Source organism: Micromonospora globosa (assembly GCF_000717585.1).
Classification (GTDB): domain Bacteria; phylum Actinomycetota; class Actinomycetes; order Mycobacteriales; family Micromonosporaceae; genus Micromonospora; species Micromonospora aurantiaca.
This window is the reverse complement of sequence record NZ_JNZR01000016.1, coordinates 1-115343: the sequence shown is the minus strand read 5'-3', so window position 1 is coordinate 115343 and position 115343 is coordinate 1. Positions and strand designations below refer to the sequence as shown.

General features: G+C 74.6%; 101 protein-coding genes and 1 pseudogene (1 of these 102 running past the window's edge). 30 read left to right on the top strand and 72 right to left on the bottom strand.

The genetic code is table 11. The features are described 5' to 3' along the window. The 3 genes from IF06_RS0116350 to IF06_RS0116340 all read right to left on the bottom strand — a co-directional run. Positions 1 to 70 carry the 5' end (the start) of a DUF6244 family protein gene (locus IF06_RS0116350; protein ID WP_013287536.1) on the bottom strand. 194 nt of this gene lie to the left of the window's left edge, so the window shows 70 of its 264 coding nt (coding positions 1–70); its start codon is at positions 68 to 70; its stop codon lies beyond the left edge, outside the window. A gap of 158 nt (positions 71 to 228) precedes the next feature. Then, positions 229 to 1008 (bottom strand): hypothetical protein, encoded by a 780-nt coding sequence (locus IF06_RS0116345; RefSeq protein ID WP_030271993.1) that lies wholly within the window; start codon positions 1006 to 1008, stop codon positions 229 to 231. Between the two features lie 115 nt (positions 1009 to 1123). Then, positions 1124 to 3643: an FtsK/SpoIIIE domain-containing protein gene (locus tag IF06_RS0116340; protein ID WP_030271991.1), complete on the bottom strand. Its 2520-nt coding sequence runs from the start codon at positions 3641 to 3643 to the stop codon at positions 1124 to 1126. Between the two features lie 183 nt (positions 3644 to 3826). On the opposite strand from IF06_RS0116340, the gene IF06_RS0116335 reads away from it, so the two are divergent. Continuing rightward, positions 3827 to 5239, top strand: a complete 1413-nt coding sequence (locus IF06_RS0116335; protein ID WP_030271989.1) for an alkaline phosphatase PhoX — start codon at positions 3827 to 3829, stop codon at positions 5237 to 5239. A gap of 271 nt (positions 5240 to 5510) precedes the next feature. Here the strand turns inward: IF06_RS0116335 and IF06_RS0116330 are convergent, their stop codons facing one another. Beyond that, positions 5511 to 6092 (bottom strand): TetR/AcrR family transcriptional regulator, encoded by a 582-nt coding sequence (locus IF06_RS0116330; protein ID WP_030271987.1) that lies wholly within the window; start codon positions 6090 to 6092, stop codon positions 5511 to 5513. A 274-nt stretch (positions 6093 to 6366) separates the two neighbouring features. Between IF06_RS0116330 and IF06_RS0116325 the strand changes: the two genes are divergently transcribed. Further along, on the top strand, positions 6367 to 7827 hold the full coding sequence (locus tag IF06_RS0116325) for an MFS transporter (RefSeq protein ID WP_013475828.1): 1461 nt from the start codon (positions 6367 to 6369) through the stop codon (positions 7825 to 7827). 175 nt (positions 7828 to 8002) lie between these two features. Here the strand turns inward: IF06_RS0116325 and IF06_RS0116320 are convergent, their stop codons facing one another. Then, complete coding sequence (locus IF06_RS0116320; protein WP_030271985.1) at positions 8003 to 10681, bottom strand: hypothetical protein; 2679 nt, start codon at positions 10679 to 10681, stop codon at positions 8003 to 8005. Between the two features lie 114 nt (positions 10682 to 10795). Continuing rightward, a complete protein-coding gene (locus IF06_RS0116315) occupies positions 10796 to 11581 on the bottom strand; it encodes an SGNH/GDSL hydrolase family protein (protein WP_030271983.1) in 786 nt (261 codons plus the stop codon). A gap of 197 nt (positions 11582 to 11778) precedes the next feature. Between IF06_RS0116315 and IF06_RS0116310 the strand changes: the two genes are divergently transcribed. After that, positions 11779 to 13314: a M1 family metallopeptidase gene (locus IF06_RS0116310; RefSeq protein ID WP_030271981.1), complete on the top strand. Its 1536-nt coding sequence runs from the start codon at positions 11779 to 11781 to the stop codon at positions 13312 to 13314. Positions 13315 to 13421: 107 nt separating this feature from the next. On the opposite strand, the gene IF06_RS0116305 is transcribed toward IF06_RS0116310, so the two are convergent. Both IF06_RS0116305 and gltB read right to left on the bottom strand, forming a co-directional pair. Beyond that, a complete protein-coding gene (locus IF06_RS0116305) occupies positions 13422 to 14927 on the bottom strand; it encodes a glutamate synthase subunit beta (RefSeq protein WP_030271979.1) in 1506 nt (501 codons plus the stop codon). Then, positions 14920 to 19587, bottom strand: coding sequence for a glutamate synthase large subunit (gltB, locus tag IF06_RS0116300; protein ID WP_030271977.1), 4668 nt, complete (start codon positions 19585 to 19587; stop codon positions 14920 to 14922). The genes IF06_RS0116305 and gltB overlap by 8 nt, the downstream gene beginning before the upstream one ends. 145 nt (positions 19588 to 19732) lie before the next feature. Between gltB and IF06_RS0116295 the strand changes: the two genes are divergently transcribed. Then, a complete protein-coding gene (locus IF06_RS0116295; RefSeq protein WP_013287547.1) occupies positions 19733 to 20575 on the top strand; it encodes a GNAT family N-acetyltransferase in 843 nt (280 codons plus the stop codon). 121 nt (positions 20576 to 20696) lie between these two features. Here the strand turns inward: IF06_RS0116295 and IF06_RS0116290 are convergent, their stop codons facing one another. Both IF06_RS0116290 and lgt read right to left on the bottom strand, forming a co-directional pair. Further along, complete coding sequence (locus IF06_RS0116290) at positions 20697 to 21884, bottom strand: FAD-dependent oxidoreductase (protein WP_013287548.1); 1188 nt, start codon at positions 21882 to 21884, stop codon at positions 20697 to 20699. An 11-nt stretch (positions 21885 to 21895) separates the two neighbouring features. Then, positions 21896 to 23137 (bottom strand): prolipoprotein diacylglyceryl transferase, encoded by a 1242-nt coding sequence (gene lgt / locus IF06_RS0116285; RefSeq protein WP_036310935.1) that lies wholly within the window; start codon positions 23135 to 23137, stop codon positions 21896 to 21898. A gap of 102 nt (positions 23138 to 23239) precedes the next feature. Between lgt and IF06_RS0116280 the strand changes: the two genes are divergently transcribed. Next, on the top strand, positions 23240 to 23776 hold the full coding sequence (locus IF06_RS0116280) for an NUDIX hydrolase (RefSeq protein ID WP_030271972.1): 537 nt from the start codon (positions 23240 to 23242) through the stop codon (positions 23774 to 23776). Between the two features lie 202 nt (positions 23777 to 23978). On the opposite strand, the gene trpA is transcribed toward IF06_RS0116280, so the two are convergent. Genes trpA through trpC form a run of 3 tightly spaced genes read right to left on the bottom strand, consistent with a single transcriptional unit; the run spans position 23979 to position 26851 of the window. Next, the gene (gene trpA / locus IF06_RS0116275; protein WP_013287551.1) at positions 23979 to 24782 is read right to left on the bottom strand and encodes a tryptophan synthase subunit alpha; all 804 of its coding nucleotides are present in this window, start codon (positions 24780 to 24782) and stop codon (positions 23979 to 23981) included. 4 nt (positions 24783 to 24786) lie between these two features. Continuing rightward, positions 24787 to 26013: a tryptophan synthase subunit beta gene (trpB, locus tag IF06_RS0116270; RefSeq protein WP_030271970.1), complete on the bottom strand. Its 1227-nt coding sequence runs from the start codon at positions 26011 to 26013 to the stop codon at positions 24787 to 24789. 34 nt (positions 26014 to 26047) lie between these two features. After that, complete coding sequence (gene trpC, locus IF06_RS0116265; protein WP_030271968.1) at positions 26048 to 26851, bottom strand: indole-3-glycerol phosphate synthase TrpC; 804 nt, start codon at positions 26849 to 26851, stop codon at positions 26048 to 26050. Between the two features lie 445 nt (positions 26852 to 27296). Between trpC and IF06_RS0116260 the strand changes: the two genes are divergently transcribed. Then, complete coding sequence (locus IF06_RS0116260; protein WP_013287554.1) at positions 27297 to 27572, top strand: hypothetical protein; 276 nt, start codon at positions 27297 to 27299, stop codon at positions 27570 to 27572. Here the strand turns inward: IF06_RS0116260 and IF06_RS0116255 are convergent. The 5 genes and pseudogenes from IF06_RS0116255 to IF06_RS0116240 all read right to left on the bottom strand — a co-directional run bounded on the left by IF06_RS0116255 (position 27565) and on the right by IF06_RS0116240 (position 31465). Continuing rightward, positions 27565 to 28122, bottom strand: coding sequence for a Trp biosynthesis-associated membrane protein (locus tag IF06_RS0116255; protein WP_013287555.1), 558 nt, complete (start codon positions 28120 to 28122; stop codon positions 27565 to 27567). The two genes, IF06_RS0116260 and IF06_RS0116255, sit on opposite strands and share 8 nt — an antisense overlap. Next, complete coding sequence (locus IF06_RS0116250; RefSeq protein ID WP_030271965.1) at positions 28119 to 29672, bottom strand: anthranilate synthase component I; 1554 nt, start codon at positions 29670 to 29672, stop codon at positions 28119 to 28121. Before IF06_RS0116250 ends, IF06_RS0116255 begins: the two co-directional genes overlap by 4 nt. After that, on the bottom strand, positions 29669 to 30082 hold the full coding sequence (hisI, locus tag IF06_RS34385) for a phosphoribosyl-AMP cyclohydrolase (RefSeq protein ID WP_030271963.1): 414 nt from the start codon (positions 30080 to 30082) through the stop codon (positions 29669 to 29671). The genes IF06_RS0116250 and hisI overlap by 4 nt, the downstream gene beginning before the upstream one ends. A 180-nt stretch (positions 30083 to 30262) precedes the next feature. After that, positions 30263 to 30913, bottom strand: a pseudogene (locus IF06_RS34380) (phosphoribosyl-AMP cyclohydrolase); the annotation flags it as partial. Between the two features lie 162 nt (positions 30914 to 31075). Beyond that, on the bottom strand, positions 31076 to 31465 hold the full coding sequence (locus tag IF06_RS0116240) for a MerR family transcriptional regulator (protein ID WP_013287558.1): 390 nt from the start codon (positions 31463 to 31465) through the stop codon (positions 31076 to 31078). 110 nt (positions 31466 to 31575) lie between these two features. Between IF06_RS0116240 and IF06_RS0116235 the strand changes: the two genes are divergently transcribed. Genes IF06_RS0116235 through IF06_RS0116225 form a run of 3 tightly spaced genes read left to right on the top strand, consistent with a single transcriptional unit; the run spans position 31576 to position 33643 of the window. Further along, the gene (locus tag IF06_RS0116235) at positions 31576 to 32298 is read left to right on the top strand and encodes an ABC transporter ATP-binding protein (protein ID WP_013287559.1); all 723 of its coding nucleotides are present in this window, start codon (positions 31576 to 31578) and stop codon (positions 32296 to 32298) included. Then, positions 32295 to 33050: an ABC transporter permease gene (locus IF06_RS0116230; protein ID WP_013287560.1), complete on the top strand. Its 756-nt coding sequence runs from the start codon at positions 32295 to 32297 to the stop codon at positions 33048 to 33050. Before IF06_RS0116235 ends, IF06_RS0116230 begins: the two co-directional genes overlap by 4 nt. Continuing rightward, complete coding sequence (locus IF06_RS0116225; protein WP_013475814.1) at positions 33047 to 33643, top strand: TetR family transcriptional regulator; 597 nt, start codon at positions 33047 to 33049, stop codon at positions 33641 to 33643. Before IF06_RS0116230 ends, IF06_RS0116225 begins: the two co-directional genes overlap by 4 nt. Before the next feature lie 64 nt (positions 33644 to 33707). Here IF06_RS0116225 and IF06_RS0116220 read toward each other — a convergent pair whose 3' ends face one another. Beyond that, on the bottom strand, positions 33708 to 34439 hold the full coding sequence (locus IF06_RS0116220) for a DUF2470 domain-containing protein (RefSeq protein ID WP_030271961.1): 732 nt from the start codon (positions 34437 to 34439) through the stop codon (positions 33708 to 33710). A 67-nt stretch (positions 34440 to 34506) separates the two neighbouring features. Here IF06_RS0116220 and rpsD point away from each other — a divergent pair, with 67 nt between their 5' ends. Beyond that, positions 34507 to 35115, top strand: a complete 609-nt coding sequence (gene rpsD / locus IF06_RS0116215; protein ID WP_030271960.1) for a 30S ribosomal protein S4 — start codon at positions 34507 to 34509, stop codon at positions 35113 to 35115. Positions 35116 to 35143: 28 nt separating this feature from the next. Here rpsD and IF06_RS0116210 read toward each other — a convergent pair whose 3' ends face one another. Next, positions 35144 to 36925, bottom strand: coding sequence for an ABC transporter ATP-binding protein (locus IF06_RS0116210; RefSeq protein WP_030271958.1), 1782 nt, complete (start codon positions 36923 to 36925; stop codon positions 35144 to 35146). A gap of 55 nt (positions 36926 to 36980) precedes the next feature. After that, positions 36981 to 38849 carry an ABC transporter ATP-binding protein gene (locus tag IF06_RS0116205; protein ID WP_225319626.1) on the bottom strand — a complete coding sequence of 623 codons (1869 nt, stop codon included), beginning with the start codon at positions 38847 to 38849 and terminating at the stop codon, positions 36981 to 36983. 193 nt (positions 38850 to 39042) lie between these two features. Between IF06_RS0116205 and IF06_RS0116200 the strand changes: the two genes are divergently transcribed. The 3 genes from IF06_RS0116200 to IF06_RS0116190 all read left to right on the top strand — a co-directional run bounded on the left by IF06_RS0116200 (position 39043) and on the right by IF06_RS0116190 (position 42719). Continuing rightward, positions 39043 to 39672 carry a TIGR03085 family metal-binding protein gene (locus IF06_RS0116200; RefSeq protein ID WP_030271954.1) on the top strand — a complete coding sequence of 210 codons (630 nt, stop codon included), beginning with the start codon at positions 39043 to 39045 and terminating at the stop codon, positions 39670 to 39672. A gap of 131 nt (positions 39673 to 39803) precedes the next feature. Continuing rightward, positions 39804 to 40754, top strand: a complete 951-nt coding sequence (locus IF06_RS0116195) for a terpene synthase family protein (protein WP_030271952.1) — start codon at positions 39804 to 39806, stop codon at positions 40752 to 40754. Positions 40755 to 40892: 138 nt separating this feature from the next. After that, positions 40893 to 42719 (top strand): AMP-dependent synthetase/ligase, encoded by a 1827-nt coding sequence (locus tag IF06_RS0116190; RefSeq protein WP_013475807.1) that lies wholly within the window; start codon positions 40893 to 40895, stop codon positions 42717 to 42719. Between the two features lie 63 nt (positions 42720 to 42782). On the opposite strand, the gene IF06_RS0116185 is transcribed toward IF06_RS0116190, so the two are convergent. Both IF06_RS0116185 and IF06_RS0116180 read right to left on the bottom strand, forming a co-directional pair. Continuing rightward, positions 42783 to 44054: a low temperature requirement protein A gene (locus IF06_RS0116185; RefSeq protein WP_036310942.1), complete on the bottom strand. Its 1272-nt coding sequence runs from the start codon at positions 44052 to 44054 to the stop codon at positions 42783 to 42785. A gap of 111 nt (positions 44055 to 44165) precedes the next feature. After that, positions 44166 to 45617, bottom strand: coding sequence for a PLP-dependent aminotransferase family protein (locus tag IF06_RS0116180; protein WP_030271948.1), 1452 nt, complete (start codon positions 45615 to 45617; stop codon positions 44166 to 44168). A gap of 59 nt (positions 45618 to 45676) precedes the next feature. Between IF06_RS0116180 and IF06_RS0116175 the strand changes: the two genes are divergently transcribed. Together IF06_RS0116175 and IF06_RS0116170 are read left to right on the top strand one after the other, a co-directional pair. Continuing rightward, positions 45677 to 46312, top strand: coding sequence for a YczE/YyaS/YitT family protein (locus IF06_RS0116175; RefSeq protein ID WP_013287571.1), 636 nt, complete (start codon positions 45677 to 45679; stop codon positions 46310 to 46312). A 116-nt stretch (positions 46313 to 46428) separates the two neighbouring features. Continuing rightward, positions 46429 to 46890, top strand: coding sequence for a hypothetical protein (locus IF06_RS0116170; RefSeq protein ID WP_013287572.1), 462 nt, complete (start codon positions 46429 to 46431; stop codon positions 46888 to 46890). A gap of 8 nt (positions 46891 to 46898) precedes the next feature. On the opposite strand, the gene hisF is transcribed toward IF06_RS0116170, so the two are convergent. The 12 genes from hisF to hisD all read right to left on the bottom strand — a co-directional run bounded on the left by hisF (position 46899) and on the right by hisD (position 55142). After that, positions 46899 to 47666 carry an imidazole glycerol phosphate synthase subunit HisF gene (gene hisF / locus IF06_RS0116165; RefSeq protein ID WP_013287573.1) on the bottom strand — a complete coding sequence of 256 codons (768 nt, stop codon included), beginning with the start codon at positions 47664 to 47666 and terminating at the stop codon, positions 46899 to 46901. 86 nt (positions 47667 to 47752) lie between these two features. Continuing rightward, positions 47753 to 48760, bottom strand: a complete 1008-nt coding sequence (locus IF06_RS0116160; protein WP_013475802.1) for an NADP-dependent oxidoreductase — start codon at positions 48758 to 48760, stop codon at positions 47753 to 47755. 52 nt (positions 48761 to 48812) lie between these two features. Then, positions 48813 to 49238 (bottom strand): organic hydroperoxide resistance protein, encoded by a 426-nt coding sequence (locus IF06_RS0116155; protein ID WP_013287575.1) that lies wholly within the window; start codon positions 49236 to 49238, stop codon positions 48813 to 48815. A gap of 1 nt (position 49239) precedes the next feature. Further along, positions 49240 to 49686 (bottom strand): MarR family winged helix-turn-helix transcriptional regulator, encoded by a 447-nt coding sequence (locus IF06_RS0116150; protein WP_013287576.1) that lies wholly within the window; start codon positions 49684 to 49686, stop codon positions 49240 to 49242. An 81-nt stretch (positions 49687 to 49767) separates the two neighbouring features. Then, positions 49768 to 50193: a Rid family hydrolase gene (locus tag IF06_RS0116145; protein ID WP_030271943.1), complete on the bottom strand. Its 426-nt coding sequence runs from the start codon at positions 50191 to 50193 to the stop codon at positions 49768 to 49770. Continuing rightward, positions 50190 to 50918: a bifunctional 1-(5-phosphoribosyl)-5-((5-phosphoribosylamino)methylideneamino)imidazole-4-carboxamide isomerase/phosphoribosylanthranilate isomerase PriA gene (gene priA, locus IF06_RS0116140; RefSeq protein ID WP_018785235.1), complete on the bottom strand. Its 729-nt coding sequence runs from the start codon at positions 50916 to 50918 to the stop codon at positions 50190 to 50192. Before priA ends, IF06_RS0116145 begins: the two co-directional genes overlap by 4 nt. 19 nt (positions 50919 to 50937) lie before the next feature. After that, positions 50938 to 51258, bottom strand: a complete 321-nt coding sequence (locus IF06_RS0116135; protein WP_030271939.1) for a hypothetical protein — start codon at positions 51256 to 51258, stop codon at positions 50938 to 50940. A gap of 31 nt (positions 51259 to 51289) precedes the next feature. Beyond that, positions 51290 to 51913: an imidazole glycerol phosphate synthase subunit HisH gene (hisH, locus tag IF06_RS0116130; protein ID WP_030271938.1), complete on the bottom strand. Its 624-nt coding sequence runs from the start codon at positions 51911 to 51913 to the stop codon at positions 51290 to 51292. After that, positions 51913 to 52080 carry a hypothetical protein gene (locus tag IF06_RS33950; protein ID WP_013475798.1) on the bottom strand — a complete coding sequence of 56 codons (168 nt, stop codon included), beginning with the start codon at positions 52078 to 52080 and terminating at the stop codon, positions 51913 to 51915. The genes hisH and IF06_RS33950 overlap by 1 nt, the downstream gene beginning before the upstream one ends. Positions 52081 to 52138: 58 nt before the next feature. Continuing rightward, the gene (gene hisB, locus IF06_RS0116120; RefSeq protein WP_013287582.1) at positions 52139 to 52750 is read right to left on the bottom strand and encodes an imidazoleglycerol-phosphate dehydratase HisB; all 612 of its coding nucleotides are present in this window, start codon (positions 52748 to 52750) and stop codon (positions 52139 to 52141) included. Further along, a complete protein-coding gene (locus IF06_RS0116115; protein ID WP_030271936.1) occupies positions 52747 to 53820 on the bottom strand; it encodes a histidinol-phosphate transaminase in 1074 nt (357 codons plus the stop codon). Before IF06_RS0116115 ends, hisB begins: the two co-directional genes overlap by 4 nt. Then, positions 53817 to 55142: a histidinol dehydrogenase gene (gene hisD / locus IF06_RS0116110; protein WP_030271934.1), complete on the bottom strand. Its 1326-nt coding sequence runs from the start codon at positions 55140 to 55142 to the stop codon at positions 53817 to 53819. The genes IF06_RS0116115 and hisD overlap by 4 nt, the downstream gene beginning before the upstream one ends. 108 nt (positions 55143 to 55250) lie before the next feature. Here hisD and IF06_RS0116105 point away from each other — a divergent pair, with 108 nt between their 5' ends. Then, entirely contained in the window at positions 55251 to 55946 is a 696-nt protein-coding gene (locus IF06_RS0116105) for an LON peptidase substrate-binding domain-containing protein (protein ID WP_030271932.1), read from the top strand. On the opposite strand, the gene IF06_RS0116100 is transcribed toward IF06_RS0116105, so the two are convergent. From IF06_RS0116100 to mraZ, 25 genes are all read right to left on the bottom strand, one after another. After that, positions 55912 to 56772, bottom strand: coding sequence for a DUF2567 domain-containing protein (locus tag IF06_RS0116100; RefSeq protein ID WP_013287586.1), 861 nt, complete (start codon positions 56770 to 56772; stop codon positions 55912 to 55914). The genes IF06_RS0116105 and IF06_RS0116100 overlap by 35 nt on opposite strands. A gap of 48 nt (positions 56773 to 56820) precedes the next feature. After that, the gene (locus IF06_RS0116095) at positions 56821 to 58362 is read right to left on the bottom strand and encodes an ATPase (RefSeq protein ID WP_013287587.1); all 1542 of its coding nucleotides are present in this window, start codon (positions 58360 to 58362) and stop codon (positions 56821 to 56823) included. A gap of 140 nt (positions 58363 to 58502) precedes the next feature. Beyond that, positions 58503 to 59348 (bottom strand): hypothetical protein, encoded by an 846-nt coding sequence (locus IF06_RS0116090; protein WP_030271931.1) that lies wholly within the window; start codon positions 59346 to 59348, stop codon positions 58503 to 58505. Position 59349: 1 nt separating this feature from the next. After that, a complete protein-coding gene (locus IF06_RS0116085) occupies positions 59350 to 60294 on the bottom strand; it encodes an RluA family pseudouridine synthase (protein ID WP_013287589.1) in 945 nt (314 codons plus the stop codon). Then, the gene (gene lspA / locus IF06_RS0116080; protein ID WP_030271929.1) at positions 60291 to 60893 is read right to left on the bottom strand and encodes a signal peptidase II; all 603 of its coding nucleotides are present in this window, start codon (positions 60891 to 60893) and stop codon (positions 60291 to 60293) included. Before lspA ends, IF06_RS0116085 begins: the two co-directional genes overlap by 4 nt. 66 nt (positions 60894 to 60959) lie before the next feature. Further along, positions 60960 to 61379 (bottom strand): TraR/DksA family transcriptional regulator, encoded by a 420-nt coding sequence (locus tag IF06_RS0116075; protein WP_013287591.1) that lies wholly within the window; start codon positions 61377 to 61379, stop codon positions 60960 to 60962. A 224-nt stretch (positions 61380 to 61603) separates the two neighbouring features. After that, complete coding sequence (locus IF06_RS0116070; RefSeq protein WP_030271927.1) at positions 61604 to 63109, bottom strand: potassium/proton antiporter; 1506 nt, start codon at positions 63107 to 63109, stop codon at positions 61604 to 61606. 22 nt (positions 63110 to 63131) lie between these two features. Next, positions 63132 to 63437 (bottom strand): DUF167 domain-containing protein, encoded by a 306-nt coding sequence (locus tag IF06_RS0116065; protein WP_013287593.1) that lies wholly within the window; start codon positions 63435 to 63437, stop codon positions 63132 to 63134. Between the two features lie 2 nt (positions 63438 to 63439). After that, positions 63440 to 64048 (bottom strand): hypothetical protein, encoded by a 609-nt coding sequence (locus IF06_RS34965; protein WP_420063440.1) that lies wholly within the window; start codon positions 64046 to 64048, stop codon positions 63440 to 63442. A 300-nt stretch (positions 64049 to 64348) separates the two neighbouring features. Next, entirely contained in the window at positions 64349 to 65152 is an 804-nt protein-coding gene (locus tag IF06_RS0116055; RefSeq protein ID WP_013287595.1) for a DivIVA domain-containing protein, read from the bottom strand. Between the two features lie 41 nt (positions 65153 to 65193). Next, complete coding sequence (locus IF06_RS0116050; RefSeq protein ID WP_013287596.1) at positions 65194 to 65499, bottom strand: YggT family protein; 306 nt, start codon at positions 65497 to 65499, stop codon at positions 65194 to 65196. 28 nt (positions 65500 to 65527) lie between these two features. Beyond that, positions 65528 to 66229 (bottom strand): cell division protein SepF, encoded by a 702-nt coding sequence (locus tag IF06_RS0116045; RefSeq protein ID WP_013287597.1) that lies wholly within the window; start codon positions 66227 to 66229, stop codon positions 65528 to 65530. A gap of 193 nt (positions 66230 to 66422) precedes the next feature. After that, positions 66423 to 67169, bottom strand: a complete 747-nt coding sequence (locus IF06_RS0116040) for a YggS family pyridoxal phosphate-dependent enzyme (protein ID WP_013287598.1) — start codon at positions 67167 to 67169, stop codon at positions 66423 to 66425. Between the two features lie 9 nt (positions 67170 to 67178). Then, positions 67179 to 68294 (bottom strand): cell division protein FtsZ, encoded by a 1116-nt coding sequence (gene ftsZ, locus IF06_RS0116035; protein ID WP_013287599.1) that lies wholly within the window; start codon positions 68292 to 68294, stop codon positions 67179 to 67181. 246 nt (positions 68295 to 68540) lie between these two features. Further along, entirely contained in the window at positions 68541 to 69359 is an 819-nt protein-coding gene (locus tag IF06_RS0116030; protein ID WP_013287600.1) for a cell division protein FtsQ/DivIB, read from the bottom strand. After that, a complete protein-coding gene (gene murC / locus IF06_RS0116025) occupies positions 69356 to 70837 on the bottom strand; it encodes a UDP-N-acetylmuramate--L-alanine ligase (protein WP_030271922.1) in 1482 nt (493 codons plus the stop codon). The genes IF06_RS0116030 and murC overlap by 4 nt, the downstream gene beginning before the upstream one ends. Positions 70838 to 70868: 31 nt before the next feature. Continuing rightward, entirely contained in the window at positions 70869 to 71975 is a 1107-nt protein-coding gene (murG, locus tag IF06_RS0116020) for an undecaprenyldiphospho-muramoylpentapeptide beta-N-acetylglucosaminyltransferase (protein ID WP_030271920.1), read from the bottom strand. Continuing rightward, complete coding sequence (locus IF06_RS0116015; RefSeq protein WP_036310930.1) at positions 71975 to 73477, bottom strand: FtsW/RodA/SpoVE family cell cycle protein; 1503 nt, start codon at positions 73475 to 73477, stop codon at positions 71975 to 71977. The genes murG and IF06_RS0116015 overlap by 1 nt, the downstream gene beginning before the upstream one ends. Positions 73478 to 73629: 152 nt before the next feature. After that, the gene (mraY, locus tag IF06_RS0116010) at positions 73630 to 74757 is read right to left on the bottom strand and encodes a phospho-N-acetylmuramoyl-pentapeptide-transferase (RefSeq protein WP_013287604.1); all 1128 of its coding nucleotides are present in this window, start codon (positions 74755 to 74757) and stop codon (positions 73630 to 73632) included. Then, positions 74754 to 76163: a UDP-N-acetylmuramoyl-tripeptide--D-alanyl-D-alanine ligase gene (locus IF06_RS0116005; protein ID WP_030271916.1), complete on the bottom strand. Its 1410-nt coding sequence runs from the start codon at positions 76161 to 76163 to the stop codon at positions 74754 to 74756. Before IF06_RS0116005 ends, mraY begins: the two co-directional genes overlap by 4 nt. After that, entirely contained in the window at positions 76160 to 77722 is a 1563-nt protein-coding gene (locus IF06_RS0116000) for a UDP-N-acetylmuramoyl-L-alanyl-D-glutamate--2,6-diaminopimelate ligase (RefSeq protein WP_030271913.1), read from the bottom strand. Before IF06_RS0116000 ends, IF06_RS0116005 begins: the two co-directional genes overlap by 4 nt. A 52-nt stretch (positions 77723 to 77774) precedes the next feature. Further along, a complete protein-coding gene (locus tag IF06_RS0115995; protein ID WP_030271911.1) occupies positions 77775 to 79988 on the bottom strand; it encodes a peptidoglycan D,D-transpeptidase FtsI family protein in 2214 nt (737 codons plus the stop codon). 3 nt (positions 79989 to 79991) lie between these two features. Further along, entirely contained in the window at positions 79992 to 80573 is a 582-nt protein-coding gene (locus tag IF06_RS0115990; RefSeq protein ID WP_030271910.1) for a hypothetical protein, read from the bottom strand. Further along, positions 80570 to 81679: a 16S rRNA (cytosine(1402)-N(4))-methyltransferase RsmH gene (gene rsmH, locus IF06_RS0115985; protein ID WP_030271908.1), complete on the bottom strand. Its 1110-nt coding sequence runs from the start codon at positions 81677 to 81679 to the stop codon at positions 80570 to 80572. The genes IF06_RS0115990 and rsmH overlap by 4 nt, the downstream gene beginning before the upstream one ends. Positions 81680 to 81883: 204 nt before the next feature. Next, positions 81884 to 82315 carry a division/cell wall cluster transcriptional repressor MraZ gene (gene mraZ, locus IF06_RS0115980; RefSeq protein WP_013287610.1) on the bottom strand — a complete coding sequence of 144 codons (432 nt, stop codon included), beginning with the start codon at positions 82313 to 82315 and terminating at the stop codon, positions 81884 to 81886. Between the two features lie 355 nt (positions 82316 to 82670). Between mraZ and IF06_RS0115975 the strand changes: the two genes are divergently transcribed. The 3 genes from IF06_RS0115975 to IF06_RS0115965 are packed head-to-tail and all read left to right on the top strand — an operon-like array spanning position 82671 to position 85337. Further along, positions 82671 to 83918 (top strand): MurT ligase domain-containing protein, encoded by a 1248-nt coding sequence (locus IF06_RS0115975; RefSeq protein WP_013287611.1) that lies wholly within the window; start codon positions 82671 to 82673, stop codon positions 83916 to 83918. Then, positions 83908 to 84630: a type 1 glutamine amidotransferase gene (locus tag IF06_RS0115970; RefSeq protein WP_013287612.1), complete on the top strand. Its 723-nt coding sequence runs from the start codon at positions 83908 to 83910 to the stop codon at positions 84628 to 84630. Before IF06_RS0115975 ends, IF06_RS0115970 begins: the two co-directional genes overlap by 11 nt. Beyond that, positions 84627 to 85337 (top strand): TVP38/TMEM64 family protein, encoded by a 711-nt coding sequence (locus tag IF06_RS0115965; protein ID WP_030271906.1) that lies wholly within the window; start codon positions 84627 to 84629, stop codon positions 85335 to 85337. Before IF06_RS0115970 ends, IF06_RS0115965 begins: the two co-directional genes overlap by 4 nt. Positions 85338 to 85383: 46 nt before the next feature. Here IF06_RS0115965 and leuS read toward each other — a convergent pair whose 3' ends face one another. Next, positions 85384 to 88224 carry a leucine--tRNA ligase gene (gene leuS / locus IF06_RS0115960; RefSeq protein ID WP_030271904.1) on the bottom strand — a complete coding sequence of 947 codons (2841 nt, stop codon included), beginning with the start codon at positions 88222 to 88224 and terminating at the stop codon, positions 85384 to 85386. Positions 88225 to 88621: 397 nt separating this feature from the next. On the opposite strand from leuS, the gene IF06_RS0115955 reads away from it, so the two are divergent. Genes IF06_RS0115955 through IF06_RS0115945 form a run of 3 tightly spaced genes read left to right on the top strand, consistent with a single transcriptional unit; the run spans position 88622 to position 93459 of the window. Continuing rightward, a complete protein-coding gene (locus IF06_RS0115955; RefSeq protein ID WP_030271902.1) occupies positions 88622 to 89677 on the top strand; it encodes an AAA family ATPase in 1056 nt (351 codons plus the stop codon). Position 89678: 1 nt separating this feature from the next. Continuing rightward, positions 89679 to 90977 carry a DUF58 domain-containing protein gene (locus tag IF06_RS0115950; RefSeq protein ID WP_030271900.1) on the top strand — a complete coding sequence of 433 codons (1299 nt, stop codon included), beginning with the start codon at positions 89679 to 89681 and terminating at the stop codon, positions 90975 to 90977. A 16-nt stretch (positions 90978 to 90993) separates the two neighbouring features. Beyond that, on the top strand, positions 90994 to 93459 hold the full coding sequence (locus IF06_RS0115945; protein WP_030271898.1) for a transglutaminase TgpA family protein: 2466 nt from the start codon (positions 90994 to 90996) through the stop codon (positions 93457 to 93459). A gap of 801 nt (positions 93460 to 94260) precedes the next feature. On the opposite strand, the gene IF06_RS0115940 is transcribed toward IF06_RS0115945, so the two are convergent. The 9 genes from IF06_RS0115940 to IF06_RS0115900 all read right to left on the bottom strand — a co-directional run bounded on the left by IF06_RS0115940 (position 94261) and on the right by IF06_RS0115900 (position 104831). After that, positions 94261 to 94662, bottom strand: a complete 402-nt coding sequence (locus IF06_RS0115940) for a DUF3040 domain-containing protein (RefSeq protein ID WP_013287618.1) — start codon at positions 94660 to 94662, stop codon at positions 94261 to 94263. A 115-nt stretch (positions 94663 to 94777) separates the two neighbouring features. Then, positions 94778 to 96037 (bottom strand): DNA polymerase IV, encoded by a 1260-nt coding sequence (locus IF06_RS0115935; RefSeq protein ID WP_013287619.1) that lies wholly within the window; start codon positions 96035 to 96037, stop codon positions 94778 to 94780. 102 nt (positions 96038 to 96139) lie between these two features. After that, the gene (locus IF06_RS0115930; protein ID WP_013287620.1) at positions 96140 to 97351 is read right to left on the bottom strand and encodes an alkaline phosphatase family protein; all 1212 of its coding nucleotides are present in this window, start codon (positions 97349 to 97351) and stop codon (positions 96140 to 96142) included. After that, positions 97348 to 98079 carry a methyltransferase domain-containing protein gene (locus IF06_RS0115925; protein ID WP_013287621.1) on the bottom strand — a complete coding sequence of 244 codons (732 nt, stop codon included), beginning with the start codon at positions 98077 to 98079 and terminating at the stop codon, positions 97348 to 97350. Before IF06_RS0115925 ends, IF06_RS0115930 begins: the two co-directional genes overlap by 4 nt. A gap of 31 nt (positions 98080 to 98110) precedes the next feature. Further along, positions 98111 to 98290 carry a hypothetical protein gene (locus tag IF06_RS0115920; protein WP_013287622.1) on the bottom strand — a complete coding sequence of 60 codons (180 nt, stop codon included), beginning with the start codon at positions 98288 to 98290 and terminating at the stop codon, positions 98111 to 98113. A gap of 96 nt (positions 98291 to 98386) precedes the next feature. Continuing rightward, positions 98387 to 101737 (bottom strand): error-prone DNA polymerase, encoded by a 3351-nt coding sequence (locus IF06_RS0115915; RefSeq protein WP_013287623.1) that lies wholly within the window; start codon positions 101735 to 101737, stop codon positions 98387 to 98389. An 18-nt stretch (positions 101738 to 101755) separates the two neighbouring features. Next, positions 101756 to 103429 carry a DNA polymerase Y family protein gene (locus tag IF06_RS0115910; protein ID WP_030271896.1) on the bottom strand — a complete coding sequence of 558 codons (1674 nt, stop codon included), beginning with the start codon at positions 103427 to 103429 and terminating at the stop codon, positions 101756 to 101758. Beyond that, a complete protein-coding gene (locus IF06_RS0115905) occupies positions 103426 to 104187 on the bottom strand; it encodes a hypothetical protein (RefSeq protein WP_013287625.1) in 762 nt (253 codons plus the stop codon). Before IF06_RS0115905 ends, IF06_RS0115910 begins: the two co-directional genes overlap by 4 nt. Before the next feature lie 140 nt (positions 104188 to 104327). Next, entirely contained in the window at positions 104328 to 104831 is a 504-nt protein-coding gene (locus tag IF06_RS0115900) for an SAV_6107 family HEPN domain-containing protein (protein ID WP_013287626.1), read from the bottom strand. Between the two features lie 551 nt (positions 104832 to 105382). Here IF06_RS0115900 and IF06_RS0115895 point away from each other — a divergent pair. The 6 genes from IF06_RS0115895 (at position 105383) to IF06_RS0115870 (ending at position 110756) form a co-directional block, all read left to right on the top strand. Continuing rightward, positions 105383 to 105871 carry a YbaK/EbsC family protein gene (locus IF06_RS0115895; RefSeq protein WP_013287627.1) on the top strand — a complete coding sequence of 163 codons (489 nt, stop codon included), beginning with the start codon at positions 105383 to 105385 and terminating at the stop codon, positions 105869 to 105871. Next, positions 105868 to 106596: a monooxygenase gene (locus tag IF06_RS0115890; RefSeq protein ID WP_013287628.1), complete on the top strand. Its 729-nt coding sequence runs from the start codon at positions 105868 to 105870 to the stop codon at positions 106594 to 106596. Before IF06_RS0115895 ends, IF06_RS0115890 begins: the two co-directional genes overlap by 4 nt. After that, positions 106593 to 107147 (top strand): GNAT family N-acetyltransferase, encoded by a 555-nt coding sequence (locus IF06_RS0115885; RefSeq protein ID WP_013287629.1) that lies wholly within the window; start codon positions 106593 to 106595, stop codon positions 107145 to 107147. The genes IF06_RS0115890 and IF06_RS0115885 overlap by 4 nt, the downstream gene beginning before the upstream one ends. Positions 107148 to 107325: 178 nt before the next feature. Next, positions 107326 to 108132: a carotenoid biosynthesis protein gene (locus tag IF06_RS0115880; protein ID WP_030271894.1), complete on the top strand. Its 807-nt coding sequence runs from the start codon at positions 107326 to 107328 to the stop codon at positions 108130 to 108132. Continuing rightward, complete coding sequence (locus tag IF06_RS0115875; protein ID WP_030271892.1) at positions 108129 to 109256, top strand: glycosyltransferase; 1128 nt, start codon at positions 108129 to 108131, stop codon at positions 109254 to 109256. The genes IF06_RS0115880 and IF06_RS0115875 overlap by 4 nt, the downstream gene beginning before the upstream one ends. A 12-nt stretch (positions 109257 to 109268) precedes the next feature. Further along, positions 109269 to 110756, top strand: a complete 1488-nt coding sequence (locus IF06_RS0115870) for a phytoene desaturase family protein (RefSeq protein ID WP_030271890.1) — start codon at positions 109269 to 109271, stop codon at positions 110754 to 110756. A gap of 102 nt (positions 110757 to 110858) precedes the next feature. Here the strand turns inward: IF06_RS0115870 and IF06_RS0115865 are convergent, their stop codons facing one another. Together IF06_RS0115865 and metF are read right to left on the bottom strand one after the other, a co-directional pair. Further along, complete coding sequence (locus tag IF06_RS0115865; protein WP_013287633.1) at positions 110859 to 111548, bottom strand: CDP-alcohol phosphatidyltransferase family protein; 690 nt, start codon at positions 111546 to 111548, stop codon at positions 110859 to 110861. 44 nt (positions 111549 to 111592) lie between these two features. Beyond that, positions 111593 to 112510: a methylenetetrahydrofolate reductase [NAD(P)H] gene (gene metF, locus IF06_RS0115860; protein WP_013287634.1), complete on the bottom strand. Its 918-nt coding sequence runs from the start codon at positions 112508 to 112510 to the stop codon at positions 111593 to 111595. A 226-nt stretch (positions 112511 to 112736) separates the two neighbouring features. On the opposite strand from metF, the gene IF06_RS0115855 reads away from it, so the two are divergent. Together IF06_RS0115855 and IF06_RS0115850 are read left to right on the top strand one after the other, a co-directional pair. Next, complete coding sequence (locus tag IF06_RS0115855; protein WP_030271888.1) at positions 112737 to 114185, top strand: helix-turn-helix domain-containing protein; 1449 nt, start codon at positions 112737 to 112739, stop codon at positions 114183 to 114185. Between the two features lie 62 nt (positions 114186 to 114247). Continuing rightward, positions 114248 to 115330, top strand: coding sequence for a polyprenyl synthetase family protein (locus IF06_RS0115850; RefSeq protein WP_013287636.1), 1083 nt, complete (start codon positions 114248 to 114250; stop codon positions 115328 to 115330). Positions 115331 to 115343: the final 13 nt, after the last annotated feature.

Below are 115343 nucleotides of genomic sequence, written 5' to 3'. Positions count from 1 at the left end.
TGCGCGCCTTGGCCTCGTCCAGCTTCTGTGCCGCCGCCGCCAGCCTGGCGATGATCTCCGCCGCGCTCACACGCCCTCCCCCAGCTCACCGACCCCGCGAGCCTACCGCCCCGCCCCACCGCCTTCGCGATCTTGCACTTTCCGCCCGCCCGAAAGCCACAATTAGCGCGCCCTTGGGTCCAAAACTCCATGATCGACGGAGCGGTGGAGCGGTGGGGCAGGGCCGGGTCAGCGGAGGAGGCGGAACAGGAGGAGGTAGAGGCAGAAGAAGGACGGGGAGACCAGCGCGCAGATCACGAAACCCAGCGGCACGTACCGTCCGGCCGGGGGCGCGTCGCCCTCCACCGCCGGGCGGCCCCAGCGGGCGAGCACCACCTGACCGGCCACGAAGGACATCAACGGCACGCCCGCACAGCTCAGCGCCGCCACCAGGTCCAGCCCGCTCACCGGCAGCGACGAACCCACTATCGCGATCAGCATCAGCAGCGAACCGGCGAGCGCGCAGCCCGCGTACACCACCACCGCCCGCGCCGGCGCGGACCAGGTGGGCAGCAGCACCGGCGTGCGGGCCAGCGCGTCGGCCTGCTGCCCGAACACGTCGGCCTCCTCGGCGAGCCGCCCCGCCGCCGCCAACTCCCCCGCCGGGTCGCCGGCCCGCGGCGCCGGAACACCACCCGAGGGGTAGGCCCCGACCTCCGGCCGCCCCGGCACGTCGGCTACGCCGCCGGTCACCCCGTCCCCCGGTCCGGGCACGGGACCTGGTGCTCCCCCACCGGCCACCATCGCCGGTGCCGGCTCCTCCGCCGGGACCGAGGTCATCGGCACACCGATCGCCTGCCCGAGCCGGTCGAGGTGCTGCCCCTGGGCGGCGAGCCGCTGCCCGACCGAGTCGACGGCGGCCTGGAGGCCGCGGCGGCGCTCCGCCTCGGCGGCGATCTCCCGCTCCCCGCCCCGCTGCCGGGTGGACAACTCCCGCAGCAGCGCCGCGTACTCGTCGAATCCACTCATGTGATGTCTTTCGTTCGCGACTGCGGGGCTCGCAAACCCGGCTCACTCCTCGCGCTCACAAGGCCGTCTTTCGTTCGCGACTGCGGGGCTCGCAAACCCGGCTCACTCCTCGCGCTCACGGGGTGACCTCACTTCCGGCGGCGAACGGCACGATCAGCGCGGTGCGGTGCTCGTGCCGGTCGACGAGCAGGGCGCGTCCCTCGCGCGGGACGTACGCGAGGTCGTGCACGCCGAGGTGCAGGCCCAGGTCGGCGGCGGGGACGTTCAGCGCGACCAGGCCGGTCACGTCGTCGCGGTGCCCACTGCCGCCCAGGTCGTCGGCGAGGCGGCGCAGCCCGCGCCACCAGCCGAGCACGTGCACCCCGCGCGACGGGCCCTGGCGCAGCACGGCGCGCAGGTCGTCGTACCCGGATCGGAACGTCGCCGGGTCGGAGGCGGCGAGCGTCGTGGCGGCGGCGTCCATCCCGAACACCACCAGGTAGGTGCGCCCGGCGGCCGGGGCGTCCCCGGCTGCGGCCTCGGCGAGCTGGGCGCGCAGCGCGCCGGCGTCGAGGCGCCGGACCGGATGCCCGGCGGCGGCCAGCGTCATGGCCAGGTCGTCGGCGGCGTCGGTGGTGCCCGGTGCCAGCGGCGCGAACAGGAACCGGGCGGTGCCGGGGGCGTGCTGGCGGGCCAGGGACAGGGTCGCCGACCGGAGCACGTCCGCGCCGGCCGCGGCGGTGCCGACCACCGCCAGGTGCCGGCCCGGGCTGGCGTCGAGCGCGAACCCGGCCGGGCTGCCGGGGACGTCGACCACGCGGCCGACGAGCGCGTACGGCGGGTCGGCGCCGGGCGTCAGCGCCGCCCAGGCAGGGTCGTCGGTGAGCCGGGGCGTCTCGTGTCCCCGGAAGACGGCAGGCGGGCGTGACCCGGCCGGGCGGGCCGCGTGCAGTTCGTGGCGCAGCGCGGCGAGGTCGGCCGAGGCGGCGTGCGCGTCCGGGAACCGCACCTCGGCGTCCGAGCCGGGCGCGCCCGCGCCGGTGTTCACCACTGCGGTGCCGACGGTGAGCCCGCGTGCGGCGTCGTTGCGCGGGTCCAGCACGGCGTCGCCGCCGGGCAGCGCGATCCGCAGCGGGAACTGCCCGAAGATCGCCTCGGCCCGGCCGTAGAGCGCCTCGATGCCGGTGGTGCTCTGGCTCGCCAGCACCAGGTGCAGGCCGTACGAGCGGCCCTTGCGGGCCAGTTCCTCGATCAGGTCGACGGCCTGCCGGGCCAGCGCGTCGTTGCCGGCGAACAGCACGTGGAACTCGTCGACGACTGTGACGATCCGGGGCGGCCGGGCGTTCGGCGGCAGGTCGGCCAGGCGGCTGACGCCGTGCCGCTTCAGCAGGTCGGCGCGGCGGCCCAGTTCGGCGCGCAGCTCGCGCAGCACCGCCACGCCGTACTCGCGGTCGGACTCGATGCCGACCGCGTCGGCGTGCGGCAGCCAGGTGGGGTCACTGTCGGTGGGCACGAACTCGGTGAAGCTGACGCCCTCCTTGAAGTCGAGCAGCATCAGCCGCAGCTCGGCCGGCGAGTAGCGGGCGGCCAGCCCGTAGAGCACGTCGAGCAGCAGGACCGTCTTGCCGGCGCCGGTCCGCCCGCCGATCAGCCAGTGCGGGGTGGCGTCGTCGAACGCCACGCTCAGCGGACGGCGGCCGGCCCGGCCGAGCACGGTACGCAGCCCGGACGCGGCGGACCCGGCCCAGCGCTGCGCGGGCAGCAGGTCGGTGAACGTGACGCCGTCCTGATCGGCGGCCTCGGCGTACCGGCGGGCCAGCGCGGTGACAGTGGCGTGCGACGGGTCGCCGTCGAGCACCACCGGAGCGGCCAGCCCGCTGCCGTCGGTGCTGAACGGACGCCCCGGCGGATCACCGACGAGCGTGTACCGCTCGGTGACGCGCAGCTGGGTGGTGGCGCCCAGCGGCGGAGCCGCGCTCGGCCCGGCCGGTGGGTGGCCGGCCAGCAGCACGCAGACGGCCGCGGCCGGGCCGGCGTGGGTGAGCGCGGCCAGCCGGGCCAGTTCCCGGGGCGGTGGCGCGGACGCGGCGACCACCACCAGCAGCTCGCGGTCCTCCGGCGCGGACCGCTGGGCGGTACGGGCGTGCCGCTCGGCCAGGTCGAGCAGGGCCGTCGTCTCCGCCTCGGTGGTCGCCGCCGCGGCGAGCACCCCGGCGTCCTGGAGCGGGCGCAACGGCAGGAACGCCGCGCCGAAGGCGGCCTGGTCGACGCCGGCCACCCGGATCGCGCCGGCCGGAGCGGCGGTCAGCAGCCGCACCACCACCGCCCGCAGCAGCTCGCCGACGCGCGGGTCACGGGCGTCCGCGTCGACGGCCAGGTGCGCGCCCGCGCCCACCGGCACGAGCACCGGGAACGCGCCGTCGACAGTGGTCGCGGCGCCGAGGCGTACCGGAACGGGGTGGGTCGCGACGCGGGCGGTGCCGGGCACCGCGGCGGCCAGCTCACCGCCGAGGCGGGCCAGCCGCGCCACCAGCTCGGGACTGCCCACCGGCGCCGGGCCCGCGGCGCCCAGCAGCCGCCGGGCCGTCTCCCAGTGCCGCACCGCCCGCCGATGCCGATCGACCGCCTGCCGGTACGCCGCCGCGAGTCTGCCCACCGTCCGCCCTCCGACGTTTGCGATCGAAGGGAACCCTAACGGACGCGCGCCGCACCGGCACGGGGCGCTCCGCACCGGGGATTCGTCCACTGTTCACCCGGCTACGGACGGGCGCGCCGCACGCCGTTCCCCCGGCCCGGTTTGCCTTCCCCCAGGCAATCGTGCGCACAGGAAGGCGACGACGTGACCACCTCACCTCTTCCCCGGCGGTCCCTGCTGCGCGGCGGCGTGGCCGGCGGACTCGGCATCATGGTGGCCGGCAGCCTGGAGGCGATCGCCGGACCGGCGGCGGCCCGGCCCGCCTGCCGCCCCGCCGTCGGCTACGGCGACCTGGTGCCGGACCCGGCCGGCCTGCTGGCGCTGCCGCCGGGCTTCTCGTACACGGTCGTCGCGCAGGCGGGCGCGACGCTGCTGGAGTCCGGGCAGCCCACCCCGAGCGACGCGGACGGCACCGGCTGCTTCCGCGGCCCGCACGGCTCGGTGCTGGTGAACAACCACGAGATCGGCGGCGACGAGCCGTATCCGGTGCCGGCGCTGCCCGGCCTCACCTACGACCCGGGCGCCCGCGGCGGCACCACCACCATCGAGGTGGACCGGCACGGGCGGCGGCTGCGCGAGTACGTGAGCGTGGCCGGCACGCACAACAACTGCGCCGGTGGCATCACCCCGTGGGGCACGTGGCTGACCTGCGAGGAGACCGAGCAGCGGGCCGGTGGGCGGTATCTGAAGGACCACGGGTACGTCTTCGAGGTCGACCCGCACGACCGGTCCGCCAACACCGACCCGGTGCCGCTGACGTTCCTCGGGCGGTACTCCCACGAGGCGGTGGCCGTCGACCCGTACACCCATTCGATCTACCTGACCGAGGACGCGAGCGGGCCCAACGGCCTGTACTTCCGGTGGACGCCGCCGCCCGGCTTCCGGGCCGGCAAGGGCGCGCTGCGGGCGCTCGCCCAGCGGCCCGACGGCGGCACCGCCGGCAGCCTCGCGGCGATGCGCTGCCTGCGCGGCGACGACCACGTGGCCGACCTGTCCGAGGCCACCACGCCCGGCACCCGCTACCGGGTGGAGTGGGTCGAGGTGCCCGACCGCGACGCCCGGACCGTGTCGGTACGCAAGCAGTTCACCGACGCCGAGGTGACCCGCAGCCGCAAGCTGGAGGGCGCCTGGTGGGGCGACGGCGGCGCGTACTTCGTGGCCAGCTACGCCCGCCACGACGACGGCAGCGCCAACGAGCACGACGGGCAGGTGTGGTTCTACGACCCGCGCCGGCAGACCGTGACGCTGAAAACCATCTTCGGGGTGAACACCGACCCGGAGGCCGACGCCGGCAACTACGACGGGCCGGACAACATCACCGTGTCGCCGTACGGCGGGGTGATCCTGGCCGAGGACGGCGAGGGCGTGTCGCACCTGGTCGGCGTCACCGAGCAGGGCAAGGCGTATCCGCTGGCGCGCAACGAACTGAACGACAGCGAGTTCACCGGGCCGACGTTCAGCGCGGACGGGAAGACGCTGTTCGCCAACATCCAGTCGCCGGGGTACGTGTTCGCGATCACCGGTCCGTGGGGGCGGCCTGGTAACGGGCACCGCTGAGCGGGTGGCCGGCGGTTCCCGGGCGGGAGCCGCCGGCCGATCCGCCTCTCCTCGGCGATCTTGCACCTGCGGCCCCGAAGAATGGGTGCATGAGCCGCATTTCGCCGCCCGAAAGTGCAAGATCGGCGCACTGGACCGCGCCGACGGTTGTCCGCGCGACGCTCTCGGCGATCGCGGAGTACGGCGGGGTCGGCTGAACCCGGCCGCACCCGCCACTTCCTCCCGCACAGAGCAGCCCTTGATGCGTCACGTCAACAAACGGCCGGACGAATCAATTCATGCCCGCCGGCGGGCGCAGGCCGTCCAGCGCGATGGCCAGGACGCGGTCCCGCTGGGCCGGGTCCGGGAACTGGTACGCGGCGAGGCCGCTGATCAGCCGGATCACGTCGTCGAAGCCGGCGTCCGGCCGAGCTTCCCCGGCGGCCTGGGCACGGCGCAGCAGCGGCTCGCCGGTCGCGTAGATCTCGGTGCGGCAGCTGCGGAACACCTCGGAGTCGTGCACCAGCTCCTCGGCCAGCGCCCGCTTGGTGGCCACGTAGGCGACGAACCGGTGCAGCCAGCCGACCAGGGCGTCCCACGGGGGCTCGTCGGCCAGGTCGGCGGCGGAGGCGCTGAGCGCGCGCACCTCCTCGACGTAGACCGCCTCGAAGAGGTCCCGCCGCTGCGGGAAGTTGCGGTAGAGCGTGCCGATGCCCACGCCCGCCCGGCGGGCGATCTCCTCCAGCGACGCGCCCGCGCCGTGCTCGCCGAAGACCTCGCGGGCGGCGGCGATCAGCGCGTCGTAGTTGCGGCGGGCGTCGGCCCGCTTGGGGCGGCGCGCGAAGACCTCGCCGGACACGTCGGCGTCAGCCATGAGGCGCGTCACCCCTTCCGCCTTGCAACCGGAGGCACCCCTCCGCTAGGTTAATGGAGGCGAGCCTCCGGTTACTGACCGGAGCCACCCCTCCGGATAGCTTACTCCGGACTTCCGGCCGCCCTCCGGCCACGCGATCCTCGCGCCACGACACGGACCCGGGAGGTCCCACCATGCCCGCCGACCGCTGAGCGCCCGCACGACCCGGCCGCCACCGCCGCACGACTGCGCGAGCGGCCACCAGTCTCGTACCGACAACGGGGAGTTCTCCCACATGATCCACTCATCAGGGCGCGGCTCGCGCCGACTCACCTTCCTCGTGCTGGCCGCCGGCACCGGATTCTTCGCGATGCTCCAGTCGCTGATCACGCCGGTGCTGCCCACCATCCAGCACGACCTGCACACCTCGCCCAACACGGTGACCTGGGTGCTCACCGCGTACCTGCTCTCCGCGTCCGTCTTCACGCCGATCGTCGGCCGCATCGGCGACATGGTCGGCAAGGAGAAGACGCTCGTTTTCTCGCTCGCCGCGCTCGCGCTGGGCTGCCTGCTGGCAGCCGTCGCCCCCAGCATCGGCGTGCTGATCGCCGCCCGCGTGGTGCAGGGCATCGGCGGCGCCGTCTTCCCGCTCTCGTTCGGCATCATCCGCGACGAGTTCCCGGCCGCCCGGGTCAGCTCGGCGGTGGCCTCGATCTCCGCGGTCGTGGCAGTCGGCGGCGGGCTGGGCGTGGTGCTGGCCGGGCCGATCGTGGCCACCCTGGGCTACCGGTGGCTGTTCTGGATCCCGCTGGTGGTGGTCGGGCTGACCGCGCTCGCCGCGCACCGGTTCGTGCCGCGCTCGCCGGTACGCACCCCGGGCCGGATCAACTGGCTCAGCGCCGTACTCCTGTCCGGCTGGCTGGTGGCGCTGCTGCTGCCGGTCAGCAAGGGCGCCGCGTGGGGTTGGGGCTCCGGCCGGGTGGTCGGGCTGCTGGCGCTGGCCGCGGCGCTCGCGGCCGCCTGGCTGGCGACCGAGGCCCGGGCCGCGAACCCGCTGATCGACCTGCGGATGATGCGCCTGCCCGCGGTCTGGACCACGAACCTCGTCGGGCTGCTCTACGGCGCCTCGATGTTCGCCGTCTACGCGTTCCTGCCGCAGTTCGCGCAGATCCCGACCAGCGCCGGCTACGGCTTCGGCGCCAGCGTCACCCAGGCCGGGCTGCTGATGCTGCCGATGCTCGTCGGCATGTTCGTGGCCGGCCTGCTGGCCGGACGGCTGCAGTCCCGGTTCAGCGCCAAGGCGCAGCTGAGCACCGGCGCGGTGTTCAACGTGGCGGCCGCCGCCATGCTGACCGTCGCGCACGACACCCGCTGGCAGGTCGGGATCGCCGGCGGTCTGGTGGGCGTCGGCATCGGGCTGGCGTTCGCCTCGATGGCCAACCTGATCGTGGCGAACGTGCCGGCCGGGCAGACCGGCGCGGCGACCGGCATGAACGCCAACATCCGTACCATCGGCGGCGCGATCGGCGCGGCGCTCGCCAGTGCCGTGATCACCGCGAATCCGCAGCCGAGCGGGCTGCCCCGGGAGGCCGGTTTCACGGCGGGCTTCCTGCTGCTCACCGGCATCTCGGTGGCCGCGGCGCTGGCCGCGCTCGCCGTACCCTCCGGTCGCCGCCGGTGGCCCCGGCGGCGGATCGGGCCGGCGGTGCCGGACCTGGCGCCGGTGCCGGCCGCGGAGCTGGTCCCGGCCCGCTGACCTCAAGGGGTACGAGCAGACGAGAGCCCCGCCCGGCGCGTGCCGGGCGGGGCTCCGCGGTGCCGGCTGCCTTCGCGGCTACGGTCCGAGCGGCGCGAGAAATGATCCTTGCCTGCCTGGCTGCCCAGCACGGCGACCTCGAACCCCAACCATGATCACGAATGGCGGCTGCGCACTAGCGTGGTGCGACGCGGCAGCCGGGGTCGGGGCCGGTGTCGGCCACGCCGCAGTGGAACACCTCGACCGGGGCGGCGTCCACGTCGGGCACCTTCGCCACGGTGAGCAGCGCCAGCCGCTTCGCCACCGGTTCGCCTGAGTCCGGGGCGTACCGGATGAGGCCGCTGACCCCCGGGTAGCCGCCGGCGGCGTTCTGCCGCAGCACCTCGGCGTGCACCCCGACCGGGTTGACCGAGCGGGGCTCCCAGCGGCGGCCGGTGTCGGCGTGGCGCAGGCGGGCGGCGAGGCTCTCCAGCGCGCGTACCGTCATCATGGTGGCGTCGTAGGCCAGGCTGACCCGCTCGCCGACCGGCGGGCCGGTACCGGCGCGGCATCGGGGCGGGTCGAGCAGGCCGTCCGCGCCGATCCAGGTGAGGAAACTGCCCCGGGCGTCGTCGCGCCCGGCCTGCGCGGCCCGCAGCGACGCGCAGGTGGCCAGCGCGGCCTTCGACACGTACGTGACCGGCAGGTTGCCCGGCGCGCTGGCGCGCAGCCCCGGGTTGGCCATGTAGCGGTTCACCGAGTCGTCGGCGACCAGGTGCCGGGGCGGATTCGCGCCGCACTCCTTGAGCGCGCGCATGAACCCGTCGAACTCCGACCAGCGGCCGGCGAAGAAGAGCATCCCCGGGTAGCCGCACTCCTGGGTGAGCCGCCGCCCGCTGCGCCACTCGTCGAGCCGGGTGATCCGGTCGCCGAAGCGTTCCCGCAGGCCGTCGACGAGGGTGGCGACGTACAGGTCGTCGGTGAGCGAGCTGCCCTCGCCGGTGGTCCAGTAGACGTGCGCCTCCCCCGCCCGCAGCACCTGCCGGGCGTACGCCTCGACCATCCGGGCCTGGTCCCGGTTCGGCGCCGACATGGCCAGGTAGAGGCTGGAGTTGGCGTCCATCCGGTCGGCCGACAGCGTGGGGGCGAGCACCGGCAGGCCGACCCGGTTGAGTTCGCGCAGCGCCGCCGCCGTGCTGGTGCGGCTGTCCACCAGCCCGACCACGCCGAGCACTGTGGGGTCGTCGCGGGCCAGCCCCTCCAGCATCCGCACCGCGTCGTCGGCGTGCCGCATCTGCCGCCCGGCGTTCGCCACCACGATGTGCAGCAGCGCCGCGTCGTCCGCCGCCGCCGACTCCTGGAGCAGGGCGTACTGGGCGGTGGCCATGCCCTCCAGTTCCTCCCGCTCGGAGACGTAGGACTCCTCGTCCGCGCGGGTCCGGTTGCCGGTGAGGCTGCCCAGGTAGACAAGCGTCAGGTAGGGGCGGCGGTGCTCGCTGCGCCGCCACACCTCCTCGGCGGCCCGGTTCTGGGCGAAGATGCGCCGCTGCACGGCGCGCAGCCGGTCCTGCCCGGGTTCGCTGTTGAAGACCTGCCCGGCGGTGTCGCTGTAGCCGACGCACTCGCCGCCGACGAGCCGGACGGTGACCCGGTCGGTGGGCCAGGGGCGGCAGTCAGGCGCCCACCGCCCGTGCGCCCACACGCCCAGCCCGGCGACGAGCGCCAGGGCCACCGCGGCGGGCAGGAACCGCCGCGCCCACCAGGGCGGGTCGGGTGCGACAAGGGCCGGCGGGACGCCTCCCACCGGGGCGTCGACGTCCCGGTCGTCCGCCTCCAGCAGCATCAGCCAGGCGCCGGAGCGACGCAGCCGGCGGTTCTCCGGCAGCGCCTCGGCCCACTCCTCGTACGCCTCCTCGGCCTCGGTCAGCGGCCGCGAAGCGGCCGGTTCCGGCGGCGGGTCGGCGGCGACCGCGACGACGAGCAGCGGGTCGTTGCGGCCGGTCTCGTTGCGCACCTCGTCGACGAGCCGGACCAGCGTGTGCCCGACGTTGTCCGGCCGCGCGCCGTCGAGCACCAGCACCGGATAGGCGGTGCGGCGCCAGTCCCCGGGCCGCCAGAACCGCCGCCGGTACGCCAGGCGCAGGTCCTCCAGGAACGCGTGCAGCAGCAGCTTCTCCACCTGGGCCGGGTGTTCGCCGTCGCGCCAGCCGGCGGTGAGCCGCTCGGCGAAGCCGAGGAACGTCACCGACTGGCGGGGCGCCAGGTACTGCTGGCGCATGAACCAGCGGTACTGCCGTCCGACGAGCGGCACCCGGCCGGAGACGGCGATCCGGAACACGACGCCGGGCACGGCCCGCCACAGCAGCCAGAGCAGCAGGTGCAGCGCGGCGCCGAGGCCGGAGTCGCCGCCGACCTGGGGGTCGTCACCGGTCCGCCGTCCCCGCCAGTCCCGCAGCCGGCGGACCAGCGCGGCCCGGCCGCTGTCGGCGGCGTCCAGGTCCACGGCGAGCGTCTGGTGCATCAGCCAGTCGGCCAGCGGGTAGTGCCGGAACCGCAGCCGGGGCGCGCCGAACGCCTCCACTGAGAGTTGCCGGTGCAGTTCGCGCAGCACGGCTGCGACGTCGTCGCCGGCCGGGCGGCCGGTCAGGTCCAGCACTACGTGCGGCACCCGGCGCCCGGCCCGGCGCGCCGCGAAACGCCGTAGCAGGGCCGCGACCGCGCCGTCCCCGGTGGGCCGGACCAGCCAGAGCAGCGGGAGCCGGCGGTCGCCGCGGCGTGGACGCCGCAGCAGCCGGGCCAGCAGGGTGAGCAGTTCCGGGCCACCGGCCGGGAGTTGCTCGCGGACCGGCCGCGGCCGGGTCGCCGGTTCACGCATGGTCACCTCCGGGTCGCATGCGGTGTCGCACCATTGTCGACGTTCGATGCAACCCGGCACGGCGGGGCCCCGCTCGACGGACGGGTGTCGAGCGGGGCCCTCCTCGCGTGCGGATCAGCCGATGGCGGCGGTCAGCGCGGCCAGGTAGCCGTAGCGGTAGCCGTTCGCGTTCGGGTGGTACGCCTCGATGACGCCGCTGACGTCGCGGATCCACGGCTCGGCGGCGCACACGCCGTGCCCGGCGAAGAACGGCCGCGCGTCGACGAAGGTGCCCCCGGCGGCGGTGACCCGGCCGGAGATGACGCCGTTGAGCGTGTCGGCGGCCTGGTTGAGGATGGTGCGCTTGTAGCTGCTCATGGCGAGCAGTCCACAGGAGCCGGTCTCGAACAGCCGCGGGTAGCCGAGCACCACCAGCCGGGCGTTCGGGGCCCGGTTGCGGATCGCGGTGTACGTGGCGTCGAGCCGGGCGGGCAGCGTGGCGGTGGCGAACGCCGTCGACTCGTTCACCGCGCTCTCGCAGCTGGACGTGCTGCCGAAGCGGCAACTGGTCATCACGTCGGCGAAGCCGGCGTCGTTGCCGCCGATGGTGATGGTGACCAGCGTGGTGCTGCTGCTGAGCTGGCCGACCTGGTTGGCCAGCACGTCGGCGGTGACCGCGCCGCCGCAGGCCGGGAACTTGAAGCTGGTGACCGAATGGGCGGCCGCCCAGAGCGGGGCGTACGACTTCTGGCTGCGCAGGCAGGTGGACAGGTCGTACGGGCCGGCGCCGACCCCGGAGGAGTAGGAGTCGCCGAGGGCGACGTAGTTGACGGTGGCCGCCCGGGCGGCGCCGGGCAGGAGCACGGCGCCGAGTACGGCCGCCAGGAGGGCGGCGAACACGGTACGGACGCGACGGGGCATGGCAGAGCCTCCACGGGGCAGGGGTGGTGGAGCCCGTTGACCGCGCGCGTGGCCGAGGGATCGGTGCTGTTACTGGTCGGTAATGCTATCGAAACATTCGTCGAAATTGAATAGCCCCGATCGGCCGGACAGGACAGATACGTTCACATGTGTCGATTAGTTTGACGGTGACGACACCCGACGGAGGGAGTCCCACCGTGCGACGCGCACTCACGGCGGCCATCGCCGCCCTGACCCTCACCGCAGCCGGCACCACAGTGACCGGTGCCCCCGGCCAGGCTGCCCCCACCGGCTGGGGCCGGCCGCAACCCGCGGCGGCCACCCCGACGCCGGGCAGTCCCGGGCTGGGCGACAGCTACTTCCCCGACTACGGCAACGGCGGCTACGACGTCGGCCACTACGACATACGGCTGCGCTACGAGCCGGCCACCGACCGGCTCAGCGGCACCACCACGATCCTCGCCACCGCCACGAAGGACCTGTCCCGGTTCAACCTGGACTTCGCCCTCGACGTCGAGTCGGTGCGGGTGAACGGGTGGGTCGCCGGGTTCGCCCGGGCCGGCGACCACGAGCTGGTGATCGCCCCGGCCCGGCCGCTGGCGAAGGGCCAGCAGCTCACCGTCGTGGTGAAGTACGCCGGCGTGCCGTCGCAGACCACCGTCTACGGTTACACCGCGTGGACCCGTACCGCCGACGGGGCGCTCGCCGTCAACGAGCCCGAGTCGGCCTGGTGGTGGTACCCGAGCAACGACCACCCGAAGGACAAGGCCACCTGGGACGTCTCGGTGTCGGTGCCGACCGGCGTCGAGGTGATCAGCAACGGCGTGCAGCCGCGCGACCCGCTGCCCGAGGCCGGCAACCGCACCCGGTGGAGCTGGCGCAGCGTCAAGCCCGGCGCCACGTACCAGGCGTTCCTGGCCATCGGGCAGTACGACATCGTCACCGACACCGCGCCGAACGGGCAGCCGGTGGTCAACGCGTACAGCACCACGCTGGGCGAGCGCCTGCCCGCCGCCCGGGCCAGCATCGAACGCACCGCCGAGATCGTCGACTGGGAGAGCGGGCTGTTCGGCCCGTACCCGTTCGAGGCGCAGGGCGGCGTGGCCGGGCCGGTCGACGGCATCGGGTTCGCGCTGGAGACGCAGACCCGCCCGGTCTACGGCCCCGGCTTCTGGCGGCGCGGCGCCAACACGTACGTGGTGGTGCACGAGAACGCCCACCAGTGGTTCGGCGACTCGGTGTCGGTGGCCGACTGGCGGCACATCTGGCTCAACGAGGGCTTCGCCTCGTACGCCGAGTGGCTCTGGTCGGAGGAGCAGGGCGAGGGCACCGCGCAGGAGCTGTTCGACTTCACCTACGACAGCTACCCGGCCGACTCCGAGTTCTGGCAGGTGCGACCCGGCGACCCGGGGCCGAGCGGGATCTTCGACGCCGCCGTCTACGACCGCGGCGCGATGGCGCTGCACCAGATCCGGCTCGCCGTGGGCGACGCCGCGTTCTTCCGCATCCTGCGCACCTGGACCGCCAAGCGGCAGTACGGCAACGGCACCGTCGCGCAGTTCCAGGCGCTCGCCGAGCGGATCTCCGGACGGGATCTCGACGCGGTGTTCACCACCTGGCTGTTCACGCCCGGCCGGCCCGACGTGGCGACCGCCGCGCGGACGACAGCCGCACCGGCGCAGCCGGCCTCGTGGGCGAAGATCCGGGCCGCGCACGACCTGCTCGGCCGCTGACATCCGCCGCCGCGCGGCGCGTCGTCCACGGACAGCGCGCCGCGCGGCGGGGGATGTTAAGAAGGGCCCCCTCCTCTACCTGAGGCGTTAAGAGGGGGCCCTTCCTTTCACCTGGCGGCGAGCGGCTGGCGGGCCGGGTCGACAGGGGCGGGCAGCTCGCCCACCCCACCCAGGTACGCGTGGATCGCCGCCGCCGCGGCGCGTCCCTCGGCGATCGCCCAGACGATCAGCGAGGCGCCCCGGTGCATGTCACCGGCGACGAAGACACCGTCGGCGGCCTGCCAGTCGGGGCCGGAGTCGATCGCGCCCCGGCGGTTGCGGGTCACCCCGAACTGGGCCAGCAGCGGCTGCTGCTCGGTGCCCTCGAAGCCGATGGCGAGCAGCACCAGGTCGGCCGGGATCTCCCGCTCGGAGCCGGGCTGCGGGGTGACGATGCGGCGACCGTCCACCTTCTCCACGGTCACCTCGGCGATCCGGACCGCGCGGACCCGGCCGGTGCCGTCGTCCACGAACTCCTGCACCGCGACGGCGAAGACCCGCTCGCCGCCCTCCTCGTGCGCCGGGTAGTTGCGCAGCACCCACGGCCAGGTCGGCCACGGGTCGCGCTCCGCGTCCCGCTCCGACGGCGGCTCCGGGTAGAGGTCGAGCTGGTGGACGCCGGCCGCGCCCTGCCGGTGCGCCACACCGAGGCAGTCGGCGGCGGTGTCGCCACCACCGATGATCACCACGTGCTTGCCGGCGGCGTCGATCGGCGTACCGTCGGGCAACGTGGCGAGGGCGGGCCGCCCGTCCCCGGCGGCGGCCACCACCCGGTTCGCGGCGACCAGGTGCGCCATCGCCTGGTGCACGCCGCGCAGCTCCCGGCCGGGCGTCTCCGGGGTGTCCCGGCCCTGCAACGCGCCGCAGGCCAGCAGCACCGCGTCGTGCTCGGCGCGCAACTGCTCGGCGGTCACGTCGACGCCGACGTCGACGCCGGTCCGGAAGCGCACACCCTCGGCGGTGAGCTGGGCCAGCCGCTTGTCGATGTGCTGCTTCTCCAGCTTGAAGTCGGGGATGCCGTAGCGGAGCAGGCCGCCGATCGCGTCGTCGCGCTCGTACACGGTGACCGTGTGACCGGCGCGGGCGAGCTGCTGGGCGGCGGCCAGCCCGGCCGGGCCGGAGCCGACCACCGCCACCGACCGGCCGGTCGGGGTGGAGGCGGGCCGGGGCCGCAGGCCGTCGCGGGCCACTGCCGCGTCGGCGATCTCCACCTCGACCTGCTTGATGGTGACCGGCTGCTGGCCGCCGAGGCCGAGCACGCAGGCCGCCTCGCACGGCGCCGGGCAGAGCCGGCCGGTGAACTCGGGGAAGTTGTTCGTGGCGTGCAGCGAGTCCACCGCGGCGTCCCAGTTGCCGGTGCGGACCAGGTCGTTCCAGTCCGGGATGCGGTTGCCCAACGGGCAGCCGTCGTGGCAGAACGGGATGCCGCAGTCCATGCACCGGGTGGCCTGCTCGCGGATCAGCTCCTCACCGGCCGGCGGGTAGACCTCGCGCCAGTCGGAGATGCGCACCGGCACCGGACGGCGGGCCGGCAGCCGCCGGTCGTAGCGCAGGAAACCGTTCGGGTCAGGCACGAGCCACCTCCTGGGCGACCGCCCGGGGCGCGGGCGGTACCGGCGCGGCCGACGGCACGCTGAGCGCACTCATCACCGCGTCGTCGACGTCTCGGCCGGCGGCTTCGGCGGCCCGCATGATCTCCATGACCCGGCGGTAGTCCCGGGGCACCACTGCGGTGAACTCCTCCACCGCCTGCGGCCAGCGCTTGAGCAGGTCCTCGGCGACGGCCGAGTCGGTCTCGGCGAAGTGCCGCTGGACCAGCTCGTGCAGCCGGTCGCGTTCCTCGTCGCGCAGCGGCGACAGGTCGACCAGCTCGGCGTTCACCAGCCGCTGGTCGAGCCGGTGCACGAACGCGGTGCCACCGGACATGCCGGCGGCGAAGTTGCGCCCGGTCGGCCCGAGCACCACGACCGTGCCGCCGGTCATGTACTCGCAGCCGTGGTCGCCGAGGCCCTCGACCACCGCGACCGCGCCGGAGTTGCGCACCGCGAACCGCTCCCCCACCCGGCCGCGCAGGAACACCTCGCCGCCGGTGGCGCCGTACAGGATGGTGTTGCCGGCGATGATCTGGTCCTCGGCGCGGCGGCCCGGCGTGGCGTCCACGCCGACGAACGGCGCGTCGGCGTCCGGCCGGACCACGATCCGGCCGCCGGACAGTCCCTTGCCGACGTAGTCGTTGGCGTCGCCGTACAGGCGCAGCGTGACCCCGCGCGGCAGGAACGCGCCGAACGACTGGCCGGCGGTGCCGCGCAGCCGGAACTCGATCGTGTCGTCGGGCAGCCCGTCGCCGCCGAAGCGGCGGGTCACCTCGCCGCCGAGCATGGCGCCGACGCTGCGGTGCTCGTTGCGGACCTCGACCTCGACCCGGACCGGGATACTGTCGCGCAGCGCCGGCCCGGCCAGCTCGATGAGCCGGTTGTCCAGCGCCGCGTCGAGGCCGTGGTCCTGGGCGCGTACGCCCCGGCGGGCCGCGCCCTCGGGCAGTTCCGGCAGGTGCAGCACGCGGCTCAGGTCGAGCCCGTGGCCCTTCCAGTGGTCGATCGCGCCGGCCACGTCGAGCAGCTCGGTGTGGCCGATCGCCTCGTCGATGCTGCGGAAGCCCAGCTCGGCCAGGTAGCCGCGGACCTCCTCGGCGAGGAACAGGAAGAAGTTCTCCACGAACTCCGGCTTGCCGGTGAAGCGCTCACGCAGCACCGGGTTCTGGGTGGCGATGCCGACCGGACAGGTGTCCAGGTGGCACACCCGCATCATCACGCAGCCCTCGACGATCAGCGGCGCGGTGGCGAAGCCGAACTCCTCGGCGCCGAGCAGCGCCGCGATGAGCACGTCCCGGCCGGTCTTGAGCTGGCCGTCGACCTGCACCGTCACCCGGTCGCGCAGCTTGTTGAGCAGCAGCGTCTGCTGCGCCTCGGCCAGGCCCAGCTCCCACGGGGTGCCGGCGTGCTTGAGCGAGTTGAGCGGGGACGCGCCGGTGCCGCCGTCGTGCCCGGAGATCAGGATGACGTCGGCCTTGAGCTTGGCCACGCCCGCCGCGACGGTGCCCACGCCCACCTCGCTGACCAGCTTGACGTGCACCCGGGCGGCCGGGTTGACGCACTTCAGGTCGTGGACGAGCTGGGCCAGGTCCTCGATGGAGTAGATGTCGTGGTGCGGCGGCGGGGAGATCAGGCCGACGCCGGGGGTGGCGTGCCGGGTGCGGGCGATCCACGGCCAGACCTTGTTGCCTGGTAGCTGCCCGCCCTCGCCGGGCTTCGCGCCCTGCGCCATCTTGATCTGGAGGTCGTCGGCGTTGACGAGGTATTCGCTTGTCACGCCGAACCGGCCGCTGGCGATCTGCTTGACCGCGGAGCGCCGCGCCGGGTCGTGCAGCCGCTCGACGTCCTCGCCGCCCTCGCCGGTGTTGGACTTGCCGCCGAGCCGGTTCATCGCGATGGCGAGCGTCTCGTGCGCCTCCGCCGAGATCGACCCGTACGACATGGCGCCGGTGGCGAAGCGCTTGACGATCTCGGAGGCCGGCTCGACCTCGTCCAGCGGCACCGCCGGGCGTACGCCGGTGCGCAGCGTGAACAGCCCGCGCAGCGAGCCCGCCTGCGCGGCCAGCTCGTCCACCTTGGCGGTGTACTGCCGGAACACGTCGTACTGGCGGCTGCGGGTGGCGTGCTGGAGCAGGAAGACCGTCTCCGGGTTGAACAGGTGCAGTTCGCCCTCGCGGCGCCACTGGTACTCGCCGCCGACCTCCAGCCGGTCGGTGGCCTGCGCGCCCGGTGCCGGCCAGGCCCGCGCGTGCCGGGCCGCCACCTCGGCGTGGATCTCGTTCAGGCCGATGCCGCCGATGGTGCTCGGGGTGCCCCGGAAGTACCTGTGGACCAGGCGGGTGTCCAGGCCGACCGCCTCGAAGACCTGCGCGCCGCAGTACGACGACACGGTCGAGATGCCCATCTTGGACATGATCTTCAGGACGCCCTTGCCGAGCGCCTTGACGTAGTTGCGGACGGCCTTGACCCGGTCCACGCCGGCCAGCACGCCGGTGGAGATCATGTCCTCCACCGACTCGAAGGCCAGGTACGGGTTGACCGCCGCCGCGCCGTACCCGATCAGCACCGCCGCGTGGTGCACCTCGCGGCAGTCGCCGGACTCGACGATCAGCGCCACCTGGGTACGGGTCTGCTCGCGGACCAGGTGCTGGTGCACCGCGGCGGTGAGCAGCAGCGACGGGATCGGCGCCAGGTCGGCGTTGGAGTCCCGGTCGGAGAGCACCAGGATGCGGACGCCGTCCTCGATCGCCTCGGACACGTGCCGGCAGATCTCGGTCAGCCGCGCCTTGATGCCGGCGCCGCCGTCGCGCAGGCGGTAGAGCCCGGAGACCCGGACCGCCTTGAAGCCGGGCAGGTCGCCGTCCTCGTCGATGGACAGGATCTTGGCCAGCTCGTCGTTGTCGATCACCGGGTACGGCAGCACGATCTGCCGGCAGCTCGCCGGGCCCGGGTCGAGCAGGTTGCCCTCCGGCCCGATGGTGGACGCCAGGCTGGTCACCAGCTCCTCCCGGATGGCGTCCAGCGGCGGGTTGGTGACCTGCGCGAAGAGCTGATGGAAGTAGTCGTAGAGCAGACGCGGCCGGGTGGACAGCGGGGCGATCGGCGTGTCCGTGCCCATCGAGCCGATCGGCTCGGCGCCGCTGCGGGCCATCGGGCCGAGCAGGATCTTCAGCTCCTCCTCGGTGTAGCCGAACGTCTGCTGGCGGCGGCGTACCGAGTCGTGGGTGTAGACGGTGTGCTCGCGCGGCGGCAGGTCGTCCAGCTCGATCAGGCCGGCGTGCAGCCACTCCTGGTACGGCTGCTCGGCGGCCAGCTCGGTCTTGATCTCGTCGTCGGAGACGATCCGGCCGTTGACGGTGTCGACAAGGAACATCTTGCCCGGCTGGAGGCGGCCCTTGGCGACCACGGTGGCCGGGTCGAGGTCGAGCACGCCCGCCTCGCTACCGAGCACCACCAGGCCGTCGGCGGTGTGCCACCAGCGGCCCGGGCGCAGGCCGTTGCGGTCCAGCACCGCGCCGACGATCTCGCCGTCGGTGAACGCGACGGACGCCGGGCCGTCCCACGGCTCCATCAGGCTGGCGTGGAAGCGGTAGAACGCGCGCTTGTCGGCGCGCATGTCCGGGTCGTTCTCCCACGCCTCGGGGATCATCATGAGCACCGCGTGCGGGAGGCTCCGCCCGGCCAGGTGCAGCAGTTCGAGCACCTCGTCGAAGTTGGCCGAGTCGGACGCCGCGGGTGTGCACACCGGGAAGACCCGGCGGATGTTGCCCGGAATGCTCGGGCTGCGCAGCAGCGCCTCGCGGGCCTGCATCCAGTTCCGGTTGCCGCGGATCGTGTTGATCTCGCCGTTGTGCGCGATGAAGCGGTACGGGTGCGCCAGCGGCCAGGACGGGAACGTGTTCGTGGAGAAGCGCGAGTGCACCAGCGCGATGGCGCTGACCACCCGCTCGTCGGTCAGCTCCGGGTAGAAGGCCGGGAGCTGGTCCGGGGTGAGCATGCCCTTCCACACCATGGTGCGGCCGGACAGCGACGGGAAGTACGCCGGCACGCCCCGCTCGGCGGTCTCCCGCTCGACCTGCTTGCGCAGGCAGAACGCCACCCGGTCCAGGTCGAGCCCGGTCAGCGGGGAGCCGGCCGGGCCGTCCGGCGAGCCGGTCAGCCGGTGCGCGGCCACGAACAGCTGCCGGACCCGGGGCATCGCCGCGAGCGCGGTCTCGCCCAGGCCGGACGGGTCGGTCGGCACCTCGCGCCAGCCGAGCACGTCGGCGCCCTCGACCAGCGCGTACTTGTCGACCACCTGGCGGGCGCGGGCCTCGGCCGCGTCGTCGTCGGGCAGGAACACCAGGCCGGTGGCGTACTGGCCGGCCGGGGGCAGCGGGAAGTCGACGATGCCGCGCAGGAACGCGTCCGGCACCTGGATCATGATGCCGGCGCCGTCCCCGGTGTTGTGCTCCGCGCCCCGGGCGCCCCGGTGGTCCAGCCGGCACAGCGCCCCGAGGCCGTTCGCGACGACCTGGTGCGAGCGCCGCCCGTGCAGGTCGGCCACGAAGGCCACACCGCAGGCGTCGTGCTCGTACGCGGGGTCGTAGAGCCCGGTCGCCTGTGGGGCCGACTGCGGGCTGTGAGGGTACGGAAAGGCCACCGGGCCTCCTGTCGTCACTCAGGATGGATCATGATGGGGACGACGTCGGCCCTCTGCGGTTTATTGAGTCTACGTTAGGGCTTCCGGCGCAAGGCCAGTTCAGATTGATCACACTTCCAGATGCTGGGACGTGTAGTCTCGCGCGGTGGATCTCGCACGCGCTGACGTACTCGACCGGTTGGAGCGGTTCTACGACGCGGTGCCCCGCGACGGGGCCCGGACCGAGGATTACGGCGCCCTGGTGCTGTTCGTCCGCGACGGGGACGGCTGGCCGTTCTACGCCCGGCCCCGGATCGACGCCACCGAGCGTCCCACGCTCGCCGACGTGACAGCGGTCCGCGCCCGGCAGCGGGAGCTGGGCCTGCCGGAGGCGTTCGAGTGGGTGCACGAGCACCAGCCCGACCTGCTGGCGGTGGCCCGCTCGGCCGGGCTCAGCGTGCTGGAGGCGCCGCTGATGCTGCTGGAGCCGGAGCGGCTGCCCGATCCGGGGACGTTCAGCGACGTACCGGTGCGGGTGCTGGACCCCGGCGACCCCGGCTTCGCGGCGGACATCGCGCTGCGACGGGCCGTCGCGGCGGTCGGCTTCGCCAACGGCGGCACCGCGCGCGGCGACGCCGGACCGGCCGAGCGGGACGCCGCCCTCGCCCAGCTGGACGTGGCGGCGCTGGAGGAGGAGGCGACCCGGGTCGCCGACGGGCGGCGTATCTCGGTGCTCGCCGAGACGCTCGACGAGGGCGCGCTCGCCAGCGGGATGGCGATGCGGGTCGACGACGTGGCGGAGATCGCCGGGGTGGCCACGCTGCCGTCCGCCCGGCAGCGCGGACTGGGCGCGGCGGTGACCGCCACGCTCGCGCGGGAGCTGCGCGCCGCCGGCACCGACCTGATCTTCCTGAGCGCCGGCAGCGAGGACATCGCCCGCGTCTACCTGCGGGTCGGATTCCGCCGGATCGGCACCGCCTGCATCGCCGAGCCCGCCGCCGTCATCTGACTACTTACCCGGCTGTCGGGTCGGGCCGGTCGCCCGGGGACCGCGCCGACTGAGGGCCGGGCCGCCGGGGAGCCGGGCCGCCCGAGGGACGTCCGCACGCGGACAGGCCGCGCGCGGACGGTCAGGACGGCGGCTGCCAGGCGGCGGCCGCCGCGGCGGCGGTGTTGCGCAGGCGCGGGCTGATCGTGCCCAGAGCCGCGTCCCGCGCGCGCAGCGCCAGCCGGCCCCGGGCCTGCAGGACCGCCGACATCCGCCGGGTCTGCCGGACCATCGTGGCCGCGCGGGGGCGGCGCAACCTGTCGTACGCGGTCACCGCGTCAGGCAGCCGCGACTCCCGTAGCAGCCCGGCCAGCGTCGCGGCGTCCTCGAACGCCAGGCAGGCGCCCTGGCCGAGGTGCGGCGGCATGGCGTGCGCGGCGTCGCCGAGCAGCACCACGCCGCCCGGACCGGCCGGGAAGCCGTACGCCTTCGGTAGCGGGCGCAGCTCGCGGATCTCCTGCTGGACGACGTCCTCCGGGTCGGTCGCCTCCAGCAGCGTGCCGATCGGGGCGGGCCAGCCCGCGAACCAGCGCTTCAGCAGCGCGAGCTGGATCTCCGGCGGCTCGGGGCGGGGCGCGCCCGCGGCGGTGGCGACCCAGTAGACGCCGCCCCGGCGGGACGCGCCCGCGGTGCCCCGCTCGCCGAGCGAGGCGGCCAGGAAGCGGTATCCGGCACCGAGCGTCTCGCCGTGCACCGGCTGGTCGTCGGGCAGCTGCGGGGCCCGGTACCAGGGGATGACCGCCCGCCAGGCCGCGCACCCGGAGCTGACCACGGCGGTCTCCGGGGCGAGGTGCCGCCGGATCTCGCTGTCGGTGCCGTCGGCGGCCACCACCAGGTCCGCCTCGTAGGTGTGCCGGCCGTCGCCCACCGCCGGGCGCTCGCCCGACGCCGCGCGTACGGTCCGCACTGTCACCCCGGTACGCAGCTCGACCCGGTCACCCAGGCCGGCGATCAGCGCGTCGTGCAGGTCCTCCCGGTGCACCACCACCGGCATCCGCTCGGCCGGCGTGGACCGGGCCTGCACCAGCCAGTGCCCGTCCGGGCGGCGCACGCCACCGTCGGGCAGCGGGGTGGCGATCGCGTCGAGCCCGTCGCCCAGACCGAGGGCGCGCAGCGCGCGTACCCCGTTGGGCCAGAGCACCACGGCGGTCGCCTCCGGGCGGACCCGGTCGGCGCGTTCCAGCAGCGTGACCTGCCAGCCCGACCGGGCCAGCACACCGGCCGCCGCCATTCCGCCGAGGCCGGCGCCGACCACCACCGCGCTGCGCATGACTCCCCCGCTCAGCTGTCCCGGTCCGCCGGGCGCCCGCCGCTGTCGGCCCGGCCGGCGTTCGTGCGCTCCGCGTCGGCCCGCTCCGGGTCCGTGTCGTCGCCGTCCGCGTCCGCGCGGCCGGTGGCGTCCGCACCCTCGGTGGCGGCGGAGCCGGTGCTCGCGCGTCCGGCCTCGTCCGCGTCGTCCGTGGCGGCGTCGGCCCCGGTGGTGACCTCCGGCCGTTCGTCGTCGACCGGGGGCAGCACACCGGTCTGCCGGTACGCGTCGAACTGTTCCTCGGTCACCACCCGGTAGCCCTCGGGCGCGGCCGGCCGTTCGGCGGCCTCCCGGGCGGAGAGGTCCACCTGGGACACGTCCCCGGCCGGGCCGGTCGCAATGGCCGGCTCGCCCACCGGCACCAGGTATTCGCGGGGACCGCGGACCCGGATGAAGTAGGCGAGCGCGCCGAGGAAGACCAGCGCGGCGGTCCAGACGTTGAGGCGTACGCCGAGGATCAGGTTCGCCTCGTCGGTGCGCATCAGCTCGATCCAGAACCGGCCCGCCGTGTAGCCCATCACGTAGAGCGCGAACGCCCGGCCGCGGCCGAGCCGCAGACGACGGTCGAGGAACAGCACCAGCGCGGCGACGCCGACGTTCCAGAGCGCCTCGTAGAGGAACGTCGGGTGGTAGAGCCCGGGCTGGAGCACCGGGTTGCCGGCGTCGTCGCGCAGCGCGTGACCCGGGTTGTCCGGGTCCATCACGTGCACTTCCAGGCCCCACGGCAGCGTGGTCCGCCCGCCGTACAGCTCGTTGTTGAACCAGTTGCCCAGGCGGCCGACAGCCTGCGCCAAAGGCAGACCCGGCGCCAGCGCGTCGGCGATCACGGTGAACGGGATGCCGAGCTGCCGCGCGGCGAGCCACGCGCCGACCGCGCCACCGGCCACCGCGCCCCAGATGCCGAGGCCGCCCTCCCAGATGTAGAGCGCCTTGATCGGCTCACCGCCGGCGCCGAAGTATTTCTCCGGCGAGGTGATCACGTGGTAGATCCGCGCGCCGATGATGCCCGCGGGCACGGCCCAGACGGCGATGTCGAGCACCGCGCCCGGCGCCACACCGCGGCGGCGCAGCCGGTACTCGGTGACCACGCAGGCCACCACGATGCCGAGGATGATGCAGAGCGCGTACGCCCGGATCGGAACCGGACCGAGCTGCCAGACGGCGGTGCTGGGGCTGGGCATGGCCGCCAGTGGGGTCATCGGGGCGAGGGTCACGGGTGCACACGGTACCGGTGCGGACTGTGTGTGCGGCACCCCGGGCCGCCTGCCGCGCGGGTCGGATGACTTCTGTTTTGCACGGTCGTAGGCTGTTTGTCCATGAGCCCGCTCACCTGGGCGGTCGCCGCTGTCGTCACCGACGGGTCCGGCCGGCTGCTGCTCTGCCGCCGGTCCGAGGGGGCCCGGCGCTGGGGCCTGCCGGGCGGGCGGCTGCGTCACGACGAGAGCCCGGCGGACGCCGTCGTCCGGGCGGTCCGTGCGGAGACCGGCTGGGCGGTGACGCCGGTCGACCTGGTCGGCCTCTACCGGGTCACCGACCCGCAGGCGCCTTCGCCGTCGGCCGGGCGCTGCGGCGGGCGGCCGGACGTGCTGGTGCACGTGTTCCGCGCCGCGCCGGCCGGCGCCGAGCCCGCGGGCGATCCGGTGGCCGGGTGCCTGCCGCGGTGGTGGCCGCCGCAGGAACTGCCCGACGTGCTGACCCCCGCCACGCGCGCGGCGGTCGCGGACGCGCTCGCCGGTCGCGCCGGCGTGCTGCGGCACACGACCGCCGCCGACGCGCTCACGCCACCCGGCGACGGGCCGCCCGCCCCGCCCGGCCAGCGCGCGTCCGAGCAGGCCGACAGCAGTAGCCGCTGACCACCCTCCCGCTCACGCGGAACGCCTTCAAGATCTTGGTAGGTTTCGGCCCCTGTGAGGGCCGTTTCGTACCAGGATCTCGGGCGGCCGGGTCGCGCTCGCGCATGATCGATACCAGTTCGGCGCAGTGGCGAGGTCCTGGCGTCTATGACCACGCCAGCTCGGCGTAACGGAGTCGATCAAGGGCATGGCGAGCCGGCGGTCAGCGGGCCGGGTTGCGGACGCCCTCGGCGAGTTCGGCGCTGAGCTTGCGCAGCGCGGTCAGGCCGGCAGCCTGGTCCGGAGCGTCCAGCACGCAGCGGACCAGCGCGCTGCCCACGATCACCGCGTCGGCGTACCCGGCGACTGTGGCGGCCTGCGCGCCGGTGCCGACGCCCAGCCCGACGCCGACCGGGATGTCGGTGACCTCGCGCAGCCGGGAGACCAGGATCGGTGCCGCCTCGGAGGTCTGCGCGCGGGCGCCGGTGACGCCCATGATCGCGGTGGCGTAGACGAAGCCGCGGCAGTGCTCGACTGTCATCCGCAGCCGCGCGTCGGTCGAGGACGGCGAGACCAGGAACGTGCGGTCCAGGCCGTGCGCGTCGGAGGCGGCCAGCCACTCGGCGGCCTCGTCCGGGATCAGGTCCGGCGTGATCAGGCCGGTGCCACCGGCGGCGGCCATGTCGCGGGCGAACGCGTCCACGCCGTACTGCTCGATCGGGTTCCAGTAGGTCATGGTGACCACGCTCGCCCCGGTCGCCGCGACCGCCTCGACGACGCGCAGCGCGTCGGCGACGCGGACACCGCCGGCGAGCGCGATGTCGCTCGCCTTCTGGATGACCGGGCCGTCCATCACCGGGTCGGAGTACGGGATCTCCACCTCGATGACGTCCACGCCCGCCTCGACCATGGCCTTCATGGCGGCGATGCTGCCCTCGACGGTCGGGAAGCCCGCCGGCATGCAGCCGACCAGCACCGCCCGCCCGTCCGCCCGCGCCTTGTCGAAGGCGACCCCGATGCGGCTCACGCTGTCACTCCTTGTCGAGGATGCCGAAGTACGCGCCGGCGGTGTGCACGTCCTTGTCGCCCCGCCCGGACAGGTTGACCACGATCACCGGCTCCCGGCCCAGCTCCTCGGCGAGCCGGGGGGCGATCGCGCGGGCGCCGGCGAGCGCGTGCGCGCTCTCGATCGCCGGGATCACGCCCTCGGTGCGGCAGAGCAGCTCGAACGCGGCCATCGCGTCGGCGTCGTCGACCGGCAGGTAGGTGGCCCGGCCGGTGTCGTGCAGCCAGGCGTGCTCCGGCCCGACGCCCGGGTAGTCCAGGCCGGCCGAGATCGAGTGCGACTCGACGGTCTGGCCGTCGGCGTCCTGGAGGACGTACGTGCGGGTGCCGTGCAGCACGCCGGACGAGCCGCCGGTGATGCTGGCGGCGTGCCGGCCGGTGTCGACGCCCTCGCCGCCGGCCTCGAAGCCGTAGAGCCGGACCCCGGCGTCCGGCACGAACGCGTGGAAGATGCCCAGCGCGTTGGAGCCGCCGCCGACGCAGGCCGCCACCGCGTCCGGCAGCGCGCCGGTCAGGTCCAGGCACTGCCGGCGCGCCTCCTCGCCGATGCCGCGCACGAAGTCGCGGACCATCTCCGGGAACGGGTGCGGCCCGGCGGCGGTGCCGATCAGGTAGTGGGTGCTGTCGACGTTGGCGACCCAGTCCCGCATCGCCTCGTTCATCGCGTCCTTGAGCGTGCGCGAGCCGGTGGTCACCGGGACGACGGTGGCGCCGAGCATCCGCATCCGCGCCACGTTCAGCGCCTGCCGCTCGGTGTCCACCTGGCCCATGTAGACGACGCATTCCAGGTCGAACAGCGCGGCGGCGGTGGCGGTGGCGACGCCGTGCTGGCCGGCGCCGGTCTCCGCGATGACCCGCCGCTTGCCCATCCGCCTGGTGAGCAGCGCCTGGCCCAGCACGTTGCGGACCTTGTGCGCGCCGGTGTGGTTGAGGTCCTCCCGCTTGAGCAGGACCCGCGCGCCGATCTGCGCGGAGAACCGCCGGGCCTCGTAGAGCATCGAGGGCGTGCCGGCGTAGTCGCGCAGCAGCGCGTCGAACTCGGCGAGGAAGTCCTCGTCGCCCATCGCCTTCCGGTACGCCGCGTCCAGCTCGTCGAGCGCGGCGACGAGCGCCTCGGGGACGAACCGGCCGCCGAACCGGCCGAAGTGACCGGCGGCGTCGGGGACCTGGCCGGTTGCGGGTGCGGCGCTCATCGCGGGCGTCCTCTCGGATCGGGTGCCCGGCGGCTCAGCGCACCGGGCGGGGCGTGGCCGGGTGGTTACCGGCGTTGACCAGCTCGGCGACGGCTTCGCGCGGGCTCTTCTGGGTGACCAGGCCCTCGCCCACCAGCACGGCGTCGGCGCCGGCGGAGGCGTACCGGATCAGGTCGTGCGGACCGCGCACCCCGGACTCGGCGATCTTGACGACGCTGCTGGGCAGGCCGGGCGCGATCCGCTCGAACACGGAGCGGTCGACCTCCAGGGTACGCAGGTCGCGGGCGTTCACGCCGATGACCTGCGCGCCGGCCTCCAGGGCGCGGTCCGCCTCCTCCTCGGTGTGCACCTCGACCAGCGCGGTCATGCCGAGCGACTCGATCCGCTCCAGCAGCCCGACCAGCACGTTCTGCTCCAGCGCGGCCACGATCAGCAGCACCAGGTCGGCGCCGTGCGCGCGGGCCTCGTGCACCTGGTAGCTGGAGACCACGAAGTCCTTGCGCAGCACCGGCACGTTCACCGCGGCCCGCACCGCGGCGAGGTCGTCGAGCGACCCGCCGAACCAGCGGCCCTCGGTCAGCACGCTGATCGCCCGCGCGCCACCGGCCGCGTAGTCACCGGCCAGGTCGGCCGGGTCGGCGATCTCGGCCAGCCGCCCCTTGGACGGCGACGAGCGCTTCACCTCGGCGATCACGGCCACGCCGGGGCGGCGCAGGGCCGCGTACGCGTCGAGCGGTGGCGGCGCGGCGGCGGCCAGTTCACGGATCCGCTCCAGCGGAACCTGCTCCTGGCGCCGGGCCACGTCCTCGCGCACGCCGGCCAGGATCTCGTCGAGCACCCCTGCGGACGGCGCCGCTCCGGCGTCGTCCCCCTCCGCGTGCGCATGCTCAGCAGTCACCAACGGACTCCCCTCTCCGGGCGTCATGGGCCGATGCTAGGGGGCGCCACCTGGCGACGAGTGCCGGGGGGTATGGCGCACCTCACGACATGGGCTGTGGCATGATGGCCGACTTCTGGTGAACGCCATGTCACGCAGCGCCACCGCTGGCATCGACCGTCACCCATCCCCTATCTCACCACGATCGTTCCGGCCCCGCAGGACGGGTTCCGGCCGTGGGCTGTGACCAAGCTCAAGGACCTCCGGCCCTGCCCAGGTCGTCCCCGGTGCGACAGCGTTGACCTGTGCTTCACGGCGGCGAAACGTCCGCCCGGAAGCATCGTCGTCGGGCACACTCGACGGCGGCGGCTGCCGACCGTCGCCAACGATCTCGTATGGGGTGACCATGAGCGCCAACGGGCCGACCCAGACCATCGGCTTGACCACCATCTCCCGTACCGTCGCCTCCCTCGCCGTCGGCGTGGTGGACACGCTCGAACGCGCGGTCGCCGGCGACGGCCGGACGCGTACCGCCCGCGGCAACGCCTGGGAGGCGGTCTGCGCCGACCGGGCCCGCGCCGCCCAGCGCCGCGAGCTGGAGCGGCTGGTGGCCGAGCTGGCCGCCGCGCGGGCCGCGGCCCGGCAGCGGCGCGACGCCCGCGAGGCGCAGCCGGTCAGCTGACCGTCGGGTCCTCGCCCCGGTCCAGCGCGTCCCACGCGTCCCGGGTGCCACGCTCGACGGCCGGCCGGCCGGGCTCGTCCGCCGGGGCGGACCGCCGCTCGTACCGGGCGCCCATCGCCGGCCAGCCGTCGCCGCGCAGCGCGGTGAACGCGCCGCCGGCCGCCAGCGCCAGGCCGCCGGCCAGCACCAGCGCAGGCCACTGCCGGCTCACCCCGGCCTCGGTCAGGCCGATCCCGCCGCCGACCGTCACGGCCACGCCGACACCGGCCAGCAGCACGCCCAGCAGCCGGCGCAGCCGGCCCCGGGTGGCGAGCACCGCGCCACCGCCGGCGAGTCCCACGTAGGTCAGCGCCAGCACCCAGGGCAGCAGGTCCGTGCCGGTGCGCTCGGCCCGCCCGGACGGCAGCGACCCCCGGGCGGTCACCTCCACCGCCCAGGTCCGGGTCACCGCCCAGCAGGCCAGGCCCGCGCCGGCCAGGCAGAGCAGCACCGCGTACGCGAGTTCGCGCCGGCCGCGGGCCGCCGGCGCGGTGGTGCCGGGCGCGCTCACCGGGCCGCCCGCAGCGTCTCGGCGGCCGCGATGGCGGCGAGGACGGCGGCGGCCTTGCTCCGCGTCTCCTGGTCCTCGGCGGCGGGGTCGGAATCGGCCACGATCCCGGCGCCGGCCTGCACGTACGCGCGGCCGTCGCGAATCAGCGCGGTCCGGATCGCGATGGCCATGTCCAGGTCGCCGCCGAAGGCGAAGTAGCCGACGGTGCCGCCGTAGACGCCGCGCCGCACCGGCTCCAGCTCCTCGATGATCTCCATGGCGCGCACCTTGGGCGCGCCGCTGAGCGTCCCGGCCGGGAACGTCGCGGCCAGCGCGTCGAACGCGGTGCGGTCGTCGCGCAGCTCGCCGACGACAGTGGAGACGATGTGCATGACGTGGCTGTACCGCTCGATGGTGGCGAACTCGGGCACCTCGACGGTGCCCGGCCGGCACACCCGGCCCAGGTCGTTGCGGCCCAGGTCGACGAGCATCACGTGCTCGGCGCGTTCCTTGGGGTCGGCGAGCAGCTCGGCGGCGAGCTTCGCGTCGCCGTCCGGGGAGCCGCCGCGCGGCCGGGTGCCGGCGATGGGGTGCAGCAGCGCCCGCCGCCGCCCGTCCGGCCCGGCGCTGACCTTGAGGTGCGCCTCGGGGGACGACCCGACGATGTCGAAGCCGTCGAAGCGCAGCAGGTACATGTACGGGCTGGGGTTCGTGGTGCGCAGCACCCGGTAGACGTCGAGCGGGTCGGCGTCGGTGGGGCGCTCGAAGCGCTGGCTGAGCACGATCTGGAAGCACTCGCCGGCCCGGATCGCCTCCTTGGCCGCCTCCACCGCCTCCGGGTAGCCGCCCTCCGGGGTGCGGCTGACCACCTCGCCGACGCCGGGCCGGCCGACTGTCGAGACCATGGGCGGAATCGGTCGGGACAACGCTGTGGTCATCGCGTCGAGGCGGCCGACGGCGTGGTGGTACGCGGCCTCGACCCGCTCCGCCCGGCCGGGGTCGTCCAGCGGCGGCAGCACCGCGTTGGCGACCAGGATCGCGGACCCCTCGTAGTGGTCAAGGACCACCAGGTCGGTCGCGAGCATCATGCCCAGCTCGGGCACGTCCAGTTCGTCCTCGGTCAGCTCGGGCAGGCGCTCGAAGCGGCGGACCAGGTCGTACCCGAGGTAGCCGACCAGGCCGCCGGTCAGCGGCGGCATGTCACCGGCCGGATCCCAGCCCGGCCCGGCGAGCGCGGCGACTGTCTCGCGCAGCACGGTGACCGGGTCGCCGCCGGTGGGCACGCCCGCCGGTGGCGTGCCGGTCCAGCTCGCCGCGCCGTCGCGCTCGGTGAGCGTGGCGCTGCTGCGGACGCCGATGAAGGAGTAGCGCGACCAGGCCGTGCCGGCCGAGCCGACGCCCTGCTCGGCGGACTCCAGCAGGAACGTGCCGGGGCCGCCGGCCAGCTTGCGGTAGACCCCGACCGGCGTCTCCGCGTCGGCGAGCAGCCGCCGGGTCACCGGCACGACCCGCCAGCGGGCGGCCAGGTCGGCGAAGGTGGTCCGGTCCGGGCTGACCGTGCCGTCGGTCACGGGGTCGCCTCCGGGGAGCTGACCGGCAGTTCGGTGAAGAAGCAGGTGCGCTGCCCGGTGTGGCAGGCCGCCCCGACCTGCTCCACGCTGACCAGCAGCGCGTCGCCGTCGCAGTCGAGCGCCACCGAGCGGACGTACTGGTGGTTGCCCGAGGTGGCGCCCTTGACCCAGTACTCGCCGCGGCTGCGCGACCAGTAGGTGGCCCGGCCGGTGGTGAGCGTGCGGTGCAGCGCCTCGTCGTCCATCCAGGCGACCATCAGCACCTCGCCCGAGTCGTGGGCGCGGACCACGGCGGCGACCAGGCCGTCCGGGGTGCGGCGGAGCTTGGCCGCGACGGCCGGGTCGAGCCGGGAGGGACGGGCCGGTCCGGGAGCGGGGGCGCCGGTCAGCGGCGCGTCAGGGGCGGGCACGGTTGACCATTCTCCCGCACGCGGCCCGGGCACCGCCGACGTGTCCCGGGAGGCGGGCGTCACCGTCCCCAGCGCCCGGCCCAACCGGCCGAGGTAGCGGTCCACCCGGCCGTCGACCAGCGCCTCGGCCAGGTCCGCCCCGTGGGTGGCGGCGATCTCGTCGGCGTACGGGCGGATCAGCGGCAGGATGCCGGTGACCAGCCGTCCGGCGGCGGCGCCGACCTCGGCCGGGTCGCCGGCGCGCAGCCCGAGGCAGAGCAGCATGTCGTGGCGGTAGCCGGACGGGGCGACCGGCAGGTCCAGCGCGGCGGTCAGGGCGGCCCGGCGGGACACCACGCGCACGCTCGGGTTGGCCGGCCGCAGCACCGAGGGGCAGAGCCGGGCCAGGTCGGCCGCGGCGAGCCGGACCCCGACCGGGTCGTCGGCCACACGGGCCGCGGCGACCTTGCCCAGCGTCGCGATCAGCTCCTCCAGGCGCGGCTCGTCGGCGGGCTGGCAGAGCACCGGCAGGTCGATCCGGCGGCGCCATTCCGGTACGGCCCACAGCAGCCGGGCGGGCGCGGTGACCGGGAGGCCGAACGCCCAGTCGGCGGGCTGGCCCAGCCGGCGCACCCACGAGCGGACGTCACGGGCGGCCACCGACACGTGCACGAGGCGGCCGGCGAACTCGGTCAGGTACGCCCGCCGGGCCGCGTACGGCGTGCCGCGGCGGGACGCTGCCTGCCGGGTGCCCGTGCCGGCGGTCCGTCCGTCGTCGGCGACCACGAGCACGTCCACGTCCACGTCGCTGTGCTCGGTGGCGGCCCGCCGGGCATGGCTGCCGCGCAGCATGATCCCGACGACCGGCCGGTCGGCGGCCTGCCGCAGGCGGGCGGCCCAGTCGTCGAGGAACGCGGTGTCGGGCAACTGCGCTGGACCCACGGCGCCATGGTGCCGAAATCCGATCTTCACCGCAATGACCGTTGCCGGACCCACTGTCCGCCACTGGGGCGTTCAGCCTGATTCCTCCTCGGCCCGGCGGTACGCGTCGATCTTGTGTTCGAGGACCTTCAGGTCCTCCTCCAGCTCGGCCATCCGGGCCAGCACGCGGGCCCGGTGCGCCTCGAACAGCGCCCGCCGCGCGCCGAGCGTGCTGTCCCCGTGCCGGGCCAGTTCGGCGTAGCGGCGCATGTCGCGAACCGGCATCCCGGTGCGCCGCAGCCGGGTGAGCAGGAACAGCCAGTTGACGTCGGACTCGGTGTAGCGCCGGCGGCCCGACGAGTCCCGCCCGACGCGGCCCACCAGGCCCTCCTGCTCGTACCAGCGCAGCGTGTAGGTGGTCAGGCCGACCCGTTCCGCCGCCTCACCCACGGTGAGGCTCATCTCCCGCGTGCTGATGTCCACGCCCTCCAGGCTTCCAGTTCGAGCGCACTCGAAGTCAAGTCCCTCATTGCCAGGCGCACGCAATTCACCTACCGTTGAGTTCAACGGGTGATGAATTGATGGAGGCGAGCATGGACGACGCGGTGTCGGTCCGCGAGCTGGTGGTCGACCGGGGCGGGCGGCGGGTGCTGCACGGCATCAGCTGCGAGGTGCCCCGGGGCACGGTGACCGGGCTGCTCGGGCCCAGCGGCAGCGGCAAGACCACGCTGATGCGCGCGGTGGTCGGCGTGCAGACGGTCGGCTCCGGCACCGTCGACGTGCTCGGCCGCCCGGCCGGCTCGGCCGACCTGCGCCGCCGGGTGGGCTACCTGACCCAGGCCCCGAGCGTCTACGCCGACCTGACGGTGCGGGAGAACGCCCGCTACTTCGCGGTGCTCCAGGGCCGGGGCCGCGCCGAGGCCGACCGCGCGGTGGCCGACGTAGGCCTCGCCGAGGCGGCCGACCAGCTCGTCGGCACGCTCTCCGGCGGCCAGCGCAGCCGCGCCTCGCTCGCCTGCGCGCTCGTCGGCGAACCCGAGCTGGTGATCCTCGACGAACCGACAGTCGGCCAGGACCCGGTGCTGCGGGCCGACCTGTGGGCCCGGTTCCACGCCATGGCCGCGAACGGCACCACGCTGCTGGTCTCCAGCCACGTGATGGACGAGGCCGCCCGCTGCGACCGGCTGTTGCTGATCCGCGAGGGACGGCTGGTCGCCGACGACACCCCGGCCGCGGTCCGCGCCGCCACCGGGACCGACGACCTGGAGGAGGCGTTCCTGCGCCTGATCCGCGACGCCGAGGGAGAGGCGCGATGAACGGACGGATCCTGGCCGCCACCACCGGGCGCATCCTGCGCCAGCTCCGGCACGACCGGCGGACCGTGGCGCTGCTCGTGGTGGTGCCGTCGGTGCTGCTCACGCTCGTCTACTTCATGTACGTCGACCAGCCCGCCCCGCCCGGCGGGCCCAGTACGTTCGACCGGGTGGCCCTGATCATGCTGGGCTTCTTCCCGTTCATCATCATGTTCCTGGTGACCAGCATCGCCATGCTCCGCGAGCGCACCACGGGCACGCTGGAGCGTCTGCTCACCACGCCGCTGGGCAAGCTCGACCTGCTGTTCGGCTACGGCATCGCGTTCGGCCTGGCCGGGGTGCTCCAGTCCACAGTCGCCTCGGTCGTCGCGTACCGGGTGTTCGGGCTGGAGACCGCGGGCAGCGCATGGCTGGTCGTGCTGATCGCCGGGGTGAACGCGGTGCTCGCGGTGGCGCTCGGGCTGTTCTGCTCGGCGTTCGCCCGCACCGAGTTCCAGGCGGTCCAGTTCATGCCGGTGGTGGTGGCGCCGCAACTGCTGCTGTGCGGCCTGTTCGTGCCGCGCGGCGAGATGGCCGGCTGGCTCCAGGCGGTCAGCGACGTGCTGCCGCTGTCGTACGCGGTCGAGGCGTTGCAGGAGGTCGGCGCGCACGCCGAACCGACCGGGACGATGTGGCGGGACCTGGCGATCGTGGCCGGGGCGGCGGTGGCGGCGCTGGTGCTGGCCGCCGCGACGCTGCGCCGGCGCAGCGGGTGAACGCGCGGCGCACCGGGCGGCGGCCCGGCACTCCGGACACCCGCGAGGCCATCCTCGCCGCGGCGCGGGAGGCGTTCGCCGAACGCGGCTTCGACGCCGCGTCGATCCGGGCCATCGCCGCCGCGGCCGGCGTGGACCCGGCGCTCGTGCACCACTACTTCGGCGGCAAGGAGGAGCTGTTCCGGGCCGCGACGGCGTTCCCGGCCGACCCGGGACGGCTGCTGCCGGCGGTGCTCGCCGGCGGCCCGGACGCGCTCGGCGAGCGGATGGTCCGGGTGTTCCTGGAGGTCTGGGACTCCCCCACCGGCACGGCGGCGGTGGCGCTGCTGCGGTCGGCGGTGAGCAACGACTGGACCGCGCGCCTGCTGCGCGAGTTCCTGGTCACGCAGGTGCTGCGCCGGGTGCTCGACCAGCTCGACGTCGACCCGGCGCAGCGCGCGCTGCGCGGCGGGCTGGTCGCCACGCAGCTCGCCGGGCTGGCCATGATGCGGTACGTGCTCCGCCTCGACGCGGTCGCCACGGCCGAGCCGGCGACGCTGGTGGCAGCCATCGGCCCGACGGTCCAGCGGTACCTCACCGGCGACATCACCTGAGCCGGCCCGGCCGACGGCTCCGACGGCCGGGACCGCGCTGCTCGGGCAGCCGGGCCGGCGCTGCTCAGGCGGCGGCCCGGGGGCAGAGCATCGGGTGCAGCAGACGGGACAGCTCCGCCACGTCGGCGACGGGCCGGGGGAAGGCCAGCCGGGCCCGCCGGGTCGCGCCGGGCCGCCCGTGCGCGACCAGCAGCCCGTACCTGTCGATCCGGACCACCTGCGGCGTCTGGTCGCCGGGCAGGTCCAGCCGCCGCCGCAGGTAGTCGCCGACCTGCTCGGCGTGGTGGTCGGCCAGGTCGGCGAGGAGGTCGGCCTCGACCGGGTGCAGCGGGTCCGGCTCGGCCTCCGCGTACGCCTCCGGGTCGACCCGGCGCACGCGCCCGGCGCGTTCCCAGCGGGCCTCGGCCACCTCGAAGCGGTGCAGGTGGAAGCGGCTGCCCACGTCGAGCAGGTCGCCGACAGGGTCGGTGGCGGCGAAGTCGACTGCCGCGTCGCGCGCCTCGTCCCCGTCCAGCCGCTCGGCCCAGCCGGACACCCAGGCCCGGCCGAGCGAGGGCGCCCCGGCCGCCGGCGGCAGGTCGAGCACGTCGAGCACGGTGGCCACGTCGGTGTCGCCCGCCGGCGGCACGAGCGCCGCGGCGAGGTCACTGACCACGGGTACGAGCAGCAGCACCCGCCCGTCGGGGTCGACGGCGTGCCGGACCTGGTGCGGGCCGGGGTGCCGGGCCAGGTGGACGAGGGCGGGCAACCGGCCCGCGACAAGGGTTCGCACGATCTCCGCCGGGCTGGGCCGCATGATCCCGACCTCCTCAACATAGGTTAGGCTTACCTAAGAAGCAGGCTAGACGATCGGAGACGTCGACGTGAACCACCCCCGGCCCAAGGCCCGGCTCTCCCGCGCCCTCGGTATCCCGCTGACCCGCAAGTGCGTGCGGTACTTCGAGCGGCGCCCCTATCCCCCGGGTGTGCACGGCCGGTCCCGCCGCACCACCTCCGACTACCAGGTGCGGCTGCTGGAGAAGCAGCGGCTGCGCCACCAGTACAACGTCAGCGAGGCCCAGCTCCGCCGCCTGTTCGACGAGGCCGCCCGGGGCGCCGGCAAGACCGGCGAGACGCTCGTCGCGCTGCTGGAGCGACGCCTCGACGCGGTGGTGCTGCGGGCCGGGCTGGCGCGCAGCATCTACCAGGCCCGCCAGCTCGTCGCGCACGGCCACATCACCGTCGACGGGCGCAAGGTCGACCGGCCGTCGTACCGGCTGCGGCCCGGCCAGGTGGTCGGCGTACGCGAGCGCAGCCGCGCGCTGCCGCCGTTCCAGCTCGCCGCCACCGGCGCGCACGCCGACGCGCAGCCCCGGCCGTACCTGTCGGCGCAGCCGGCCGAACTGCGCGCCACGCTGGTGCGCGAACCCGCCCGGCACGAGGTGCCGGTGGTGTGCGACGAGCAGCTGGTGGTGGAGTTCTACTCCCGCTGACCGCCGCTCCCGAGCAGACCCGCCAAGGTCAGCGGGTCTGCTCCAGCCAGGACGCGTACAGCAGGGCGTACACCGAGTCGGCGTCGCGGACCAGTTCCTCGTGCGGGCCACGCTGCACGATCCGGCCCCGGTCCACCACGATCACCTCGTCCGCCGCCTGCGCGGTGGACAGCCGGTGCGCGATGGCGAGCGTGGTCCGGCCCCGGGTCACCGCGTCGAGCGTCCGTTGCAGGCGGACCTCGGTGGCCGGGTCGACAGCGCTCGTCGCCTCGTCCAGCACCAGCAGGTCCGGGTCCGCGACGTACGCCCGGGCCAGCGCCACGAGCTGCCGCTCGCCGACGCTCAGCGCCTCCCCGCGCTCACCGACCGGTGTGTCCAGCCCGGACGGCAGGCCGTCCAGCCAGTCCGAGAGGCCCAGCTCGGCGAAGGCGGCGGTGAGTCGCTCGTCGGTCAGGTCGGGGCGGGCGAAGCGGACGTTCTCCCCGACCGTGGCGTCGAACAGGAAGCCGTCCTGCGGCACCATCACCACCCGGGAGCGCAGCGAGTCGAAGCGCACCTGCCGCAGGTCGACCCCGGAGAGCAGGACCTGCCCCTCGGTGGGGTCCATCAGCCGGGTGAGCAGCTTGGCGAAGGTGGTCTTGCCGCTTCCGGTCTCGCCCACCACCGCCACCCGGCTCTTGGCCGGGATGTCCAGCGTCACGTCGTGCAGCACCGGGGGCCCGCCCGGATAGGCGAACGTGACACCGGCGAAGCGGGCGTCCAGCGGCCCGGGTGGCAGCTCCCGCCCCTGCTCGCCCGGGTCGGCGACGTCCGGGGAGACGTCCAGCACGTCCAGCACCCGGCGCCAGCCGGCGATCGCGTTCTGCGCCTCGTTGAGCACCTCGGTGGCGATCTGCACCGGCTGGATGAACAGCGTGACCAGGAACAGGAACGCGGTGAGCTGGCCGACCGTCAGCGTGCCGTCGACGCCCAGGCTGACCCCGACCACCACCACGCCCGCCAGCGCCAGGCCGGCGGCCAGCTCCCCCACCGAGCTGCCCATGATGCTGATCCGGATCGCCCGCTGCTGGGCCACCCGCTGCCCGTCGATGGCCGTGTCCAGCCGCCGCGCGGTGCGCCCGGCGATGCCGTACGCCCGGATCACCGGCGCGCCCACCACGCTCTCGCCGATCGCGCCGAGCAGCGTGCCGGTGCGCTGCCGCACCAGCCCGTACGCACCGGCGAGGCGGCGCTGCAACTGCCGGATCACCAGCACCGCGGGCGCGAACGCGACGAGCACCACGAGCGTCAGCTGCCAGGAGTACGCGAGCATCACGGCGGTGGTCACCAGCAACTGGCCCAGGTTGACGATGAGGATCACGCCGCCCCACTGGAGGAACTGGGTGATCTGGTCGACGTCGCTGGTGACCCGGGAGACGAGCGACCCGCGCCGCTCGGACTGCTGGTGCAGCATGGACAGGTCGTGCACGTGCCGGAACGCCCGGGTGCGCACACCGGCCAGCGCGGTCTCGCTCACCGTGAACAACCGGCGCATCATCAGGTACCCGCAGGCGGTGGTGACCACCAGCACGCCGGCGGTGATCGCCACGGTCAGCGAGATGACGTTCAGGTCGAGGCCGCCGACGATGCCGTGGTCGATGCCCCGCTGCACCGCCACCGGCACGGCCACCCGGCCGACCATGTAGACCAGCGCCAGCGCCAGCGTGCCGGCGAGGCCGGTGCGCAGCTCCGGGGAGAGCGCCAGCCCGCGCCGCAGCGTCCGCCAGGTCGACTCGGTGGCCTCGGTGGTCTCGGCCGTGGTCGTACTCACCGGGCCCGCCGTTCGTTCGCGACTGCGGGGCTCCGCTCCGCTGCACTCCTCGCGCTCACCGGTCCACCTCCAGGCCCGAGGTCAACGGCGTGACCTCGTCGTACGTCCGATTCTGCTCGCGTTCCTGCTCGGCCTGCTCGTACGCGGTGACCAGGTCGGCGTAGCCGGGCACGGTGGACAGCAGCTCGGTGTGGGTGCCGCGGGCGACCACCCGGCCCTGCTCCACGTAGATCACCTCGTCGGCGAGCGCGATGGTGGCCCGGCGGTACGCCACCACCAGGATCGACGCCGGGGCGCCGCCGTCCGCGGGCGCGCGCAGCCCGGCCAGGATGGCCGCCTCGACCCGCGGGTCGACAGCGCTCGTGGCGTCGTCGAGCACCAGCAGCCGGGGTCGCCCGGCGAGCGCCCGGGCCAGCGTCAGCCGCTGGCGCTGACCGCCGGACAGCGACGTGCCCCGCTCGCCGACCATGGTGTCCAGCCCGTCCGGCAGCGCGGCCACGAAGCCGTCCGCCTCGGCCAGCCGCAGCGCCGCCCAGACCTCGTCGTCGCCGATGCCGGCCCGGTCGAGAGCGATGTTGGCCCGGACCGTGTCGTCGAAGACGAACGGCACCTGCGCCACGAGCGCCGCCGTGGCCGCCAGCGAGGCGGCGGTCAGCTCCCGCACGTCCACGCCGTCCAGCGTGATCCGGCCGGCGCCCGGGTCCACCAGGCGCACGGCGAGCGACGCGATCGTCGACTTGCCCGCGCCGGTGGGGCCGACCAGGGCGACCGTCTTCCCGGCCGGGACTGTGAACGTCACCTCGCCGAGCACCTGCGCGCCGGGCAGGTGCGCCTCGGCCGGCTCGTACGCGAAGTGCACGTCGTCGAAGGCGAGCGTGGCCGGCTCGCGGGTGGCCGGGTCGAGCGTCGTCGTGCCGTACGGCATCTCGCCGGTCGCGTCGAGCACCCGGCGGACCCGGTCCCACCCGGCGACGCTGCGCGGCAGCTCGGCCAGCACCCAGCCGATGGCGCGTACCGGGAAGGCCAGCACGGTGAACAGGAACGCGACGCTGACCAGCTCGGTCACGGTGATCGCGCCCTCCCGCAGCCGCAGCGCGCCGACCACCAGCACGGCGAGCGTGCCGAGGCTGGGCAGCGTCTCCAGCATCGGGTCGAACACGCCACGCAGCCGGCCGACCGAGATCAGCGCGTCGCGCAGCTCACCGGCGCGGGAGGCGAAGCGGGCCGTCTCCTGGGCCTCGCGGCCCATCGTCTTGACCACGAGCGCACCGTCGAAGCTCTCGTGCGCGATGCCGCTGACCTCGGCCCGCAGCCGCTGCGCCCGGGCCTGCCGGGGCGCCATCCGGCGGGAGTAGACCACGTTGAGCGCGAACAGCGCCGGGAACACGGCGAGGCCGACCAGGGCCAGCGCCCAGTCGGTGAAGAACAGTGAGGCCACCGCGCCGACGAGCATCACCAGCGTGCCGACCGCGAACGGCAGCGGCGCGATCGGGTACCAGGCCGCCTCCACGTCGGAGTTGGCGTTCGACAGCAGCGTGCCGGTGGAGTTGCGGTGGTGCCAGGCCAGCGGCAGTTCCAGGTAGCGGCGGGTGACCCGGCGGCGGTAGGCGGCCTGGAGCCGGTACTGCATGTAACCGGCGCCGAGCCGGCGGCCGAAGATGCCGACGACACGCAGCACGCTGATGCCGAACAGCGCCGTCGCGGCGAGCGCCAGCGCCCCGCGGGCCACCTCGCCGCGCTCCACGGCCGGCACGACGACGTCGCCGACCACCCCGCCGACCACGTACGCGCTGGCGATCACCAGGAGGCCGAACAGCACGCTGCCGCTGACCGCGACCGCGAAGATCCGTGGCTGTTCCCGGATGGCCCGGCCAAGCACCCGTAGCCCTCTGCCGAGCACGTCCCGACTTGTCCCGCTCGCCACGCTCTCCCCCGCCGTAAGCCGCAGTTTTCTCCCCCATCCTTACCGCTCGCCGCCCGTCCCGCCGACCCGGCCGGGATATGTCCGCCGTCACGTTCCCGCCGGAGCTGGGCCGACGGCGACCGGAGGCGGTCCGGCGGCGTGGTCGCGCCGGGCGTGGCGCGCCGATCGGCCGGGACCGGCCTACGATCGGGCCATGCCGCGGTACGCCCGAGCGGAGCGCGAGGCGCTCGCCGACCTGATGCTGGAAGTGGGACCGGACGCACCGACTGTGAACGAGGGGTGGACCACTCGTGACCTGGCGGCGCACCTGCTGGTGCGGGAGCGCCGGCCGGACGCGGCGGGCGGGATCCTGCTGCCGCCGCTGCGCGGCTACGGCGAGTCGGTCCGTCGGCGGATCGCCGCCGGGCCGTACGCCGACCTGATCGCCCGGGTACGCCGTCCCCCGGTGTGGAGCCCGGTGAGCAACCCGCTCACCGACGAGCTGGCGAACGGGATGGAGTTCTTCATCCACCACGAGGACGTGCGGCGCGCCCGTCCGGGCTGGCACCCGCGCGACCTGCCGGCCGGGCAGCAGGCGGTGCTGTGGAAGCGGGTCGCGCTGCTGGCCCGGATGGCGCTGCGGCGGTTCCCGGCCGAGGTGCTGGTGCAGGCGCCGGGCTACGGCGAGCTGCGGGCCGGCGGCGGCGGCGAACGGCTGCGGATGGTGGGCGCGCCGGGCGAGCTGGTGCTGTTCCTCACCGGACGGCAGCGGGTGGCCCGGGTCCAGGTGGACGGTCCGGCCGACCGCGCCGAGCGCCTGCGCACCGCCGAGCTGGGACTCTGACCGAGGGTGTGTAGCCGATCGCTCGCTGACTGTGGAAAGTGGACGGACCGGCTTCGATAACGGTTACGTCCTCCCGTACGCTCCTGCGCACCGGCCCGACCCCGCGGGGCGGCGGACAGGGGACGACGACGATGCGCGACTTCGCCCTCTCGGCACTGCACGAGCCACCCTTTCCCTCCCGGCGCCACCCCGCCGTCGACCAGACGGCCGCGGAGAGCGCGGCCTGGGTCCGCGACTTCGGCCTGGTGGAGGACCAGGCCGGGCGCCGGCGGCTGGCCGGGGCGCACGCCGCGGAGCTGGCCGCTCGCGCCTGCCCCGAGGCGTCGCCGTCCGGATTGCGCCTGCTCACCGACCTGATCAACTGGCTGTTCGTGGTGGACGACGCCTGCGACGACGACGGGCTCGGTGCGACGCCCACGCTGCTGGCGCCCACGCTGGCCGCGCTGCTGGCGGTGCTCGACCGGCACGGCGACCCGGAGGCGCCCGCACCGGCCGACGGCGGGCCGATCGCCCTGGCGCTGCACGACCTGTGCCGGCGGGCCCGCGACCGGGGCCGGCCGGCCCACCTGCTGCGCCTGGTCAGCCAGTTGCGGGAGTACCTGCTGGCGCTGCTCTGGGAGGCCGCCAACCGGGAACGCCGGCGGGTGCCGGGGGTGGCCGAGTACACGCAGATGCGCCGCCACACCGGCGGGGTGCGCCCCAGTTTCACTGTGACCGACCTGGCCCGCCCGTCCGCGCCCCGCGCCGACCAGCGGGTCGCGCCGGCGCTCACCGTGCTGGACGCCCTCGCCACCGACCTGATCTGCTGGTGCAACGACCTGTTCTCCTACGGCAAGGAGCGGGGCGCCACCCCGGAGGCGCACAACCTGGTCACCACGATCGCGGGCGAGACCGGGCAGGACGAGTCGGCGGCGCTGTACGCGGCGGCGGACCGGTTCAACAAGACCCTCGCCACGTACGCGGAGCGGGACGCGGCGCTGAGCGCCGTGGCCGATAAGGGGATGCGGGCGTTCCTGGACACCCGCCGGGACTGGATCCGGGCCACCTACGACTGGTCCCGCGCGGCCAGCCGGTACGCCTGACCGGTTCCAGCAGGCGGGACCGCTGACGACTCGGCCGATCGGGGCTAGCCGCTGGCCGGGTGCACGCAATACCCTTCGGTAACCGCAGACCGGCGTGACCCCCGTCACGTCCCTCCACCCCTGAAGGCGGCTACAGCGATGGCTCTCGATGTACCGTACCGTTCCGTACCGGACATGTTCCTCAAGCGTGTGGCGGACTCCCCCGACCGGCACGCCTTCGCCCACCCCGCCCCCGACGACTCGGGCCCGGTCTGGCTGACGTGGGAGCAGGTCGGGCAGCGCGCCAAGGCGATCGCCGCCGGGTTGCACGGGCTCGGTGTCGGCCTGGAGAACCCGGTCGCGATCCTGGCCAACACGCGCCTGGACTGGGTGCTCGCCGACTTCGGCATCATGTGCGCCGGTGGTGCCACCACCACCGTCTACCCCACCACCGAGCCCGAGGACGCGGTCTACATCATCGCCGACTCCGGCTCGAAGGTGCTGTTCGCGGAGAACCAGGCCCAGGCGGCGAAGATCGCCGGGGCGGACCTGCCCGCGCTGACCCACGTGGTGCTCTTCGACGGCACGCCCGACCCGGCGGCGGCCGTCCCGCAGCTCACCCTGGCCGAGCTGGAGGAGCGGGGCGCCGCCGCGCTGAGCGCCGAGCCGGACCTGATCGACATGCTCGTCGCCGGCATCGGCCCGGACCACCTGGCAACGCTGATCTACACCTCGGGCACCACCGGCCGCCCGAAGGGCGTGGAGCTGCTGCACGGCGGCTGGTGCTGGGAGGGCGTGGCGCAGGCCGAGCTGGGCCTGCTGCGCGTCGACGACCTGCAATACCTGTGGCTGCCGCTGTCGCACTCGTTCGGCAAGACGCTGCTCTGCGGCGCCACCCACGTCGGCCTGCCCACGTACGTCGACGGCCGGGTGGACAAGCTCGTCGAACTGCTCGGCGTGGTGCAGCCGACGCTCATGTGCGGCGCGCCCCGGGTCTTCGAGAAGGTCTACAACAAGGCCGTCACCACCGCCCAGGGCGCCGGCGGCGCCAAGGCCAAGATCTTCGCCTGGGGCGTCGGGGTCGGCAAGGAGAAGGTCGCGCTGGAGCAGGCCGGCAAGCCGGTCCCGGCCGGGCTGCGGATGAAGTACGCGCTGGCCGAGAAGCTCGTGTTCAGCAAGCTCCAGGCCCGGCTCGGCGGCCGGATGCGGGTGCTGGTCTCCGGCGCGGCGCCGCTGAGCAAGGAGATCGCCACCTTCTTCGCCGCCGCCAACCTGCCCATCTCCGAGGGCTACGGCCTGACCGAGACCAGCGCGGGCGCGTTCGTGAACCCGCCCGACGGGCTGAAGATCGGCAGCGTGGGCCGGGCCATGGGCGACCTGGAGTGCCGGATCGACACCGACGGCGAGGTCCTGTTGCGCGGCAAGCCGGTCATGCGCGGCTACCACAACCTGCCCGAGGAGACCGCCGCCGCGTTCACCGAGGACGGCTTCTTCCGCACCGGTGACATCGGCACGCTCGACGCCGACGGCTATCTGCGCATCACCGACCGGAAGAAGGACCTGGTCAAGACGTCCGGCGGCAAGTACGTCGCGCCGTCGCACATCGAGGGCATGTTCAAGGCGGTGTGCCCGTACACCTCACAGGCCGTGGTGATCGGGCAGGCGCGCAACTACTGCACCATGCTCGTCACGCTGGACCCGGACGCGATCAAGGGCTGGGCCGCCGGCACCCCGCTGGAGGGCAGCGACTACACCACGATCGTCACCTCGCCGCAGGCGCGGGAGATGGTCGAGGGGTACGTGGCCGAGCTGAACGCCAAGCTCAACCGCTGGGAGACGATCAAGAAGGTGACGATCCTCCCCCGCGACCTGACCATCGAGGACGGTGAGGTCACGCCGTCGCTGAAGATCAAGCGCCGCAGCGTGGAGACGAACTTCGCCTCCGAGATCGACAAGATGTACGAGGGCACGCTCGCCGAGCTGTAGCCCGTACCGCCACACGGTCGCGCCGGCCGTGCCCCACCGTCCCGGGGCACGGCCGCACGCCGTTCACAGGTGCCCCCGCCGCCACCGGCTCTGTTCGGCCTCGGCGGCGATCTGCTCCTCCAGCGCGAGCCGGCGTACCCGGCGCCGGAGGCCGTCCTCGCGGCGCGTCTCCCAGGTGACACCGGCGCCGGTGATCACCGCGAGCACGCCGAGCGCGATCAGCTCCGGGATACGGAAGACGAACGGGCCGACCACCACCAGCGCCACCACCGTGAGCAGCAGCGGCCGGTGCACCTCGCGCAGCGCGATCCACCAGCACCCGGCGAGGCTGAGCAGGTGCAACGCCACCCCGCCGAACAGGATCGCGCCCCAGAAGTCGCCCAGCGGCAGCCCCCAGGTGGGCGTGGCCGGGTCGGCGGCCTCGGCCAGCAGATCCTTGAGGCCGAGCGCGTAGAGGATGATCCCGGCGACCATCGGCAGGTGCATGAACGTGTAGACGTCCCTGGCCAACCGGAGCCGGGTGGCCTCGTCCCGGGCGTGGTGCAGCGCCTGTTCCAGCGCGAACGCGAGCGTGTCGAAGTACGCCCACCACAGCGCCGCGACGACCACGATGCCGAGCAGCGCCGACACCGCCACCGGCCCGGTCAGCGGCAGCCCGTGCTTCGGGCCGAAGCCGAGGGCGATGATCGACTCACCGAGCGCGACCAGCACGATCAGCGCGTGCCGTTCGGCCCAGTGCCCGGCCGAGACCACCACCCACCACTGACGGGCGAGCGTCACCCCGCCGACGTACTCGACGAGCAGCGCCAGCGTCCAGAGCGCCAGTTGCAGCGGGATCGCGAACCGCTCCTGCGGCAGCCGCGTCGGCACGGTTCCGGCGATGACCAGCAGCACCGTGGCGGCGGCCGGGAACGCGGCGCGCAGCAGCAGCCGGCGGCGCCGGACCGGGTCGGCGCGGTCCACCCAGCCGAAGACGGTGAGCTGGGCCATCCGGATCACGAAGTAGCAGCCGGCGAAGACCAGCGGGCCGGGCAGCCCGCCGGGGAGGTCCTCGAACGCGCTGGGCTCGCTGAGCACCAGCATGAACGTCGCCGCCACCGTGACGAAGCCGACCAGCGGCAGCACGCCCTGGTCGGCGCGGAAGAAGTTGCCCATCCGGGCGAAGCCGGTCCACGACCACCAGAGCAGCGCCAGCACCAGCAGGAAGCGGTAGAGGTTGGCCGGCGTGAGTTCCGAGGCGGTGAGCGTGGTGACGTTCAGGAACGCGAAGACGAAGACCAGGTCGTAGAAGAGTTCCAGCCGGGTGGTGCGGGAACCCGGGGCGGCGGACCGCACGGTCCACGACCGCCGGACACCGCTCCCGTTCCCCACCCGGGCAGTGTGCGGGCACCGTCCGTCCCGCAGCCGTCGTTCGGCGCATTCACCACCGGAACGGGCACCGCGCGCTCAGGCGATGACGCTCGGCTCCCGCCACTGCGGGCGGCTGGTGCGGTCCAGGTCGTAGCGGACCGCCGCGAGGCGCCCGACCGCCTCCACCAGCTCGTCGGCGGGCAGCGTGAAGGGCAGCCGCAGGAAACGCTCCAGCGTCCCGTCCAGGCCGAACCGGGGTCCGGGCGCCAGCCGTACGCCGACCTCCTCGGCCGCGCGGGCCAGCGCGCTGGAGATCGGGCCGTCCAGCTCGGCCCAGAGCGTGACACCGCCGCTCGGCACGCGTACGCGCCAGTCGGGCAGCCGGTCGGCGAGCGCGGCGACCAGGGCGTCCCGCTGGGCGACGAGCTGGGCCCGGCGGGCCGCCACGATGGCCGGCGCCTCGGTGAGCAGGTGCACGGCGACGAGCTGGTCGAGCACCGGGCTGGCCATGTCCACCCCGACCCGGGCCGCGGCCAGCCGCTGCACCTGGGGCGCGGAGGCGCGGACCCAGCCGATCCGCAGCCCGCCCCAGTAGGGCTTGCTCATGCCGCCGATGCTGATCACCCGGGAGTGCCTGTCGAAGACGGCCACCGGCGGCGGCAGCGTGGTGTCGTCCAGCGGCAGGTCGACGAAGGACTCGTCGACCACCAGGTCGGTGCCGGCCGCGTGGGCCGTGCCGACCAGCCGCTCGCGCAGGTCGGCGGCCATGAGGTGGCCGGTCGGGTTCTGGAACTCGGGGATCACGTACGCGAGCTTCGGCCGGGTCTGCCGGAGGCTGCCGAGCAGAAGTTCGGCGTCCCAGCCCTCGTCGGACAGGCCGTGCGTGGCGATCCGGGCCCGCCGGGCGGACAGCGCGGCCAGCGCGTTGGGGTAGGTGGGCGACTCGACGAGCACGGCGCCGCCGGGCGACAGGGCCAGCCGCAGCACCAGGTCCAGCGCGTGCTGGGTGCCGCTGGTGACCATGATCTGCTCCGGGCTGGTGGGCAGACCGCGTTCGGTGTAGGCGCGGGCCACCGCCTCGCGCAGCTCGATGATGCCGGTCGGGTGGTAGCCGGCGCCGCCGAGGTAGCGGGGCAGGTCCTCGGCCGCGGCCCGGGCGGCGGGGACGAGCTGCGGGGGCGCGGACAGCGCGGCCACGCCGAGGTCGATCATGTCGCGGTCGTCGAGCGGCGTCCACAGGCCGGTGCTGGCCACCCGGTGCCCGCCGGGCAGCATGGTCCAGCTCCCCGCGCCCCGGCGGCTGGCCAGGTGGCCGCTCTCCCGCAGTTCCCGGTACGCGGCGGTGACAGTGGTCCGGCTGATCCGCAGCGCCTCGGCCAGCTCCCGCTCGGCCGGCAGGCGTACCCCGAGAGGCAGCCGCCCGTCGGCGAGCAAGCCGCGGACGGCGCCGGCGAGCGCGGCGTAGTCGGGGCTGCGCCGACGGCCCGGCAGGGCATGCCACTGGCCGAGGAGTCGCGCCAATTGGACGCCGCGCACCTGGCTGGTCATGGCCACACCTCCGAAATTGGCACCCTTGATAGCCGCGATTGGCCCCTAGGGTGGCATGCATGGCACAGCTTGGCAATCTCCGGCACCGACCGGTGCGGCGGCTCACCCAGCTCTACGCCGGGCTGGTCCTCTACGGCGTGAGCATGGCGCTGATGATCCGGTCGGAGCTGGGGCTGGACCCGTGGGACGTGTTCCACCAGGGGCTCGCCCGGCAGACCGGCCTGTCCTTCGGCACCGTCACCATCGCCGTCGGCGCCCTCGTGCTGCTGCTCTGGATCCCGCTGCGGCAGCGGCCCGGCCTCGGCACGGTCAGCAACGTCGTGGTGATCGGACTGGTCGTCGACGCCACCCTGACCGTGCTGCCGCCCGGAGAGGGCATGCCGGCACGCGTCGCGCTGCTCGTCGCCGGGATCGTCGCCAACGGCGCCGCCACCGGCCTCTACATCGGCGCCGGGCTCGGCCCCGGCCCGCGCGACGGGCTGATGACCGGCTTCGTCGCCCGCCACCCCCGCTTCTCGGTCCGGCTGGTCCGCACCGTCATCGAGATCACCGTGCTGGCGCTCGGCTGGCTGCTCGGCGGCACCGTCGGCCTCGGCACGGTGGCGTACGCGCTCACCATCGGCCCGCTGGCCCAGTTCTTCATCCCGGTCTTCGCGCTGCCCGCACGGCCGGCGGCGGGTGCGTACGCTACGTGACCGCAGCCGGGCCGACCGCCACGGCCCGGTACCGACCGCAACGCGCTGAGCTGCGACGACGCACAACCGGGAAACCAGGTGTTTCCTCCGCCGTCGCGGCCGGGCATCATTCCTGCATGGGGGAGAACGGATGGCGTTGGAGCGACGCCTGGATCTTCGTCGCGCTTGTCATCGCCAGTGGCGCCGGCCGGCACCGGCGGGCCGCCGCGACACGCCGCCCCGAAGGCGTACGGCTGGCCGACGTCCTCTCCACAGCCGACCACCTCAACCAGGCCATCCCGGAGCGGCACGAGGTGGAGGGCGCAGTCCGGCGGCTCGTCGGCGCGGGCCTGGTCAGCGTGGCCGACGGCTGGTTCCGGGTCACCCCGGACGGTGAGCGGCTCTGGCGCACCCGGCCCAGCGCCGGTCTCGGCACCACAGTGGACACCGTGCAGGGCGTGCTGACCCGGCGGCACCCGCCCGCCGAGTCCGAGTGGCACCTCGACGAGGACGACCACGCCGCCGCCGTGCAGGAGTACGTGGTCCGGTCGATCCCGATGCCGCGCCGCTCCCCCGAGGGGCACTCCGGCCGGCAGTGACCGCCGCCTCAGCGCACCGGGTGGCCCGCGCCGCGCAGCGCGTCCTTGACCTCGCCGACGGTGAGTTCGCCGAAGTGGAAGACGCTCGCCGCGAGCACCGCGTCCGCCCCGGCGCCGACGGCCGGCGGGAAGTGGGCCACCTCGCCCGCGCCGCCGCTGGCGATCACCGGCACGTCGACCACCTCGCGGACCGCCTGGATCAGCGGCAGGTCGAATCCGGCCTTGGTGCCGTCGGCGTCCATCGAGTTGAGCAGGATCTCGCCCGCGCCCAGCTCGGCGCCGCGCGCCGCCCACTCGACCGCGTCCAGCCCGGTGCCCCGCCGGCCGCCGTGCGTGGTCACCTCGAAACCGCTCGGCGTCGTGCCGTCCGGTGCGCGGCGCACGTCCAGCGAGAGCACCAGGACCTGCCGGCCGAACCGGTCGGCGATCTCGGCGATCAGCTCCGGCCGGGCGATGGCCGCGGTGTTCACGCCGACCTTGTCCGCACCGGCGCGCAGCAGCGTGTCGACGTCGGCGACCCGGCGGACACCGCCGCCCACTGTCAGCGGGATGAAGACCGACTCGGCGGTGCGCCGCACCACGTCGAGCATGGTGCCCCGGTCGCTGGACGAGGCGGTGACGTCGAGGAAGGTCAGCTCGTCCGCGCCGGCCCGGTCGTACGCCGCCGCCAGCTCCACCGGGTCGCCGGCGTCACGCAGGTCGAGGAAGTTGACCCCCTTGACCACGCGCCCGGCGTCCACGTCCAGACACGGGATGACCCGTACCGCCACCGTCATGCCCCGAGCCTAACGAACGCGCGGGCGGTGGTGACCCGCCGGTGAGGCCGGTCACCGCCGCCCGCGGTGGAGTGCGTTCGCACCGGTCAGAGACGGACCAGCATCTTGCCGAGGTTCTCGCCGCGCAGCAGGCCGAGGAACGCCTCGGGGGCCTGCTCGATGCCGTCGACGATCGTCTCGTCGTACGACAGCCGGCCCTCCCGCAGCCAGCCCGCCACCTCCTGCACGAACTGCTCCCGCAGGTGACCGTGGTCACCGACGAGAAAGCCACGCAGCGTCAGCCGCTTGCCGATCACCAGCGCCAGGTTGCGCGGCGCGGCGGGCGGCTCGGTGGCGTTGTACTGCGCGATCATGCCGCAGATGGCGGCCCGGCCGTGCAGGTTCATCGCCCCGATCGCGGCCTCCAGGTGATCGCCGCCGACGTTGTCGAAGTACACGTCGACGCCGTCCGGGGCGGCCGCTTTGAGCTGCTTGTACACCGGGCCGTCGTGGTAGTCGAAGGCGGCGTCGAAGCCGAGCGCGGTGAGTCGTTCCACCTTCGCCGCGGAACCGGCGCTGCCGATCACCCGGCCGGCGCCGCGCAGCTTCGCGATCTGGCCCACCATGCTGCCCACCGCGCCGGCCGCGCCGGAGACGAACACGGTCTCCCCCGGCTTCATCGCCGCCACGTCGAGCAGCCCGGCGTACGCGGTCAGCCCGGTCATGCCGAGCACGCCCAGGTACGCGGTGACCGGCGCCAGGCCGGGGTCGACCTTGCGCACGCCCTTGGCGTCCACCAGCGCGTACTCGCGCCAGCCGAGCCCGTGCAGCACCGTGTCGCCGGGCTTGACGCCACCGGCCTCGCCGGCCACCACCTCACCGATGGCGCCGCCGTCCAGCGGGGCGTCGAGCGCGAACGGCGGCACGTACGACTTGACGTCGTTCATCCGCCCGCGCATGTACGGGTCGACGGACATGAACCGGTTTCGGACCACTACCTGTCCCGGGCCCGGCGTCGGCACCTCGGTGGTGACCAGCCGGAAGTTCTCCGGCGTCGGCCAGCCGTCCGGCCGGGACGCCAGATGGATCTCCCGGTTGACGCGCGCCTCACTCATCGGGCCTCCTCGGTTCGCACTGCGGGGCTCCGCTGCGCTGCACTCCTCGTGCTCACAGGGCCTCGCGGACCGTGCGGGTCACCTCGACGTTCCCACGGGTCGCGTTGGAGTAGGGGCAGACCTGGTGGGCCGCGTCGACGAGCTGCTCGGCAGCCGCGCGCTCGACAGCGGGCAGGTCCACCACGAGCGTCACGGCCAGGCCGTAACCGCCGCTGCCGTTCGGGCCGATGCCCACCTCGGCCTCGACGACGGAGCCGGAGACGTCCGCCTTGGCCTGACGGGCCACCACGCGCAGCGCGGAGTGGAAGCAGGCCGCGTAGCCGGCCGCGAAGAGCTGCTCCGGGTTGGCCGCGCCGCCGGCGCCCCCCATCTCCTTCGGTACGGCGAGGTCCAGCTCGACCGTGCCGTCGGAGGTCCGGACGTGACCGTCGCGGCCGTCGCCGGTGGCGCGGGCGGAGGCGGTGTAGAGCACCTGCATGTCACTGCTCCTTCTGTCGGTGGATCGTCTCGGTGACCCGGGTGAGGATGCCGTGGAGGAAGACCAGCTCGGCCTCGGTGAGCCCGGTGGCGGATGCCACCTGCCGCGGCACGTCACCCATCCGCTCCCGCAGCGCCCGGCCCCGGTCGGTGAGGCCCACCTCGACCCGGCGCTCATCCGCCGCCGAGCGGGTACGCACCACCAGACCGGCCGCCTCCAGCCGCTTGAGCAGCGGGGAGAGCGTGCCGGAGTCGAGCCGGAGCGCAGCGCCGAGCTCGGAGACCGTGGGGGCGTCGTCGTCGTGCTCCCAGAGCACCAGCAGCACCAGGTACTGCGGGTAGGTCAGCCCGTGCTCGTCGAGGATGGGCCGGTAGACGTCGGTCAGGGCGCGCGACGCCGCGTAGAGCGCGAAGCACACCTGCCGGCGCAGTACCAGATCATCGGTCACGCCCTGAACCGTAGCGCGCAATCAAGTTGTGCACAACTTATCGGGGCGTGGAGCGGTGCGGCGCCGGTCACCCGGCACCGCTCAGCGGTCCGGCAGGTACGCCTCCAGCTCGACCTCGACCAGGAGATCCGGGTCGATCAGCCCGGCCACCACCACCATCGTGGCGACCGGGCGCACCGGGCCGAACACCGCGTTGTGCGCCCGGCCCACCTCGTCGGCGTAGATCCGGTCCGTCACGTACATCCGGGTCCGCACCACGTCCCCCGGCCCGGCGCCGACCTCGGCCAGCGCGTCCAGGCCGATCCGGATCGCCTGCGCGGTCTGCGCCGCCGCGTCGCCGGCGTGCGCGACCCGGCCGTCCACCGTGGACGTGCAGCCGGCCGTGATCGCCAGTGCGCCGGCCCGGACCACCCGCGAGTAGCCGTAGAGCGCCTCCCACGGGCCGCCCGAGCCGAGCCGGGTCACCACCCCGGCGTCCACCGGCCTCTCGGCCGGCTCGGCCGTCACGCGCCGGCCCGCAGCGTCGCCAGCGCCTCGGCGACGGTGAACGCGCCCGCGTAGAGCGCCTTGCCGGCGATCACGCCCTCCACCCCCACCGGCTCCAACGTGGCCAGCGCCCGCAGGTCGTCCAGCGTGGACACACCACCGGAGGCGATCACCGGGGCGTCGGTGCGGGCGCACACCTCGCGCAGCAGGTCCAGGTTCGGCCCGCGCATGGTGCCGTCCTTGGTGATGTCGGTGACCACGTACCGCGCCGCGCCCGCGGCGTCCAGCCGGGCCAGCACCTCGTAGAGGTCACCGCCGTCGCGGGTCCAGCCGCGCGCCGACAGGGTACGGCCGCGCACGTCCAGCCCGATCGCCACCCGGTCGCCGTACTCGCCGCAGATCCGGTCGCACCACTGCGGATCCTCCAGCGCGGCGGTGCCGATGTTGACCCGGGCCGCCCCGGTGCCGAGCGCCGCCCGCAGCGACTCGTCGTCACGGATGCCGCCGGACAGCTCCACCTTCACGTCCAGCTTGCCGACCACCTCGGCGAGCAGCGCGGCGTTGGAGCCCCGCCCGAACGCCGCGTCCAGGTCGACCAGGTGGATCCACTCCGCGCCGTCGGACTGCCAGGCCAGCGCCGCGTCCAGCGGGTCGCCGTACGCGGTCTCGCTACCGGCGGCGCCCTGCACGAGCCGGACGGCCTGGCCGTCGGCGACGTCCACGGCGGGCAACAGGGTGAGGCTCAACGCTTCTCTCCTCGGATCCTCAACGACGGTCCAGCGCGATCACCACGATCGCGGGCAGGACCAGCAACAACAACACGACCAGCACCAGCCGCAGCGCGAGGTCGTCCACCAGATTCCAGATGGCGGCCACCGCCACCACGGTGAGCACCAGGATCGTCGCCCGCTCGCGGCGGGTGTGCCGGCGCAGCCGGCCGGTACGGCCGCGCCGCAGCGATGGCGTCAGCCGGTGTACCAGAGAACGACGCCGCTCCCGGCGCGCCACCCGGCGGGCGCGGACGGCGCGCGCCCGCTCCTGCTCGGCCTCGCGCGCCGCGCGGCGGCGGGCCCGCTCCTTGCTCACGCGGACGCCCGCGTGCCCGCCAGCGGGCCGGTCACAGCGTGCCGAGCCAGTTGCGCAGCAGCGCGGCACCGGCGTCGGCCGACTTCTCCGGGTGGAACTGCGCGGCCGACAGCGGCCCCCGCTCCACCGCCGCGACGAAGTCCGCGCCGTGGTGCGAGGTGGTCACAGTGGCCCCCGCCTCGGCCAGCGCCGCCGGGTCGGTCACCCCGTAGGAGTGGACGAAGTAGAACCGGGTGCCCGCCGGCAGTCCGGCGAACAGCGTCGAGCCGGCCGGCGGCCGCACGGTGTTCCAGCCCATGTGCGGCAGCCGCCGCGCGGGCAGCCGGGTCACGCCGCCGGGCAGCAGCCCGAGCCCCTTGGTGACCACGCCGTGCTCCTCGCCGTGCCCGAACAGGATCTGCATGCCGACGCAGATGCCCAGCACCGGCCGCCCGGCGGCGACCCGGTCGGCGATGACCGGCCCGGCGCCCAGCGCCTCGATCCCGGCCATGCACGCGGCGAACGCGCCCACGCCCGGCACCACCAGGCCGTCGGCCGACGCGGCGGCGTCCAGGTCGTCGGTGACAGTCACGTCGGCGCCGGCGCGCGCCACCGCGCGCTCGGCCGACCGCAGGTTGCCCGAGCCGTAGTCGAGCACCACCACCCGCCGCGTCATCAGCTCTCCCCCGGCAGCAGCCAGAGCACCCCGGCAGCGGTCGCCAGCAGGGCCAGCAGACCGGTGATCACCACGGCGGCGCGAGGGGCGCCCTGCTTGAGCAGCGACCACGTCCCGCCGACCAGCAGGCCGGCCAGGATCAACAGAAGCGTGGGCAGCACCTTCATCAGAGCCACCTTCCATTCGCGACTGCGGGACTCCGCTGCGCTGCGTTCCTCGCGCTCATCAGAGAGCGCCCTTCGTCGACGGCACCACACCCGCGTTACGCGGATCGATAGCGGTGGCCTCGCGCAGCGCGCGGGAGACGGCCTTGAACTGCGCCTCGACCACGTGGTGGGCGTCCGGGTGGCCGCCGGGACGAGCCGCGCGCAGCACGTCCACGTGCAGCGTGATCCGGGCCGACTGGCCGAACGACTCCCAGATGTGCCGGGTCATGCTCGTCGGGTAGACCGGCCCGATGTACGGGGCCAGCGCCGGCTCGTCGTGCACCACGTACGGGCGGCCGGACAGGTCTACCGCGGCCCGGACCAGCACCTCGTCCATCGGGACGGTGGCCGAGCCGTACCGCCGGATGCCGGCCTTGTCACCCAGAGCCCGGTCGAACGCCGCGCCCAGCGCGAGCGCCGTGTCCTCCATCGTGTGGTGCGCGTCGATCTCCAGGTCACCGACGGTGTGCACGGTCAGGTCGAAGCCGCCGTGCCGGGCGATCTGGTTGAGCATGTGGTCGTAGAAGCCGACGCCGGTCTCGATGTCGGCCTTGCCGGTGCCGTCGAGGTCGATCTCGACGAGCACCTTCGTCTCGTTTGTGACCCGCTCGATCCGGGCGATCCGGCTCATGAAACTGTCTCCATCGCGGTGAGGAAGGCGTCGGTCTCGGTCGGGGTTCCGGCGGTGACGCGCAGCCAGCCGGGCAGGCCGACGTCGCGCACCAGCACGCCGGCATCGAGCAGGGTACGCCAGGCCACCGCCTGGTCCCCCTCGACGGCGAACAGCACGAAGTTGGCGTCGCTGTCGGCCACCCGGTGGCCCCGGGCGCGCAGCTCGGCGACGATCCGGTCCCGCTGCTCCTTGATCGCGGCCACGGTGCCGAGCAGAGCGTCCCGGTGCGCCAGCGCCGCGCGGGCGGCGGCCTGGGTGAGTGCGGACAGGTGGTACGGCAGCCGGACCAGCTGCACCGCGTCCACCACCGCCGGGTCGGCCGCCAGGTAGCCGAGCCGGCCGCCGGCGAACCCGAACGCCTTGCTCATGGTGCGGGTCACCACCAGCCGCGGGTGACCGGGCAGCACGGCGAGCGCGCTCACCGTGCCGGGACGGGCGAACTCGGCGTACGCCTCGTCCACGATCACCATGCCTGGTGCCTCGTCCAGCACGGCGGCGACCACCGCCGGGTCGAGCGCGGTGCCGGTCGGATTGTTCGGCGAGCAGAGGAACACCACGTCCGGCCGGTGCTCGCGGACCTGGGCCACCGCCTCGCCGGCGGTGAGCCCGAAGTCCTCGCCGCGCCGGGCGGGCACCCACCGGGTGCCGGTGCCGAGCGTCAGCAGCGGGTGCATCGAGTACGCCGGGGTGAACCCGAGCGCGGTGCGCCCCGGACCGCCGAACGCCTGGAGCAGCTGCTGCTGGATCTCGTTGGAGCCGTTCGCCGCCCACACGTGGTCGGCGGTGAGCCCGTGGCCGAGGTAGGCGGCCAGGTCGGCGCGCAGCGCCACCGCGTCCCGGTCCGGGTAGCGGTTGAGGTCGCGCAGCTCGGCGGCGACCGCCTTGCCGATCGCCGCCACCACCGGCTCGGGCACCGGGTAGGAGTTCTCGTTGGTGTTCAGCCGCACCGGCACGTCGAGCTGCGGCGCCCCGTACGGCGTCCGTCCGCGCAGGTCGTCGCGGATCGGCAGGTCGTCGAGCGTGGTCACGACGGGCCGCCCCCGGGGAACCGGACGCTGACCGCCTGGCCGTGCGCGGGCAGGTCCTCCACGGTCGCCAGCGTGACCACGTGCGGCGCCACCTCGCGCAGCGCGTCCTGGGTGTATTCGACCAGGTGCACGCCGCGCAGGAACGACTGCACGGACAGCCCGGAGGAGTGCCGGGCGCAGCCGCCGGTGGGCAGCACGTGGTTGGAGCCCGCGCAGTAGTCGCCGAGCGACACCGGCGACCAGGCGCCGACGAACACCGCCCCGGCGTTGCGGACCCGCAGCGCCCAGTCGCGGGCGTTCTCGGTCTGGATCTCCAGGTGCTCGGCCGCGTACGCGTCGACCACCCGCAGCCCTGCCTCCAGGTCGTCGACCAGGACCACGCCGCTCTGCTCGCCGCGCAGCGCGGTGCCGATCCGCTCGGCGTGCTTGGCCGCCGGCGCCTGCCGGGCCAGCTCCGCGTCGACCGCGTCGGCCAGCGCCGTGGACGGGGTGACCAGCACGCTCGCGGCCAGCGGGTCGTGCTCGGCCTGGCTGATCAGGTCGGCCGCGACGTGCGCCGGGTCGGCGGTGTCGTCGGCCAGGATCGCGATCTCGGTCGGGCCGGCCTCGGCGTCGATGCCGACCACGCCGCGCAGCAGCCGCTTCGCGGCGGTGACCCAGATGTTGCCCGGACCGGTGATCATGTCGACCGGCTCGCAGCGCTCGTCCCCGGCCGGGTCGACGCTCGCGCCGTACGCGAGCATGGCGACCGCCTGGGCGCCGCCGACCGCGTACACCTCGTCCACGCCGAGCAGCGCGCAGGCGGCGAGGACCCGGCGGTCCGGCAGCCCGTCGTTGTCCTTCTGCGGCGGGCTCACCACCACCAGGGAGCGCACCCCGGCCGCCTGGGCCGGGACCACGTTCATCACCACCGTCGACGGGTACATGGCCAGGCCGCCGGGCACGTAGAGACCGACCCGGTCGACCGGCACCCACCGCTCGGTCACCGTGCCGCCGGGCACCACAGTCGTGGTGTGGTCGGTGCGGCGCTGGTCGGCGTGGACCTTGCGGGCACGGGTGATCGACTCCAGCAGCGCGGCGCGTACCTGCGGGTCCAGCTCGTCCTCGGCGGCGCGGATCGTCTCGACCGGCACCCGCAGCCGCTCCGGCGAGACGCCGTCGAACCGTTCGCTCGCCTCCCGGATCGCCGGGTACCCATGGTCCCGGACCGCCTCCACGAGCGGGCGGATCCGCTCGACCGCCACGGAGACGTCGAGCTGGGCACGGGGCAGCAGGCGGCGCGGGTCACGGGCCCCGCCGCGCAGGTCGATCCGATTCAGCACGCCTGCGAGTCTAGGCCGCCGCCGGTGTCACCGGCCGGGGCCGCCCGCACGCCGGGACGGTGAGCCGGGACACGCGCGGGCGGGCGGGTTGGCGATACGCTCGATCACGTGAGCGCACGGCTGCCGGTGTTCCCGCTCGGGACCGTCCTCTTCCCCGGGCTGGTCCTTCCGCTGCACATCTTCGAGGAGCGCTACAAGGCGCTGGTGCGCCACCTCGTGGGCCTGCCCGAGGGCGCGCCGCGCGAGTTCGGCGTGGTGGCGATCCAGGCCGGCTGGGAGGCCGGGCCGCCGGGGCGTTCCGGGCCGCCCGGCGGCGACGTCACGCTGCACGAGGTCGGCTGCACCGCCGAGCTGCGGCAGGTCACCGAGTTGGCCGACGGCGGCTTCGACATCGTCACCGTCGGGCGGCGGCGGTTCCGGGTCGCCGAGGTGGACGCCTCCGCCGAGCCGTACCTGACCGCCGAGGTGGAGTGGCTGCCGGAGCCGGACGGCCCGGACGAGGTCTCCGACCTGCTGGCGGCCCGGGTGATCTCGGTGTTCCGGCAATACCTGGGCCTGATCCGGCCGGACCAGCAGGAGATCACCGAGCAGCTGCCGGAGGATCCGACGGTCCTGTCGCACCTGGTCGCCGCGACCGCCGCGCTGACCGTCGCCGACCGGCAGCGGCTGCTCGCCGTCGACGACACCGCCGGGCGGCTGCGCGCCGAGCTGCGCCTGCTCAACCGGGAGACGGCGTTGCTGCGGCAGGTGCGCGCGGTGCCGGTGCCGCTCAGCGAGCTGGCTGGTCCCCCGGCGCCGAACTGAACCCGGGCGGGGGCGGCGGCCAGGCCGCGTCGGGCTCCGGCTCCGGCCGCAACGACGGCCACCGCGACCAGCCCGCCAGCAGCGTGTACGTGACGGCGGCGCCGAACGCGGCGAGCAGCAGGTTCCCGTGCGGCACCGGCAGCGGGCCGTACCAGTCGACGCCGCCGGCGCGCAGGTCGACGGGCTTGGTGAAGGCGGTGCCCGGCGGCGCGGTCTCCACCAGCCGCTGGAACGTCGACAGCCCGATCCGGCGGCCGACCTGCCAGGCCACCACCGCCGCGCCGAGACCGCCGAGCGTCACCGCGAGCAGGCCGGCCGGGCCGCGCCGGCGGCGCAGCAGCACCCACAGGGCGATCGCGGCGAGCACGCCGAAGCCGAGCGTCAGGAGGCTGAACCAGCCGTCCGCGGCGATCGGCTGCTCCGGCTGCGTGGTCGCGTAGACCGTGCCGGCGGGGGTCTGCCGGACCGGGGTGGCGGGCGCCGCCCATGCCCACAGCAGGCCCAGCGGCGCGCCGAGCGCGGTGAGCAGTGCGACCACGCCGAGCGTGGTGAGCAGCGGGCGGCCGGATCGGGTGGCGTCGGCGCCGGGTAGCTCCGCCACCACGCCCGGGTATCCGGCGAGCGGGTCGGCGCCGGGCGCGGTGACCGGCGTGCCGGCGGGTACCGGCAGGCCGCCGGGCCAGCCGGGCGGCTGCTCGCGCTCGGGCCACGCGCCGCCGGGAAGCGGGGCCGCGTCGCCGGTACGCGCGTCGGTGCCGTCGGTGCGCGCGTCGGTGCCGTCGGTGCGCTCGCGCGCCCGCTCGGGCTCAGGGGTGTCCGGACTCACCCGTTGATCCTCTCAGGCCCGGGCACGGCTCGGGGCGGTGGTCGGCGCTCAGCGCGCGAACGGTTCCAGCATCACCGCTGCCGCCTTGAGCCAGGCGTTGCGGGTCTCGGCCTGGAGCTGGTGGTACTCGATCGAGGAGCCGGTCTCCAGCGCCGGGTCGTAGGGCACCACGGCGACCGCCCGGGTCCGGGTGGCGAAGTGCCGTTCCAGGTCGTCCTGCAACGAGGTACGCCCCGGCGTGGGGCAGGAGATCAGCGTGACCGCGTTGTCGGCCAGCTCGCCCATGCCCACCTCGTGCAGCAGGTCGAGCATCCAGTCCGCGCTGAACGCCGCGTCCTCGCGCGGCACGGTGGTCACCACGAGCTGGTCGGCGGCCTGCATGACGGTGCGCCAGTTCGGGCTCTCCACGTTGTTGCCGGTGTCCACGCAGACCACCTCGTGGGTGCGGCGCAGCAGCTCCAGCACCCGCTTGACGGTGAACTGGTCGAGCCGCTGGGCGAAGCGCGGGCTCTCCTCGCCGGCCAGCACGTCGTACGAGCCGTCGGAGGCATGCCGCAGGTAGTCGTCGAGGTGCGACAGCAGCGTGTTGCCTTCGAGGATCTCGATCTGCGCCAGGTCGTGGATCAGGTGGCGGATGGTGCGGGCGTGCCGGGCGCTGCCGGCCCGCAGACCGAGCGTGCCGCGCAGCTCGTTGTCGTCCCAGGCGAGCACGCCGCGCCCGCGGACGCTGCCCACCGTCGCGGCGGCGAGCACGGTGGCTGTGGTCTTGTGCACCCCGCCCTTGGGGTTGGCGAAGGCGAGCACCCGCGGGGTGCCCAGCTCGCGGCGCAGCACGCTGGTGGCCCGTTCCAGTTCCGGGTCCGGCTCCGGGGCGCGCCACTGCACCTGGGCCGCGTCGACCCGGCCGGAGCGGCCCTCCAGCGGGCGGCGGGGCGCGGGCACCACCGGCTCCGGGGCGGGCGGCGTGTCCGGCCGGTAGCGGCCCCGGTCGAGCAGCGCGTAGCGGGACTCGGGCGGCGGCGGCGCGGGCCGGTAGCCGCCGTCGAGAAGGGAGTACCGGGACTCGGCCGGCGCCTCGGCCCGGCCGCGCGGCTCCGGACGGGCCGGGTCGGGCCGCCAGGACGGTTCCGGGCGCGGCTCGGCGGTGAACGGCTGCTCGGGGCGCGGGTCGGGCGCGAACGACGGGTCGGCGCGCCAGGACGGGTCGGGCGGATAGGGCTGCCCGGCGCGCCAGGACGGTTCGGGGTCGCTGCGGTACGCCGGTTCGGCCTGGTAGGCCGGCTCGCCGTCGTGCCGGGGATCGGCGCGGAAGGCCGGGTCGACCCGGAACGTGGCCTCGGCCCGGTAAGCGGGCTCGGCGCCGTACGACCCGTCGGGGGCGCGGCCGACGGCGGTGGCGCGGCCGGTCCACCCGGTGCCCGCGCCACGGCGGGGCAGCGGGTCGGGCGGCGGCGCCGGTTGCTCCTCGACGTGCCGGTCGGCGTCGGCGTGCTCCGCGCCGCGACCGCCGAGCCGGGCCCGGTCGAGCAGCGCCCGCCACCGCGGTGCCGGCTCGCCCTGCCGACCCCAGCCGGTCTCGCTGCCGTCCAAGGATTCGCCCTCCCCCAGCCCATCGATCTCCGCCTGACAGGCTACGAACGAAACCCTATTCGGACCACTCCCCGCGCCGCACATCGCCCGGTGGCCCGCCGCACCATGGGATCGGCCCGGTCGCCGTGTGCCCCGATGTCTCAGGAGGTGGGAGCGGGATTGGGCGCCCCGGAGCCGGTGACGGACCCGGGGGCGGTGGGTGAAGGTCCGCTCACCGTCCGTGCGGCTTCCGACGAATCGCCCATTCCGCCTGCCTCGGCCGGCCCGGTGTCGGCCGGCGGCCGGACCACGTCACGCTGCTCGGGAAGCGGCGGGGTGAACACGGTCCGGTCCAGACGTGTCACCTCCGGCGCCGGGTCCACCACCCGCACGCCCGGACGACCGGCCAGCCCGCGCAGGGCGTCCGGCGGGGCACTGACGACCGCGGCGTAGACGCAGGCGCAGCCCGTCCGGTACGCCTCCGCCTCGCGGGCGGCGACCTCGGCGCCGCTGTCGTACACCCGGCGCAGTTCCGGATCGGCGGTGGCGGCGGCGCGGGACCGGTAGTCCGCGGTCTCCCGGTCCTTGCGCGTCGCGACGCCGGCCATCCCGGCCACCACGTCCCGGGGCAGGGTCAGCGCCGCGATCCGGACGATCTCGGTCTGCCGGCCGGGCAGCGGCACCCGTGCCACCACCGCCGAGACCCGCGTGCCGTCCAGCGTGGCGGCCGCCCGCGCCGGGGTCAGGTAACCGTCGAACGAGACCAGCGCGTAGCCGTCGGGCGCGTCGAGGCGGGCCAGTTCGTCCCCGGCGGCGCGCAGGTACGCCGGGATGCTCGCGCCGTCGATCACACCGACCCGGGTCACCTCGCCCACAGTACGGTCGCTCACCGGGCGGTCCCGCCGCTGTGCCACCGCCACCACGAGCACCACCAGCGCGCAGGCCAGCGCGAGCCAGGTCAGCGCGGCGGACCGGGACCGGCGGGGCCGCGCGGCGTCGTCACTCACGTCAGTCGCGCAGGATCTCCAGCGCCCGGGCCAGGTCGTCCGGGTACTCGCTGACGAACGTCACCTCGTCGCCGGTGCCCGGGTGCGCGAAGCTCAGCGAGCGGGCGTGCAGCCACTGCCGGGACAGCCCGAGCCGGGCCGACAGCGTCGGGTCCGCGCCGTAGGTCAGGTCGCCCACGCAGGGGTGCCGCATGCTGGAGAAGTGCACCCTGATCTGGTGCGTACGCCCGGTCTCCAGCCGCACGTCGAGCAGGCTGGCGGCGGGGAACGCCTCGAGCGTGTCGTAGTGCGTGATGCTCGGCTTGCCGCCGGAGACCACGGCCCAGCGGTAGTCGTGGTGCGGGTGCCTGTCGATCGGCGCGTCGATGGTGCCGCGCAGCGGATCCGGGTGACCCTGCACCACGGCGTGGTAGCGCTTCTCCACCTCGCGGTACTTGAACGCCCGCTTCAGCGCGGTGTACGCGCGCTCGCTCTTGGCCACCGCCATGATCCCGGTGGTGCCCACGTCGAGCCGGTGCACCACACCCTGCCGCTCCGCGGCGCCGCTCGTGGAGATCCGGTGGCCGATGCCGGCCAGCCCGCCGATCACTGTGGGGCCGGTCCAGCCCGGGCTCGGGTGCGCCGCCACCCCGACCGGCTTGTCGACCACCACGATGTCGTCGTCGGCGTACACCACTGTCAGGCCGGGCACGGCCTGCGGCACCACGGCGGGCGGCGCGGCCGGCGCCGGCAGCGTGACCTCCAGCCACGAACCCGCCTTGACCTTGTACGAGTTGGGCCGGGCCACGCCGTCGACGAGCGCGTCGCCCGCGTCGATCAGGCCGGCGGCGGCGGTACGGGAGAGCCCGAGCAGGCGGGACACGGCCTGGTCCAGGCGCATGCCGTCGAGGCCGTCCGGCACGGGCAGGGAACGGGTGTCGCCGCCGGCGGCGAACGCGGAGGTCACGCGCTCTCCCGCTGCTCGGCCGGGGCGGCGTCGTCGCGCTTCTCGTCGCGCAGCCGGGAGCCGTCGCGCTGCCGGCCGGTCAGCTCCAGGAAGACCGCGAGCACCACGCCGCACACCAGTGAGCTGTCGGCCAGGTTGAACACCGGCCAGACCTGGCCGTACGGGTCGAAGAGGCTGATCATGTCGACCACGTGGCCGACGAAGTGCCCTGGAGCGCGGAAGATCCGGTCGATCAGGTTGCCGAGCGCGCCGCCCAGCACCAGGCCCAGCGACACCGCCCACGGCAGCGAGCGCAGCCGCAGCGCCATCCAGGTGATCCACCCGATCACCACGAACGTGATGATCGGGAAGATCCAGGTGTGGTCGGAGCCGATGCTCCAGGCCGCGCCGCTGTTGCGGGTGAGGCTGAGGTAGACCGCGCCGCCGAGCAGCGACACCGGCTCCCGGCCGGTCAGCTCGGCCAGCGCGAGCTGCTTCGTGCCGAGGTCCGCCAGCAGCGAGAACAGGGACACGCCGAGCAGCAGGCCGACGGCCTTACGGCGGGGCGCGCCGGCGCCCGTCTCGGTGGTGCCGGACCCGGCGGGCGGTGCTGCGGTCATCTGCTCCCCATCGACGCTTGCGACGGCGTGGTCACCGTCTGCCGTACGGCCGCCGGGGAGCGGTGATCAGCGCCGCTCCGCCAGCTGCTTGCACGTCACGCAGAGGGTGGCCGACGGGAACGCGGCGAGCCGCTCCACCGGGATCGGGTTGCCGCACCGCTCGCACCAGCCGTAGCCACCCTCGTCGAGGCGCTCCAGCGCGCGCTCGACCTGCGTGATCCGTTCCTTGATGCTGTTGGCGAGAGAGATCTCCTGCTCCCGCTCGAACGTCTTGGTGCCGGTGTCGGCCTGGTCGTCCCCGGCCGAGTCGGTCAGCCGGTCGCGCTGCAGCTCGGTGATCTCGCTCAGCGTCTGATCGTACTCGGCGTTGAGCTCGTCCCGCCGTGCCGCCAGGGCGGCCCGGATCTTCTCGGTCTCCGCCGCGCTGCGGGTGGCCTTCGCCACCGGCTTGCGACCGGCGGTCCTGGTGTCGGCTGGCTTCGCCATCGTCAGCTCCCTCAGCCGCGTGGCGCGGCGGTCAGCGGTGCGTGGGCGGGACGCCATCGTCGGCGTCGTCCGCGTACGGAAGGGTGCACGGCGAGCGGGCCCGCCGTGCACTCCGGAGGTTGGCAAGAATACGGAACGTACAGGCGTCCGACAACGTGCCGCACCGTCGTCCCACGTATCCGCCCCGGACTGCCATCAATCGGGGCAAAAGGAACGGTAGCAGATCAGCGGGCCGGCTCCTCGCCGTACTCCCCGAACCACCTCGCCAGCCGGCCCCGGCGGCTCACCGCCCGCAGCCGCCGCTCGGTCTCGTCCCGTACGCCCGCGGTGGCGACGATGAGCAGGCTGTCCCCGACCTTGAGCCGGGTGTCGGCGCCCGGCACGAAACCGGCACCGTCGCGCAGCACGAGCGTCACCGCCGCGCCGACCGGCAGCCGCAGCTCGTCCACGTGCACCCCGGCCAGCCGCGACCCGGCCGGCACCTCCATCTGGAGCAGGTCGGCGCGCATCCGTTCCAGCGGGGCGGTCTCCAGCAGGATCTCGCTCGCCTCGGCCGGCGCGGTCACCCCCAGCCGGCGGGCCGCCGGCGCCAGCGTCCCGGCCTGGAGCAACGTGAAGATCACCACCAGGACGAAGACGGCGTCGAACAGGCGGGCCGCGCCCGGCACGTGCAGCGACAGCGGGATGGTCGCCAGCACGACCGGCACCGCGCCGCGCAGCCCGGCCCAGGACAGGAACAGCTGCTCGCGCAGGTTCACCCGGAACGGCAGCGCGGAGACCGCCACCGACAGCGGCCGGGCGAGCAGCAGCAGGGCCAGCCCGGTGATCACGGCCGGCAGCACCGCCGCGTCCAGCCGGCTCGGCGAGACCAGCAGGCCGAGCAGCACGAACAGGCCGATCTGGGCCAGCCAGGCCAGCCCGTCGGCGAAACCGAGGATGGCCTGGCGGTGCGGCAGCCGCGAGTTGCCGAGCAGCACGCCCGCGACGTACACGGCGAGGAAGCCCGAGGCGTGCAGCACCGAGCCGGCCGCGTACGCCAGCACGGTGAAGCCGACCACCGCGATCGGGTACAGGCCGGCCGACGGCAGCGCGGCCCGGCGCAGCGCGTACCGGCCGGCCAGGCCCGCGCCGACACCGACCGCCGCGCCGGCGCTCAGCTCGTAGCCGAGGAGCAGCACCTCGTACCACCAGGGGTGGGCGGCCTCGACCCCGGCGCGGGACAGCAGCAGCACCAGCAGCACGACCGGGGCGTCGTTCACCCCGGACTCGGCCTCCAGCGCGGCCACCAGCCGGGGCGGCAGGCGCAACCGGCGCAGCGTGGCGAACACGGCCGCCGCGTCGGTGGAGGAGAGCACCGCGCCGTAGAGCAGCGACAGCCGCCAGTCCAGGCCGAGCAGCACGTGCACCACCACGCCGACGACCACGATGCTGACCACGACGCCGACCGTGGACAGCGCCGCGGCCAGGCCCAGCACCGGCCGCAGCGTGCTCCACCGCGCGGTCAGCCCGCCCTCCGCGATGATCACGATGAGCGCGCAGAAGCCGAGCACCCGGGTCAGTTCGACGTCGTCGAACCGGATGCCCAGGCCGGCCTCGCCGAGCAGCACGCCCAGCGCCAGGTAGACCAGCAGGCTCGGTACGCCGAGCCGGGTGGAGAACCGCACCGCGCCCACCGCGACCAGCAGCACGGCAGCGCCCACGAGCAGCGCGACGTCGAGCCCCGGGGTCATCGCCGGCCGGCCGGACCGGACCTCACGCCGTGCTGCCGTCGCGCAGCCGGCGCAGCACCTCGGGCAGCCCGTCGTGCGGGCGCTCGACCAGGAACAGCTTGTCCCGGCTGGCCGCGCCGGACCGCAGCGACACGGTCGCCGGCCGGATGCCGAGCGCGTCGGCGAGCGCGCGCCGGGCCGCCTCGGTGGCGCGGCCGTCCACCGCGGGCGCGTGCACCGCGACGACGAGCGCCGGACCGTACGGCCCGTCGAACCGCCCGCCCACCCGGGCGCGGGCCGCCCCGGGCTTCACCCGCACCGCGACGGTGAGTGTGTCCGCGATCGTCATGGTCAGCGCGGCCGGGCCTCGGTGAGCAGGGTGGTGGCGGCGGCGCAGTGCGCGCACGGGGTGAAGCCCAGCGCGACCGCCTCGGCGACCGGCAGCGGTTCGTCCTCCCGGCCCACCAGGTGCGGGCAGCCGGGCAGGTGGAAGCGGGGATGGCCGTCGACCACCAGGACCTCGTCGGGCAGCCGGACCAGCCGGGCGACCTCACCCGTGGAGAGGAACTCGGCCGGCGGGTCGCCGTCGAACGCCTCGCCCGGTGCGGGCGAGGTGGGCCGTGCGGTCTCCGGCACGCGCGGGCCGGGCGGCGAGTAGGGCACCGCGTCCGCGACCACCGGATCCTGCGCCGCGTACGGCCCGGCGGCGGGCTCGCCGTCGAACGCCGGCGTGTACGGCCCGGCAGCGGGCTCGGTGCCGGACGCCGACGTGTACGGCCCGGCAGCAGGCTCGCTGTCGGACGCCGACGTGTACGGCCCGGCGTCGAACGGCTCGGCCGGCGGTGAGTACGCGGCCGGCGGCGGGGCGTCGTCCGGCTCGGTCACCGGCGACCCGGGCGGTTGCCGCCACCCGGATCCGCCGGCGCCGAACGTGGACGTGTGGTGCGGGACCGGGATCACCGGCTCGTCCGGGGACGGGACGGTGTGCGCGGTCCGCAGTCGCGGCCCGGTCTCCCGGCCGGCCGTGGCCCGCGCCGCGGCGGCCTGGCGGGCGAACGCGACGAAGGCGACGGCGGACAGCAGGCTGGCCGCGATCGAGACGATGAGCAGGAGGCTGGATCCGCCGGCGAGGCCGGCGATCAGCAGCACGACCGCGACGAGGATGAGCAGGATGCTGGCGGCTACCACGGCTCACCCCCGGCCGCGTCGTGTCGGTCTGGGCGGTCGGTGGCCGTCACGGGGACGGCCACCGACGCGGGATCAGCGGCCGGACTCGAGCGAGCCCGCGCGGCCACCGCCGTAGGAGCCGGCGAGACCGGCCGCGGCGAGACCGTTGCTGCCGGCGGCACGGGTGCCCTCGGCGCGGTTCATCTCCACCTCGAGGCCCTGGCCGCGACCGTCGAGGTCACGCAGCTGGCTCTCCAGGTACGCCTTGAGGCGGGTGCGGTACTCGCGCTCGAACTGCTTGAGCTCCTCGATGTGCTTCTGCAGCGCGGTGCGCTTGGCGTCCAGGCCGCCCATGGCCTCCTGGTGCCGCTGGCGGGCGTCCCGCTCCAGGGCGTCGGCCTTGGCGCGCGCCTCCCGGGTGACCTCCTCGGCCTTCGAACGGGCCTCGGAGAGCAGCTGGTCGGCCTCGCGACGGGCGTCGGAGACGTGGTCGTCGGCGGTGCGCTGGGCCATCATGAGCACCCGCAGCGCCTGCTGCTCGCCGTCACCGGTCACGCCGGCCGGGCCGCCCTGCGTGCGCACCTGCTCCAGCTCGGCCTGCATCGCGCGGGCCGCCTGCTCGGCGGCCGCCTTGTCGCGCTGCACCCGGTCGAGCTGGGCCTTGACGTCGTTGAGCTCCGCCGCGAGGCGGGCGTCACCGCCGGGGCCGGCGGGAGCGCCACCCCGACCGCCGCGCTCCACCTGGGCGCGCAGCTCGTTGTTCTCCTCGATCAGACGGGCCAGCTCGCGCTCGACCTCGTCCAGGAAGGCGTCGACCTCCTCCTCGTCATACCCCCGCTTGCCGATCGGCGGCTTTTTGAAGGCGACGTTGTGAACGTCGGCCGGGGTCAGCGGCATCGAAACTCCTCGGGTCAGTTGCGGCCGCGAAAGCGCTCTGGTCAGGCAAACGCGAAGATCAGGCGCCTAAACACGAACTCCATCAGCACGAACAGGATAACCAGGAGCACAAGGGAGGCCAGGTCGATGCTCACGGTACCAATTCGCAGTGGCGGGATCACACGCCTCAACGCTCGCAGGGGCGGATCAGTGACGCTCCACACGACTTCCAGTCCCGCCGACGCTCCCCGCCCCGGTTGCCAGCGGCGACCATAGGCCAGCACCGCCCCGAGGACAAATCGCGCCAAAAGGACAATTAGGAAGATGTACAGCAGCAGGTAGAGCACCTGGAACAGGATCGACAACACGGCAGGCGACGTCCCTCGGTCGTGCGGCTCAGCTCAGGCTGAAGAAGCCGCCCTCAGCGATCTTGGCCTTGTCCTCCGCGGTGACCTGGACGTTGGCCGGTGAGAGCAGGAACACCCGGTTGGTCACGCGCTCGATCGTACCGCGCAGACCGAACGCGAGCCCGGCGGCGAAGTCGACGAGCCGGCGGGCGTCCGCCTCGTCCATCTCGGTGAGATTGATGATCACCGGTACGCCGTCGCGGAAGTGCTCGCCGATCGTCCGCGCCTCGCGGTACGTGGTCGGGTGCAGCGTGGTGATCTGGTAGCGCTGCTCGTCCTCCGGCGCCACGCGCTCCCGCTCCCGCGGCTGGGCCTGCGGCGCGAGCGCGAGATTGTCCCGGGTGTGGTAGGTCAGCGCGCCCGAGGTGTCACCGGCGGAGGACCGGGTGATCGACCGGACGCTGGACCGCTCGGCCCGCTCCGGGCGCTCGGCCTCGGCCCGGTCGGCGTCGACCGCGCGGCTGGAGGCGCGCTCGGACAGCCGGCCCCGGTCGCCGAGCCGGCTCCGCGTCGTCGGCGGCTCCTCGGCCTCGTCGTCGTCCTCGTCGGCGAACTCCTCGGCGTACCGGCTCGACCGGTAGCGCGACGATTCCCGGTAGCCACCCTTGTCGTAGCCACCGTCCTCGTACGCCCGCTCGTCGTCCTCCTCGACGAGACCGAGCCAGACCCCCGCCTTGCGCAGTGCACCCATCCCCGCGCCCTTCCGTCCGCCGTGCGGCACGCGCCCCCGTGCCGTGTCGCTTGATCACGAGTGGACGATCATGCCCACCGGACCGGATCGGCAATCCCCTGACGCGCGGTTCGCGGTCCGCCCGTCACGGCCCCCGGCTACGGGAACGCCGTCCTGAACAACACTGATGTAATTTGCTTCCGTCGTGGTGAGGCTACCGCAGCGCAGGGCGCATTCCGAGCAACGCGCTGCCGACACGGACATGTGTCGCGCCGTGCCCGATCGCGCTCTCCAGGTCTCCGCTCATGCCCGCCGACAGCACCGTCGCGTCCGGATGGTCGGCCCGCAGTGCCGCCGCCACCTCGGCCAGCCGGGCGAACGCCCGGTCCGGCTCCCAGCCCAGCGGCGCCACCGCCATCAGGCCCGCCAGCCGCAGACCGTCGGCGCCGGCCACCGCCGCGGCCACCGGGTCGAGCCCTCGCTGCGGATCGGCCGCGCCGGGCAGCGCCCCGCCCCGGGCCGGGTCGCCGTCGATGCTCACCTGCACCAGCACGTCCAGCGGCCGGTCCCGGACCGCGCCGGCCGCGGCGTCCAGCGCGGCGGCCAGCCGGACGCTGTCCACCGACTGGACCACGTCGGCGTACCGGACCACCGAGCGGGCCTTGTTGCGCTGCAACTGGCCGATGAAGTGCCAGCGCGGCGCGGCCCCGGCGGCGGCGACCGCCTCCGCCTTCGGCGCCGCCTCCTGGTCGCGGTTCTCCCCGACGTCGCTCACGCCGAGCCCGGCCAGCGCGACCACGTCCGCCGCCGGGTACGTCTTGGTCACCGCGACCAGTGTGACCTCGTCGCGCTGCCGCCCGGCCGCCGCGCAGGCGTCGGCGATGCGGGCCCGGACCCGGGCCAGGCCGGCCGCGAGTTCGGCACGCCGCTCGGGCCGCACCGCCGTCTGTGACTCCGTCATCGGCGCGGCTCAGGACCCGTTCTTCAGGAAGTCGGGCACGTCGACGTCGTCGAAGAGCACCCGGCGCGACGGCTGCTGCGGCGCCGGCATGGTGGCCGGCGGGCTCACCGGCGCGTTCGGCTGGGCCGGCGGGTTCTGGTTGCTCTTGCGCGGCGCTTCCACCGCCTTGTACGCCGGCGTGCCCCCGTCGAAGCCCGCCGCGATCACGGTGACCCGCACCTCGTCGCCGAGCGCGTCGTCGATGACCGCACCGAAGATGATGTTCGCGTCCGGGTGGGCCGCGTCGGTGACCAGCTGCGCCGCATCGTTGATCTCGAACAGGCCGAGGTCCGATCCGCCGGCGATGGAGAGCAGCACGCCGCGCGCGCCGTCCATGCTCTGCTCGAGCAGCGGGCTGGAGATCGCCGCCTCGGCCGCCTCGACGGCGCGGTTCTCGCCCCGCGCGCTGCCGATGCCCATGAGCGCGCTTCCGGCGCCGCTCATCACGCTCTTCACGTCGGCGAAGTCCAGGTTGATCAGACCCGGCGTCGTGATCAGGTCGGTGATGCCCTGGACACCGGAGAGGAGCACCTGGTCGGCGGTGCGGAACGCGTCCATCATGGAGATGTTGCGGTCGCCGAGCGCGAGCAGCCGGTCGTTCGGGATCACGATGAGCGTGTCGCACTGGTTGCGCAGTTCCTCGATGCCCGCCTCGGCCTGGACCTGCCGGCGCTTGCCCTCGAACGAGAACGGCCGGGTGACCACACCGATGGTGAGCGCACCGAGCTTGCGGGCGATGTTCGCCACGACCGGCGCGCCGCCGGTGCCGGTGCCGCCGCCCTCGCCGCAGGTCACGAACACCATGTCGGCGCCCTTGAGGACCTCCTCGATCTCGTCGCGGTGGTCCTCGGCGGCGTTCTTGCCGACGTCCGGGTTGGCGCCCGCGCCCAGTCCCCGGGTCAGCTCCCGGCCCACGTCGAGCTTGACGTCGGCGTCGCTCATCAGCAACGCCTGCGCGTCGGTGTTGATCGCGATGAACTCGACGCCCTTGAGCCCAACCTCGATCATCCGGTTGACGGCGTTGACGCCGCCGCCCCCGATGCCGACGACCTTGATGACCGCCAGGTAGTTGTGCGGAGGTGTCATCTCCGGTCCTTTCCCTTCGAGATTGGCATGGGCCGACCCCACACGGCTTGGCCGGATCAGCGGTCGAGCACTCCCCCGTGGCCTCCGACGGCTGAACTCTCACCCTCTACTAGAGGCTTAGAGTTATGTCAACCACTGATCTCTTCGGGGCAACGTATGCGCCGCCGCGCCAGGAGCCAAGGACCTGTTCCGGCGTGTCGCCGACCGAGCGACAGGGGACACAGCGCGGGCTCGCTGAGCCACGGGTCACTCGAACGTGACCACGTCCGGCGCGCTGACGTCGATCCGGTCCGCCTTGCGGCTCAGCAACGAGGTGGCCACTGTCGACTTGTCGGTGCCGCGGGAGGCGTCGCCCCAGAAGACCTGACGCTCGCCGCGCAGCAGCAGCGTGATCCGGGCCAGGCCGGCCACGTCCACCGCGACCAGCTCCGCGCGCAGCTTCTCCCCCAGCGCGGCGAGCACCGCCAGCCCGGCCCGCGTACCCGGGTCGTCGGGGCCGGGCCGGGCGACCCGGACCTGCGGCAACCCGTCCGGCGCCCGGTCCAGTCGCTGGAAGACCACACCCGAGCCGTCGACGACCACGAAGCCGTCGCCCTGCGGCACCGCCGCCACCGCGGTGCGCTCCTGCACCCGGATCACCAGCGTGTCCGGCCACTGGCGCTCCACGGTGGCGCGGGCCACCGGCGGCAGCGTGCCGACCTTGCGCGCGGTCGCGTCCAGGTCCACCCGGGCCAGCGGCTCGTTGTCCGGCACCGCCGCGGCGTCGCGGATCTGCACCGGGGTGACCAGTTGCGCGCCGACCACCCGCACCTCGCGTACGCCGAACAGGCCGGTGCCCAGCACCGTCCACGCGACCAGGCCCGCGACGGCGAGCACCGCCGCGGCGACCGCCCAGGGCAGCGCGGCCCGCATCCGCCGTTGCCGGGCCCGGGCCATGAACCGGCGGGTCGACGGCGGCACGGCGTCCGCGTTCGCCCGCACGAGCTGCCAGCGCCGGGCCGGGCTGCGCCGCCCCGCCCCGCCGTCCGGTCCGGGGGTACGGCCGCGGGCCGGACCGGGACTCATCCGGCGGGGGTCGCCGCGCCGTCCGGGTCGACGCCGGCGCCGAGCCCCGTGCCCCCGGCGGAGCGGGCGAGCAGGGCGTCGAGCAACTGGTCACCCATCAGCGAGATCGGCGGCGCGCCCATCGTCACCACCACGTCGCCGGTCCGCGCCCGCCGGGCAACCTCGCCCGGCACGTCGTCCCACGCCTCGACGAACACCTTGCGCTCGGCCGGCAGCGGCACCTCCTGGATCAGCGCGGCCGAACCCTCGCCGGGACGGCGCGTCTCGCCGGGGCCGAAGACCTCCAGCAGCACCACCTCGTCGGCGATGCCGAGCGCGGCGGCGATCTCCGCCTGGTTGTCGCGGGTGCGGTAGAGCCGGTACGGCTGGAACACCACGATCAGCCGGCCGTCGCCGGCCACCTCGCGCAGCGTCTGCAACGCCAGCGTCATCGAGGTCGGGTGGTAGGCGTACTCGTCGTAGACCAGCACACCGTCCGCCGCGCCCTTGCGCTCGAAGCGGCGCCGCACGCCGGGGAACGCGCCGAGCGCGGCCTCCGCCGCGGCCACCGGCAGGTCCAGCAGGTACGCGGCGAGCACCGCGGCGGCGCTGTTGAGCGCCATGTGCCGGCCCGGTACGGGCAGCCGGATCTCACCCAGCGGCCGGCCCTCGACCTCGGCCTGGTAGCGCACCCCGTGCGCGGACGAGACGACCTCGCTCATCCGCAGGTCCGCGTCGGCGGACTCGCCGTACGTCCAGACCCGGCGGCCCTCGGCGCGCAGCGTCTCGGCCAGCCGGCGTCCGCCCGCGTCGTCGGCGCAGGTGATCACGAAGCCGGCCGGGTCGGTGAGCCGGGCGAACTCGGCGAACGCCGCCTCCAGCGTGGCCAGGTCGCCGTAGGTGTTGAGGTGGTCCGCCTCAATGTTCGTGATGATCGACACGAACGGGCGGTAGATGAGGAAGGAGCGGTCGCTCTCGTCCGCCTCGACCACGAAGTGCTCGCCGGTGCCGTGGTGCGCACCGGAACCCACCTCGGAGATCTCGCCGCCGATCACGAACGACGGGTCCGTGCCGGCCTGCTGGAGCACCATGGTGACCATCGACGTGGTGGACGTCTTGCCGTGGGTGCCGGCCACCGCCACCGTGCGGCGCCCGGTCATCGCGGCGGCGAGCGCCTCGGAGCGGTGCAGCACCCGCAGGCCCCGGCGACGCGCCTCGACCATCTCCAGGTGGTCCTGCGGGATGGCGGAGGAGTAGACCACCGTGTCCACCCCGTCGAGGTTCGACGCCTCGTGGCTGGAGTGGATGGTGCCGCCGAGCGCCCGCAGGCCGGCCAGCGACGGCCACTCCCGCAGCTCGCTGCCGGAGACCGGCAGACCCCGGGTGAGGAAGAGCCGGGCCAGCCCGGCCATCCCGACGCCGCCCACCCCGATCAGGTGGATCCGGCCCAGGTCCTCCGCCGTCATGGTGCCGGCGGGCGTGAACTGCGCGGTGTTCATCAGACGTACCTTCCCGTCGCGGTGCCCCTCATCAGCGGGCCACCGCCTCGTAGACGAAGTTCAGCAACGCCACGTCGCCGTCGCGGCGGCCGTACCCGGCTGCGGCGTGGCTCATCGCGTACAGCCGCTGCGGGTCGCGGATCAGCGGGATCACCGTCCGCTCCAGCCACGCCGGGGTCATCTCGGCGTCGTCGACCAGCAGACCGCCGCCCGCCTCCACCACCGGCAGCGCGTTGCGCTTCTGCTCCTGGTTGCTGTGCGGGTAGGGCACGTAGATGGTGGGCAGGCCGATCGCGGCCACCTCGGCGCAGGTCATCGCGCCGCCCCGGGCCAGCATCAGATCGGCGGCGGCGTAACCCAGCTCCATCTCGGACAGGTACGGCAGCGTGACGTACGGCACCGGCAGGTCGGTCGGCACGGAGACCGGCTCGTTGCGGGCGCCGATGACGTGCAGCACCTGCACACCGTTGCGGGCCAGCTCCTTCGCCGCGCCGGAGACGGCCAGGTTGATCGAGCGGGCGCCCTGCGAGCCGCCGGCGACGAACAGCACCGGCAGGTCGGGACGGAGTCCGAAGTGGGCGCGGGCGGCGTCGCGCAGCGCGGCCCGGTCCAGCCCGGCGATGCCCCGGCGTAGCGGCACGCCGACCACGCGGGCGTCGCGCAGCGCCTCGGCCTGGGCCGGCTGGTGCGGGAAGCCCACCGCGACGTTCTTGGTGAACTTCATCCCGAGCCGGTTCGCCACGCCCGGCGGCACGTTCACCTCGTGGATGACGATCGGCAGCTCCCGCCGCCACGCGGCCAGGTAACCGGGCACCGAGACGTACCCGCCGAAGCCGACCACGGCGTCGGCCTGGACCTCGTCGATCACCTTGCCCGCGGCGCGCGCCGCCTTCCACATCCGGTCCGGGGTACGCACCAGGCTCATGTTGACCGACCGGGGAAGCTGGTAGGCCGGGATCTGCCGCAGGTCGTAGCCGGCCGGCGGGATCAGCTCGTTCTCCAGCCCCTTGGGTGTGCCCAGACAGGTGATCCGGACGCTCGGGTCGTGTCGGCGCAGGCAGTCGGCGAAGGCGAGCAGCGGGTAGATGTGCCCGCCCGTACCCCCTCCGCAGAGCACCACCGAACGCAGCGGACCCATCAGCGTCTCCTCTCGCTCGCCGCGCCGGTGCGCGCCCGGTCGGACCGGGCGCCGCGGGGCGCGGCCTGATCGTCCTGCCGCCGCTGCCGGGACCGGGGCACGGACCCTCGGTCGGCCGGGGGCGGCGCCGGTCTGCGGCGCCGGCCGGGAAGCGGCGGCAACGGGGCCCACACTAGTCGGACCCATCGGGCGGGCGGACGGGCATGCAGCGCTCGCGCCGCGTCCGGCTCGGCGCGGGCGAACGAGGCGAGCATGCCGATCGCGGCGAGCGTCACCACCAGGGCGCTGCCGCCGTCGGAGATGAACGGCAGCGGTACGCCGGTCAGCGGCAGCAGCCCGGTGACGCCACCGATGTTGATGACGGCCTGGCCGACCAGCCAGGCGGTCACGCCGGCGGCGGCGAGCCGGCGGAACGGGTCCTCGACCCGGCGGGCGATCCGCATCCCGGTGTACGCGAGCACGGCGAACAGCGTCAGGACCACTGTGCAGCCGACCACGCCCAGTTCCTCGGCGACGATGGCGAAGATGAAGTCGTTGTGCGCCTCGGGCAGGTAGTTCCACTTCAGCGAGCTCTGGCCCAGGCCGACGCCGAACCAGCCGCCGTTGCCGATCGCGTAGCGGGCCTGCACGAGCTGGTAGCAGTAGTCCAGCTTCTGCTCGAAGCAGGTCTTCGGATCCGGCGGGTCGAGCCACATGGTGAGACGGCCGAGCCGGTAGTTGTCCGCGTCCCGGGAGCCGGAGCCGGCGCCGAGCGAGGCGGCGGCCACCAGCAGGCCGATGCCGGCCAGGCCGATCGCGGAGAGCGCGGCGAAGACCCGGCCCCGCACGCCGGCCGCCCAGAGCAGCCCGACCACGAGCGCCAGCAGGCAGAGCATGCTGCCCAGGTCGTTGAAGCCGACCAGCACGAACAGCAGGCCCACCACCGGGAACAGCGGTGTCGCCAGTTCCTTCCACCAGCCCAGCGAGGCGCCCTTGCGGGCCAGCACGTGCGCCGCCCACAGCACCAGCGCGAACTTCGCCACCTCGACCGGTTGCAGCGAGATCGGGCCCAGGGAGAGCGAGAGGAGTTCGGCCCGCAGCGGCCCGATCGACGTCACCCCGAACAGCGAGTTCAGCGCGACGAACAGGTTGAGCGTGAGCAGCAGCGCCACCGCCACGCCGAGCGCCGGGCGGCTCACCGCCCGGAACGTGCGCGCGGGCAGCCGCTGGCAGGCCCAGAACGCGCCGATGCCGATCACCGCGAACACGGCCTGCTTGGTCAGCGACGCGGACGCGTCACCGCCCTCGGCGAAGTCCTTCACGCTCGTGGCGGAGAAGACCATGGTGAGGCCGATCAGCAGCAGCAGGCCGGCGCTGGACAGCAGCAGGTAGTAGGAGGCCAGCGGCCGGGCCAGCAGGCCGCGCAGCGCGGCCAGGCCACCGGCCGGATCCCAGCGCGCCGCGGGCGGGTCGGCCGGTGGCGTGGCCGCCGGGGCACGGCGGGCCGGCGGGTCGCTGGTCACCTGGATGTCTCGTCCCTCCCCCACAGGCCCATCATGGCCGCTCGACCCGCGCGCCCGTGGCGCAACCGCCCGGTCGGCGTGTCGGATCTGAAGGAAGGGCCCCTTATTAACAGACGTCTGTTAATAAGGGGCCCTTCCTTACACCCGAGGCGTCAGCTGACCGCGGCGAGGAACTCGCTGTAGAACAGGCCCAGCGCGATGGCCACGCCGATACCGGCGATGATCCAGAACCGGACCACGATGTTGACCTCGCTCCAGCCCGCCAGCTCGAAGTGGTGCTGCAACGGCGACATCCGGAACACGCGCTTGCCGGTGGTACGGAAGGAGATGATCTGGATGACCACGGACATCGTGATGATCACGAAGAGGCCGCCCAGGATCGGCAGCAGCAGGATGGTGCGGGTGGACATCGCCATGCCGGCGATCAGGCCGCCCAGCCCGAGCGCGCCGGTGTCGCCCATGAAGATCCGCGCCGGTGACGTGTTCCACCACAGGAAGCCCACGCAGGCGCCGGCCGCCGCGCCGGCGATCAACGCGATCTCCAGCGGGTCACGCACGGTGTAGCAGTACGACTCGGTGTAGTTCGGGTCGGCGCACCAGTGCCGGTACTGCCAGAACGCGATCAGCGCGTACGCCGCCAGCACCATCACCGAGGCGCCGGTGGCCAGACCGTCCAGGCCGTCGGTGAGGTTGACGCCGTTGGTGGCCGCCATGACCACCATGATGATGACGATCACCGCGCCGATCTTGCCGATCTCCAGCGCCGGGATGTCCCGGATGAAGCTCAGCGTGGTGCTGCCCACGGTCTCGGTGTTCGTCGCGTTGCCGCCGGCGTCGGTCATGCTGGACGGGAAGTAGACCGCCACCGCGCCGAAGACCGCGCCGACCAGGATCTGCCCGGCCAGCTTGCCCCGCTTGTTGAGACCGCCGCTGTGGCGCTTGCGCACCTTCAGGAAGTCGTCGATGAAGCCGACCGCGCCGGAGAACACCATCAGCCCCAGCAGCACCAGCGCCGTGATGGTCGGCTCGACCTGGGCGATCTGCGCGTCCGGCAGCGTGGTCAGAGCCAGGTGCCCGGCCACGTACGCGATGACTGTGGCCAGGATGAAGACCACGCCGCCCATGGTCGGCGTGCCCTTCTTGCCCTCGTTGCTGGCGAGCCCGAGGTTCGATCGGATCGGCTGGCCGGCCTTGAGCCGGGCGAACACCTTGATCGCGATCGGGGTGCCGAACAGCGAGATCAGGAACGCGACCCCGATGGCGACGATGACCGCCCTCATGCGGCGCCGCCCTCCGTCGCACCCTCCCGGGCGTCCGCGCGCAGCGCGTCGGCCACCTCCCAGGTCCGGTACCGGGAGCCCTTCACCAGCACCACGTCTCCCGGACGCAGCTCGCTCCGCAGCACCTCGACGGCCGCCGCCTGATCGGTGAGCAGCACCGACTCTCCTCCCCAATTACCTACCGCTGTCGCGCCCTCGTGGATCGGCGCCGCCGGCTCGCCCACCACGAGCAGCCGGTCCACTCCCAGTTCGGCCGCGAGCCGGCCGACCTGCTGATGCCCCTGAAGTTCGAAGTCACCCAGCTCGGCCATGTAGCCGAGCACCGCGACGGTACGCCCCTCGCCACGCATGCTGGCCAACGCCCGCAGCGCCACGCCGGTGGAGGCGGGGTTGGCGTTGTACGAGTCGTCGATCACGGTCACCCCGTCGGGACGCTCGAAGACGTCCATCCGGCGGGTCGAGACCAGGCCCAGCTCGTTCAGCGCCGCCGCCAGGTCCGGCAGCGGCAGGCCCAGCTCCCGGCCGACAGCCGCGGCGGCGAGCGAGTTGGAGACCTGGTGCCGGCCGGTCAGCCCGAGCCGCACGGGCGCGCTGCCCTCCGGGGTGACGAGGGTGTACGAGGGCCGTCCCCGGCCGTCGAGCGTCACGTCCACGGCGCGTACGTCGGCGCGCTCCGACTCGCCGTAGCGGACCACCCGGGCCCGGGTACGCGACGCCATCGCGTCGACCCGCGGGTCGTCGGCGTTGAGCACCGCCAGCCCGTCGGAGGGCAACGCCTCGACCAGCTCGCCCTTGGCCAGCGCGATGGTCTCCACCGAGCCGAACTCGCCCAGGTGCGCCACGCCCACGTTCAGCACCACGGAGATCCGCGGCGGCACCACGTCGCACAGGTAGCGGACGTGCCCGACCCCGCGGGCGCCCTTCTCCATCACCAGGTAGCGGGTCTCCGGCGTGGCCTGCAACGCCGTGTACGGATGCCCCAGCTCGTTGTTGAACGAGCCGGGCGGCGCCACCGTCGGGCCGAGCCGGACCGCGAGCTGGGCGATCAGGTCCTTGGTGGTGGTCTTGCCGGACGAGCCGGTCAGCCCGATCACGGTCAGCCCGGGCAGCCGGTCCACCACCGCGCGGGCCAGCCGGCCCATCGCGTCGAGCGCGTCACCGACGAGCACCATCGGCACGCCCGGCACCTCCCGGGTGCCGAGCACCGCGACAGCGCCGGCGGAGATCGCGCCGGCCGCGTAGTCGTGGCCGTCCACCCGTTCGCCGGGGAAGGCGACGAACAGCCCGCCCCGGTTCACCTTGCGGGAGTCGAACTCCACGGTGCCGGTGACCCGGGCGTCCGGGTCGGCGCCGACGAGCCGGCCCTCGACCGCGGCGGCCACCTCGGCCAGCGTCAGCGGGATCACCGCTGACCCACCAGGTCACCGAAGCGGGCGCGCAGCGCCGCCGCCAGCTCCACCCGGTCGTCGAACGGCAGCACCTCGCCGCCGATCTCCTGGCCGCGTTCCTGGCCTTTGCCCAGCACCGCCACCACGTCACCCGGTTCGGCCACCCGGACCGCCTCCTCGATCGCAGCCCGCCGCCCGGGCACCTCGATGACGCGGGCCGGGGTCGCGGCGGCGTACGCGCCGGCGAGCACCTCGGCCCGGATCGCGGCCGGGTCCTCCGTCCGCGGGTTGTCGTCGGTCACGAGCACCACGTCGGCGCCGCGCGCGGCCACGCCGCCCATCACCGGCCGCTTGCCCCGGTCCCGGTCGCCGCCGGCGCCCAGCACGCAGATCAGCCGGCCTTCGGTCAGGTCGCGCAGCGCGATGAGCACCGCCTCGATCGCGTTGGCCTTGTGCGCGTAGTCGACCACCCCGCGCACCGGGGCGTCGCCGCTGACCAGTTCCAGCCGGCCGGGCACGCCACCGCAGGCGGCCACGCCGCGCGCCGCAGTCTCCGGGTCCACCCCGACGGCGACCAGCAGGGCGACCGCCAGCAGCGCGTTCGCCACGTTGTGCCGGCCGGGCAGCGCCACGCCGGTGGGCAGCGTCAGCCCGTCCGGGCCGTGCAGCGTGAAGCGCTGCGCGTAGCCCTCGCCGTCGATCCCGTCGGCCCACCAGGTCGCGTCCGGGTCGCCGGCCGCCGAGTAGGTGACGGTGCCCGGCTTGTGCAGCGGACGCAGCGCCGGGTCGTCGTGGTTGAGCACCTCGACCCGGCAGCGGCCGTCGAACAGCTTGGCCTTGGCCGCGAAGTAGTCCGCCTCGTCGGCGTGGAAGTCCAGGTGGTCGGAGCCGAAGTTGGTGTAGCCGCCGACGTCGAACCGGACGCCGCCGACCCGGCCCATGGCGAGGGCGTGGCTGGACACCTCCATGACCACCGTGTCCACCCCGTGCTCGCGGGCCACCGCGAGCATGGCGTGCAGGTCGGTGGCCTCCGGGGTGGTCCGGACGCTGTCGATCACCAGGTCGCCGAGGCGGGTCTCCACGGTGCCGATCAGCCCGGTGATGTGCCCGGCGGCCCGCAGCCCCGACTCGACCAGGTAACTGGTGGAGGTCTTGCCGGCGGTGCCGGTCACCCCGATCACGGTCAGGCCGGCGGTCGGGTCGCCGTAGACGGTCGCGGCCACCTCGCCGAGCGCGTCGCGCGGGTCGGCGACGACGAGCACGGGCAGGCCGGTCCCGGCGGCCAGCGCCACACCGGCCGGGTCGGTCAGCAGGGCCACCGCGCCCGCCTCCGCCGCCGCTGCGGCGAACTCCGCGCCGTGGCGCCGGGCACCGGGCAGGGCGGCGTACAGGTCGCCGGGGCGTACCTCCTGGCTGGCGTGGGTCACGCCGGTGACGGCCAGGTCGGCGGCCTCCTCCGGCGGGGTCGCCGCCACGCGGTCGGCGAGGTCGCCGAGCCGTACGGGACGCACGGTTGTGGGACGTGGATTGCCGGGCACGGCGTCAGACCCTACCCGGTCGTCCGGTTCCGACCGCACAGCCGCCCCGGTGGTTCGTCGCCACTCACCGATGATGTCCCGCCGTCCCCGCTCAGCGCGGAAAGACCTCGAACTTCGGGGACTTGTTGGTGAGCGACGGCGGCACCCGGTAGTGGCGGAGAGTGAAGCCCATCATCTCCCGGAAAGCCGGCGCGGCGACCGCGCCGCCCCCGCCGCCGGGGCTCCACACGAACACCGCGACCACGTACCGGGGGTTCTCCGCCGGGGCCATGCCGATGAACGAGCCGACCTCGCCGGGCTGCTGCTTGCCGCCGTCGTAGCGCAGACCGGTGCCGGTCTTGCCGGCCACCCGGTATCCGGGTACGGCGGCGGCCAGACCGGTCGCCCGGCCGCCCGGGCCGTCGACCGTGGTGACCGCCTCCATCATCTGGCGCAGCGCCGCTGCGTTGGCCGGGCTGAGCACCGAGCGGGTGGTGGGCGCCGCGGCGGGGCTGCGCTCGCCGTCCGCGCCGATGGTCTCCTTGACCAGGTGCGGCTGCACGTACGTGCCGTTGTTGGCGATGGTGGCGTACGCGGCGGCCATCTGCAGCGGCGTGGCGTCCACGCTGTGCCCGATCGGCACCGACCCGTACGCCGAGCCGCTCCACTGGTCCGGCGGCAGCAGCCGGCCGGCCGCCTCGCCGGGCATGCCCTCACCGGTGGCCTGGCCCAGCCCGAACCGCTTCTGGTAGTCGAACAGCCGGTCCTTGCCCAGCTTCTCGGCGATCTCGATGGTGCCGACGTTCGACGAGAAGGCGAGCATGCCGGGGATGCTCATGGTGCGACCGCCGACCGGGTGGGTGTCGCGGAAGGTGACGCCGCCCCGGACGATCGTGTCGGCGACCGGGAACGCGGTGTCCGGCGTGATCACGCCCTCCTGGAGAGCCGCGCCGTACGTGATCGCCTTGTGGATCGAGCCGGGGTCGACCACGAACGTGGTGGCCGCGTCGTCCCGGTCGGCCGGGGAACCGACCTTGGTGGGGTTGGCCGCGTCGTACGTCGGCTGGCTGGCCTGCGCCAGCACCTCACCGCTCGGCACCTCGATGATCACCGCGGCGCCGACGCTGCCCTTCACCTTGGCCGTCTGCTTCGCCAGGATCCGCTGCGTCATGAACTGGAGGTCCCGGTCGACGGTGAGCTTCAGCGAGCTGCCCGGCTGCGGCTGGGTGGTGCGGCTGTAGCCGCCGGGGATGGGCGCGGCCAGGTCTCCGAGGCCCACCTCGTAGGTCCGCTTGCCGGCCTGTCCGCGCAGCACGTCGTCGTACTTGGCCTCCAGCCCCTCCAGGCCGTTCATGTCCTGGCTGACGAAGCCGATCAGGTTCGCCGCCAGGTCGCCGCCGGGCACCTCGCGCCGCTCGTCGCGGTGCACGTTGATGCCGGCCAGGTCGAGTTCCATGATCCGCTTGGCGGTGCCGATCTCCACACCGCGGGCCAAATAGACGAACTGCAACGGGGTGTCGGTGCCGGGCAGGGTGCGCTTGCGCATCTTCTCGGCCAGGTCGGACACGGGCACGCCGAGCAGCGGGGAGAGCAGGCGCGCGGTGGCGAACCGGTCCTTGACCCGGGTGGGGTCGGCGAACACGTACCGGGCCTCGACGCTGTGCGCCAGCGGCTCGCCGCCGCGGTCGAGGATCGCCCCGCGCGGGGCCGGCAGCTCGACCACGGCGAGCCGGTTGGGCAGGCCGCCGTCGGCGTACGCCGGGGTGTCCACGGTCTGGAGGTAGACCAGCCGCACGCCGATGCTGGCGAACAACGCCAGCGCCAGCACCGTGCCGAGCCGCAGCCGCCGGCGCGGGTCGCCGAGTCGCGGCGGCCGGCGCGGCTTGCGTACCGGCCGGCGGGGCTGCGCGGCGGGGCGGCGCGGCTGGGACCGGCGGCGCGGCGGCGCGTCCTCGTCGTCGTCGTCGAACGGTTCCCGCACCGGCCGGGACGAGACGGTCCGCACCACGCCGGCCCGGCCGCCCGCGGCGGTGGACCGGCGGCCGGACCGGGCGCCGTCGGTCGCGGGCTCGCGCGTGCCGGCACGCCCCGCCCGGCCGCCGTCGAGCACCTGCAACGCGGGCCGGAACGGGTCGCCGGACCGGTTGCTGCGGGGGGTACGCCGTTGCTCCGCGCCGCCGCCCTCGCGCACGGTCCGCCCGCGCGGCGTGTACGCGCGGGCGTCGGAGATCCCGCCGAGGCCCGGCTCGCGCGGCTCCGACCCCCGCGACGATCCGCGCCGGGAGCCCGTGGCGTCCCGGCGCGGATCATCCGATCTCGGCGGCATCGCTCAGCCTCCGTTGCCCTGCTGGCTGGTGACCGACGGGGCACCCTGCGCGGGGTGCGGCACCCCGATGGTCTGCCCGTCCGGCAGCCGGATGTAGGCCGGGTCCTCGGACTCGACCAGGCCGAGCCGCCGGGCGTTGGCGGTCAGGTTGCCGGGCGCCTCCTGCTTCGCGATCTCCTTCTTCAGCTCCTGCTCGTCCACGTCCAGCTTGGCCTGCTGCTGCTGGAGCTTCTCCAGCTTGAACGCGTTCTCGTTGATCTTGGTGTTGACCGCCAGGATGCCCAGCACCCCGCCGACCACCAGCACCAGGATCAGCGCGACGAACGGTGCCCGGGGCACCCGGATCGGCGCCGGCGGGGCGACCCGCAGGCGCGGCGTGGGCGCACCGGTGACCCGGGTACGCTCGGCCGGCCGCAGGGCGGCACTGCCCTGCGTCGGGAACTCGCGCGCCCCCCGGGCGCGAGTTGCCTCCCGGCGGTCGGTCGCCGTCGTGTCCCGCGTGGTGCGCTGCGCCGCGGTCCGGCCCCCCGACCGCGGTGCGCGCTGCCCGACGGCTCCCCGGCCGTCGCGCTTCTCGACGTTCATGTCCCCTCCCCCTCCTCGTCCGTCCCGTTCGCGTCCCCCGGGGCCGACCGCGGGTCCTTGCCGGACCCCGGTGACCCCGTCCCCGGTTGGTGCATCGCCTTCACCCGGCGGCGGTACCGTTCGCGGTCGGTACGCCCCTGCCGGGCCGCCTCCGGGTCGAGCCGTTCCGCGGCCCGCAGCCGCACCGAGGCGGCACGCGGGTTCGCGGCCACCTCCGCCTCCCCGGGCAGCTCGGCGCCCCGGCTCAACAGCCGGAACGTCGGGCCCGACCCGGGCAGTTCGACCGGGAGGTCGACCGGGCCCTTACTTCGGACCCGGTCGGCGAGCGCCTGCTTGGTGAGCCGGTCCTCCAGCGAGTGGTAGGACAGGACCACCATGCGGCCGCCCACTGTGAGCTTGTCCAGAGCAGCCGGCAGCGCCGTCTCCAGCGCTGCCAGTTCTCTGTTTACCTCGATCCGCAAAGCCTGAAACGTTCTCTTTGCCGGGTGTCCACCGGTTCGTCGGGCCGGTGCCGGAATGGCGTCCCGGACCAGCTCGGCCAGCCGGGCCGAGGACGTGATCCGGTTGCGCTCCCGTTCCCGGATGATCGCCGAGGCGATCTTCCCGGCGAACTTCTCCTCGCCGTACACCCGCAGCAGGCGGGCCAGGTCCGGGTGGGAGTACGTGTTGACCACCTCTTCGGCGGTCACCCCCCGGGTCTGGTCCATCCGCATGTCCAGCGGCGCGTCCTGCGCGTACGCGAACCCGCGGTCGGGCGCGTCGAGTTGCAGGGACGAGACGCCGAGGTCGAACAGCACCCCGTCGATCGCCGGGTAACCGAGCCGGTCGAGCACCTCGGGCAGCTCGTCGTAGACGGCGTGCTCCAGGTGGATCCGGTCGGCGAACCGGGCCAGGCGGACCCGCGCGTGGGCGAGCGCCTCGGTGTCCCGGTCCAGGCCGATCAGCACCGTGTCCGGATGCGCCGAGAGCACTGCCTCGGCGTGCCCGGCCAGGCCGAGCGTGGCGTCGACGTGGACGGTGCGACCGGGCCGGCCCAGTGCGGGGGCCAGCAGCTCGAGACACCGCTCGAGCAGCACCGGCACGTGCGTGCCGCGTAGCTCCCCCATCTCGACCCCCACCCCGTTCGCCAACCGTTCCGTCACGTGTCCGTCGTCGCCACGACGCCTCGCCATACCGCCAGATCCCCATCCGCTCCCGCCCGCCGGAGGCCGCGGCCCTCCGTGTCGGATCGTGCGCCTGGCACCGGGGAAGGGGTGCCAGGAACTCGAAAGCGGCTGGAGATCTCGCAGTACGTCGGGCGCCGTCACGCCCTACAGACCGCCGGGCAGCACCCCCTCCTCGATGTCGGCGAAGTCGTCTTCGCTCTCCGCGAGGTAGGCCTCCCAGGCCGCCTTGTCCCAGATCTCCACCCGGGTGCTCGCTCCGATCACGACCAGATCCCGGTCCAGTGCCGCGTACGACCGCAGGTGGCCGGGTATGGTGACCCGCCCCTGCTTGTCCGGCACCTCGTCGTGCGCGCTGGCGAAGAAGACCCGGCTGTAGGCCCGGGCCGCCTTGCTCGTCATCGGCTGCGCGCGCAACTGGTCGGCGATCCGCTGGAACTCGGGCATCGGGAAGACGTAGAGGCAGCGCTCCTGCCCTTTGGTGATCACGACACCCCCCGCCAGTTCGTCCCGGAACTTCGCCGGCAGGATCAACCGGCCTTTGTCGTCCAGGCGCGGAGTGTGGGTGCCGAGGAACATCGGCCCAACCCCCTCGCCCTGAGCGGCGTTCGCGGCGCCGCTGACCCCCCGGGCCGGTGTGGCCCTCCCGGCCTCACCATCGCGCCCCACTCTACTCCACTTCCCTCCACCTGCAACCAGAATCGCCCGCGCGGCGTGGCGTTTCCGCGCGCAAAACCGCACGTCAACGCGGGTGGGGCGGAGTGGAGGGGGTGGGGCGCGCCCCACACCGTCCGCTACCCGACATCGACCGCCGCCGTCCGGCCCCGCGCGCTCCGCCCGTCCGCCGGGCCGTCCCCGGCCGAACGGTTCGCCGTCGGCGGCGATCTGGTGGAGGTGGCGGTCCGGTAACCTCGCTCGGGTGACGGACGCGAAGATGCCCTTGCGGGCAAAGGTGGCCAGCTCCGTGTCGCGCACCGCCGCGGCGCTGTCGCGGGCCGCGGGCCGTGGCGACGGCTCGGTGATCGGCGGCTGGATCGGCCTCAAGATCGACCCGGACCTGCTCGCCCATCTCTCGGCCGGGCGCGCCATCGCCCTGGTGTCCGGCACCAACGGCAAGACCACCACCACCCGGCTCACCACCGCCGCGGTCGGCGTGCTGGGCCGGGTCGCCACCAACTCCTTCGGCGCGAACATGCCCACCGGCCACACCTCGGCGCTCGCAAAGGCCGGCAGCACGCCGTACGCGGTGCTGGAGGTGGACGAGCACTACCTCGCCCAGGTGCTGGAGGCGACCGAGCCGCACGTGGTGGCGCTGCTCAACCTCTCCCGCGACCAGCTCGACCGCGCCAAGGAGGTCGCCATGATGGCGCAGCTCTGGCGCGCCGCCCTGGTCCGGCACCCGCGGGTACGGGTGGTCGCCAACGCCGACGACCCGATGGTGGTGTGGGCCGCCTGCCCGCCGGCCGACCCGGCCCAGGGCCACGTGCCGCCGCACGTCACCTGGTTCAGCGCCGGGCAGCGCTGGCACGACGACTCCTGGGTCTGCCCCGAGTGCGGCTCCACCATCCAGCGCTCCGGTGAGCAGTGGTGGTGCACCGGCTGCCCGCTGCGTCGCCCCGAGCCGCACTGGACGGTCGAGGACGACGGCGTGCTCGACCCCACCGGCGCCTGGCACAAGATCCAGCTCCAGCTCCCCGGCAAGGTCAACCTCGGCAACGCGGCCACCGCGCTGGCCGTCGCCGCCGAGTTCGGCGTACGCCCGGTGGACGCGGTGTCCCGGCTCGGCACCGTCACCTCGGTGGCCGGCCGCTACGCCCAGGTGGACCGCGACGGGCGCAACATCCGGCTGCTGCTGGCGAAGAACCCGGCGAGCTGGCTGGAGGCGTTCGACATGGCCGACGTCGCGCCGACACTGCTGTCCATCAACGCCCGCGATCCCGACGGGCTGGACACCTCGTGGCTGTTCGACGTGGACTTCTCCCCGCTGACCGGCCGGCAAGTGCTGATCACCGGCGACCGGGCGTACGACCTGGCGGTGCGACTGGAGGTCAACGGCGTGCCGTTCCAGCACGTCCGCAGCTTCGACGAGGCCGTCCGCGCCGTGCCGCCGGGCCGGCTGGAGGTCATCGCCAACTACACCGCCTTCCAGGACATCCGAGCGGAGCTGGACCGTGTCAACTGAGAGCCTGCGCATCGTCTGGATCTATCCCGACCTGCTGTCCACATACGGCGACCGGGGCAACGCGCTGATCCTGGCCCGCCGGGCCCAGCTGCGCGGCATGCCGGTCGAGGTGCTCGAGGTCCGCTCCGACCAGCGGCTGCCCGCCACCGCCGACATCTACCTGCTCGGCGGCGGCGAGGACGGCCCGCAGGCGCTCGGCGCCCAGCGTCTGATCGCCGACGGCGGCCTGCACCGGGCGGTGGCCCAGGGTTCGGTGGTGTTCGGCGTCTGCGCCGGCTACCAGCTTCTCGGCACCTCGTTCTTCGCCAAGGGCACCCGCTGCGCCGGCCTGGAGCTGCTCGACCTCTCCTCCGACCGCGGGCCCACCCGGGCGGTGGGCGAGCTGGCCGGCGAGGTCGACCCACGGCTCGGCATCCCGCACCTGTCCGGGTTCGAGAACCACGGCGGCCGCACCCACCTCGGTCCGGGCGTGTCCCCGCTGGCCCGGGTCACCACCGGGGTCGGCAACGACGGGGCCACCGAGGGCGCGTGGCGGGGCAAGCTGCTCGGCACCTACTCGCACGGCCCGGCGCTGGCGCGCAACCCCGACCTGGCCGACCTGCTGCTGCGCTGGGCGACCGGCATCCACCAGCTCCCCCCGCTCGACGACACCTGGGCCGACCGCCTCCGCTCCGAGCGCCGCACCGCGGTGGCCGCCGCACCGAGGCCGTGACCGACGCCGCCCGGCCGGGGCGGCGACCGGTGGCCCGCCGGCTCGCCGGGTTGCTGCGGCAGCCCTCGGCGCGCCGGTTCGGGCTGCTCCTGCTGCTGCTCGCCGGGTTCGGCGTGACGCTGCTGCTGGTGCCCCGGCCGGACCCGGCCGACCTGCCCCGGCTCGCCGACTCGCTGGGTGGCTACGGGCCGCCCGCGGCTGTGGTCGGCGGCGCGCTGCTGCTGGTGGCGCTGGTGCCCCGCACGTTCGTCACGCTGGCCGCGGGCGCGATCTTCGGGCCGGTGCAGGGCGCCGCGTACGCGCTCGGCGCGGCGCTGCTCGCTGCGGCCATCGGCTTCACGGTCGGCCGGGTGCTCGGCCGCGACTTCGTCGCCGAGCGGGTACGCGGCCGGCTGGCCCGCCTCGACGGCTGGTTCGCCCGGCAGAGCGTCTTCGGCGTGGTCACCGTACGGCTGCTGCCGATCGCCGGGTTCGGGCTGGTCAGCTACGGCTACGGCACCACCGCGGCCCGGGTCATGCCGTTCCTGGCCGGCAGCGTGATCGCCTCCGCGCCCACCGCCATCGGCTACGCGGCGATCGGCGCGGCCGTGACCACACCCGGTTCGATCAACTGGTACGCGGCCGCGCCTGCGAGCCTCGGCCTGATCGCCAGCGTGCTGATCATCCACCGCTGGTGGCGGGCCGAACGACGGCGTCGCGCGCCCTGACCGTCGGTGGGCGTGTCCCCGAAGTGGACACGCCCACCTGCGGGCGTCAGGCGACGACCGAGACCATCCGGCCCTTCACCACGATCACCTTGCGCGGCTCCTTGCCGCCCAGCGTGCCGGCGACCGCCTCCAGCGCCGCCGCGCGGACGGTCTCCTCGGACGCGTCGGCGGGCACCTCGACCCGGCCCCGGACCTTGCCGTTCACCTGCACCGGGTAGGTGACCGACTCGGCCACCAGCAGGGCCGGGTCGGCGACCGGGAAGTCCGCGTACGCCAGCGACGTGTCGTGGCCCAGCTTGCGCCACAGCTCCTCGGCCATGTGCGGGGCGAACGGGGCGACCATCAGCACCAGCGGCTCGGCCACCTCGCGCGGCGTACGCGCCAGCCGGGTCAGGCCGTTGGTCAGCTCGATCAGCTTGGCGATGGCGGTGTTGAACCGGATCCCGTCCATGTCGGCGCGGACCCCGTCGATCGCCTTGTGCAGCAGCCGCCGGGTCGCCTCGTCGGCCGGCTCGTCGGTGACCCGCAGCTCACCGGTCTGCTCGTCGACGACGGTGCGCCAGACCCGCTGCAGGAACCGGTACGAGCCGACCACCGCCCGGGTCTCCCACGGGCGGGACACCTCCAGCGGGCCCATCGACATCTCGTACACCCGGAACGTGTCGGCGCCGTACGCCGCGCACATGTCGTCCGGGGTGACCACGTTCTTCAGCGACTTGCCCATCTTGCCGTACTCGCGCCGCACCTCGGTCTCGCCGTGGAACCAGCGGCCGTCGACCTCGACGACCTCCTCGGCGGGCACGTAGGCGCCGCGCGGGTCGACGAACGCGTACGCCTGGATCATGCCCTGGTTGAACAGGCGGCGGAACGGCTCGAACGACGAGACGTGGCCCAGGTCGTACAGCACCTTGTGCCAGAAGCGCGCGTACAGCAGGTGCAGCACCGCGTGCTCGGCACCGCCGACGTACAGGTCGGTGCCACCGCAGTCGCCGTCGCGGCGCGGACCCATCCAGTACGCCTCGTTCTCCGGGTCGGCGAAACGCTGCGGGTCGGTCGGGTCCAGGTAGCGCAGCTCGTACCAGCAGGAGCCGGCCCACTGCGGCATCACGTTGGTCTCGCGGGTGTAGCGCTTGGGCCCGTCGCCCAGGTCCAGCTCCACCTCCACCCAGTCGCGCCGCCGCGACAGCGGGGTCTCCGGGTTGCTGTCGGCGTCGTCGGCGTCGAACGTCTTCGGCGAGAAGTCCTCCACCTCGGGCAGCTCGACCGGCAGCATCGACTCGGGCAGCGCGATCGGCGCACCGGACTCGTCGTACACGATCGGGAACGGCTCGCCCCAGTAGCGCTGCCGGGAGAACAGCCAGTCGCGCAGCCGCCAGGTGACCGCGCCGGCGCCGTGCCCGTTCGCCTCCAGCCACTCGATGATCCGCGCCTTGGCGTCGGTGACGCCCAGGCCGTCCAGGTCGATGCCGCGCTCCGGCGCGGCGCTGTTGATCGCCGGGCCGTCACCGGTGTACGCCTTGCCGTCGAAGCCCTCCGGCGGCTGCACGGTCCGCACGATCGGCAGCTCGAAGACCTCGGCGAAGTCCCAGTCCCGCTCGTCCTGGGCGGGCACCGCCATGATCGCGCCGGTGCCGTACCCGGCCAGCACGTAGTCGGCGATGAAGATCGGGATCTGCCCGCCGGTCACCGGGTTGGTGGCGTAGGCGCCGACGAAGACGCCGGTCTTCTCCTTGCTGTCCGCCTGCCGCTCCACGTCCGTCTTGGCCGCGGCGGCCTTCCGGTACGCCTCGACGGCCTCACGCGGGCCGGCGTGCCCACCGGTCCAGGCGTCCTTCGTCCCCTCCGGCCAGGCGGCCGGCGTCAGCACGTCGACCAGCTCGTGCTCGGGCGCCAGCACCATGTAGGTGGCGCCGAAGACGGTGTCCGGCCGGGTCGTGAACACCCGCACCGGGGCGGCGGCGGTCGGGAAGTCGATGTGCGCGCCGGTCGACCGGCCGATCCAGTTGCGCTGCTGCAGCTTGATCGGCTCCGGCCAGTCCAGTGTGTCCAGGTCCTCCAGCAGCCGGTCCCCGTACGCGGTGATCCGCATCATCCACTGCTTCAGGTTGCGCTTGAAGACCGGGAAGTTGCCGCGCTCGGAACGGCCGTCGGCGGTGACCTCCTCGTTCGCCAGCACGGTGCCCAGCCCCGGGCACCAGTTCACCGGCGCCTCCGAGACGTACGCCAGGCGGTGGTCGTCGACGACGCGCCGCCGCTCCCCCACTGACAGCTCGGCCCACGGACGCCCGTCCGGGGTGGCGCGGGTGCCGCCCTCGAACTCGGCGATCAGCTCGGCGATCGGCCGGGCCTTGCACGCGTCCGCGTCGTACCAGGAGTTGAAGACCTGCAGGAAGATCCACTGCGTCCAGCGGTAGAACTCGGTGTCGATGGTCGCCACCGACCGCCGCTCGTCGTGGCCCAGCCCCAGCCGGCGCAGCTGCTCCCGGTACCGCTCGATGTTGGCCTCGGTGGTGGTCCGGGGGTGGGTGCCGGTCTGCACCGCGTACTGCTCGGCGGGCAGGCCGAACGCGTCGAAGCCCATCGCGTGCAGCACGTTGCGCCCGGCCATCCGCTGGTAGCGGGCGTAGCAGTCGGTGCCGATGTAGCCCAGCGGGTGCCCGACGTGCAGGCCGGCGCCGGACGGGTACGGGAACATGTCCAGCACGTACAGCTTCTCGGCGCCCGCCCGCGGGTGGCCCGGGTCGGCCAGCGGACCGACCGGGTTCGGCGCGTGGAAGGTGCCCTCCCGCGCCCAGGTGTCCTGCCAGCGGTGCTCGATCTCGTCGGCCAGGGCGGCGGTGTACCGGAACGGGGGGATGTCGGTCGCCGGTGCGGCTGCCTCACTCATGGCGTCTCCTCGGCGCGGATCGATTCGAAAAAATTGTGGGCGGTCTGCTGCGGGCACAAAAAAGCCCCTCGCGCAGGAGGGGCGGCCGTGCTGTCGCGCGTTCAGCGCATCAACACGGCTCGGTAAGAAGCAGGAAGAACCCGGCCATGCAGGCAGTGTACCTCGCACCCCTCGGCGGCGGCGCGCCCGTTCCACCCGCGGCGGCCGGTCCCCCGGTCCGGCGAATATTCCGGGCGTAACCGACCGACCACCTGCGGGAGTCGGCAGTAACGACAAACATGGTTAGCCTGAGATACCAATGAGATTTCTGCGGCAGACGAGGCTCGGCGTCGCGAACCCAACGGCGGGTCCAGGTGCTCTATAAAGAGCTGCCGTCCAGGCGACGAGGAGGAGGCCCGTGACACAACAGACCTGGGACGAGGTGGGCGGTCTGCTGCCGCACGACGAGTTCCGCGCCGCCAGCGAGGCCATCGTGGCCAACATCGAGCAGGTCATCGAGGGCAAGACCGCCACCGTCCGGCTCGCCCTGGCGGTGCTGCTGGCCGAGGGTCACCTGCTCATCGAGGACGTGCCCGGCGTCGGCAAGACCAAGCTCGCCAAGGCGATGGCCCGGTCCATCGACTGCTCGGTCCGGCGGATCCAGTTCACCCCCGACCTGCTTCCCAGCGACGTCACCGGCGTCAGCGTCTACAACCAGGAGACGCACGACTTCGAGTTCCGCCCCGGCGCGGTCTTCGCCAACCTGGTGGTCGGCGACGAGATCAACCGGGCCTCGCCGAAGACCCAGTCGGCGCTGCTGGAGTGCATGGAGGAGCGGCAGGTCACGGTCGACGGGGTCACCTACCAGTTGCAGACGCCGTTCATGGTGATCGCGACGCAGAACCCGATCGAGATGGAGGGCACCTACCCGCTGCCCGAGGCGCAGCGCGACCGGTTCACCGCCCGCATCGCCATGGGCTACCCGGACCCGCGCGCCGAGCTGGCCATGCTCGACGGGCACGGCGCCACCGACCCGCTGCCGGGGCTGCGGCCGGTCTCCGACGCGGCCACCGTCCGCCGGCTGATCGGCCACGTCCGGCAGGTGCACGTCGCCGACGCCGTCAAGCAGTACGCGATCGACATGGTCACCGCCACCCGGGAGGCGCCCGACCTGCGCCTCGGCGCGTCCCCCCGGGCCACGCTCCAGTTGCTGCGCACCGCCCGCGCGGTGGCCGCCCTGGAGGGCCGCGACTACGTCCTGCCGGACGACCTCCAGGTCCTCGCGGTGCCTGTGCTGGCGCACCGGATCATCCCGACCGCCGACGCGCAGCTGGCCCGGCGCACCACCGACGCGATCGTCTCCGAGCTGGTGCACCGCCTGCCGCTGCCGCACGACCGGCAGCGGTCGCCGTACGACACCCGCCCCGGCGGCGGCAACAACGGCCGCGGGCCGTACGAGCCGCGGAGGCCGTGACGTGCGCGACGGCCTGCGTGGGCTGACCACCCGCGGCCGATCCTTCCTGGCGGCCGCGGTGGCCGCCGCGATCTCCGCCGGCATCCTCGGCGAGAAGGACCTGCTCCGGGTGGCGGTCCTGCTCGCCGTGCTGCCGCTGCTGGCCGCCGCATACGTCGGGCGCAGCCGGTACAAGCTGGCCTGCAACAGGTCGCTGGAGCCGCACCGGGTGCCGGTCGGCGCCAGCTCCCGGGTGGTGCTGCGGCTGCAGAACCTGTCCCGGCTGCCCACCGGCACGCTGCTGCTGGAGGACCGCCTGCCGTACGCGCTGGGCAGCCGGCCCCGGGTGGTGCTGGAGCGGCTCGGCGCGCACCAGGCCAGCTCGGTGGCGTACACGGTCCGCGCGGACGTGCGCGGCCGCTACGAGGTGGGGCCGCTGGTGATCCGGCTGACCGACCCGTTCGGCCTGTGCGAGCTGACCCGGTCGTTCCCCAGCACGGACCACCTCACGGTGATCCCGCAGGTCACCCCGCTGCCGTCGGTCCGGCTGCCCGGTGAGTACGCCGGCAGCGGCGACAGCCGGGCCCGCTCGGTGGCGGTGCACGGCGAGGACGACGCCGCCACCCGGGAGTACCGGATGGGCGACGACCTGCGCCGGGTGCACTGGAAGTCCACCGCCCGCACCGGTGAGCTGATGGTGCGCCGCGAGGAGCAGCCGTGGGAGAGCCGGGCGACGGTGGTGCTGGACACCCGCGCCGCCGGGCACCGGGGCGAGGGCCCGACGGCCAGCTTCGAGTGGGCGGTCTCGGCCGCCGCCAGCATCGCCGTGCACCTGCGCGAGGCCGGCTACAAGCTCCGGCTGGTCACCGGCAACGGCGCCGACGTCGGCGCCGCCGAGGCAGGCGGCGAGGGACTGCTGCTCGACCACCTCGCCGACGTGCACCTGGACCGGCGCGGCGAGATCACCACGCTGGTGCAGCAGGTCCGGCAGCGGGCCGACGGCGGTCTGATCATCGCGCTGCTCGGCACGCTCGGCACCGCCGAGGCGGAACTGCTGGCCGGGCTGCGCGGCAACGGGGCCACCTGCGTGGCGTTCCTGCTCGACAGCAACACCTGGCTCAACCTGCCCCCGAACGCCCGGACCGAGGCGGAGCGGGCGCACGGCGCCGCCGCGCTCGCGCTGCTGCAGAGCGGCTGGCGGGTCATCGGGGTGGAGCACGGCACCCGCCTGCCGATGCTGTGGCCGCAGGCCGGGCGGGGCTCGCAGGGCTTCGCGCTGCGGGCGGCCATGGCCGAGACGGTGGCCGGCGGACGACGATGACCGGAGGGATGGTCCTGTGACCCCGCACCGCAACATCGGGTTCGTCGCCGCGGCGGCGACGCTGCTGGCGGCGGCCCCACTGTCGGCGATCTTCGAACGCTGGACCTGGCTGATCCAGGCCGCCGTCGTGGTCGCCGTGGTGGCCGGCTCGGCCGCGTTGAGCCGGCTGGGCCGGATGCCGCTGTGGGGGCAGGTGCTGGCCATGCTGGCCGGGCTCACCCTGGGCCTGACGTGGGTCTTCCCCGGCGGCACCGAACTGCTCGCGTTCGTACCGACCCCGGCCACGTTCGCCCACTTCGGCGACCTGCTCCAGACGTCGTTGCAGGACATGCGCTCGTACGGCGTGAAGGTGCCGGACGTCGACTCGCTGCTGTTCCTCGCGGTGCTCGGCATCGGCGCGGTCGCTGTGGTGGTGGACGTGCTCGCGGTCGGGTTGCGCCGTCCGGCGCTGGCCGGCCTGCCGATGCTCGCCATCTACTCGGTGCCGGTCGCGGTCTACGTGGACAGCGTCCCGGCCACCCCGTTCGTGGTGGGCGCCGCCGGTTACCTCTGGCTGCTGGTCACCGACAACGTCGACCGGGTACGCCGGTTCGGCCGCCGGTTCACCGGCGAGGGCCGCGACGTGGACGTCTGGGAGGCGTCCCCGCTGGCCGCGGCCGGACGGCGGCTCGCAGTGGTCGGCGTGATCGTGGCGGTGGCGCTGCCGCTCGCAGTGCCCGGGATGACCGGCGGGCTGCTGAACAACGTCGGCGCCGGGCCCGGCGACGGCAGCGGGCGGCCGGGCCAGGGCGGCAGCTCCGGCCGGGTCGACCTGTTCGCGGCGCTCAGCGGCCAGCTCAACCAGAGCGAGGAACTCGATCTGGTCAAGGTCAGCACCAACGAGACGACGCCGTTCTACCTGCGCCTGGGTGTCGTCGACGACCTGCGCCCCAGTGGCTTCCAGGCACGCGTGCCGACCGGGCGGCCGATCACCCGCCCGCTGCCCGACCCCGGGGAACGCGCCCCGCGCGGCGTCGACCAGCAGCGCTACCGCGCCACGGTCGAGGTGACGAAGAACCTGAACATGCCGTTGATGCCGGTCTACGCCGAGCCGGTCAAGACCGACGACCTCAACGGCAACTGGCTGTACGACCCGAACCAGCAGGTCGTCTTCTCCAACCGGGACAACGCCCGCGGCAAGAGCTACTCGTTCGACTACGTACGGTCCACATTCAGCCCGGCGGCGCTGCGCGCGGCCCCGTCGCTGCCCTCGGACAGCCCGGTGATGCGGCAGCAGACCGAGCGGCCGTCCGTCCCGGCCGTCGAGGAACTGGTCGCGCAGCTGGTCAAGGGCAAGTCGAACGACTACGACAAGGTCCGGGCGATCTACGACTACTTCTCCGTGGAGAACGGCTTCACCTACGCGCTGTCCACCCGCAACGGCAGCAGCGGCGAGGACATCACCGACTTCCTCGCCACCAAGGTCGGCTACTGCCAGCAGTACGCCGCGGCGATGGCCTGGCTGGTCCGGGCCGCCGGCATCCCGGCCCGGGTCGCCGTCGGGTTCACCAACGGCAGCAAGGCCGACAGCGGCACGTACGTGCTGACCAACCGCAACCTGCACGCCTGGACCGAGGTCAACTTCAGCGGGATCGGCTGGGTGCCGTTCGACGCCACCCCGGCGGCGGCCGTGACGGGCTCGGTCCGCTCGGCCTGGGCGCCGGACATCGACGCCCCCGAGGAGGTCACCCCCTCGACCGGCAGCACCAGCGCTCCCGACGCGGCCGGCCCGTCGGCCGGGCCGAACGAGGCGGACCGGCTCGACAAGGACACCGACCAGGGCCTGACGCTGAACCAGGGCGGCCCGGCCGAGGAGAGCCCGGTCTGGCCGTGGTGGCTGGCCGGTGCGCTGGCGCTGCTGGCGCTGCTCGCCGTACCGGCCCTGCGCCGCTCCGCCCTGCGCCGCCGCCGGCGCGTCCGGGCGGTCACGCCCGCGGCCACCGCGCTGCCGGTGCCGGGCCAGCGCGGCGAACCACGGCAGGTCGTCGTCGGTGTGGACGCCGAGGCGGCCCGCGCCGACGCGCACGCCGCCTGGGACGAACTGCTCGACACGCTCGTCGACTTCCACGTCCGGGTGGACCGCACGGAGACCCCACGGGCCACCGCCGAGCGGCTGGCCCGGGAGGCGCTCGCCGAGAGGGGGGACGCCGCAACGGGGGTACGCCTGCTCGGCCGCGCCGAGGAACGAGCCCGTTACGCCCGTGACCCGCTGACCGACACGGAGTTGCAGCCGGCGCTGCGTACGGTCCGGGGCGCGCTGGCGGCGGGCGCGGACCGCCGTACCCGGCTGCTGGCCGCGCTGCTGCCCCCGTCGGTGCTGCAGCGTTGGCGTACCGGCCTGGCCGAGCGGTCGGCGAGGGTGGTCACCACGAGCGGCCAGATTCGGCAGCGCATGTCGCGCTGGAGCCCGCGCCGCCTCCTGGCCCACCGCCCCGCCCGCTGACCCCCGCCCGCCCACCTCTCCCTGCCCTCCCCTCCCCTCCCCGTCCCGCCCACCCCCACGGCGTTGATCAAGGAGTTTGTGTCCAAATCCAGCCCTGCTGAAGACACAAACTCCTTGATCACCGTTTCTGGGCCGGATGCGCCCGAGATCTTGGTACGAAATGGCCCCCATAGGGGCGCTTTCCTTCCAAGATCTACGGCGGCTCCCGGGATACGGGAAGCGCATCCCGCCTGCCGGGCGAGCAGGGCTGATCAGGTGAGCTGGACACCCGCCCCACCTCGGCGATCTTGCAGTTTGTGCCCGGGTGAACGGGACATTCTGAGCACCGCTCTGGCCGAAAGTGCAAGATCGCGGGTGAGGGCGGGTGTGCGCCTGCTGGTGAGCGGCGGGGAGGTGCTCGCCGTGCGCTGAGGCGGGGAGGCTTGGGCATGAGGGGGTGAGCTGCTCTGCCGCGACCCGGGCGCGGTGCACACGCTGACGTGGCGGGGCGATCCGGCGCGGTGCACACGCTCACGTGCGGCGCGAACCGGGCGCGGTGCACACGCTCACGTGCGGGGCGATCCGGGCACCATGTGCTGACGGAGGCGCCGGCGGTGTGCAGAGGAGGCGGACCGCCGGGGGCGCGCCGAGCGGCGGTCCGGACGGTGAGTGGCGGACGGTGGGACCGATTGCGGGCACGGTTGAGCGCGGGCTCTCGCCCGCGTTGCCACGGCGACCGGCAGCAGGTCACCCCGGCGGCGCTTGCCGGCCTGTTACGGAGGCGCCGCCGGTTTCCCGCCCCGGGTCAGGGGCGGGACGCGGTCAGCGGTGGCCCTCCGGGCGCTGCCGCCAGCGGTCCTCCATCCGGTCGAGGAAGGAGCCCCGGCGACCACCACCACTGCGGCCACGGGGACGACGCCGGCTCGTTGTGCCGCCGACCACGTGCAGGTCGGGCGACTGGGATCGGCGGTGCGACTGCACCGCGTAGCCCAACGAGCCCAGCATGACGACGAAACCCGCCACGGCCACCGCGGGAATCTTGATCACGGCACCGTAGATCAACAGGGCCAGACCAGCGACGACCACGCCGGCAGCGACGAGCACGCGACGCCGCGCGTGGAAACGCGGGTCGCTGGCGCGCACGGCCGAGGCGAACTTGGGGTCCTCGGCAAGCGACCGCTCGATCTGCTCGAACAGCCGCTGCTCGTGCTCCGAGAGCGGCACGGCACTCCTCCCCGGTCACGTTGGTCGGCCCGGGCGGGCCGACAGACCGTGGCAGCCAACCGGCTGCTTACCCGCAAGTCTACGAGGGCCCCCGCGCGTCGGAAAGCGGGACGACCTACGGCCGGGTCGGTTTTTCGACTTGTCGTGTATCACGACGGCCGAGAAGACTGGCCGGACCTATGACGGACCGCCCGAATCGGGCAGCCGCCGCATCGGCCGCCGCCTCCGCCTCGCGCCAGCCGCGCTCGGGCGCACCCAGGGTGAGCTGCTGCGGGGTCTCCCCTGCGGGGGCGAGACCTTCCATCCGGACCCCGACCAGCCGAACCGGCTCGCCGGGGGCCAGCGCGCCCCACAGCGCCCAGGCCGTGTCGAACATCTCCCGGGCGGTGTCGGTGGGCACGGCGAGCGTGCGGGAGCGGCTGATCGTCCGGAAGTCGGCGAAGCGGACCTTGAGCGACACGGTACGGCCCACCTGCCCGGCCGCCCGCAGCCGAGCGCCGGCCTTGTCGGCGAGCGCGAGCAGGGACCGCCGGATCTCGTCCGGGTCGCTCACGTCGGTGTCGAACGTGACCTCCGCGCCGATCGACTTCTCCACCTGCTCGGGCGTGACCCCGCGCGGGTCACGCCCCCAGGCCAGCTCGTGCAGGTGGGCGGCGGACGCCTCGCCCACCGCCCGGCGCAGCAGGCCGGCCGGTGCCTCGGCGAGGTCGCGTACGGTGCGCAGACCGAGGCGGCGCAGCGCGTCCGCGGAACGCTCCCCCACGCCCCACAGGGCGGACACCGGCAGCGGGTGCAGGAACTCCAGCACCCGGGCGGCCGGGACCACGAGCAGGCCGTCGGGCTTGGCCCGGGTGGAGCCGAGCTTCGCCACGAACTTGCTCGGCCCCACGCCCACCGAACAGGTCAGCCGCTGTTCCTCGGCGACCCGGCGGCGGATCAGCGCGGCGATGTCGGCGGGCCGACCGAACAGCCGTCGGGCGCCCGCCACGTCGAGGAACGCCTCGTCCAGAGACAGCGGCTCGACCAGCGGCGTGACGTCCCGGAAGATCCGCATGACCGCCCGGGACGCCTCGGTGTAGGCGGTGAAGTCGGGCGGGAGGTAGACCGCGCCGGGGCAGAGCGCCCGGGCGCGGGCGGTGGGCATCGCGCTGCGGACGCCGTACCGCCGGGCCTCGTAGCTGGCGGAGCTGACCACGCCGCGCGGGCCGACGCCACCCACCACGACCGGCCGGCCGCGCAGCTCGGGGCGGCGGCGCACCTCCACGGAGGCGTAGAACGCGTCCATGTCGACGTGCAGGATGGTGCAGCCGGTGTCGTCGGCGTCCGGCCCGAAGCGGGGGTCACCGCCTCGGGGCAACGACTGGCTGCGGCCCATGCCAGCAGGCTAGCCCGCCGGTCCGACAACCCCACCGCCCGCCGACCCCGCACGAGGCGGGGCCGACCCGGACCCGCGGCCACCAGCACGGACGAACCGGGATCAGCCCCGGACCACCAGCAGCGGGACCGTCATCTCGGCGGCGGTGTCCGCACCGTGGTACGCCACCAGCCGCGACGCCATCGGCGGTTCGGAGCGGGTGGCGACCACCGCGTACGTGTCCCGGCAGACCACCACCACGTCGCCGATCCGGGTCAGGTGTGCCTCGGGCACCGGCCCGAACCAGCCGGTCGCCATCGCCTCGGCCCGGGTCAGCACCTGCGCGGCCGGGCCCAGCACCTCGGCCCAGGCGGCCACCACGTCGGCCTCGGCGCCCGGCTCGACGTGCAGGTAGCGGACCCGGGGCTCACCGGCGACCACCCGTACCCCGGCGCGCAGCCGGGGGTCGGTGTCCAGGTCGATCCGGTGCCCGGCGGGCACGTCGAGCTGGCCGTGGTCGGCGGTGACCAGCAGCGCGGCGTCCGGCGGCAGCCCGTCGACGAGCCGGGCCAGCAGTACGTCCACCTCGGCGGCGGCGGTCCGCCAGGGCGCGGAGTCGACGCCGCTGAGGTGCCCGTGCCGGTCCAGGTCGGGGTGGTAGCCGGAGACGAGCGCGGGCCCGTCCCCGGCGGCCAGCGCCGCCAGCATCCGGGCGGCGAGCGCGTCAACGCCTGCCGCACCCCGGTAGTCGCCGCCCCGGTTGGCGGCGAGCGTCAGGCCGCTGCCGGCGAACTCGGGACGGCTGACCACAGTCACCGCGACCCCGGCGGCGCGCGCCCGCTGGTACCAGGTGGGCACCGGCTGCCAGCTCGCCGGGTCCGGGTCGCCGGTCCAGTCGACGTGGTTGAGCACCCGATCGGTGCCGGGCACCCGGACCGTGAAGCCGAGCACGCCGTGCGCGCCCGACGGGGTGCCGGTGCCGAGGCTGACCAGGCTGGTCGGGGTGGTGGACGGGAAGCCGGTGGTGAGCGGCCGGCCGACGGTGGCGGCCAGGCCGGCGAGCGTCGGGGCGTACGGGGCGGCGGTGGGGATCTGGTACCAGCCGAGGCCGTCGACGAGCAGCACCGCGATCCGGCGTACCCCGGCCAGGCGCGGGGCCAGGCCGAGCCGGTCGGCGGCGCCCGGTACGCCGAGCAGCGCCAGCGCGCTGGGCAGCACGTCGATCATGCTGCCGCCGTCGTAGCGCGGCGCCACCCGGTCGAGCGGACCGGGCGTCGGGCCGGGCGTCGGGCCGGGCGTCGGACCGGGCGTCGGATCGGGAGCCGGACCGGTCATGCCGGGCGGCGGGCGAACAGGTGCAACTGGGCGGCGAGATCGCGGTACGGGGACCGGGCGGCGAGGGCGCGCTCCAGCTCCACCAGTGCGGTCTGCTGGCCGTCGGCCACCGCGGCCGGGAGCAGGTCGGCGAGCACCCGTACCCCGTGGATCTCCTCCACGACGAGGCCGGCGGCGGTGAGCAGCGCGCTCGCGTCGGCGGCGTCGTAGCGGCGGCGCAGCGTGTCCCGGCCGCCGGTGGTGCCGTGCGGGTCGGCGGCGAGCGCGGCGGCGGCGTCCAGTTGCCCGTTCATCGCCCGGCCGAACACGGCGGCGGCCCGGCCGGCGACCAGCACACTCGCCGCGCCATCCGGGCGCAACGCGGTGACCAGCGCGGACATCACCGGTTCCGGGTCGTCGACCACCTCGAGGACGGAGTGGCAGAGCACCAGGTCCACGGTGGCCGGCTCGACCAGGCCGGTGAGCGCGTCGGCGTCGCCCTGCGTCGCGCGTACCCGATCGGCGACCCCGGCCTCGGCGGCCCGGCGGGTCAGCGCGGCGAGCGCGTCGGGGCTGGCGTCGACCACTGTGACCCGGTGACCGGCCTCGGCGAGCGGGACGGCGAAGCCGCCGGTCCCGCCGCCGACGTCGAGCACGGAGAGTCGTTCGCCGGCCCGCCGGTCCAGCTCGGCCCGGAGCACCGACCAGATGACGGCGGTGCGGGGGGTGAGGGTTCGGATCTGCTCCACGCGCCGAGCCTAGTCACCCCCCGGCCCGGGTTCAGGACTCGCCGCCGCCGGCGGGGTCGTCCTCGGCGCGGGAACGCTGGTGGTTGGCCACCGGGCCGTCGGTCACCTGGTATTCCCGCGGCTCGGCCTCGTGGGTGGGCGCCCAGTCGGCACCGAGGCGGGTCCGTCGGGCGTTCGCCACGCCACCGGCGTTCGTGCGGTGAAAGGTCATCGGTTCATCCCCCATACCCCGGGTGGGCCACTCTGCCCACCCGCGTCGGGAGTCTCCCGCCTCCGGCTCGGAGAAACCGTAATGTGGATCACTCCATCAACGGAAATCCCTGGATGCCGGTGTGACGGGGGGCTCGATCGCGTCCAGCCGGTCCGCGGTGAGGTTCGTGACGCCCTCGTGCCGCTGCAGCCGGCCCCGCACCACAAGTGCTCCGCTGGTGCGGGCGATTCGACGGTATCTCTGCCACAACCCCGGGGAGCAAGTGACATTGAGCATCCCGGTCTCGTCCTCCAGGTTGAGGAACGTGACGCCGCCGGCGGTCGCCGGGCGCTGCCGGTGGGTGACGATCCCGCCGACCCGGATCCGCTGTCCGGGTGGCACCTGGCCGAGGCGGGCGATCGGCACCGCGCCCAGTTCGTCGAGGCGGTCCCGGATGAACCGGGCCGGGTGGCTCTCCGGGGACAGGCCGGTGGCCCAGACGTCGGCGACCAGGCGGTCCACCGCGGCCATGCCGGGCAGGGTGGGCGGGTCCGCGCCGGTCACCGTGCCGGGCAGCCGGCCGGGCCGGTCCTGGGCCGCCGCGCCGGCGGCCCAGAGGGCCTGCCGCCGGGTCAGCCCGAAACAGGCGAACGCGTCGGCGGTGGCCAGCGCCTCCAGCTGCGCGGCGGTGAGACCGACGCGGCGGGCCAGGTCCGGCATGTCCCGGTACGGCCCGTGCGCGGCGCGTTCCGCCTCGATCCGCTCGGCCACGTCCTCGCCGAGGGTACGGACGCTGCCCAGCCCGAGCCGTACCGCCGGGCCGCCCAGTCCCCAGGCGTGCGGCGGCTCGCCCGGCACGCTTCCCCACCGGGTCTCCGGGGTGGACTCCAGCACCGCCTTGGCGCCGCTGGCGTTGATGTCCGGCCGGCGTACCTCGACGCCGTGCCGGCGGGCGTCGTCGGCGAGCGTCTGCGGCGAGTAGAAGCCCATCGGCTGGGCGTTCAGCAGCGCGGCCAGGAACGGGCCGGGGTGGTAGCGCTTGAGCCACGAGCTGGCGTACACCAGGTAGGCGAAGCTCATCGCGTGGCTCTCCGGGAAGCCGTAGCTGGCGAACGCGGTGAGCTTGCGGTAGACGTCGTCGGCCAGTTCGCCGGTGATGCCCCGCTCGGCCATCCCGGCGTAGAGCCGGTCGGCGATCTGCGCCATCCGCTCCACCGACCGCTTCGCCCCCATGGCCCGGCGCAACTGGTCGGCGCCGGCCGCGTCGAACCCGGCCAGGTCGATGGCGAGCTGCATGAGCTGCTCCTGGAACAGCGGTACGCCGAGCGTCTTCTCCAGCGCGTTGCGCATCAGCGGGTGCGCGTACGTGACCGGTTCCTGGCCGTTCTTGCGCCTGATGTACGGGTGCACCGAGCCGCCCTGGATCGGGCCGGGCCGGATCAGCGCCACCTCCACCACCAGGTCGTAGAACTCGCGCGGCTTGAGCCGGGGCAGCGTGGCCATCTGGGCGCGGCTCTCCACCTGGAACACGCCCACCGAGTCGGCCCGGCAGAGCATGTCGTAGACCTCGGGGTCGTCCAGCGTCATGTCGCCCAGGTCGAGGCGGGAACCGATCAGGTCGTAGCCGTAGTGCAGCGCCGAGAGCATGCCGAGACCGAGCAGGTCGAACTTGACCAGGCCCACGGCGGCGCAGTCGTCCTTGTCCCACTGGAGCACGCTGCGGCCGGGCATCCGGCCCCACTCCACCGGGCACACCTCGATCACCGGCCGGTCGCAGATCACCATGCCGCCGGAGTGGATGCCCAGGTGCCGGGGGAACGTCTGCAGCTCGTTGGCGTACGCGACCACCTGCTCCGGGATGTCCGCCACGTCGACCGCGGCGACCGAACCCCACCTGTCGATCTGCTTGCTCCAGGCGTCCTGCTGGCCGGGTGAGAAGCCGAACGCCTTCGCCACGTCCCGCACCGCCGACCGGGGCCGGTACGAGATGACGTTGGCGACCTGGGCGGTGTGTTCCCGGCCGTAGCGGGCGTAGACGTGCTGGATCACCTCCTCCCGGCGGTCGGACTCGATGTCCACGTCGATGTCGGGCGGGCCGTCGCGTTCCGGGGCGAGGAACCGTTCGAACAGCAGCCGGTGCCGGACCGCGTCCACGTTGGTGATGCGCAGCGCGTAGCAGACCGCCGAGTTGGCCGCCGAGCCCCGGCCCTGGCAGTAGATGTCCTGCGCGCGGCAGAACGCGACGATGTCGTAGACCACCAGGAAGTAGCCGGGGAAACCGAGGTCTTCGATCATCCGCAGCTCGTGTTCGAGCTGCGCGTACGCCTCCGGATGCGCCTCGGGCGGGCCGTAGCGCTCGCGGGCGCCGTCCATGGTCAGCCGGCGCAGCCAGCTCATCTCGGTGTGCCCGGGCGGCACCGGGTACGCCGGCAGCCTCGGCGCCACGAGCTGAAGGTCGAAGGCGAGTTCCGCGCCGTACTCGGCGGCCCGCGCCACAGCGCCCGGGTACGCGGCGAACCGCGCCGCCATCTCCGCGCCGCTGCGCAGGTGGGCGGTGGCCGCGGCGGGCAGCCAGCCGTCGATCTCGTCGAGGCTGCGCCGGGCCCGGACCGCCGCCACGGTGGTGGCCAGCCGACGCCGTCCCGGGGTGGCGTAGTGCACGTTGTTCGTGGCGACGGTGGGCAGCCCGGCCGCGGCGGCCAGGTCGGCGAGCGCGTCGTTGCGGTCGGCGTCGACCGGATGGCCGTGGTCGGTCAGCTCCACCGCCACCGTCTCCGCGCCGAACAGCGCGGTGAGCCGGTCCAGTTCCCGGGCCGCCGCGTCGACGCCCTCGGTGAGCAGCGCCGCGGGCACGTGCCCCTTGCGGCAGCCGGTGAGCACCAGCACGTGGTCGCGCAGCTCGGCGGCGAGTTCCTCCAGCTCGCCGTAGACCGGGCGGCCCTTCTCCCCGCCGCGCAGCTGGGCCCGGGAGATGGTGGCGGCCAGGCGCGCGTACCCCTCGTGGCCGTGCGCGAGCACCAGCAGGTGCCGGCCGAGCGGGTCGGGTTCGCCGTTCTGCGGGCCGGGCAGCCCGAGGGACAGCTCCGCGCCGAAGATCGTCGGCAGCCGCAGCGCGCGGGCCGCCTCGGCGAAGCGCACCACGCCGTAGAAGCCGTCGTGGTCGGTGACGGCGAGGGCGGTGAGCCCGAGCCGGGCCGCCTCCTCGGCCAGTTCCTCCGGGTGGCTGGCCCCGTCGAGGAAGCTGAAGTTGGAGTGCGCGTGCAGCTCCGCGTAGGGCACCACGCCGTCCGGGCGGGCCAGCTCCGGCGGCCGGTACTCCTGGCGCTTGCGGCTCCAGGCCGGTGAGTCGCCGCCGTCGGCGTCGACCGCGAGCGGGTCGACCACGTGCAGGTGCCGCTCGCCCCCGGCCCGGCCGGAGAGCACCTGCTCCAGCTTCGACCAGGGCATCTTCGGGTTGTGGAAGCTCACCCCGCGCTCCCCCGGCGCTCAGTCATAGATCGCCTCCACCAGCCACTGCCCGCCCTCGACCGCGAGCAGCAGGGCGGCGCCGTCGGCCAGGCTCACCTGGAACCGGGCCCGGCGGCGCGCCTCGGCCGGCGCCCACCAGCGTTCGTCCACCGGCCACGGGCCGGCCCACCCGGTGATCTCGGCCGGGCGGCCGTCGCCGACTGTGAGCCGGGCCGGCGCCGCGCTGACCGCCAGCCGGGCGCTCACCACGACCGGCTCCCCGGCGGCGTCACGCACGTCGGCCGGCAACGGGGTGGGCAGCACCACGGCCGGCGACGGTGGCGGAATCCGCCCCGGCCACGGCGGCTCGGCCACCGCCCGGCCCCGCCCGGCCCGTCGCCCCGCACCACCCCCGGCGGGTACGACGACAGGGGCGGACACGGCACCCGGAGCGGCCCCGGCGGGCGGCAGGGGTGGCGGGCCGGGACGTGCGGGCGCCCGCTCGTCGCCCCACGGGACCAGGCGCACCTGGTCGGCCGGGGACCGCCCGCCGCCGAGCACGGCGGTGACCACCGCCTCGGGGCCGAGGATGCCCTGCACCCGGCTGAGCGCCCGGTGCGCCCGCTCCCGCTCCTCACCGGTCTCCCCCCACAGCCCGGGTTGCAGGCCCGCCTGGGCGAGCACCCCGTCCGGCACCAGTCGCAACCGGACGATCCCGGCGGTGGGCCGGGCCGGACGCGTCCCGCCCCGGCCGTTGCTGCCGGAGAGCCAGCCGTCGAGCTGCCAGCGGACCCGGTCGGCGATGGCCGCGGCGGTGAGCAGGCCGTCGTGCCGCCAGACCCGGTGCAGCTCCTGGCCGTGGGCGGTGACCGCCTCGATGCCGAGGCGGGTGCAGGCCAGCCCGTACCCGGCCAGCCGTTCGTGCAGCCGCTCGGCGAGCATGCGGGCGGCGAACGCGGCGGCGTCGACCCGGTCGACCGGCTCGTCGTAGTCGGCGGTGACGGTCAGGTCGGCGGGCGGCTGCCGGACCGCCAGCGGACGGTCGTCCCGGCCACCGGCGAGCCGGTGCGCCAGCGCCCCGTCGAAACCGAACCGGGCAAGCACGTCCCCGGCCGGCAGCGCCGCGAACTCGCCGAGGGTACGGACGCCGAGCCGGCGCAGCAGGTCGGCCAGCGCGGGCCGGCCGAGCGCCTCGACCGGCCGGGCGGCCAGGAACTCGCGGGTGCCGCCGGGGGCCACGATCCGGCCCTCCCGGGCGGCCAGCCCGGCCGCGAACACCCCGTCGGCGATGCCGGCCTGGCTCTCCACCGCGCAGCTCTGCGCGACGTGCTCCACGATCCGCTCGGCCGCCGCCTCCTCACCGCCGAGGTAGCGGCTCGGCCCCCGGGCCGCCGTCGCGCAGGCGCCGGGCCGGATCACCTCGACGCCGGCGACCACCTCCTCCACGGCGGCCACCACCGGCTCGAACGCCCGCACATCCCGGCCGGGGTCGTGGTCGACCACGGTGAGGTGCGGGCAGCGCCCCTGCGCCTCGCGGCGGCGCAGCCCGCGCCGGATGCCCTCGGCGCGGGCCCGCTCGGAGCAGGCGATCACCCGGTTGGCGTGCAGCACCACGACCGGGTCGGTGGCGGGCACCCCGTCGACGATCTCGGCGGCGAGGACCGGCCAGTCCGGGCACCAGAGCAGCAGCGTCCGCTGCGGTACGCCGCTCACGCCGGACCGGCCGCGGCGAGCGTACGGGCGGGTGGGGCGACCACGCGCAGCCGGCGCGACGGCGCGGCGGACGGGGCGCCGAGCCCGGCCGAGCGGGGGATCACCCGGGTCAGCTCGTCGCCGGGCAGCCACACCTTGATCTCCTTGGGACGGGCGGCGGCGCCCCGGCCCCGGGCCGAGACGGTCACCTCGCGGCGGCGCAGCCGCCCGCGACCGGCGCCGAGCCCCTGCCAGACGCCCCGGACCACCTGGAGTGTGACGTCCGCGCCGTCCCACCGCCCGTACGGGACGAGCACGCTTCCGCGCTGCCGGGCGCGGGCGGCCAGCCGGGTGGCGACCGAGGCGGAGACGGTGGCCGGCACGGCGGTGACCACCACGTCGACCCCGTCGATGAGCGCGGCGACCACCGTGGGCCACTCCGGGCCGGGGTCGGGCACCAGGGCCAGCCGGTCCAGGGCGATGCCCGCCTCGGCTGCGGCGCCCGCCCCGAATGTGGGTACACCGACCACCGCGCACCACGAGCCGGCCCGGGACGCCTCGGCGAGCAGCGCGAGGATCAGCGAGGTGGCGCCGCTGCGCCGGGGCTGGCCGGCGCCGACCGCCACGGTGCTGCCACGCCGCAGACCGCGGTTGGGCAGCAGCCCGGTCAGCTCGGCCCGGACGGGCAGCACCCGGTGACCGCCGGCCGGGTCGGGCGCGCTCGCCGGACGGACCAGATCGGCCAGGGCGGCGGAACCGACCACCATGCGGCCCGCCATCGGACCAACCCCCCGTCGTGTTTCGCCACGGGCCTCGCCCGTGGATGGTGCTGTGGATCGTGTCGTGCGCGGCACGCGTGTGCCGTGGGTGCGGCGCCCGGCCACCCGGGGTCCCGCCGGTGGTGGCCGGGCGCCACGAATCAGGCGGCGGCTGCTCCGGGCCGGGGCGGTGAGTCGGAGGCGCCGAGCCGCAGCGGGCGGGGCAGGCCGTCGAGTGCCGGCTGGTGCGCCAGGCCGAGGGCGGTCTCCACCACCGTCACGAACTCCTCGGCGGCGCGCAGCAGGTCGTCGGCCTCCCGGGCGGTGACCACGCGGGGGATGCCGGCCTCGGCGGCAGCCCGCTTGCTCGCGCCGGCGGCGAAGTAGGCAGCCCACTCGTCCAGCTCGGGGGCGACGGTGGCGAGCAGCACCCAGACGCTGGTGATCCGGTGCCGGCGGGTGGGCGCGGGACGGGCCCGGGCGGCGAGCACGGCGGCGGCGGCGCGCAGCGCCGCCAGGTGGGCGGCGGCGTACCGGAGGCCGTCGGGGCGGGTGCGGGCGGCCTCGGCCAGCCCGTCGCGGGCCACCGCGAGCAACTGGGCGGGGGTGCGGTGCGGCAGCACGTGCGCGGGCACCGTGGGCGCCTGGGCCGGACTGATCGGCATGGGTCTCTCCTCCGCGTGTGGCCGGGGCGGGCGGTCGCGCGACGGGGAACGTCGCCCGGTCGCCCGGAGCGGTCGGTGCGGAGGAAGACGCACCTTTCAGGTGGCGGCCGGCCGGATGTGGACGCTTCCCCACACCCACACCCACACCCGGCCGGCGTGCCGGCGGGTCCGTCGCCCGCCGCCCGGGGGTCGTGGGCGGCGGGCGACGACCTGCCTGACGGGCCCGGACTCGCGACTGTCCGAGACCCGGTGCGGCCCGCGGTGCCGCACCTCCCGGAAGCCGGTGCCGCGAAACACCGCTTCCGGAGCGTTCGACGAGTGCGCGACCGGCTCGGATCAGGCCGGGCCAGCCGGGGAGCTGAGCCGCTTGCCGTTCGGGTCGAACCGAACGTCGAGCGAACCTGACTTCGAGCCGGAATCGAACACTCGTTCTAACTACCCTGACAGTACACCTCCCCACCGACGAAAACGCAACGTGTGACGCGCCGGGGACGCACGGGAGGGCGACGGCCCCCGGCGAGGCCATCCCGGGGTGGGGGAAGAATGGGTACATGCAGCCACACCCGAACGTGCAGGCGGTGCAGCGCGCGCTCGACGACGCGGGCGCGCGGAACGGATCGGGCGAGGCCAGCCTCGTCCGACTGCTGCCCGACGCGGTGCACACCGCCGCCGCGGCGGCCGAGGCGCTCGGTGTCGCCGTCGGCGCCATCGCCAACTCGCTGATCTTCGACGCGGACGACGCGCCGCTGCTGGTGCTCACCTCCGGCGCGCACCGGGTGGACACCGCCGGGCTGGCCGCCACGCTGGGCGTGACCCACCTGCGCCGGGCCACCCCGGAGTTCGTCAAGCAGCACACCGGGCAGGTGATCGGCGGCGTCGCACCGGTCGGCCACCCCGCTCCGCTGCGCACCGTCGTGGACACCGCACTGGCCGGGTACGACGAGGTGTGGGCCGCAGGCGGCGTACCCCGGGCGGTGTTCCCCACCACGTACGCGGAACTGCTGCGGATCACCGCCGGCACCCCGGCCGAGGTGGCGTGAACCCCGGACTCGTCACGCTGCACGTGTGGCGTGTGCCCCGCCGGGCCGTACCCGGTGTGCTGGGCCGGATGGCCACCCACCCGGCACGGCTGCGCCGGCTGCCGGGCGTCCGCTTCGCCAAACTGCTCGGCACCGGGACCGGCACCGGCTTCGGCCCCGGCGACGCCGACCTGACCCGGTGGGCCGCACTCGTGGTCTGGGACTCCCCCGCCGACGCGGCCGGCTTCGACGCCTCCCCGGTCGCCCGCTCCTGGGCCCGGATCGCCCGCGCCGCGGTACGGGTGGACCTGCGCCCGCTGACCAGCCGCGGCCGGTGGTCCGGCCGCGAGCCGTTCGGCACGCCGTCCGGCGGACGGGTCACCGGGCCGGTGCTGGCGCTGACCCGGGCCCGGCTGCGGGCCCGCCGCGCGGCCACGTTCTGGCGGGCGATCCCGCCGGTCGCCGGCGCCCTGCACGCCGCGCCCGGCCTGCTCGCCCGGTTCGGCGTCGGCGAGGCACCGCTGGGCTGGCAGGGCACTGTGAGCGTGTGGCGCGACCCGGCGGACCTGGTCGCGTTCGCGTACCGTTCCCCGGAGCACCGCGCCGCGATCACCCGTACCCCCACCGAGGGCTGGTACGCGGAGGAACTGTTCGCGCGGTTCGCGGTGGGCGACGTGGTCGGCGACCGTACGGTGCTGGGCTGGGCCGCCGAGGGCGCCCCGGAGACGGCGAGAGGGCACGCATGAGGCTGGTGCGGTGGACACCGGACGACCTGGTCCGGCGGCTGGACGACGTGGTGGCCGTCTACGGCGAGGCGATGGGCTACCGGCCCGACCTGCTGGAGGCCCGCCGCGGCTACATCGCCACCCACGTCCGCCGGCCCGGCTTCCGCGCCGTCGCCAGCCTGACCAACGAGGGACACCTGGCCGGTTTCGGGTACGGCTACCGGGGCGCCACCGGGCAGTGGTGGCACGACCAGGTGCACCGGGCGCTGAACGCGCAGGCCCGGCAGCGCTGGCTGGCCCACCCGTTCGAGGTGGTGGAGCTGCACGTCCGCCCGCCCGCGCAGGGGCACGGCCTGGGGGCCCGCCAGTTGCGCGCGCTGCTCGCCGTGGCCGAGGGCGACACCACGCTGCTGTCCACGCCGGAGGCCGACGAGGAGAAGTCCCGGGCCTGGCGGCTGTACCGCCGGTTCGGCTTCGTCGACGTCCTGCGCCACTTCCACTTCCCCGGCGACGAGCGGCCGTTCGGCGTGCTCGGCCGGGACCTGCCGCTGCCCCCGCCGGATGCCCCGTGAGCGCGAGGAGTGAGCCGGGTTTGCGGGCCCCGCAGTCGCGAACGAAAGGGCGACACCGTGAGCGCGAGGAGTGAGCCGGGTTTGCGAGCCCCGCAGTCGCGAACGAAAGGGCGACACCGTGAGCGCGAGGAGTGAGCCGGGTTTGCGAGCCCCGCAGTCGCGAACGAAAGGCGGCACAGTGAAAGCCGCCCGGCTGCCCTGGGCGCTGCTGGCCGTGCTGGTGCTCGCCCAGATCTGCTACCCGCTCACCGGCGGCGCGACCCGGGCCGGGCTCACGGTGGCCACCGTGGTCCTCGGCTGGCTGCTCTCGGTCGGCCACGCGCTGCTCACCCGCGGCGTCCGTACCGCCGTCGCGCTGGTCGCGGTCGTCACCGGCGGCGGGTTCGCGGTCGAGGCGATCGGCGTGGCCACCGGGTTCCCGTTCGGCAGCTACGACTACTCCGGCGAGCTGGGCCCGAAGCTGGCCGGGGTGCCGCTGATCATCCCGCTCGCCTGGACCTGGATGGCCTGGCCGGCCTGGCTCACCGCAGTCCGGCTGGTCCGTTCCCGCATCGCGCGGATCGCGCTCTCGGCGGTCGGACTGGCCGCCTGGGACCTGTTCCTCGACCCGCAGATGGTGGCCGAGGGCTACTGGACCTGGCTCGACGCCACCCCGGCGCTGCCCGGGCTACCCGGCATCCCGGTCAGCAACTACCTCGGCTGGCTGGGCTTCGCGGTGCTGCTCGCAGTCGCGCTGCGCCCGCTCGCCGGGCCGTCGGCGGACCGGGTCGACGGCCGGGACGCCCCGATGTTCGCGCTCTACCTCTGGACGTACGCCTCCAGCGTGCTGGCGCACGCGGTGTTCCTGCGGCTGCCCGCGTCGGCTCTGTGGGGCGCGGCCGGGATGGCGGTGGCGGCGGTGCCGCTGGCGGTGACGCTGTGGCGGGCCCGTCAGGACCGGACCGGCACGCCGGAGCCGGAGCCGCGCGTCGACGCCCCGGCATGATCGCCGCCCTCGCGCTGGCCGTGGCGGTCGCCGCGCTCACCGGGCACACGCTCGTCAACGCGCTCGCCTGGCTGCGCCGCCCGGCCACCGGCCCGGCCGAGGTGGACGAGCCGGTGGCGGTGCTGCTGCCGCTGCGCGACGAGGCCGAACGGGTCACCCCGTGCCTGCGCGCGCTGCTGGCCCAGCGCGGCGTACCGGACCTGCGGATCGTGGTGCTCGACGACGGATCGACCGACGGCACCGCCGACGTGGTCCGCGCGGTGGCCGGTGACGATCCCCGGGTCACGCTGCTCACCGGCGTCGCCCCGCCGCCGGGCTGGCTGGGCAAGCCGCACGCCTGCTGGCAGCTCGCCACCCGTACCGGCCCGGAACCGGCCGTGCTGGCCTTCGTCGACGCCGACGTGGTGCTCACCCCGTACGCGGTGGCGGCGGCCGTGACCGAGTTGCGCGCGGCTGACGCGGCGCTGCTGTCGCCGTACCCCCGGATCGTGGTGCGGACGGCGGGCGACCGGCTGGTGCAGCCGCTGTTGCAGTGGTTGTGGCTCACGTTCCTGCCGCTGCGCGCGATGGAACGCTCGCGGCGGCCCTCCCTCGCGGCGGCGGGCGGGCAGTTCCTGGTCGTGGACCGGGCCGGCTACCTGCGGGCCGGCGGGCACGCGGCGGTGGCCGACAAGGTGCTGGAGGACATCGAGCTGGCCCGGGCGGTGAAGCGGGCCGGCGGGCGGATCGCGCTCGCTGACGGCTCCCGGCTGGCGTCCTGCCGGATGTACGACACCTGGCCGCAGCTGCGCGACGGCTACACCAAGTCGCTGTGGGCGACGTTCGGGCACCCCACGGCGGCGGCGGCCGTGCTGGCGCTGCTGTTCGCGCTCTACGTCGCGCCGCCGCTGCTGGCCGCCGGGGCGCTGCTCGCCGGCGCGCCGGCGGTGGCCGCCGTGGCGTTCCTGGCCTACCTGGCCGGCGTCGCCGGGCGGGTGGTCAGCGCCCGCGCCACCGGCGGGCGGGCGTGGCCCGACGCGCTGGGCCACCCCGTGTCGGTCGTGGTCCTCGGTTGGCTGACCGTCCGGTCGTACCATCTGCGGAAGCGACGCCGGCTCACCTGGCGGGGTCGCCCGGTCACCTAGGAGGGGCACGCCATGGCGCGCATCGTGGTCATCGGCGCCGGGGTGGGCGGGCTCGCCACCGCCGCCCGGCTCGCGGTCACCGGGCACGAGGTCACCGTCCTCGAACGGGCCGGCACGGTCGGGGGCAAGCTCGGCCGGTACGCCCACCACACCCCGGAGGGGGTGTGGCACTTCGACACCGGGCCGAGCCTGTTCACCCTGCCGCAGGTCTTCCACGACCTGTTCGAGGCGACCGGGGCGAAGCTCGACGAATACCTCGACCTGGTCCCGCTGGACCCGATCGTGCGGCACGTCTTCCCCGGCGGCGGGCAGGCGCTCGACTCCTGCGCCGACCCGGACGAGTTCGCCGCCCGGATCGGCGCCGCGTTCGGGGACCGGTCCGCCGCCGACTGGCGCGGGCTGTGGCGGCGCGCCGGCCGGGTGTGGGCGGCCTCGCACCGGGACATCCTGCGCCGTACCGTCGACTCGCCCCGCGACCTGGCGGCGCTGGCCTGGCGGCTGGGCGACCTGGCCGCCATCGGCCCCGGCCGCAGCCTGCGCGGGCTGGGCCGCCGGCACCTGTCCGACCCGCGGATGCGGATGCTGCTGGACCGGTACGCCACGTACACCGGCGCCGACCCGCGCCGCGCCCCGGCCGCGCTCGTCGCCGTCCCCTACGCCGAGCTGGCGTACGGCGGCTGGTACCTGCGCGGCGGGCTGGGCACGCTCGCCGACGCGCTGCTGTCGCGCTGCCTGGACCTGGGCGTGGTGGTGCGCACCGACGCCACCGTCACCCGGATCGACGCCGCGGGCGGGCGGGTGCACGGGGTACGCGTGGCCGGGGCGGCCGCACCGATCCCGGCCGACGTGGTGGTGGCGAACGTGGACGCGCTCACCGTCTACCGGGACCTGCTGCCCGACCCGCGCCGCCTGGCCGCGCTCACCGACCGCAGCCTGGCCGGGTTCGTGCTGCTGCTGGGCGTACGCGGCGACTCCGGGCTGGCCCACCACACCGTCTTCTTCCCCCGCGACTACGACGCCGAGTTCGACGCCGTGTTCGGTGACCCGGGTCGCGGGGTGCGAGCCCGCCCGGCGCCCGACCCGACCGTGTTCGTCACCGCCGCCGACGACCCGGCGGTCCGCCCGGACGGCCACGAGGCGTGGTTCGTGCTGGTCAACGCGCCCCGGCACGGCACCGCCGCGAGCGCCGTGAACTGGCGGCGGCCCGGCCTGGCCGAGGCGTACGCGGACCGGATCCTCGACGTGCTGGCCGAACGCGGTGCCGACGTGCGGGACCGGCTGGTGTTCCGGGAGATCCGCACCCCGGCCGACCTGGACGCGGCCACCGGCGCGCCGGGCGGAGCGATCTACGGCACCGCGGGCGGGCTGCTGCGCCCGGCCAACCGGGGTCCGGCGGCCGGGCTCTGGCTGGTCGGCGGCTCCAGCCACCCGGGCGGCGGGCTGCCCATGGTCACGTTGTCCGCGGAGATCGTCGCCGAGGCGGTCGGCCCGGCCTGGTGAGGGTGTAAGGAGGGGGCCCTTCTTAACGCCTCCGGTAGAGGAAGGGCCCCTTCTTAACACGGGCTGACCGCCGCGCCGGCTACGCGGGCGCGGGCGCGGCGGTCAGCCGGCGTCGACCAGGGCGCGGCGGACGGCGGAGAGCAACTGCCCCAGGCCGAACCCGGCGAGCAGCACCCAGACCGTGGTGGCCATGGTGATGGTGCCGGCGGTCAGGTCGGCGTCGATCAGCCCGGTGAGCCCGGCGACCAGCAGCCCGACCAGCGCGACGCAGACCCGGGTCGGCCGCTCCCCCACAGTCACCGCGCCGATCTCCCGCATCCCGGCCGAGACCGCGCGCGCCCGCACGTACTCGTGCAGCCAGGACAGCCCACCGGCCGCCGCGACCAGCGCGCCCGGCGCGCCGAGCAGCCAGAACGCGACCAGCCAGGCCACCTCGCCGAGCCGGTCGGCGACCGAGTCGTACACGTAGCCCAGGCGCGTCGTCCGGCCGGTCGCCACCGCCACCGCGCCGTCGACGCTGTCGGCCACGGCCGCCAGCAGCACGAACAACGCGCCCAGGAACGGCCCGTTGCCGGGCCGCTCCACGAACAGGGGTACGCAGAAGCAGAGCAGCACCCCGAACACGGTCACCGGGGTCGGGCCGACGCGCAGCCGGCCCAGCACGTAGCCCACGTGGTAGGCGAAGCGCAGCCAGGCGCGCACCACCGGCGCGGCGGTACGCGGATCGAAGCCGCCGTGCAGCCGCGCCCACGCGGTCGCGTACTGGTCCCAGTTCAGCTGTGTGCCCACCACGGATCAACCGTAGAAGCACGGCGCGGGTGTCGTGTGGCGGGTGGTCACACCCGTGCGGCGGCGCGCAGCCGCTGCCACACCTCCCGGGTCGCAGTGGACCGGTTGAGCGTGATGAAGTGGATCCCCGGCACGCCCTCGTCGAGCAGCTTCTCGCACATCTCGCTCGCCTGCTCGACGCCGAGGCGGCGGACCGCCTCCGGGTCGTCGGCCACCTGCTCGAACCGCTCGGCCAGCGCCGGCGGGAACGGCGCGCCGGACAGCTGCACCGAGCGTTCGATGGTGCCGATCTGGGTCACCGGCATCACCCCGGCCAGGATCGGGGTGTCGCAGCCAGCGGCTGCGACCCGGTCGCGCAGGCGCAGGTAGTCGTCGGCGTCGAAGAACATCTGGGTGATCGCGAACTCCGCGCCGGCCCGGCACTTGCGGACGAAGTGCGCGGTGTCGCTGTCCACGTCCGGCGAGCGCGGGTGCTTGTACGGGAACGCGGCCACGCCGACGCTGAAGTCGCCGCTGTCGCGGACCAGCCGGACCAGGCCCTCGGCGTACCGGACGCCCTCGGGGTGGGCGATCCACTCGCCGCCCGGGTCGCCCGGCGGGTCACCCCGCACGGCCAGCACGTTGCGCACCCCGACCGAGGCCAGCCGGCCGATCACGTGCCGCAGCTCGGCCACCGAGTGGTTCACCGCGGTCAGGTGCGCCATCGGCAGCAGCGTCGTCTCGGTGGCGATCCGCTCGGTCACCGCGACAGTGGTGTCGCGGGTCGAGCCGCCCGCGCCGTAGGTGATCGACACGAACGAGGGCCGCAGCGACTCCAGCTCGCGGATGGCCTGCCAGAGCAGTTTCTCCCCGGCCGGGGTCTTCGGCGGGAAGAACTCGAAGGAGAACGTGGGGCGGCCGTCACGGATCAGCTCCCCGATGGCCGGCTGGGGATTGGGAAGGACCGAGGGAAGACCGAGCGCCACAGACCGACTGTAACCGGGACGGCACGCCGCATCGGGAATCTTCCCAGCCCGCGAACACCTGTCCCGGCGCGACGTCGTACCCCGGGGGTAGAAATGCGGCAGCGCGGTGGGGCGGCCGACGGCCGTTCCGGGGGCCCGCGCGGGGGTCGCCACGACGGCGACGCGCCGGCGCCACCACTGGCCGGGCGTCCGCGTCGCCATCCGCGCCGTCGCCCCGGAGGTTCCGATGATCCCGTCCCCGCCGCCGGGCCCGCGCCTGCTCGGGCCGCTGCTGGCCGAGTTGCGGGCCGCCCGTGGCTGGAGCCAGCAGCGGCTGGCCGCCGAGCTGTGCGCCGCCTCCGGCGTGCCCACGCTGACCCGCAACGAGGTGTCCCGCTGGGAGCGCCAGCTGCGGCTTCCCGGCGACTTCTGGTCCGCCTGGCTGGCGACGGTCCTGGGGGTGCCGGGCGAGGTGCTGGCCGGGGCCGCCGCGCGCAGCCGCCGGCTGGGCGTGGCGCCTGCGGTGGTCGACCCGGCCGGGTCCCGGGCCCGGCTGGCCCTGCTCACGCTCGCGTACCGCTGGGCGGCCGACCCGGGCGGCCGCACGCCGGCCGGTCCGTTCGCCGCCGCGCCAACGCCGCTGCCCGGCCGTCCCGGACGGGACGACGAGCACCGGACCGGCCGTCCCGCCCCGCGCATGTCCGTCGCGGACGAGTCCGGGCCGCTCGGCGTCCACGTCCTGCGCGGGCCGGACGACGAGCCCACCGGTTCCGGTCGTGGTCACCCGGCGGACGGGGTGACGCTCGCCACGCTGCGGCGCTGGGACGACATGCTCGGCGGCGGCGACCTCGCCGGGCACGGCGCCCGCCGGCTGCGGCAGGCGGTCCGCGGCTACCGGCGCGCCGGGCCCGCCGGCCGTCGCGCGATGCTGCCCGCGCTCGCCGAGTCGGCGCAGCTCGCCGGGTGGCTGGCCGCCGACGCGGGCGACCTCGGCGGGGGCCTGGTCGCGTACCGGCTGGCGCTGCGGGCGGCGGTGGCCGCCGGGCAGGCGCCGCTGGCCGGGCACGTGCTCGCGTCGGCCAGTCACCTGCTGGCCGACGCCGGCGACCCGGCCGGCGCGCTGGTCCTGGCCCGGATCGGGTACGCCGCCGGCCGTGCCACCGCCTCGCCCGGCCTGCGGGCGCTGCTGCTGCACCGGGTGGCGCTCGCCGCCGCGCTCGCCGGGCGTCCCCGCGCGGCCGGGCAGGCGCTGGCCGGTGCCGATCGGGTCGGCACGCCGGAGCCCGGCCGGGAGCCGCCCTGGCTCTACTGGCTCGACGCGGCCGAACTGGCGGCGATGACCGGGCGCACGCTCGTCGCGCTGGGCCGTCACGCCGCCGCAGTGCCGCTGCTGACGCCGGTGGTGGGCGCGCGGGGCCGCCCGCGCCGGTCGGCCGTGTACGGCGGCTGGCTGGCCCGCGGGCACCTGGGCCTGGGCGCGGTGCCCGAGGCGTGCGCGGTGGCCGGCGAGGCGCTGCTCGACGCGGTCCGGTCCGGATCCCCGCGGGCCGTCGGCCAGCTCACCACGTTCCGTCGCGGCCTGGCGCACGCGCCGCCCGGTCCGGCCACCCGGGGGTACGCGCGACTGGTCACCGCGGCCCGCCCCTACCTGCCGTCCGGCGTGCCGCGCCACCTGCGCGACAGTCCGCGCCGGTGAGCCACGAGGCACGCCGGGGCGGGGGCGCGGCGGGAACGGGTGCGAACCGCTAGCGTCGTGGCGTGACCCACGCTGCTCCCGTATCCCCCGTCGACCGTGCCGGCCTGCGCCAGCGGATCGACAAGGCGCTCACCGAGTTCCTCGCCGGCCAGCGCGGCTGGCTGACCGCCGTCGACGACGGCCTGCTGCCCGTCGCCGAGGCGATCGAGGCGTTCGTGCTGGGCGGCGGCAAGCGGCTGCGTCCGGCGTTCGGCTACTGGGGTTACCGGGGCGCCGGCGGGGTCGACTCCGACCAGGTCGTCGCCACCCTTGCCGCACTGGAGTTCGTGCAGGCCAGCGCGCTGATCCACGATGACCTGATGGACCGGTCGGACACCCGGCGCGGCGAGCCGGCGATGCACAGGCGGTTCGCCGCCCGGCACCGCACGGCCGGCTGGGGCGGCGACGCGGACTCCTTCGGCGACGCCGCGGCGATCCTGCTGGGCGACCTGTGCCTGGTCTGGTCCGACGAGCTGCTGCACTCCTCCGGCCTGCCGCCGGCCACCGTGGCCCGGGCCCGGCCGGTCTTCGACGAGATGCGTACCGAGGTGACCGTCGGGCAGTACCTGGACGTGCTGACCCAGGCCACCGGGGACACCTCGCTGGACCGGGCCGCCAAGGTGGCCCGGTACAAGTCGGCGAAGTACACGGTCGAGCGCCCGCTGCTGCTCGGTGCCGCGCTGGCCGGCGCGCCGCCCGAGGTGCACGCCGCGTACTCGGCGTACGGGCTGCCGCTGGGTGAGGCGTTCCAGCTCCGCGACGACGTGCTGGGGGTGTTCGGCGACCCGGAGCGCACCGGCAAGCCGGCCGGCGACGACCTGCGCGAGGGCAAGCGGACGTACCTGGTGGCGGCCGCACTGGAGGCGCTCGACCCGGCCGGCCGGGAGGCACTGCTGGCCGGTCTCGGCGTACCGGACCTGGACGCGGCCGGGGTGGACCGGCTGCGTGAGCTGATCACGACGAGCGGCGCGCTGGATCGGGCCGAGCGGCACATCACCGCGCTCACCGAGAGCGCCCTGGCCGCGCTCACCGCTGTCGACCTGGACACCGAGGCCCGCCAGGCCCTGGTCGACCTGGCCATCGCCGCCACCCGCCGCCCCGCCTGACCGCCCCCTCGCC

What these genes read in the sequence shown, in the direction of transcription:
- rsmH (WP_030271908.1), bottom strand. Translation starts at nt 81,679, where the DNA reads ATGGGGGAGCTACGCGGCACGCACGTGCCGGTGCTGCTCGAGCGGTGT.
- IF06_RS0115900 (WP_013287626.1), bottom strand. Translation starts at nt 104,831, where the DNA reads ATGCCGATCAGTCCGGCCCAGGCGCCCACGGTGCCCGCGCACGTGCTG.
- IF06_RS0116345 (WP_030271993.1), bottom strand. Translation starts at nt 1,008, where the DNA reads ATGAGTGGATTCGACGAGTACGCGGCGCTGCTGCGGGAGTTGTCCACC.
- IF06_RS0116040 (WP_013287598.1), bottom strand. Translation starts at nt 67,169, where the DNA reads ATGACGGAGTCACAGACGGCGGTGCGGCCCGAGCGGCGTGCCGAACTC.
- IF06_RS0115995 (WP_030271911.1), bottom strand. Translation starts at nt 79,988, where the DNA reads ATGCCGCCGAGATCGGATGATCCGCGCCGGGACGCCACGGGCTCCCGG.
- IF06_RS0115855 (WP_030271888.1), top strand. Translation starts at nt 112,737, where the DNA reads ATGATCCCGTCCCCGCCGCCGGGCCCGCGCCTGCTCGGGCCGCTGCTG.
- IF06_RS0116065 (WP_013287593.1), bottom strand. Translation starts at nt 63,437, where the DNA reads ATGACGATCGCGGACACACTCACCGTCGCGGTGCGGGTGAAGCCCGGG.
- mraY (WP_013287604.1), bottom strand. Translation starts at nt 74,757, where the DNA reads ATGAGGGCGGTCATCGTCGCCATCGGGGTCGCGTTCCTGATCTCGCTG.
- IF06_RS0115920 (WP_013287622.1), bottom strand. Translation starts at nt 98,290, where the DNA reads ATGACCTTTCACCGCACGAACGCCGGTGGCGTGGCGAACGCCCGACGG.
- IF06_RS0115930 (WP_013287620.1), bottom strand. Translation starts at nt 97,351, where the DNA reads ATGACCGGTCCGGCTCCCGATCCGACGCCCGGTCCGACGCCCGGCCCG.
- ftsZ (WP_013287599.1), bottom strand. Translation starts at nt 68,294, where the DNA reads ATGACACCTCCGCACAACTACCTGGCGGTCATCAAGGTCGTCGGCATC.
- IF06_RS0116175 (WP_013287571.1), top strand. Translation starts at nt 45,677, where the DNA reads ATGGCACAGCTTGGCAATCTCCGGCACCGACCGGTGCGGCGGCTCACC.
- hisF (WP_013287573.1), bottom strand. Translation starts at nt 47,666, where the DNA reads ATGACGGTGGCGGTACGGGTCATCCCGTGTCTGGACGTGGACGCCGGG.
- IF06_RS0115975 (WP_013287611.1), top strand. Translation starts at nt 82,671, where the DNA reads ATGCCCTTGCGGGCAAAGGTGGCCAGCTCCGTGTCGCGCACCGCCGCG.
- IF06_RS0116260 (WP_013287554.1), top strand. Translation starts at nt 27,297, where the DNA reads ATGAGCGCCAACGGGCCGACCCAGACCATCGGCTTGACCACCATCTCC.
- IF06_RS0116155 (WP_013287575.1), bottom strand. Translation starts at nt 49,238, where the DNA reads ATGCAGGTGCTCTACACCGCCTCCGCCCGCGCCACCGGCGACGGCCGC.
- hisB (WP_013287582.1), bottom strand. Translation starts at nt 52,750, where the DNA reads ATGAGCCGGATCGCCCGGATCGAGCGGGTCACAAACGAGACGAAGGTG.
- IF06_RS0116180 (WP_030271948.1), bottom strand. Translation starts at nt 45,617, where the DNA reads ATGACCAGCCAGGTGCGCGGCGTCCAATTGGCGCGACTCCTCGGCCAG.
- murG (WP_030271920.1), bottom strand. Translation starts at nt 71,975, where the DNA reads ATGGGTCCGCTGCGTTCGGTGGTGCTCTGCGGAGGGGGTACGGGCGGG.
- IF06_RS0116200 (WP_030271954.1), top strand. Translation starts at nt 39,043, where the DNA reads ATGCCGCGGTACGCCCGAGCGGAGCGCGAGGCGCTCGCCGACCTGATG.
- IF06_RS0116290 (WP_013287548.1), bottom strand. Translation starts at nt 21,884, where the DNA reads ATGCGCAGCGCGGTGGTGGTCGGCGCCGGCCTCGGCGGAATGGCGGCG.
- IF06_RS0115870 (WP_030271890.1), top strand. Translation starts at nt 109,269, where the DNA reads ATGGCGCGCATCGTGGTCATCGGCGCCGGGGTGGGCGGGCTCGCCACC.
- IF06_RS0116045 (WP_013287597.1), bottom strand. Translation starts at nt 66,229, where the DNA reads ATGGGTGCACTGCGCAAGGCGGGGGTCTGGCTCGGTCTCGTCGAGGAG.
- IF06_RS0116280 (WP_030271972.1), top strand. Translation starts at nt 23,240, where the DNA reads ATGAGCCCGCTCACCTGGGCGGTCGCCGCTGTCGTCACCGACGGGTCC.
- IF06_RS0116220 (WP_030271961.1), bottom strand. Translation starts at nt 34,439, where the DNA reads ATGCGGCCCAGCCCGGCGGAGATCGTGCGAACCCTTGTCGCGGGCCGG.
- IF06_RS33950 (WP_013475798.1), bottom strand. Translation starts at nt 52,080, where the DNA reads ATGAAGGTGCTGCCCACGCTTCTGTTGATCCTGGCCGGCCTGCTGGTC.
- IF06_RS0116190 (WP_013475807.1), top strand. Translation starts at nt 40,893, where the DNA reads ATGGCTCTCGATGTACCGTACCGTTCCGTACCGGACATGTTCCTCAAG.
- IF06_RS0115885 (WP_013287629.1), top strand. Translation starts at nt 106,593, where the DNA reads ATGAGGCTGGTGCGGTGGACACCGGACGACCTGGTCCGGCGGCTGGAC.
- IF06_RS0115990 (WP_030271910.1), bottom strand. Translation starts at nt 80,573, where the DNA reads ATGAACGTCGAGAAGCGCGACGGCCGGGGAGCCGTCGGGCAGCGCGCA.
- IF06_RS0115895 (WP_013287627.1), top strand. Translation starts at nt 105,383, where the DNA reads ATGCAGCCACACCCGAACGTGCAGGCGGTGCAGCGCGCGCTCGACGAC.
- IF06_RS0116160 (WP_013475802.1), bottom strand. Translation starts at nt 48,760, where the DNA reads ATGAGTGAGGCGCGCGTCAACCGGGAGATCCATCTGGCGTCCCGGCCG.
- IF06_RS0116070 (WP_030271927.1), bottom strand. Translation starts at nt 63,109, where the DNA reads ATGACCCCGGGGCTCGACGTCGCGCTGCTCGTGGGCGCTGCCGTGCTG.
- IF06_RS0116235 (WP_013287559.1), top strand. Translation starts at nt 31,576, where the DNA reads ATGGACGACGCGGTGTCGGTCCGCGAGCTGGTGGTCGACCGGGGCGGG.
- murC (WP_030271922.1), bottom strand. Translation starts at nt 70,837, where the DNA reads ATGAACACCGCGCAGTTCACGCCCGCCGGCACCATGACGGCGGAGGAC.
- IF06_RS0116195 (WP_030271952.1), top strand. Translation starts at nt 39,804, where the DNA reads ATGCGCGACTTCGCCCTCTCGGCACTGCACGAGCCACCCTTTCCCTCC.
- IF06_RS0116075 (WP_013287591.1), bottom strand. Translation starts at nt 61,379, where the DNA reads ATGGCGAAGCCAGCCGACACCAGGACCGCCGGTCGCAAGCCGGTGGCG.
- leuS (WP_030271904.1), bottom strand. Translation starts at nt 88,224, where the DNA reads ATGAGTGAGGCAGCCGCACCGGCGACCGACATCCCCCCGTTCCGGTAC.
- IF06_RS0115935 (WP_013287619.1), bottom strand. Translation starts at nt 96,037, where the DNA reads ATGGGCCGCAGCCAGTCGTTGCCCCGAGGCGGTGACCCCCGCTTCGGG.
- IF06_RS0116330 (WP_030271987.1), bottom strand. Translation starts at nt 6,092, where the DNA reads ATGGCTGACGCCGACGTGTCCGGCGAGGTCTTCGCGCGCCGCCCCAAG.
- IF06_RS0116030 (WP_013287600.1), bottom strand. Translation starts at nt 69,359, where the DNA reads ATGAGTCCCGGTCCGGCCCGCGGCCGTACCCCCGGACCGGACGGCGGG.
- trpB (WP_030271970.1), bottom strand. Translation starts at nt 26,013, where the DNA reads ATGAGCGCCGCACCCGCAACCGGCCAGGTCCCCGACGCCGCCGGTCAC.
- hisH (WP_030271938.1), bottom strand. Translation starts at nt 51,913, where the DNA reads ATGACGCGGCGGGTGGTGGTGCTCGACTACGGCTCGGGCAACCTGCGG.
- IF06_RS0115875 (WP_030271892.1), top strand. Translation starts at nt 108,129, where the DNA reads ATGATCGCCGCCCTCGCGCTGGCCGTGGCGGTCGCCGCGCTCACCGGG.
- IF06_RS0116055 (WP_013287595.1), bottom strand. Translation starts at nt 65,152, where the DNA reads ATGCCGCTGACCCCGGCCGACGTTCACAACGTCGCCTTCAAAAAGCCG.
- IF06_RS0116170 (WP_013287572.1), top strand. Translation starts at nt 46,429, where the DNA reads ATGGGGGAGAACGGATGGCGTTGGAGCGACGCCTGGATCTTCGTCGCG.
- mraZ (WP_013287610.1), bottom strand. Translation starts at nt 82,315, where the DNA reads ATGTTCCTCGGCACCCACACTCCGCGCCTGGACGACAAAGGCCGGTTG.
- IF06_RS0116315 (WP_030271983.1), bottom strand. Translation starts at nt 11,581, where the DNA reads ATGCCCCGTCGCGTCCGTACCGTGTTCGCCGCCCTCCTGGCGGCCGTA.
- IF06_RS0116320 (WP_030271985.1), bottom strand. Translation starts at nt 10,681, where the DNA reads ATGCGTGAACCGGCGACCCGGCCGCGGCCGGTCCGCGAGCAACTCCCG.
- lspA (WP_030271929.1), bottom strand. Translation starts at nt 60,893, where the DNA reads ATGACCGCAGCACCGCCCGCCGGGTCCGGCACCACCGAGACGGGCGCC.
- IF06_RS0116325 (WP_013475828.1), top strand. Translation starts at nt 6,367, where the DNA reads ATGATCCACTCATCAGGGCGCGGCTCGCGCCGACTCACCTTCCTCGTG.
- IF06_RS0116230 (WP_013287560.1), top strand. Translation starts at nt 32,295, where the DNA reads ATGAACGGACGGATCCTGGCCGCCACCACCGGGCGCATCCTGCGCCAG.
- IF06_RS0115905 (WP_013287625.1), bottom strand. Translation starts at nt 104,187, where the DNA reads ATGGCGGGCCGCATGGTGGTCGGTTCCGCCGCCCTGGCCGATCTGGTC.